This window comes from Seohaeicola saemankumensis (assembly GCF_021021435.1).
In the GTDB taxonomy this organism is placed as follows: domain Bacteria; phylum Pseudomonadota; class Alphaproteobacteria; order Rhodobacterales; family Rhodobacteraceae; genus Seohaeicola.
In genome coordinates, this window is sequence record NZ_JAINWI010000009.1 from 226,839 (window position 1) to 309,951 (window position 83,113).

At 61.1% G+C, this 83,113-nt stretch carries 74 protein-coding genes and 2 pseudogenes (1 of these 76 running past the window's edge); 41 read left to right on the forward strand and 35 right to left on the reverse strand.

The window, feature by feature from the left end:
• Both K7H22_RS06375 and K7H22_RS06380 read left to right on the forward strand, forming a co-directional pair.
• Window positions 1-692 carry the 3' portion of an IclR family transcriptional regulator gene (locus K7H22_RS06375; RefSeq protein WP_230799894.1) on the forward strand. It extends 118 nt beyond the left edge of the window, so the window shows 692 of its 810 coding nt (coding positions 119-810); the start codon falls outside the window, past its left edge; the stop codon is at window positions 690-692.
• Window positions 693-709: 17 nt separating this feature from the next.
• Window positions 710-3,007 (forward strand): penicillin acylase family protein, encoded by a 2,298-nt coding sequence (locus K7H22_RS06380; RefSeq protein ID WP_230799895.1) that lies wholly within the window; start codon window positions 710-712, stop codon window positions 3,005-3,007.
• A 7-nt stretch (window positions 3,008-3,014) separates the two neighbouring features.
• Here K7H22_RS06380 and K7H22_RS06385 read toward each other — a convergent pair whose 3' ends face one another.
• From K7H22_RS06385 to K7H22_RS06400, 4 genes are read right to left on the reverse strand one after another with little or no spacing between them, the layout of a single operon-like run.
• Window positions 3,015-3,590: a PqiC family protein gene (locus tag K7H22_RS06385; protein ID WP_230799896.1), complete on the reverse strand. Its 576-nt coding sequence runs from the start codon at window positions 3,588-3,590 to the stop codon at window positions 3,015-3,017.
• Window positions 3,591-3,592: 2 nt separating this feature from the next.
• Window positions 3,593-5,683, reverse strand: a complete 2,091-nt coding sequence (locus K7H22_RS06390; protein WP_230799897.1) for an intermembrane transport protein PqiB — start codon at window positions 5,681-5,683, stop codon at window positions 3,593-3,595.
• On the reverse strand, window positions 5,680-6,324 hold the full coding sequence (locus K7H22_RS06395; protein ID WP_230799898.1) for a paraquat-inducible protein A: 645 nt from the start codon (window positions 6,322-6,324) through the stop codon (window positions 5,680-5,682). Before K7H22_RS06395 ends, K7H22_RS06390 begins: the two co-directional genes overlap by 4 nt.
• Window positions 6,321-6,992: a paraquat-inducible protein A gene (locus K7H22_RS06400; RefSeq protein WP_230799899.1), complete on the reverse strand. Its 672-nt coding sequence runs from the start codon at window positions 6,990-6,992 to the stop codon at window positions 6,321-6,323. The genes K7H22_RS06395 and K7H22_RS06400 overlap by 4 nt, the downstream gene beginning before the upstream one ends.
• Window positions 6,993-7,158: 166 nt before the next feature.
• Between K7H22_RS06400 and K7H22_RS06405 the strand changes: the two genes are divergently transcribed.
• Both K7H22_RS06405 and K7H22_RS06410 read left to right on the forward strand, forming a co-directional pair.
• Complete coding sequence (locus K7H22_RS06405) at window positions 7,159-7,692, forward strand: isochorismatase family protein (protein ID WP_230799900.1); 534 nt, start codon at window positions 7,159-7,161, stop codon at window positions 7,690-7,692.
• A 176-nt stretch (window positions 7,693-7,868) separates the two neighbouring features.
• Window positions 7,869-9,851, forward strand: a complete 1,983-nt coding sequence (locus tag K7H22_RS06410; protein WP_230799901.1) for an OmpA family protein — start codon at window positions 7,869-7,871, stop codon at window positions 9,849-9,851.
• A 41-nt stretch (window positions 9,852-9,892) separates the two neighbouring features.
• On the opposite strand, the gene K7H22_RS06415 is transcribed toward K7H22_RS06410, so the two are convergent.
• On the reverse strand, window positions 9,893-10,525 hold the full coding sequence (locus K7H22_RS06415; protein WP_230799902.1) for a TetR/AcrR family transcriptional regulator: 633 nt from the start codon (window positions 10,523-10,525) through the stop codon (window positions 9,893-9,895).
• 133 nt (window positions 10,526-10,658) lie between these two features.
• Here K7H22_RS06415 and K7H22_RS06420 point away from each other — a divergent pair, with 133 nt between their 5' ends.
• The 11 genes from K7H22_RS06420 (at window position 10,659) to K7H22_RS06470 (ending at window position 23,223) form a co-directional block, all read left to right on the forward strand.
• Window positions 10,659-11,492 (forward strand): FAD binding domain-containing protein, encoded by an 834-nt coding sequence (locus tag K7H22_RS06420; RefSeq protein ID WP_230799903.1) that lies wholly within the window; start codon window positions 10,659-10,661, stop codon window positions 11,490-11,492.
• Window positions 11,489-11,989: a (2Fe-2S)-binding protein gene (locus K7H22_RS06425; protein ID WP_230799904.1), complete on the forward strand. Its 501-nt coding sequence runs from the start codon at window positions 11,489-11,491 to the stop codon at window positions 11,987-11,989. The genes K7H22_RS06420 and K7H22_RS06425 overlap by 4 nt, the downstream gene beginning before the upstream one ends.
• Window positions 11,986-14,367: a xanthine dehydrogenase family protein molybdopterin-binding subunit gene (locus K7H22_RS06430; RefSeq protein WP_230799905.1), complete on the forward strand. Its 2,382-nt coding sequence runs from the start codon at window positions 11,986-11,988 to the stop codon at window positions 14,365-14,367. Before K7H22_RS06425 ends, K7H22_RS06430 begins: the two co-directional genes overlap by 4 nt.
• Before the next feature lie 48 nt (window positions 14,368-14,415).
• Complete coding sequence (locus tag K7H22_RS06435; RefSeq protein WP_230799906.1) at window positions 14,416-15,471, forward strand: C4-dicarboxylate TRAP transporter substrate-binding protein; 1,056 nt, start codon at window positions 14,416-14,418, stop codon at window positions 15,469-15,471.
• A gap of 79 nt (window positions 15,472-15,550) precedes the next feature.
• Window positions 15,551-16,108: a TRAP transporter small permease subunit gene (locus K7H22_RS06440; RefSeq protein ID WP_230799978.1), complete on the forward strand. Its 558-nt coding sequence runs from the start codon at window positions 15,551-15,553 to the stop codon at window positions 16,106-16,108.
• Window positions 16,105-17,433 (forward strand): TRAP transporter large permease, encoded by a 1,329-nt coding sequence (locus K7H22_RS06445; protein ID WP_230799907.1) that lies wholly within the window; start codon window positions 16,105-16,107, stop codon window positions 17,431-17,433. Before K7H22_RS06440 ends, K7H22_RS06445 begins: the two co-directional genes overlap by 4 nt.
• A 183-nt stretch (window positions 17,434-17,616) precedes the next feature.
• On the forward strand, window positions 17,617-19,290 hold the full coding sequence (locus tag K7H22_RS06450) for an amidohydrolase (RefSeq protein ID WP_230799908.1): 1,674 nt from the start codon (window positions 17,617-17,619) through the stop codon (window positions 19,288-19,290).
• Between the two features lie 62 nt (window positions 19,291-19,352).
• Window positions 19,353-20,459, forward strand: coding sequence for an ABC transporter ATP-binding protein (locus K7H22_RS06455; RefSeq protein WP_230799909.1), 1,107 nt, complete (start codon window positions 19,353-19,355; stop codon window positions 20,457-20,459).
• Between the two features lie 3 nt (window positions 20,460-20,462).
• Entirely contained in the window at window positions 20,463-21,377 is a 915-nt protein-coding gene (locus K7H22_RS06460; RefSeq protein ID WP_230799910.1) for an ABC transporter permease, read from the forward strand.
• On the forward strand, window positions 21,370-22,170 hold the full coding sequence (locus K7H22_RS06465; RefSeq protein ID WP_230799911.1) for an ABC transporter permease: 801 nt from the start codon (window positions 21,370-21,372) through the stop codon (window positions 22,168-22,170). Before K7H22_RS06460 ends, K7H22_RS06465 begins: the two co-directional genes overlap by 8 nt.
• A 24-nt stretch (window positions 22,171-22,194) precedes the next feature.
• Window positions 22,195-23,223 (forward strand): extracellular solute-binding protein, encoded by a 1,029-nt coding sequence (locus K7H22_RS06470; RefSeq protein ID WP_230799912.1) that lies wholly within the window; start codon window positions 22,195-22,197, stop codon window positions 23,221-23,223.
• 74 nt (window positions 23,224-23,297) lie between these two features.
• On the opposite strand, the gene K7H22_RS06475 is transcribed toward K7H22_RS06470, so the two are convergent.
• Entirely contained in the window at window positions 23,298-23,783 is a 486-nt protein-coding gene (locus K7H22_RS06475) for a DUF2383 domain-containing protein (RefSeq protein WP_230799913.1), read from the reverse strand.
• Between the two features lie 375 nt (window positions 23,784-24,158).
• Between K7H22_RS06475 and K7H22_RS06480 the strand changes: the two genes are divergently transcribed.
• The 10 genes from K7H22_RS06480 to K7H22_RS06525 all read left to right on the forward strand — a co-directional run bounded on the left by K7H22_RS06480 (window position 24,159) and on the right by K7H22_RS06525 (window position 35,550).
• Window positions 24,159-24,935, forward strand: a complete 777-nt coding sequence (locus K7H22_RS06480) for a class II aldolase/adducin family protein (RefSeq protein WP_230799914.1) — start codon at window positions 24,159-24,161, stop codon at window positions 24,933-24,935.
• Window positions 24,936-24,997: 62 nt separating this feature from the next.
• A complete protein-coding gene (locus K7H22_RS06485) occupies window positions 24,998-26,554 on the forward strand; it encodes an ABC transporter substrate-binding protein (RefSeq protein ID WP_230799915.1) in 1,557 nt (518 codons plus the stop codon).
• Window positions 26,555-26,640: 86 nt separating this feature from the next.
• On the forward strand, window positions 26,641-27,609 hold the full coding sequence (locus tag K7H22_RS06490; protein WP_230799916.1) for an ABC transporter permease: 969 nt from the start codon (window positions 26,641-26,643) through the stop codon (window positions 27,607-27,609).
• Window positions 27,609-28,448, forward strand: coding sequence for an ABC transporter permease (locus K7H22_RS06495; RefSeq protein WP_230799917.1), 840 nt, complete (start codon window positions 27,609-27,611; stop codon window positions 28,446-28,448). Before K7H22_RS06490 ends, K7H22_RS06495 begins: the two co-directional genes overlap by 1 nt.
• On the forward strand, window positions 28,445-30,082 hold the full coding sequence (locus tag K7H22_RS06500; RefSeq protein ID WP_230799918.1) for an ABC transporter ATP-binding protein: 1,638 nt from the start codon (window positions 28,445-28,447) through the stop codon (window positions 30,080-30,082). The genes K7H22_RS06495 and K7H22_RS06500 overlap by 4 nt, the downstream gene beginning before the upstream one ends.
• 28 nt (window positions 30,083-30,110) lie before the next feature.
• The gene (locus tag K7H22_RS06505) at window positions 30,111-31,079 is read left to right on the forward strand and encodes an NAD(P)-dependent oxidoreductase (protein WP_230799919.1); all 969 of its coding nucleotides are present in this window, start codon (window positions 30,111-30,113) and stop codon (window positions 31,077-31,079) included.
• Between the two features lie 15 nt (window positions 31,080-31,094).
• On the forward strand, window positions 31,095-32,120 hold the full coding sequence (locus K7H22_RS06510; RefSeq protein WP_230799920.1) for a histone deacetylase family protein: 1,026 nt from the start codon (window positions 31,095-31,097) through the stop codon (window positions 32,118-32,120).
• 71 nt (window positions 32,121-32,191) lie between these two features.
• Window positions 32,192-33,175, forward strand: a complete 984-nt coding sequence (locus tag K7H22_RS06515) for a LysR family transcriptional regulator (RefSeq protein ID WP_230799921.1) — start codon at window positions 32,192-32,194, stop codon at window positions 33,173-33,175.
• A gap of 123 nt (window positions 33,176-33,298) precedes the next feature.
• Entirely contained in the window at window positions 33,299-34,579 is a 1,281-nt protein-coding gene (locus K7H22_RS06520; RefSeq protein ID WP_230799922.1) for an aspartate aminotransferase family protein, read from the forward strand.
• The gene (locus tag K7H22_RS06525) at window positions 34,576-35,550 is read left to right on the forward strand and encodes a phosphotransferase enzyme family protein (protein ID WP_230799923.1); all 975 of its coding nucleotides are present in this window, start codon (window positions 34,576-34,578) and stop codon (window positions 35,548-35,550) included. Before K7H22_RS06520 ends, K7H22_RS06525 begins: the two co-directional genes overlap by 4 nt.
• Window positions 35,551-35,562: 12 nt before the next feature.
• On the opposite strand, the gene K7H22_RS06530 is transcribed toward K7H22_RS06525, so the two are convergent.
• The 5 genes from K7H22_RS06530 to K7H22_RS06550 all read right to left on the reverse strand — a co-directional run bounded on the left by K7H22_RS06530 (window position 35,563) and on the right by K7H22_RS06550 (window position 39,535).
• Window positions 35,563-35,850, reverse strand: coding sequence for a cupin (locus K7H22_RS06530; RefSeq protein WP_230799924.1), 288 nt, complete (start codon window positions 35,848-35,850; stop codon window positions 35,563-35,565).
• 35 nt (window positions 35,851-35,885) lie between these two features.
• Window positions 35,886-37,178: an ArgE/DapE family deacylase gene (locus K7H22_RS06535; protein WP_230799925.1), complete on the reverse strand. Its 1,293-nt coding sequence runs from the start codon at window positions 37,176-37,178 to the stop codon at window positions 35,886-35,888.
• Between the two features lie 155 nt (window positions 37,179-37,333).
• The gene (locus tag K7H22_RS06540) at window positions 37,334-38,257 is read right to left on the reverse strand and encodes an acetamidase/formamidase family protein (protein WP_230799926.1); all 924 of its coding nucleotides are present in this window, start codon (window positions 38,255-38,257) and stop codon (window positions 37,334-37,336) included.
• A 63-nt stretch (window positions 38,258-38,320) separates the two neighbouring features.
• Window positions 38,321-39,118 carry an SDR family NAD(P)-dependent oxidoreductase gene (locus K7H22_RS06545; RefSeq protein WP_230799927.1) on the reverse strand — a complete coding sequence of 266 codons (798 nt, stop codon included), beginning with the start codon at window positions 39,116-39,118 and terminating at the stop codon, window positions 38,321-38,323.
• A 108-nt stretch (window positions 39,119-39,226) separates the two neighbouring features.
• On the reverse strand, window positions 39,227-39,535 hold the full coding sequence (locus tag K7H22_RS06550; protein WP_230799928.1) for a DUF4389 domain-containing protein: 309 nt from the start codon (window positions 39,533-39,535) through the stop codon (window positions 39,227-39,229).
• Window positions 39,536-39,720: 185 nt separating this feature from the next.
• Between K7H22_RS06550 and K7H22_RS06555 the strand changes: the two genes are divergently transcribed.
• The 3 genes from K7H22_RS06555 (at window position 39,721) to K7H22_RS06565 (ending at window position 42,878) form a co-directional block, all read left to right on the forward strand.
• Window positions 39,721-40,713: an aldo/keto reductase gene (locus tag K7H22_RS06555; protein ID WP_230799929.1), complete on the forward strand. Its 993-nt coding sequence runs from the start codon at window positions 39,721-39,723 to the stop codon at window positions 40,711-40,713.
• A gap of 124 nt (window positions 40,714-40,837) precedes the next feature.
• A complete protein-coding gene (locus K7H22_RS06560; RefSeq protein ID WP_230799930.1) occupies window positions 40,838-41,665 on the forward strand; it encodes an HAD-IIB family hydrolase in 828 nt (275 codons plus the stop codon).
• Complete coding sequence (locus K7H22_RS06565) at window positions 41,658-42,878, forward strand: glycosyl transferase (protein WP_230799931.1); 1,221 nt, start codon at window positions 41,658-41,660, stop codon at window positions 42,876-42,878. Before K7H22_RS06560 ends, K7H22_RS06565 begins: the two co-directional genes overlap by 8 nt.
• Here K7H22_RS06565 and K7H22_RS06570 read toward each other — a convergent pair.
• The 6 genes from K7H22_RS06570 to K7H22_RS06595 form a co-directional block, all read right to left on the reverse strand.
• Window positions 42,872-44,635 (reverse strand): sugar phosphorylase, encoded by a 1,764-nt coding sequence (locus K7H22_RS06570; protein ID WP_230799932.1) that lies wholly within the window; start codon window positions 44,633-44,635, stop codon window positions 42,872-42,874. The genes K7H22_RS06565 and K7H22_RS06570 overlap by 7 nt on opposite strands.
• A 151-nt stretch (window positions 44,636-44,786) precedes the next feature.
• Entirely contained in the window at window positions 44,787-45,857 is a 1,071-nt protein-coding gene (locus K7H22_RS06575; RefSeq protein WP_230799933.1) for a malate/lactate/ureidoglycolate dehydrogenase, read from the reverse strand.
• A 130-nt stretch (window positions 45,858-45,987) separates the two neighbouring features.
• Window positions 45,988-46,299: a hypothetical protein gene (locus K7H22_RS06580; RefSeq protein WP_230799934.1), complete on the reverse strand. Its 312-nt coding sequence runs from the start codon at window positions 46,297-46,299 to the stop codon at window positions 45,988-45,990.
• A gap of 125 nt (window positions 46,300-46,424) precedes the next feature.
• Entirely contained in the window at window positions 46,425-47,174 is a 750-nt protein-coding gene (locus K7H22_RS06585) for a formylglycine-generating enzyme family protein (RefSeq protein WP_230799935.1), read from the reverse strand.
• Window positions 47,175-47,204: 30 nt separating this feature from the next.
• Window positions 47,205-48,422 carry a copper-containing nitrite reductase gene (gene nirK / locus K7H22_RS06590; RefSeq protein WP_230799936.1) on the reverse strand — a complete coding sequence of 406 codons (1,218 nt, stop codon included), beginning with the start codon at window positions 48,420-48,422 and terminating at the stop codon, window positions 47,205-47,207.
• A gap of 58 nt (window positions 48,423-48,480) precedes the next feature.
• On the reverse strand, window positions 48,481-49,086 hold the full coding sequence (locus K7H22_RS06595; protein WP_330165838.1) for a pseudoazurin: 606 nt from the start codon (window positions 49,084-49,086) through the stop codon (window positions 48,481-48,483).
• On the opposite strand from K7H22_RS06595, the gene K7H22_RS06600 reads away from it, so the two are divergent.
• A complete protein-coding gene (locus K7H22_RS06600; protein ID WP_230799937.1) occupies window positions 49,078-49,800 on the forward strand; it encodes a Crp/Fnr family transcriptional regulator in 723 nt (240 codons plus the stop codon). The two genes, K7H22_RS06595 and K7H22_RS06600, sit on opposite strands and share 9 nt — an antisense overlap.
• On the opposite strand, the gene K7H22_RS06605 is transcribed toward K7H22_RS06600, so the two are convergent.
• A complete protein-coding gene (locus tag K7H22_RS06605; protein WP_230799938.1) occupies window positions 49,775-49,999 on the reverse strand; it encodes a DUF1858 domain-containing protein in 225 nt (74 codons plus the stop codon). The two genes, K7H22_RS06600 and K7H22_RS06605, sit on opposite strands and share 26 nt — an antisense overlap.
• A 124-nt stretch (window positions 50,000-50,123) precedes the next feature.
• Between K7H22_RS06605 and K7H22_RS06610 the strand changes: the two genes are divergently transcribed.
• The 8 genes from K7H22_RS06610 to K7H22_RS06645 are packed head-to-tail and all read left to right on the forward strand — an operon-like array spanning window position 50,124 to window position 56,917.
• Window positions 50,124-50,576: a c-type cytochrome gene (locus tag K7H22_RS06610; protein WP_230799939.1), complete on the forward strand. Its 453-nt coding sequence runs from the start codon at window positions 50,124-50,126 to the stop codon at window positions 50,574-50,576.
• A gap of 21 nt (window positions 50,577-50,597) precedes the next feature.
• Window positions 50,598-51,947: a cbb3-type cytochrome c oxidase subunit I gene (locus tag K7H22_RS06615; protein WP_230799940.1), complete on the forward strand. Its 1,350-nt coding sequence runs from the start codon at window positions 50,598-50,600 to the stop codon at window positions 51,945-51,947.
• 3 nt (window positions 51,948-51,950) lie between these two features.
• The gene (locus tag K7H22_RS06620) at window positions 51,951-52,745 is read left to right on the forward strand and encodes a CbbQ/NirQ/NorQ/GpvN family protein (RefSeq protein WP_230799941.1); all 795 of its coding nucleotides are present in this window, start codon (window positions 51,951-51,953) and stop codon (window positions 52,743-52,745) included.
• Window positions 52,746-52,750: 5 nt separating this feature from the next.
• Window positions 52,751-54,634 carry a nitric oxide reductase activation protein NorD gene (locus K7H22_RS06625; RefSeq protein ID WP_230799942.1) on the forward strand — a complete coding sequence of 628 codons (1,884 nt, stop codon included), beginning with the start codon at window positions 52,751-52,753 and terminating at the stop codon, window positions 54,632-54,634.
• Window position 54,635: 1 nt separating this feature from the next.
• Window positions 54,636-54,812, forward strand: coding sequence for a protein NnrT (locus tag K7H22_RS06630; protein ID WP_230799943.1), 177 nt, complete (start codon window positions 54,636-54,638; stop codon window positions 54,810-54,812).
• Window positions 54,809-55,057: an NnrT protein gene (locus K7H22_RS06635; protein WP_230799944.1), complete on the forward strand. Its 249-nt coding sequence runs from the start codon at window positions 54,809-54,811 to the stop codon at window positions 55,055-55,057. The genes K7H22_RS06630 and K7H22_RS06635 overlap by 4 nt, the downstream gene beginning before the upstream one ends.
• A 1-nt stretch (window position 55,058) precedes the next feature.
• A complete protein-coding gene (locus K7H22_RS06640) occupies window positions 55,059-56,252 on the forward strand; it encodes an NnrS family protein (RefSeq protein ID WP_230799945.1) in 1,194 nt (397 codons plus the stop codon).
• Window positions 56,249-56,917, forward strand: a complete 669-nt coding sequence (locus K7H22_RS06645) for an NnrU family protein (protein ID WP_230799946.1) — start codon at window positions 56,249-56,251, stop codon at window positions 56,915-56,917. The genes K7H22_RS06640 and K7H22_RS06645 overlap by 4 nt, the downstream gene beginning before the upstream one ends.
• 52 nt (window positions 56,918-56,969) lie before the next feature.
• Here K7H22_RS06645 and hemN read toward each other — a convergent pair whose 3' ends face one another.
• The 8 genes from hemN to K7H22_RS06685 form a co-directional block, all read right to left on the reverse strand.
• Window positions 56,970-58,325 (reverse strand): oxygen-independent coproporphyrinogen III oxidase, encoded by a 1,356-nt coding sequence (gene hemN, locus K7H22_RS06650; protein WP_230799947.1) that lies wholly within the window; start codon window positions 58,323-58,325, stop codon window positions 56,970-56,972.
• A 115-nt stretch (window positions 58,326-58,440) separates the two neighbouring features.
• Entirely contained in the window at window positions 58,441-59,325 is an 885-nt protein-coding gene (locus tag K7H22_RS06655; protein WP_230799948.1) for a polysaccharide deacetylase family protein, read from the reverse strand.
• Window positions 59,326-59,328: 3 nt separating this feature from the next.
• Window positions 59,329-59,754: a nuclear transport factor 2 family protein gene (locus tag K7H22_RS06660; RefSeq protein ID WP_230799949.1), complete on the reverse strand. Its 426-nt coding sequence runs from the start codon at window positions 59,752-59,754 to the stop codon at window positions 59,329-59,331.
• An 11-nt stretch (window positions 59,755-59,765) separates the two neighbouring features.
• Window positions 59,766-61,259: an amidohydrolase family protein gene (locus K7H22_RS06665; RefSeq protein ID WP_230799950.1), complete on the reverse strand. Its 1,494-nt coding sequence runs from the start codon at window positions 61,257-61,259 to the stop codon at window positions 59,766-59,768.
• Window positions 61,260-61,348: 89 nt separating this feature from the next.
• Window positions 61,349-62,374, reverse strand: coding sequence for an ABC transporter substrate-binding protein (locus K7H22_RS06670; RefSeq protein ID WP_230799951.1), 1,026 nt, complete (start codon window positions 62,372-62,374; stop codon window positions 61,349-61,351).
• A gap of 43 nt (window positions 62,375-62,417) precedes the next feature.
• A complete protein-coding gene (locus K7H22_RS06675; RefSeq protein ID WP_230799952.1) occupies window positions 62,418-63,191 on the reverse strand; it encodes an ABC transporter permease in 774 nt (257 codons plus the stop codon).
• Between the two features lie 39 nt (window positions 63,192-63,230).
• Entirely contained in the window at window positions 63,231-64,097 is an 867-nt protein-coding gene (locus K7H22_RS06680) for an ABC transporter ATP-binding protein (protein WP_230799953.1), read from the reverse strand.
• A gap of 151 nt (window positions 64,098-64,248) precedes the next feature.
• Entirely contained in the window at window positions 64,249-64,938 is a 690-nt protein-coding gene (locus tag K7H22_RS06685) for a TetR/AcrR family transcriptional regulator (protein ID WP_230799954.1), read from the reverse strand.
• A 245-nt stretch (window positions 64,939-65,183) separates the two neighbouring features.
• Here K7H22_RS06685 and K7H22_RS06690 point away from each other — a divergent pair, with 245 nt between their 5' ends.
• Window positions 65,184-66,710, forward strand: coding sequence for a gamma-glutamyltransferase family protein (locus tag K7H22_RS06690; RefSeq protein ID WP_230799955.1), 1,527 nt, complete (start codon window positions 65,184-65,186; stop codon window positions 66,708-66,710).
• 83 nt (window positions 66,711-66,793) lie between these two features.
• The gene (locus K7H22_RS06695; protein ID WP_230799956.1) at window positions 66,794-67,468 is read left to right on the forward strand and encodes a pentapeptide repeat-containing protein; all 675 of its coding nucleotides are present in this window, start codon (window positions 66,794-66,796) and stop codon (window positions 67,466-67,468) included.
• A gap of 33 nt (window positions 67,469-67,501) precedes the next feature.
• Here the strand turns inward: K7H22_RS06695 and K7H22_RS06700 are convergent, their stop codons facing one another.
• The 8 genes from K7H22_RS06700 to K7H22_RS06735 all read right to left on the reverse strand — a co-directional run bounded on the left by K7H22_RS06700 (window position 67,502) and on the right by K7H22_RS06735 (window position 80,654).
• Window positions 67,502-68,812, reverse strand: coding sequence for an HlyD family type I secretion periplasmic adaptor subunit (locus K7H22_RS06700; protein WP_230799957.1), 1,311 nt, complete (start codon window positions 68,810-68,812; stop codon window positions 67,502-67,504).
• Window positions 68,799-70,922: a type I secretion system permease/ATPase gene (locus K7H22_RS06705; protein WP_230799958.1), complete on the reverse strand. Its 2,124-nt coding sequence runs from the start codon at window positions 70,920-70,922 to the stop codon at window positions 68,799-68,801. Before K7H22_RS06705 ends, K7H22_RS06700 begins: the two co-directional genes overlap by 14 nt.
• The gene (locus K7H22_RS06710) at window positions 70,919-72,256 is read right to left on the reverse strand and encodes a TolC family protein (RefSeq protein ID WP_230799959.1); all 1,338 of its coding nucleotides are present in this window, start codon (window positions 72,254-72,256) and stop codon (window positions 70,919-70,921) included. Before K7H22_RS06710 ends, K7H22_RS06705 begins: the two co-directional genes overlap by 4 nt.
• Entirely contained in the window at window positions 72,253-73,104 is an 852-nt protein-coding gene (locus K7H22_RS06715) for a SapC family protein (protein ID WP_230799960.1), read from the reverse strand. Before K7H22_RS06715 ends, K7H22_RS06710 begins: the two co-directional genes overlap by 4 nt.
• The gene (locus K7H22_RS06720) at window positions 73,101-78,131 is read right to left on the reverse strand and encodes an Ig-like domain-containing protein (RefSeq protein WP_230799961.1); all 5,031 of its coding nucleotides are present in this window, start codon (window positions 78,129-78,131) and stop codon (window positions 73,101-73,103) included. Before K7H22_RS06720 ends, K7H22_RS06715 begins: the two co-directional genes overlap by 4 nt.
• 257 nt (window positions 78,132-78,388) lie before the next feature.
• On the reverse strand, window positions 78,389-79,687 hold the full coding sequence (locus K7H22_RS06725; RefSeq protein ID WP_230799962.1) for an ATP-binding protein: 1,299 nt from the start codon (window positions 79,685-79,687) through the stop codon (window positions 78,389-78,391).
• A complete protein-coding gene (locus K7H22_RS06730) occupies window positions 79,687-80,355 on the reverse strand; it encodes a response regulator transcription factor (RefSeq protein WP_230799963.1) in 669 nt (222 codons plus the stop codon). The genes K7H22_RS06725 and K7H22_RS06730 overlap by 1 nt, the downstream gene beginning before the upstream one ends.
• Entirely contained in the window at window positions 80,352-80,654 is a 303-nt protein-coding gene (locus K7H22_RS06735) for a Cys/Met metabolism pyridoxal-phosphate-dependent enzyme (protein ID WP_230799964.1), read from the reverse strand. Before K7H22_RS06735 ends, K7H22_RS06730 begins: the two co-directional genes overlap by 4 nt.
• 111 nt (window positions 80,655-80,765) lie before the next feature.
• Here K7H22_RS06735 and K7H22_RS06740 point away from each other — a divergent pair, with 111 nt between their 5' ends.
• Window positions 80,766-81,596: a prevent-host-death protein gene (locus tag K7H22_RS06740; protein ID WP_230799965.1), complete on the forward strand. Its 831-nt coding sequence runs from the start codon at window positions 80,766-80,768 to the stop codon at window positions 81,594-81,596.
• A 20-nt stretch (window positions 81,597-81,616) separates the two neighbouring features.
• Here K7H22_RS06740 and K7H22_RS06745 read toward each other — a convergent pair.
• A pseudogene (locus tag K7H22_RS06745) lies at window positions 81,617-82,385 on the reverse strand (IS5 family transposase).
• Window positions 82,386-82,509: 124 nt separating this feature from the next.
• Between K7H22_RS06745 and K7H22_RS06750 the strand changes: the two are divergent.
• A pseudogene (locus K7H22_RS06750) lies at window positions 82,510-83,007 on the forward strand (IS1595 family transposase); the annotation flags it as partial.
• Window positions 83,008-83,113 lie beyond the last annotated feature (106 nt).

The window sequence follows — 83,113 nt, forward strand, 5'->3', positions numbered from 1 at the left end:
ATGCCGACCGCCCTCTGTCACTGGCCGATATTGCACAGGGCGCGGGGATTGACCGAAGTGCGGCACAGCGAATCGTTCATACATTGCGCAGCCTTGGCTATATCCGTCGCGATGCCGAGGATCGCGGCTATTTGCCGGGTATCCGCATTCTGGATCACACGCTGGATTTTCTGCGGATGGATCCGTTGATCCAGCGGGCAACGCCGGTGATTCTGGAACTGCGCCGTAATGTGCGCGAACGGGTGGACCTGTCGCTTTTTGACGGTCAACGCGTGGTCTATGCCGCGCGAATGCAAAGCAAGCGCGAGACATTCTATGCCACGCTGGTGGGTCATAGCGTGCCGACATTTTGCTCCTCCGGTGGCTGGGCGATCATGGCGCGCCTGTCCGAGGAGGAGGCCAGTGCAATCGTTAAAGCCTCGGACAGGATGCCGTTCACGCCGCGCACCCTGACAGATCCCGACCATATCATGGAGGAGGTCGCAGCGACCCGCGCGCGCGGCTATAGTATCGCGGTCGAACAAATCCTGCTGGGCGAGGTGGCGATCGGCGTGGCCGTCACCGGCCCGCAAGGTCGCCCCGTCGCGGCGATCCATGTCGCTGGGTCATTGTCGGAATGGACAGCGCAGGATTTCAGCACCCGCGTCGCTCCTCTTGCACTGGAAGCGGCACGCGCCATCAGCCATATATGACCTGATCGGAGAGAGTTATGACCACCCACCGCCTGCATGGCCTCGCCGCCCCGGTCACGATCCGCCTGGACCGCTGGGGCCTGCCGCACATCAAGGCGCAAGGGCTGGAGGATCTGTTCTTTGCCCAAGGCTTCAACGCGGCGCGGGACCGGCTGTGGCAGATTGATCTGTGGCGCAAGCGTGGCCTGGGCCTGCTGGCCGCCGATTTCGGCCCGGGCTACCTGATGCAGGACCGCGCGGCGCGGCTGTTCCTGTACCGCGGCGATATGGCACCGGAATGGGCCGCTTACGGTGATGATGCGGAAGCGATCTGCACGGCCTTTGCGGCAGGGATCAATGCAGGCGTGGATCAGGTTCTGGCGGGCCAAATGCCCATGCCGCAGGAATTCGCCGTTCTGGGCACAAAGCCCGCGCATTGGCTGACCGAGGATGTGGTGCGTATCCGCACCCATTGCCTGACGCGCAATGCCGGATCGGAACTGGCTCGCGCGCAGGTGCTGGCGCTGGCCGATCCGGATGTTGATCTGCTGCGCGCACCACTCAACCCGCCTGTCGATGCAGGCGAATGGGCGGTGAATGCAGGCGCGGGCCTGCCCGCACATGCATTGGCGGTGTTCGAACTGGCTACCGCGCCGGTAACGTTTTCGGCCGACCGACTGGCCGCAGGGCTGGAGGAGGCCCCGCGCTGGTCGCGCGTCGATCCGCGCAAGACTGTGGTGCAGGCGCCATCGGTCGAGGGGTCGAACAACTGGGTCGTCGCAGGCAGCCGCACCGCAACAGGCCGCGCCATCATGGCCAGCGACCCGCACCGCGCCCATGCGGCACCTTCCCTGCGCTATATGGTGCATCTGACCGCCCCCGGCATCGACCTGATCGGCGCGGGCGAGCCTTCATCCCCCGGCATCATGGCGGGGCATAACGGCCATGCAGCCTTCAGCCTGACCATCTTTTGCGCCGATCAGGAAGACGTAATGGTCTACGAGACCGACGCAGACCGCTACCGCTATGGCGCGGGATGGGAAGATATGCAGGTGATCAAAGAGGTCTTTGCCGTCAAAGGCCATCCCGACCAGCGGTTCGACCTGCATTTCACCCGTCACGGACCTGTCGTCTGGCAAGAGGAAGGTCGCGCACTGGCCCTGCAGACGGTCTTCACGCAGGCGGGCACCGCGCCCTATATGGCCAGCCTGAAATCCATGCGCGCCACAAGCTGGGACGGGTTCAAGGCCGCCGTTGAAAGCTGGGGCGCGCCTTCGGTCAATCTGGTCTATGCCGATACGGATGGCGGCGTTGGTTGGCAGGCTGCGGGCTATGTGCCACGCCGCACCGGCTGGCGCGGACTGGTGCCGGTCGCCGGCGACGGGCGGTTCGAATGGGACGGGTTCATGGCCGCCAGTGCCCTGCCCCGCCTGGACAATCCCGCGCAAGGCTATGTCCATTCCGCCAACGAGATGAACCTGCCGCCGGAGGCGCAGCACGGCCCCGCCATCGGCCATGAATGGTTCGAGGACCTACGCGCCGCGCGGATCGCGGATACTTTGGCCGCGCGGGACGATCACGATCTGACATCCTCTACCGCGTTGCAAACCGACACAGGATCGCCCTTCGCCGCACGGTTGATCGCGATGATCCCGCAGGATGCGGCCGGGCGCGATCTGCTGGCCCTGTGGGACGGGCGGTCCGACGCGGCATCGGCTCCCGCCCTGCTTTACGAGGTCTGGCTGTCCTCGCATCTGCGCCCCGCATTGCTCGCGCTTGTAGCCCCCGATCAGGAGTTGCGGCGCTACCTCATGCCCGGAAACATCCCGGTCGTCACCGAACTGCTGGAAGGCCAACACCCCAAGCTCGCCACCCGTGCAGGACTGGACCGGCCTGCCATGCGCGACGCCTTGATGCGCGAGACTCTGGCGGCAGCTTTGGCGGATGTGACAGAGCGTCTTGGCAACGATCCGACAGCATGGCGCTGGGGTGATCTGCATCACGGCTGGTTTGACCATGCCCTGACGCCACTGGGCGAAAGTTTCGATCTTGGGCCTTGGCCCAAGGGTGGCGGCAATACCTCGATCATGCTGGCGCACCATGAGGCGTCGGACTACCGTGTCCGGATCGGGGCCAGCGTCCGGATGGTGATCGACGTAGGGGCTTGGGATAACAGCCTGTGGATCAACGCACCCGGCCAATCTGGGATGCACGACAGCCCGCATCTGGCCGATCTTGCGCCACTATGGGCCGCAGGAGACTATGTGCCGCTGGCCTATTCCGAGGCAGCAGTGGCGGAAGCAACAGTCCAGACAATCACGCTTCTGCCCGCCTGAACCGCGATCAACGCCGCAGGCGCTGCACGATCTGGCCTGCCAATTGGTCGATTGCCTGCCCCTGTGCCGCAGCAATCGCGGCGGGGCTGTCGCTGGCCATTGGCACGCGGATATCGAACCGCTCCAGCAACTCACGGATACGCCCATCCGGTGAGGCAACTGCGTATTGCCCTGACATCTGGAACGTCTGGTCTGCCCGCGCCACGATCCTGTCGATCCGCACATCCAGACGCCCGGCGGGGAAATCTGACAACGGCCAGGGTTCCGCAGCAACCGAAGCGGTGGATTGCAGATCAAGGCTGCGCGCCAGTGCCGCTGTCACAGCCCGCGCCGAACCATCCGCCCATTCCGACCCCGACACAGGGCGCAAGGCACCGCTGGCATCCTGTTGCAGGATCTGCGTGCCCTCGGCATAGGCCGGCAGAACGACATCGCGCACTTCAAGGCTGGGCAAGCGCAGTGGGACTGCCGTCGCCGTAGGTGCGGGTTCCACCAGATAGCGCGCAGCGTTGTCACCACAGGCCGCAAGGGCAAGGGTCATGGCAAGGGTGATCGTGGGGGTCAGGGCCAAGCGGTTTTTCATGGTTAACGTCCGATCAAAAGAGAATTGGGATTGCGTTCGATGGCGCGCGCCAATTGCGTGACCGCGCGGGCTGTATCGCGGAACTCGCGCATCACCTGCATCGCTTCCGTGTTGAAATCCGACCGCGCCCCGTAAGAGGCGATCAGCGCGTCAGCCTGTCCGACCAACCGGTCCAGCCTTTGCGACAGGGCAGGCAGGCTTTCCATCGCCTGCGCGACAGAATCCGCAGCCGAACGGGCGGACGCCAGTGTCCGGTTCACATTCTCGACCGCATCGCCTTCGCGCAGCGTGGCCAGAACCTGTTGTACCTCGGTCAGGGCGCTGCTCAGGGCGGGGGGGAGATCGCGCATGCCGTCGGACCCGATCAGGCTGTCCGCGCTGTTCAGGACGCGCGTTGCGGCAGCGGCAAGCTCCTCTACCTCGACACCGCTGGCCCGATCCACGAGGGCGCGCAGATCCTCGACCAGCGCCGGGAATTCTGCCGAGGCTGTCGCTGTATTCGCAGCAACAGTATCAACGCTTTCTACCACTTCCAGCAAACGATCCATCGCCTCGCGCAGACGCAATTCGGCGATGACACCGCGCAATTCTGCCAACCCGCTACGCAACTCTCCGGGCAGGGCCTGTGCATCCTCGCCCCCGACAAGGCCACGGATATCCTCGATCAGGGCCAGCGCCGCATCGGGGGCCGCGCGTGTACCTTCGGAAGACACCACCAACTCGATCGAGGCCATCACGCGAATGGCCTGGTTCATCAACTCCTCCACCGGCAGAGAATTGATCCGTTCCAGCACGCCTTCGGCTGTCGCGGTGAAATCCGGCAGGTCCGACGGGATCGAGGGCAGAATGGCCATGCCGTTCTCGCGCCGCGCGATTTCGGCAGGCGCCACCTCGTCAGCGGATAGTTCCGCCAGTTCGATCACCAGCGCCGCGCTGAACAGGCTTGACGTTGCAAGCCGCGCACGCAGGCCCTGTGCCACGGCATCTTCGAGAAATTCCAGCAACCGGTCTTCCCCCGCCTCGGCGGGCAAGCCGATTGCTTGCGGGTCCAGTGCAACGGTGGTCAGCAACCTGACTTGGGGGCTGTCCGCATCTTCGGCCAGAACCGCGCCGATGGCGCGCACCTCGCCTACGCGCAACCCGCGATACTGCACGGCAGCGCCGACTTCCAACCCGTTCACCGAACCGTCGAATTCGATACTCATCTCGACCGCATTGGCCCCCACGCTGCGGAACAGGCTTTGCCGCGCCGAGGCTTCATCCGGAAACAGGTCGAAGACATAGCCGGGGTTCAAAGGCTCGCCGCCCGAGAAGACCGTATCAAAGGCGATCCCGCCGGTCACAAGGGCCGCAAGGTTGCCCACATTCAGCGATAGCCCGCTGGCCCCGAACGACACCGAAAAACCGGACGTATCCCAGAATCGCGTTGCCGTGGTCAGGCGCCGGTCATGCGGCGCCTCGATGAAGGCGTCAAAGACAACACTCTCGCCCGACAGGATCAGGCGCGGCTCCTCGATATGGCCGACCTCGATCCCGCGAAACAGGATCGGCGCACCCTCCGACACACGATTGGCCTCACGCGTGCGCATGGTGATGCGGGTGCCCTGCTGCCCGTCACGCACAAGCGGTCCTGAAGTTGAGCCTGTGAAACTGCGCGCTCCGGCACCCGGTTCAGGCTTGAACGACGCCTCGATATAGACCCCAGACAGCACGGTGGACAGACCCGTGATACCACGGGCGCTGACCTCGGGCTGCACAACCCAGAAGCGCGCGTCCTCTGGCAAGGTATCCGCGACATCCCTGTCAATCGCGGCCGTCACGACAACCTCGGTCAGATCGGGGCTGAAACTGACATCCTCGACCGCGCCGATCACCACGTCCCGGAACCTGATGGAGGTCTCGCCGGGCGTTACGCCTGCGGCATTCTCGAAAGTGATCTGCACGATCACTCCACGCGCCGCAAAGCTTTGCCACGCGATCCCGAGCGAGACGACAATGGCCACAACCGGCACCAGCCAGATCACAGACAGATTGCGCCAGAAAGACCGCTTGGGCGCATCAATCTGCATTTCGGCTGGGGTCTGCGTGCTCATGCGGCCTGTGTCTCCTCTGCGTCCCAGATCAGACGGGGATCAAAACTTTGCGCTGCCAGCATGGTGAAGGCAACCGATAACGAAAAACTCACAGCAGCAATGCCTGGATTGATAGTTGCCGCAAAATCCAGTTGCACAAGTGCCGACAGGATAGCCACTACGAAAACGTCGATCATCGACCAACGGCCAATAAACTCGACCACTTCAAACAGGCGCTGGCGACCATGCAACCCGCTGCCCCGCGTCATCCGCGATCCCGGACGCACAACCAGAGCAAGATAGCCGATGGCGACGAATTTGCCCACGGGTATCAGAACACTGGCCACAAAGACAATCAGCGCAACCCCGATCGAGCCGTATTCGACCAGTTCGATCACGCCGCCGATGATCGTGCTTTCGCTGGTATGTCCCAGGCTGGTTGTCAGCAACATGGGATAGATATTCGCGGGGATATAGACAACCATACCTGCGAAAAGCCACGCCCAGACCTTTTGCAGACTGCCCGGCATGCGGCTGTGCAGCACCACGCCGCAACGGGTGCAATGGGTTGTGCCCATCTCGTGCACCCGCCCGCAACTATGACATCCGACCAGGCCCGCCTGTCGTGCTGTCAGCGCAGGTTGGCTGTGCGCCTCGCTCATTTGCGCCGCTCTTCCAGTGTTTTCCACACCGTCAGACGGCACATGTAATTGTCGCTCAGAACGGTCACCAGAACCAGAACGGCAAAGGTCCAGAAGGCCGGACCGAAGGACAGTTTCGCCAGACCCGCAACCTTGACCAGCGCGACCGAGACACCGACGATAAAGATCTCGGCCATCGCCCAAGGCCTGAGAGCCTGCGCCACGCGGAAGGCCGCAACAGCGTGTTTGGCAGGATGCCAGCCCAGCGCCATGGGAGCCAGCGCATAGACAATCGTGCTCAACCGGATCACCGGCAGAACGATGATCAGCGCGGCCACCGCAAAAGTCAGCGGCAACATCATGCCTGTCGAAAAGGCCAGCACCGCGTCCAACAAGGACGAGCGGCGCACCATGCCACCGGCGCTGATCTCCAGAAACGGAAAGAAAACGGCCGCCACCATCAGCACCAGCGCGGTCGCAGCCAGCATCACGATCCGCGTCATCGCCCCCTCGCGCGGGGCCATCAGGATCGTGCCGCACCGATGGCAACGCGCATTCGCCCCTGCTGGCACGGGCATATCCCGCTGCAGAGCATCGCATGTCGGACAAGCAATCAGCCGGTCCGGATCAAGTCCGTCCGTCGGGGCAGTCCGGCTCATTGCAACCGTGGGTTCAGACACATCAACCATTGTCGCATTTTCTATGTCGCGCGCGACATATGCAACCCGCCGCTGACAAAAACGTGAGAAGTACACGGCAGATCGGCGGGCGCTTGCCATTTGCCTGAAGATGATCAAGGCTTTGCGGACTTTCGGCGCAGGTCGGCGCGTGCCGTCTCAGATCACGGAATATACCATGCTGACAATCGATCCTGAACGCTCCGCCCTGCTGATGATCGACTTCCAGACGCGGTTGATGCCTGCCATTGAAGACGGCGATCTGCGGATTGCCAATGCTGCACGCCTGCTGCGCGCTGCCGAGGTGCTGGGTATTCCGCGCCATGTGACCGAGCAAAATCCGCAAGGTCTTGGCTGCACGGTTGACGCACTAAAGATCGACGCAGATGAGGCGATGACCAAGATGAGCTTTGACAGCCTGCGCGATCCTGCGATCTCGGCGGCGTTGGACGGGGACGCGGCGCTGGTTGTGTGCGGATGCGAAACGCATGTCTGTGTGCTGCAAACCGCTCTGGGTCTGTTAGCACGCGGGCGCGAGGTCTATGTGGTCGCCGATGCCACCGGATCGCGCAGCGCGCAAAACCGCATGGCTGGGCTGGAAAGAATGCAACGCCACGGGGCCGAGATCGTGACCACCGAAATGGTTCTGTTCGAATGGCTGGGCAGTGCCACCCATCCGGCTTTCAAAAGTTTGCTTCCACTGATCCGGTAGTCTTGGCAGGTTGGCTATTCGGTAGAGCAGCAGAAGCGGCAGGCCACCACTTTCTCGATACACGGCAATGTGACGGAACGGATTGTGCGTTTGCGGCGTTATGGTCGATAACACTATCCGCTCCGGTCGCGCCGCGACTACAGGGTATCCCGCAGCCAGACTGAAAAGGCCAAGACATGACACGCAGAACTCTCAGAGCCACAACCGCCAGTATTCTGGTGATTTCCTTGATCCAGCCTTTTCCCGCAATGTCGCAAGTTCGTGCGCTGAATGTTAGCTCATCACAACAATCCGGCGAAGTGAACGGCGTTGAGCGCCTGCTTCTTGCGCAATCCGAAGCGCCGACCTGCTTTACTGACGGGCAGGTCGACACAGGGCGTTGTGATGTGGAGATGATGCGGGCCGAACTGGAATCTCTTCTGGAATTCGGTCTTGCCGATGCAGAAGTCCGCCCGCCCGAAGATGAATTGACAGCCGCGCTGAGCGCTGAGGAACGGATCGGCCTGTTGACAGCAGCTATTGCAGAGGCGGAACTCGAGGCTGCTCTGCAGGCAAATGATGCGGCGCAGGCCGAGGCGGAAGCGGCGGCGCAGGCCGAAGCGGAAGCGGCGGCGCAGGCCGAAGCGGAAGCAGAAGCAGAAGCAGAAGCACAAGCAGAAGCACAAGCCGCAGAGGCCGCAGCCGAGGAAGCCGCGCAAGCGGAGGCTGACGAGGCCGCGCGGATTGCCGCTGAGGCAGAGGCCGCCGAAGCGGTTGAAGTTGAGGCCGAAGCTGAGACGACATCGCAAGCAGAGCCGGATGCGGCCGCACAAGCCGAGGAAACTGCCCGTATTGCCGCGCAGGAAATTGCTAAAGCAGAATCAGAGGCTGAGGCTGAGGCTGAAACTGAGCAGGCCGCGGAAGTGGAAGCACAAGCACAAGCGGAAGCGGAAGCGGAAGCACAAGCGGAAGCGGAAGCACAAGCGGAAGCGGAAGCGGAAGTAGAGGCCGACACCGCCCAAGGCGAGGATGCAGCCAACGCCGAGGCCCTTGCCGATGTGGACGAAGCCGCCGCGAACGAGGCCGAAGCCTCGGCCCAGAAGGACGCGGAAATCATCGCCGAGCAGGAAGAGGCGCAATCCCTTGCGGCGGTCACCGCACAATCTGAAGACGGAAACGCCGAAGGCACAGCCGAGGCCGAAGCTGAAACTACGACCGAAGTGATCACCACCGAAGACACCCGCAGCAGCGATCAGGAATTCGAAACACGTGCCGCCGAGGTAGAGCGCAACGATGATCGCGGCCTCTCGACACTGGAAAAAGGCGGACTGCTGGCGCTTGGTGCGCTTGCGGTCGGGGCGCTGATCCAGAACAATCAACGGGTCGCCGCAACATCCGGTGACCGTGTGATTGTCGAGGACAATTCTGGCCGGTTTCAGGTTCTCAAGGATGACGACGCCTTGATCCGCCAGCCCGGATCGACCGTCGAGACGCGCCGGTTTGATGATGGCTCAACCACCAGCACGGTCACGCGCGACAATGGCACCCGCATTGTGACGATCCGCGATTCCTATGGCCGCGTTCTGCGCCGGTCGCTTTTCGATCAGGATGGCCGCGAGACTCTGTTGATCGACGACACAACAACGGTCGAGCCGGTCAACGTCACGACCCTGCCTCCGGCCACGCGGATGAATTTCCAAGGGACCGACCGCGATGCCCTGCGCGCCGCCCTGCGCGACCTTGAAGAGCGCGATCTGGGCCGGACATTCAGCTTGCGTCAGGTACGCGAGATCGTCGAGGTGCGGGAACTGGCCCCTCAGATCAGCATTGACGATGTCACCTTCCGTACCGGATCTGCGGCTATCGACCCCTCCGAGGCCGAGGGCCTGCGCGAGATCGGGCTGCTGATGCGCCAGATGATCCGCGACGATCCGCGCGAGGTGTTCCTTGTCGAAGGCTATACAGACGCGGTCGGCAGCGCCTCCTCGAACCTGCTGCTGTCCGACCGTCGGGCCGAAAGCGTGGCGCTCGCACTGACCGAGTATTTCGACGTGCCGCCGGAAAACATGGTGGTACAGGGCTTCGGGGAACGCTTCCTCAAGATCCGCACCTTGGACTCCGAGCGTCAGAACCGCCGGGTCGGTGTGCGCCGGATCACAACCCTGATCGCCCAGCGCTAATCAGCAATTGAACATCCCTGCCCATCGCAAAGGCGGGCCGGTCAGACCAGTCCGAAGGATTGCAGAAAACGGTCCACCGCGCGTTCAATCGCGCGGCTCGGATCTTCGGGCGTCGGCACCTGATAGATATGGCGGCGGATGCCGATATAGACGATCCCGCCATGAAGGTTCCAGATATCCTCCATCTCGGGCGACACCTCCTGTGGGGCCTCGGCGCGGATCTCTTCCAGAAGCGGCAGCAGAATCACCGTCCCCATATGTTTCAGGTAACGGCGGTTCAGTTCCGCCCCAGCCAAACCGGAGAACATGAAAATCCGCATCCATTCATACTCAAAGATCAGCTCGCTATACTCGCTGTAAAAGGTCAGCAAACGTTCGCGCAGCGGAACGCTGCGATCCGTCAGGCGGCGCGGCCAGTCCTCGGACAGACGGTCCAGATAGACATGGGCATAGACCGCCTCGATGATCTCGGCCTTGTTGGCGAAATAGTTGAACAGCAGCGATTGCGTGATCCCCAGGCGCTTGGCCAGATCACGCGTTTTACCATCCAGACCGACATCGGCAAAGAATGTGACCGCGCCCTCGACAATCTGACGGCGGCGTTCTTCGGGCGGCAGGCGCCTGCGTTCAACAGGTTCCGTGGCGACGGCAAGTGTAGGCGTTATCTGATCCATGCATCTTCCTTAATGCCAGAAGCCCAAAAAATACCACTTGCAAAATAATGCAATTAATAGATCATCCGATCAATAGGGTTGATCAAACGATCAACAAGCCTGGGGGAGCGGGCACCTGAAGGGAGGGTTTCGGATGAAGGCGATGGCGGGCGGCTATGCTCGGGCAACGGACGTGCAGCATGCATTGGATCTGCTGGCTGGCGCTGACGGGATGGGACGCGTTCTGGCTGGTGGACAAAGCCTGATTGCCGCCATGAACATGCGCCTGAGCACGGGTGACATGCTGGTCGATATCTCGCGAATCGCCGATTTGCGCGGTGTGACCGTGGAAGAAAACCGCTTGCGGATCGGCGCACTGACCCGCCATGCCGAAATCGAGACCGACCCGCTGATTGCTGAACACGCCCCCCTGCTGACGCAAGCAGCAGGGCATATTGCCCATGCCGCGATTCGCAATCGTGGCACCATCGGCGGTGCGCTGGCCCATGCCGATCCCGCAGCCGAGTTTCCCGCCTGCGTACTGGCATTGGGCGGCATGATCCATGTGCAAGGGCCGGATGGCACACGCGACATTCCAGCCGAAGATTTCTTCGTCGATGTCTTCGAGACCGCCCTTGAAGATGGCGTGATCCTGACCGCGATCACTCTGCCCTTGGCAGAGGCAAGTGAAAAACATCTTCTGCGCGAGACCGCACGGCGTTCCGGTGATTACGCGCTGGCGGGGTTGTGTCTGGTCAAACGCGCCGCCGGGCACCGCCTGTCCGCCTTCAGCGTCGGCCCCCGCCCCCTGCTGGCCTTAGCGGCAATGGAACGTCTGGATGCAGGCGATATCGTGGGGGCCGTCAGCGCCCTGCGCGCCGAGATTGACCCGACAGGCGATACACAAGCAAGCGCCGCCTATCGCCGGCACCTGGCCGGTGTGCTGCTGACCCGCGCCATGGCGGAAATAACAGGAGAACCCGCATGACCGAGGCATTTCGCGACCGGATCGACATTGCTCTGACCGTCAACGGAGAAGCAGTCGAGGCCCGTGTGCCTGCAAGCCGCCACATGATTGACTTTCTACGCCTTGATCTGGGGCTGACCGGCGCCCATTCCGGATGCGAACACGGCGTTTGCGGCGCATGCACAATCCATGTCGATGGCCAAGCCGTGCGCGGCTGTCTGATGCTTGCGGCACAGGCTGACGGGGCCGAGGTCTGGACGCTGGAAGGGCTGACCGAGTCCGGTGTGATCCGCGATCTGCAGGATGCCTTCGTGGCCCGCAATGCCCTGCAATGCGGCTATTGCACCCCCGGGATGCTGGCATCGGCCATGGACCTGCTGGAGCAGGGCGGCATCCCCGACCGCGCCACGATCCGCGAGCATCTGTCGGGCAACTACTGCCGCTGTACTGGCTACGAGGCGATCATTGACGCGGTGGAAGGCGTCGCAAAGGCCCGCGCGGGAAAGGAAACGGCATGACCATTTCTTTCGGCAATCCCGACCGCCCCAACAGCTATATCGGCAAGACCGTCCCGCGCCCGAACGCGCCACGTCTGGTGCAGGGGCGCGGCAAATACGTGGACGATATCGTGCTGCCGCGCATGGCGCATGTGGTCTTTGTCCGTAGCCCCTATGCCCATGCCGGTATCGGCTCCATCAATACGGTCGAGGCAATGGCAGTCAAAGGCGTGCTGCGTGTCTTTACCGGCGCTGATTTGGCCAAGGTCTGCACGCCTTGGGTCGCGGTTCTGGCGCATCTCAAAGGTCTGAAATCCCCGCCGCAACACGCGCTTGCCGTGGACCGCGCCTGCTGGGTCGGTGATCCTGTAGTCGCCGTGGTCGCCAACACCCGCGCCGCCGCCGAGGAAGCCGCAGCGCTGGTCGAGGTGGATTATACCCCCCTGCCCGCTGTCACGGATATGATGAGCGCGCTGGACACGGATACCCCTGTGCTGCATCCCGATATGGGTGACAATCTTGCCTTCCGTCGCCTGCACGAGGAAGGCGATGTCGACGCCGCATTCGCCAAAGCCCACAAGGTTGTCGAGGCGCGTTTCAAGACAGCGCGCCATACCGGTGTGACGCTGGAGCCGCGTTCGATCCTTGTTGACTGGAACCCCGCCGAGGCACAGATGACCGCGTGGCATGCGACCCAAGCCCCCCATATGATGCAGACGGTCCTTGCCAAACATCTGGACCTGCCCGAAGGCCGTGTGCGCGTGATCTGTGACGATGTGGGCGGGTCCTACGGGATCAAGGTGCATGTCTATCCGGACGAGGTCGCAACAGCGGCGATTGCCAAAATCATGGCGCGGCCCATCAAATTCGTGGCAGACCGTCTGGAAAGCTTCACGACCGATATCCATGCCCGCGACCACGAGATCGGTGGCAGGATTGCTGTCGACAAGGATGGCAAGATCCTCGCCATGGATATCGACGACTGGACCGCCATCGGTGCCTATTCCGTCTATCCCCGCACCTCGGCGATCGAGGGCAATCAGGTCGTGAACCTCTGCGGCGGACCCTATGATTTCGCGCATTACCGCGCGCAGACATCCGTGGTGTTCCAGAACAAGACGCCGACCTGCCAGTACCGCGCCGTGGGTCATCCCATCGCTGTAGCCGTGACCGAAGGTCTGGTCGATATGGCGGCAGCCGCGCTGGACATGGACCCTGTCGAGATCCGGCGGCGCAACATGTATGCCGATGACGCCTATCCCGTCACATCCCCCGCCAAGATGCGGTTCGAGGGGCTGTCGCATCACGCCAGCATGACCAAACTGCTGGAACTGATGGATTATGACGGGTTGCGCGCAGAACAGGCGGAACTCCGAAAGAAAGGCATCCATCGCGGCATCGGGATTGCCAGCTTCATCGAACTGACGAACCCTTCGCCCTTCATGTACGGCATCGGCGGCGCGCGGATCTCGGCGCAGGATGGTTGCACCGTACGGATGGACCCTGACGGCTCGATCGTGGCGCTGTCGGGTGTCACCGAACAGGGTCAGGGGACCGAGGCAATGCTGTCGCAGATCGTGGCAGAAGGTGTTGGCGTTTCGCCCGCGAAGGTCCGCGTGATCACGGGCGATACGCAGGTCACACCCTATGGCGGAGGCACATGGGCGTCGCGTGGCGCTGGCATCGGCGGCGAGGCGGCGTTGCAGTCGGCCATGGCGCTGAAAGCGTCGATCCTCGAAGTGGCAGGCTCCATGCTGCAAAGCCCTGTCGAGGCGCTGGATATCCGTGACGGACAGGTCGTGGACAGTGCAACTGGCGAGGCGCGTATGCCGCTCGAAGAACTGGGCCGCATCGTCTATTTCAGGGGCGACACCCTGCCCAAGGGCCTGCCACGCGAACTGGTGCAGACCCGGCATTTCATCACCTCGGATTACCCTTTTGCGTTCACCAACGGGGTGCAGGCCAGCTATCTTGAGGTGGATATCGGCACCGGCGAGGTCAAGCTGCTGAAACACTGGTGCGTCGAGGATTGCGGGCGCATCATCAACCCGCAGTTGGTGGATGAGCAGATCAGGGGCGGCATCGTGCAGGGTTTGGGCGGCGCGCTTTTCGAGGAAATCCACTATGACGAGGACGGCCAGTTGCTGAATGGCTCGATGGCAGACTACCTGGTGCCAATGGCCGCCGAAATGCCGGATATGGTCGTGGGCCATGTCGAAACCCCGACGATGGAAAGCGCGCTGGGTGCCAAGGGCGCGGGCGAGGCGGGCACCGCCGGTGCCCCCGCCGCCGTTATGAACGCGATCAACGATGCGCTGCGCCCGATAGGGGCGCAGGTCACTGCCATGCCCTTCACGCCGGAACGCATCCTGCGCGCGATGGGACAGATCGAAGACTGACGAAACCGCAACGCGCAGGGAGGCGCGTTGCAAAAGGGAGGAAGCAATATGAAATTCCAGACACTCACAACAGCCACCGCTCTGGCGGTTTTTGCCGGCGGTTGGGCCTCGGCCCAGCAATCGGTCACCGTGAATATCGGCTCGAGCCATCCAGAGGCGAATATCTGGGTCTATGCGATGAAAAACACCTTCCAGCCCGAGGTGGACCGTATCCTTGCAGAGGGCGGCGAATATCAGGTCAACTGGAACGAAGCCTATGGAGGCACGCTTTACAAGTTCACCGATACCCGCGAGGCGGTGATGGACGGAATCGTGGATGTCGGCATGGTAGGCACGGTCTGGGAAGGCTCGGATATGCCTTTGCAAAACGTGACCTATTTCACGCCCTTCGCCACACCCGACCACAAGATGATCATCGAGATTTTCGACGATCTCAGCGAAAGCCTGCCCGAATTGCGCGACAGTTGGTCGGAAAACAACATGGTGCACCTGTCCTCGCTGATCACCGACAGCTATGACATCTATGCCAACTTTCCGGTCAACAGCATGGCCGACCTGCAAAACCGCAAGCTGAACGCGCCGGGCACCTCGGCCAACTGGCTGCAGGGCACGGGAGCCACGCCTGTGGACGGTGCCCTGACCACCTATTACACCAATATCCAAACCGGCGTGACCGAGGGTGCGTTGTCTTTTGCATCGGGCATCCTGCCCACACGGGTTTACGAGGTTGCCCCGGAACTGACCCGCGTGGGTATCGGGTCGATGTATTTCGGCGGGATCGCGGCCAACCAGGACTTCTTTGATAGTCTGCCCGAACCGGTGCAGGCAGCCTTCCGCGAGGCAGCCAAAGCCACTTCGGTCGCCCACGGCGATTATGTGCAGCAACTTGCCGATCGCGCCATGGACGAGATGCAGGCCGCAGGGCTGAAGATCACCGAACTGCCTGCGGATCAGAAGGCGGCATGGGTTGAAAACCTGCCCAATATCGTCGAGCCTTGGCTGAACCAGACCGGCGAGGCGGGCAAGACCGTGCTCAAGGCCTATTTCGCGGCCCTGCGCGAGCGCGGTGCAGAACCGTTGCGCGCTTGGGACGAAGGTCTCTGATCCGTCAGTGACAGGATAACCCGCACCCGTCCGGAGCAGTCCGGGCGGGTGTTGCAGACAAAGGGGCACGTTGGCAGTTATGGCAGGGCAGGATCACAACGCGGCGGCTGCGGACAGTTTCGCCCCTGGCCCTGTGGGAACCGTATTATCCTTATCGGCCGCAGTCCTGTCGGGCATCGGCACTATCTGGATCGCGGCGCTGATGCTGTTGGTCGTGGCCGATGTGATCGGGCGCAATTTCCTGAACGCGCCCATCACCGGCGTGGCCGAGATCGCAGGCCGTTCAGTCGTGGCGATTGTCTTTCTGCAAGCCGCCCATGCGATCCTGCAAGGCCGGCTGACGCGCGCGGATTTCCTGATCCGCCGTATCCAGGGTAGGCTTCCGCTGGCCCGTGACGCGCTGGAGCTTTTCTTTGCCCTGACCGGCACGGTGGTCTTTGCCCTGATCGTCTGGGCCTCTTGGGGCAAGACGATGGGCAGTTGGACGTCGGGCGAATATTTCGGCGTGCAAGGCGTCTTCACCATCCCCACATTCCCCTTCCGCGCCATCACGATCATTGGCGCCACGCTGGCAAGCCTTGCTTGTCTCTACCGCGCGGCCCATATCCGCAACAGCCCCGAAAGCCCTGACGCATGACAACGCTTGCCATCGGATTCGCGCTGATCGTATTGTTGGTCGCGCTGGTGCTGCTGGGCATGCAGATCGCTTATGCCCTGTTCGGCGTGGCCTTCATCGGTATCTGGATCATCCGCGACAATATCGACCTTGGCTTCCGGATGCTGGAACTGACGGTCTATAGCGGCATTGCCGACTATCTGTTCGCCACGATCCCGCTTTTCGTATTGATGGGCCTGCTGGTCAGTGTCTCGAATGTGGGGCGCGATACATTCGAGGTGGCCGAGGAATTGCTGCGCCGGATGCTCTGTGGCCTGGGTGTCGCGACAGTGGCCGCCAACACGGTTTTCGCCGCGGTAACAGGGGTTTCCATCGCCTCGGCAGCTGTGTTCACTCAAGTTGCCGTGCCGGAGATGACGCGGCACGGCTATCGGCCCGCCTTTGCGGCGGGGACCGTTGCGGGCAGTTCGGTTCTGGGCATGATGATTCCGCCAAGCCTGCTACTGATCATCTATGGCGTGCTGGCTGAGGTATCCATCGGCGGCATGTTCATCGCAGGTATCGTGCCGGGGCTTCTGATGGCCTTGGGCTTTGTCGCCATGCTGATGTTAATGGCGCTATTCGTTCCGAAATTCGTCTTTGTCGATGTGACCGCCGCCCGCGCCAAGCGACTGGACAAGAACGGCCCCAAAATGCTGCCTGGCGTGATGCTGTCGAAACTTCTGCCCATTCTGGCGCTGGTTCTGCTGGTTCTTGGCGGGCTTTACAGCGGCTATTTCACCCCGACCGAGGCAGGCGGCGTTGGCGCTTTCGGCGCGCTGCTGATCGCGCTGGCGCGGCGCAGCCTGAACCGTCAGAAGATGTGGGAAGTGCTTAAACAGACGGGCACGATCTCGGTCTCGATCCTGCTGTTGCTGATCGCGGCCAGCTTCTATTCGCGGATGCTGTCCATCGCGGGCCTGCCCAGCGCCATTGCCGATCTGGTGCAGGCCGGCGGGTTCAGCCCGCTGGGCTTCCTGTTTCTTTATGCCGTGATCATCCTGCTGATGGGCATGATCCTTGACAGCACCTCGATCCTTTTGATCATGGTTCCGATTGCAGCACCCATCGCGCAAAGCCTTGGTATCGACCTGATGCAATTCGGGATCGTCACCGTCATCGCGGTCGAGATCGGATTGCTGACGCCGCCCTTCGGGATATCTGTTTTCACCGTGCACAACACGCTGAACCGCACCGATGTGCGGGTGGAACAGATCTTTGCGGCCACCCTGCCCTTCATCCTTGTGATGCTGGCAGTCCTTTTGCTGGTGGCCCTTGTGCCCACCACAGTGACCTTGTTTTTATAGGCGCAGCGCGCGCCGATTGCTTCTGTATTCCACCGCAAGACAACTATGCAGGCATGGCCGGATTACGTGCCTTGCCGCGATTGGGGAATTTGCAACTAGACCCGCGCGGACCTGCTCCTTACCATTTGATCAAAATACGAGCGACTTTGATTCGCCGGATCAGAAGGGACGCAGGGGGTTCGCATGACAATCCAAGCTGATTTGATCATAACCAATGGCCGCGTTCTGACGATGGATCGCAATAATCCCAGGGCCGAAGCCGTCGCGCTGGCCGGGGATCGCATTCTGGCCGTTGGCACTGTGGACCAGATCGCCGCCCTAGCCGGAGCGGACTGCCGGATCATCGACGCTAAAGGCGCCACCGTGCTGCCCGGCCTGATCGAAAGCCATCTGCATCTGTTCATGGGCGGCGCGGAACTGGCGCATCTGCAATTGCTGGGCGTGCGCGGGCCCGAGGCTTTGGGCCGCGCGATCCGCGACTACGCTGCGACCAATCCCGACTGTCCTGTGGTCATGGGGCAGGGTTGCGACTACGATATCTACGGCCGCGCGCTGACACGGCACGATCTGGATGCAATCCTGCCCGACCGTCCGGTTCTGCTACTGGCCGCAGACCATCACACCGGATGGGCCAATACAGCGGCGCTTGAGGCCGCAGGCATTTTGCAAGGTCGCACCCTGACACCCGGCAACGAGATTGTCATGGGCGATGACGGTCTGGCCACCGGCGAGTTGCGCGAGTTCGAGGCCAAAGCCCCTGTCATGCGCCTGTCGGGTGAGCACCGGATCACGGCGGGTATCGCCACGGGAGCCGAACCTGAACCTGCGCCTACGGCGGATGATCTGGCATCCGACTGCATCCCCATGGCGCGCGGGCTGGCACATTGCGCGCGGCACGGTCTGACCTCGCTGGTGAATATGGACGGCAATATCTATACATTGCGCGTTCTGGCGGCGCTGCGTGATCAGGGCAAACTGACGGCGCGCGTGCGTATTCCCTTCCACTACCGCAACCACCGCACCCCCGCCGATCTGGAGATTGCCAGCCGGATGAGCGCGGAATTCAACGATGACTGGTTAAGTTCGGGTTTCGTGAAATTCTTTATGGACGGTGTCGTGGATAGCGGCACCGCCGTAATGATCAACGACTACCCCGATACACCCGGCTGGCGCGGTGATCCCTTGCACAGCCCCGAAAGTTTCGCCGCCGCCGCGACCGAGGCAGACAGGCGCGGGTTGCAGATTGCTGTGCATGCCATCGGCGACGGGGCCGTCCGCCGCGTGATCGACGGCTATGCCGCCGCCCGCGCGGTCAATGGCCCGCGCGATGCGCGCCACCGGATCGAACATATCGAACTCATCGACCGCAGCGATATTCCCCGCATGGCCGATCTCGGCATCATCGCCTCGATCCAACCCTGCCATGTGCCGGGCGCGCTGGATTTCCCCATGCAGCCCACGCTGGACAAGATCGGCAAGGCGCGCTGGGATGACGCCTATCTGTGCCGCTCGTTGCACGAGGCGGGTGTGCCGCTGGTGTTTGCCTCGGACTGGCCTGTCGCGGATGCCAGCCCCTTGCGTGGCATTCAGGCCGCCTTGGACCGTCCCGTTTTCGACGGCGCCCGCGATGAACGCATTGATCTGCATGACATTCTGGCGGCCTATACAATCGGCGGGGCTTATGCCGAACATACCGAGGACCGCAAAGGCATGCTGCGTCAGGGCTATCTGGCGGATGTCGTGATCCTTGACGCCGATATCGAGACGACTCCCAAAGACCGGATCGGCAGCATGCGAGTCCAGAAAACGATCTGCGGCGGACAGATCGTCTGGGATGCGGAGGCCGAGGCCGCTTAAAGCTTGCTCATCACCCGTCCAGGGTGCCACGATACATCAACCAGACAGGCGGAGGCATCACAGTGTCAGAACCACAGCCGACACCGCAGCCCGAAATCGAGATCACCGGTCTGAGCAAGGTCTTCGGTCAGGGCTCTGCCGCATTCAAGGCGCTGACCGATATCGAGTTGAACATTCGCACGGCAGAGTTCTTCACACTGCTTGGTCCATCGGGTTGCGGCAAGACAACGTTGTTGCGAGTCATAGCAGGGTTCGAGCAGCCCAGCCAAGGCTCGGTCCGGATCAACGGTCAGGAAGTCGCGGGACTTGGCCCCAATGCGCGCCCGGTCAACACGGTTTTTCAAAGCTATGCGCTGTTTCCCCATATGACCGTCGCGCAGAATATCGGCTTTGGCCTCAAGATGCTGGGTCGTCCGGCGGATGAGGTCGCGGCCACCACGGCGGATATGCTGAAACTGGTGCAGATGGAAGCGATGGCAGATCGCAAACCATCGGAAATCTCGGGCGGACAGCAACAGCGCGTGGCCCTGGCCCGCGCTTTGGCCCCGCAACCGCGCGTTCTGCTGCTCGACGAGCCGTTATCGGCGCTGGACCTGAAATTGCGCAAGGAAATGCAGACAGAGTTGAAGCGCCTGCAAACCGAGACAGGCATCACCTTTGTCTTTGTGACCCATGATCAGGAAGAAGCGCTGACCATGTCGGACCGCATCGCGGTAATGTCGGGCGGTCGTATCCTGCAACTCGGCTCGCCCTCCGAGATCTACAACAGCCCTTCGGAACGCTTCGTGGCCGATTTCATCGGGGATACCAACTTCCTCAAGGTCAAGGTAGTGGAGGCTCTGACCGAAACGGTCAATGTCCGCCTTCCGGGGGGCGCGCTTCATTCCGCCCGCCTGCCTGACGGGTTGCGCCCAGCTGCGGGCGACGATGTGTCGGTCGTAGTCAGACCAGAACAGGCGACGCTAGGCGACGGGGCCAAGGCACATCTGACAGGCACAGTTACCAACAGCGTGTTTTTCGGCACGGATACCCACATACATGTAAATCTGGAGGATGGCACCCCCTTTACCCTGCGCCGCCAGAACGCGGGCAATACCGCACCGCCTGCCCCCGGCACAATGGTCGGACTGACCCTTGCCGATGGCGCGCTTCAGGTCATTCGGGAGTAGGCGATGGCAAGCGATCCGAACCAGACAGAAGAACGGCATGGCTGGAAATGGCTTCTTGCGACACCTGCCCTGATCGTTCTGGTCCTTGCGGCGTCCGGCCCGCTGATGATCGTGGTGCTTTATTCCTTCCTCAGCCCCGGCAATATGGGTGGCGTGGCTTGGGAGTTTTCCACCGATGCGTGGTTCCGCGTCTTCATGCGCCGCGATATTTTCGACCCAGAGAATGTGACCGTCAATCAAGCACATCTGGCGGTCTTGTGGCGCTCGGTATGGCTGTCGGCGCAAACCACCGTGATCTGCGCTGTGCTTGGCTTTCCCACGGCATGGTTCATTGCAACGCGCCCGCCTGGCCAGCGCACGGTCTGGCTGTTTCTGATCACCATTCCCTTCTGGACAAACCTGCTGATCCGCACATTCGCCATTCAGGAGATGCTGCGCAACAATGGCACGATCAACACCGCCCTGATGTGGATGGGCGTGATCAACGAGCCGATCCCGATGATGTTCACCGACTTCGCGGTGCTGTTAGGGATGGCCTATGTGTTCATGCCGTTGATGGTGCTGCCGCTCTATGCCGCGATGGACAAGATGGATTTCCGTCTGGTCGAGGCTGGATATGACCTCTATGCCAGCCGCATTGCTGTGCTGCGCCACGTGATCCTGCCGCTAGTCAAGCCGGGCTTTATCGCAGGCTCTATCCTTGTCTTCATCCCTTCCATCGGTGCCTATGTCACGCCGCGCGTGCTGGGGGGCGGGCAGAAGATGATGCTGGGCAACCTGATCGCGCTGCAATTCGGACAGGGCCGCAACTGGCCCCTTGGTGCGGCGCTGGCGATGGTGCTGCTGATCATCACTGTCACGGCGCTTGTTCTCTATCTGCGCGCGGTCAACCGTCAGGAGGACAAGCGCGATGGCTAGGCAATTCTCGATCTCGCGCCTGCCGGGCTTTGGTGCGATTGCGCTGCTGACTTTTGTGCTGCTCTATCTGCCGATCATCATTCTGGTGGTCTTCTCTTTCAACGAGAACCAGAGCCAGTCGATCTGGGGTGGCTTCTCGCTGCGCTGGTACGAGGCCGCGTTCGACAATCAGCAGGTCCGCGACGTGTCGATCCGGTCGCTCTGGTTGGCGCTTGTCGCCTCCAGCCTTGCCACGATTCTGGCGACTCTGGCCGCGCTGGCGACAACGCGGGTGTCGCGGTTCAAGGGGCAGACCATCATCTATGCACTGATCAACCAGCCGCTGATGGTGCCCGAAGTCGTCACCGGTATCGCGCTGTTGATCGTGGTCGCCTTTATCAAGGTGCAAACAGGCTATACCGGCATGGGCTATCTGGTGCTGGCGCATACCGCCTTCTGCATTCCCTTTGCCTATCTACCGATCCGCGCACGGCTTGAAACGATGGACCGCACGCTGGAACAGGCGGCGGCCGACCTCTATGCCAGCCACGTTCAGGCGTTCCGCTACATCACCCTGCCCCTTCTTGTGCCCGGCATCGTGGCGGGTTTCATGCTGGGTTTCGTGGTGTCGCTGGATACGGTCGTTATAACCGAGTTTGTGAAATCGGCAGGGCAGGATACACTGCCAACCTATATGCTGGGGCAGTTGCGCCGCGCCGTAACCCCCGAGATGAACGCCATCGCCACTTTGTTTCTGGCGCTGTCGCTATGCATTGTGACCTTGTTTTTCCTTGTCACAAGCAAACGCGGGTAACCGCACAACACGGGAGAATATTACATGAAAAGAACAATCGCACTGGGGACCGCCGCGCTGCTGGCGTCAACCTCTTTGGCAAGCGCCGAAGGCGTGGTGAACCTTTACAACTGGGGCAACTATACCAGCCCCGAAATGCTAGAGAAATTTACAGCAGAAACCGGTATCACTGTGAATGTAACCGATTTCGACAGCAATGATACGGCCTTGGCCCGTGTCCGTCAGGGCGGCCACGGCTTTGACATCGTGGTGCCGACCCATTCCTATCTGGAGACATGGATCAACGAGGGACTGTTGATGCCGCTCGACAAATCCATCGTTGTCAACCACGGCAATATCGCACCGGAATGGACCGATGTGCCTTTCGATCCGGGTCGCGAATATTCGGTTCCGTGGCAGTGGGGGACCACGGGTATCACCGTCGATACGGCAGTCTATGACGGCAACATCAACACCGCCGATATCGTCTTTAACCCGCCGGAAGAGTTGAAAGGCAAGATCAACGTCGTGCCTGAAATGTCCGATGTGATGGCCATCGCGATTTACCATGCGGGGGGCGAGTCCTGCACCGAGGACATGGAGGTGATGCGGAAAGTCCGTGACACGCTGGTCGCGGCCAAGCCGCATTGGAAGGCGATGGATTACAGCACCGTCGAAAACTTCGCGTCGGGTGACTTTTCCGCAGGGATCGGCTGGAACGGCGCCACCATGCGCGCAAGGTTCCAGCGCGACACGGTTGCCTATGGCTATCCCGAAACCGGATTTCCGGTCTGGATGGACAATGCGGCTGTTCTTGCCGATGCACAGAACCCCGAGAATGCGATGAAATTCATCAATTTCATTCTTGAACCGGAAAACGCGGCCATGCTGTCGAACTTCGCACGCTATGCAAACGGCGTGGCGGAATCGGATGAATTCCTGTCCGAGGACATGCAAGGCGCGCCTGAACTGACCATCCCCGAAGACCTGGTCTCGGCGGGCAAATTCAGTGAAGCTTGCCCGCAAGCCGTGAACGATTTGCAGTCGCAGATCTGGACCGAACTGTTGCAGTAAATCCTGCCAGATCGTGAATACCATGAAGCGGCGCAGTCAGACTGAGCCGCTTTTTTCATGCCGCATGGGTGGCATCAGTCAAGGTGGCGGGTCGCAGCCAGAAGGGCCAGCAGTTCTTCTCGCATCGCAAGCAAGCTGGTCTCATGATCTTGCGGCATCGCACCGCTGGCCAATGCCCCGTCAAACGCCTTGAGGACATGATCCTCGCCACTGCGGATATTGTCCATAACATCCTCGTCGATCTCGTCGAAGAAGGCACGCAGGCTGACGACGGCCTGGTTCACCGTCCCCATGAACGAACCGTCCGCATCGACCTGTGCACCCATAGCGATCAGGATACGGGACAGTGCGGATGCATGGCTGTCATGCAGGTCACGGAACTTCTGCGCTATCGCACGAAACTCGGGCTCGGCCTTCTCGACCATCTTTTCATAGCCGCGCAAGGCATCGACGGTTCTTGTGTGCAATTCGGTGATAGCGTCGGCAATATGGGGCGACTTGCCTTCCGGCTCGCCTGTTGCGCTGTCCAGTATCATGCGTCCTGTTTCGGGCGGCAGCATAGCGGTTTCCTTTCAAGTGGGTGGATGTCTCAGTCATCAGAACAACCCCCTGAGCGGCCAATCGGTTCCCCTCTGCGCCCTTGTGAGGCAGGTTTGCACCCAGCCCGGCCCATAGCCGCAACGCCCCTTCTTTGGTGATTTTCCATGCATTTCCCGCGCATCCATAGCCTCAGACTAAGTGAGAGACAAAGTATGGCGCTTTGCCATAAATTTGCGTGCCTCCTAGACTTCGTGTACCCTGACCGCTGATGCTGGTTCCGCATGGCGCGCGGCCCAGACAGCGCAGGACCGAAAAACGGACGATGACGCGGCAGGGCTTCCGGTAACATCCGGCAGCGGGGTTTGCGATCTTTGTCCAAGGAAAGAGGTTCCGACTTGCAACATTCCTCCCCTTATCTCGCCACGGCTGGGCTTGCACGCGAACGACGCGATCTGGCCGTTGCCTACCGTCTGATCGCGCATTTCCAACTGGATGACAGCATTTTCACGCATATCTCGTCGCGCGCACCGCAAGACGAAGGCGAGCATGCGTTTCTGATCAACCCGTTCGGTCTGCGCTTTGACGAGGTGACAGCCTCGAACCTTGTGACAGTCGATCTGGATGGCAACATCCTGCAAGACAGCTTTGGCGCGGGGATCAACGACGCAGGCTTCACCATCCACAGTGCAGTCCATGCCGCGCGCCCCGAAGTGGGCTGCGTGATCCATACCCATACCGTGGCAGGGGTGGCGATCTCGTCGATGAAGGAAGGTATCCTGCCGCTGAACCAATGGGCCTTGCAGTTCCACAACCGCGTGGCGTTCCATGATTACGAAGGCATTGCACTTGATCTGGCCGAGCGGGAACGGCTGGTGGCCGATCTGGGCGATGCCAAGGTCATGATCCTGCGCAACCACGGCCTGCTGGTCTGTGGCGGCACCGTCGGCGAGGCTTTTGCCCTGATGTATAACCTCGAGCGGACATGCCGCGCCCAACTGGCGATCATGTCCAGCGGCGGCACCCCCAACACGGTATCGGCGGAACTGGCTGAACACACTGCCGCGCAATACGAGATGCTGACCCGCAATCGCGGCAATCCCGAATTTCACGACCCCGAGTGGGAGGCCTATGTCCGTCTCGCGCTCAAGATCTATCCGGATCTGGCAGCATAAGCCCGACCGGATGCCGGCGCCTTTCGGCGCCCCCTCCATCAACCAACACGGGAGTTTTCCGAATGAGAAGAACCTTGACCTTCACCACTGCGACAGCCATCGCGCTGGCCCTGAGCCTGCCGGCCTTTGCCGAGCCGCAAGCAGGCGGGCGACTGAACCTGATCATCCAGCCCGAACCGCCCAGCCTGATGATGGGTCTGGTGCAGAACGGACCAACCCAGATGGTGGCTGGAGATATCTACGAAAGCCTGCTGCGCTATGACGAGAACCTTGAGCCGCAGCCGTCACTGGCGAAATCGTGGGAAGTGTCTGAAGATGGTCTGACCTATACCTTCACCTTGCAGGACAATGTGAAATGGCACGATGGCGAAGATTTTGATTCCTCCGACGTCGTGTTCTCGGTCGATGTGTTCCTGCGCGAAACCCATCCGCGCCTGCGCGCCTCGCTGGTGCATGTAGAGAAGATCGAAGCGCCCGATCCCAGCACCGTAGTCTTCACTCTGAAGCAGCCCTTCGGTCCGTTCCTCGGGATTTTCGAGGCGGGCACGATGCCGATGATCCCGCAGCATATCTATGAAGGCACCGATTTCGCCAACAACCCGATGAACAACACCCCTATCGGGACCGGCCCCTTCAAATTCGAGGAATGGGAACGGGGCAGCTATATCCACCTGGTCAAGAACGAAGACTACTACATGGAAGGCAAGCCATATCTGGACGAGGTATATTATCAGGTCGTGCCGGATGGTGCCTCGCGTGCGGTAGCTTATGAAACCGGCCAAGTCGATGTTCTGCCTGGCGGTTCGGTCGAGAATTTCGACGTCCCACGCATCACCGCGATGGACAACACCTGTGTCACCGACAAGGGCTGGGAATTCTTCGGTCCGCATAGCTGGATGTGGATGAACAACCATGAAGGCCCGATGGCCGACAAGAACACCCGCAAGGCCGTGATGCATTCGCTGGATCGCCAGTTCGCGCTGGACGCGCTTTGGAACGGTCTGGGCAAACTGGCGACAGGGCCTGTGTCATCCTCGACCCGTTTCCACGATAGTGACACACCCTCGATCGACTATGACCCGGAACTAGCCAAGCAGTATCTGGCAGATTCCAGCTATGACGGCGAAACGATCCGCCTGCTCCCCCTGCCCTACGGCGAGACATGGCAGCGCTGGGCCGAGGCCACCCGTCAGAACCTGATCGAGACCGGTTTTGACGTTGAACTGGTTGCCACTGATGTGGCGGGCTGGAACCAGCGGGTGGGCGAATGGGATTTCGATCTCGCCTTCACATATCTCTACCAGTATGGCGATCCGGCGCTTGGCGTATCGCGGACCTATGTGGAGAGCAACATCGCCAAAGGCTCGCCCTGGAACAATGTCGCGGGCTATGTGAACCCCGAGGTTGACGCGCTGTGGCAACAGGCTGCGGTCAGTGCCAGCGCGGAAGAGCGTCAGGAACTGTATTCGCAGATCCAGGACACCATCGTCGATGATGTGCCCGTTGCGTGGTTGCTGGAGCTTGGTTTTCCCACCATCTACCGCTGCAATGTCAAGGATCTGGTGACGACCGGTATCGGCATCAATGACGGTCTGCGCGACGCCTGGATCGAGCGCTGATCCATCAAAAGGGCGCGGCCATACCGCCGCGCCCTGACCTTTTTGCGCACCACATCCCTGCACGCTGATATCTGGAGACCCGACACTTGATCCGTTTCATTCTGGCACGGTTGGTCAAGGCAGTAGTCATTCTACTGGCCATCCTGATCTTCAACTTCCTGCTGATCCACGCCGCCCCCGGTGATCCTGCCGCCGTCATGGCGGGCGAGGCCGGTGCGACCGATGAGAAATTCATCGCGGATCTCAGGGCCCGTTTCGGGTTGGACCAGCCCTTTGGCGTGCAGCTTTGGCTTTATGTCAAGTCGACCGTGCAACTGGACCTCGGGTTCTCCTATCGCCAGAACATGCCGGTGATCGACCTGATCTGGGATCGTCTGCCCGCAACCTTGCTGCTGACGCTGACCGCTTTTGTGATCGCTCTGGTGCTGGGCGTGACCGCCGGTGTTTTGGCAGCCTCCAAGCAGGGGACATGGTGGGACAGCATTATTTCGTCGATGGCGCTGCTGTTTTACGCGACACCGCTGTTCTGGGTGGCGCTGATGGCGTCGCTCTTGTTCTCGGTCGTGCTGGGCTGGTTGCCCGGCTATGGATACGAGACCATCGGCGCGAATTACACCGGCTTTGAACGGGCGCTGGATATCGGCAAGCACCTGATCCTGCCTGCCACGACGCTGGGGCTGTTCTTCATGGCGGTCTACATGCGGATGACACGCGCCTCGATGCTGGAAATGTCGCGTCTGGATTTCGTCAAGACTGCGCGGGCCAAGGGCCTGAAAAACCGCGTGATCCAGCGCCGCCATGTGCTGCGCAATGCTTTGCTGCCGGTGATCACGTTGGCCGGCCTTCAGGCGGGCCAGATCGTCGGCGGGGCGGTCCTGACCGAGACTGTCTTTGCATGGCCCGGCATTGGTCGCCTGCTGTTCGAGGCGATCAGCCAGCGCGATTATAGCGTGATGCTGGGAGTCTTCTTTGTCTCGGCGGCGATGGTGCTGTTGTTCAACCTGATCACCGACGTTCTTTATGTTCTGGTCGATCCCCGCATAAGGCTGACATGATGCTGGATGGTTTCAAACGTTTTGCACGCAACCGCGGCGCGGCGATCGGGCTTGTGATCCTGCTCTTCGTCATTCTGACCGCGATTTTAGGTCCACTGCTTTATCCGGACAGCCCTTGGAAAATGGTGCAGCGGCCCTTCTTGCCACCTTTCACAATGGACGGGTTGCCGCTGGGCACCGATGCCTTGGGGCGCGATGTGATGGCGGGGCTGGTGCATGGCGCGCGGATTTCGCTGCTGGTGGGTCTAGTCTCAACCGTTGTGGCCCTGCTGATCGGCGTGCCGATCGGGGCGCTGGCGGGCTATTTCGGCGGTTTTATAGATGACGCGCTGATGCGCTTTACCGAGTTTTTCCAGACGATCCCAAGCTTTGCGCTGGCGATCGTTCTTCTGGCGATCTTCCAGCCCAGCCTGTTCTACGTGATCCTTGCCATTGCCATCGTCAGTTGGCCCCCCGTCGCGCGTCTGGTGCGCGGAGAGGTTCTGAGCCTGCGGTCACGCGAATATGTCGAAGCGGCGATGCTGTCGGGACAAGGCACCTTGCAGATCATCACCCGCCAGATTCTGCCCAACGCCCTGCCCCCGATCATCGTGCTGGCATCCTTGATGGTGGCCACCGCGATCCTGCTGGAAAGCAGCCTGTCCTTTCTGGGACTGGGTGATCCCAATGTGATGTCATGGGGTTATATGATTGGCACTGCCCGCACGGTGATGCGGACAGCATGGTGGCTGTCCTTCATTCCGGGTGTCGCGATCCTGCTGACGGTGTTGGCGATGAACCTGATCGGGGAAGGTCTGAATGACGCGCTGAATCCGCGCCTGTCGAGGAAAAGCAGATGAGCCTTCTGGAAATCGAAAATCTGGCGATTGCCCTGCCCGCTGGTGCGGACCGTCAGCTTGCGGTCGAGAATATCAGCTTTGGCCTGAGCAAGGGTGAAATCCTGTGCATCGTCGGCGAAAGCGGATCGGGCAAGTCAATGTCGGCCAATGCCGTGATGGGGTTGCTGCCCGAAGGCGTGGAACCCGCGGGCGGGCATATCCGCTTTCACGGTCGCGAGATCCTGCATCTGACCGAGGACGAGCGGATAGATATTCGCGGCAAATCCATCAGCATGATCTTTCAGGAACCTCTCAGCGCGCTGAACCCCCTGATGCGTGTCGGCGCGCAAATCTGCGAGGTGTTCGAGGCGCATGGCCTGCTGACCCCTGCCGAGCGCATGGCGCGGGCCGTAGAACTGCTGGAGGAGGTCGGCCTGCCCGATCCGGACAAAACGATCCGCGCCTATCCGTTCCAGTTGTCAGGCGGGCAACGCCAACGCGTGATGATCGCGATGGCACTGGCGCTGGAACCGGAAATCCTGATCGCGGACGAGCCGACAACGGCACTGGATGTGACGACACAGGCGCAAATTCTTGCCCTGATCGAGGAATTGCGCCGCAAGCACGAGATGGCTGTGATCTTCATCACCCACGATTTCGGCGTGGTCGCCGATATCGCGGACCGCGTGATCGTCATGCAGACCGGACAGATCGTGGAACAGGGCAGCGCCGAGGATGTGCTGTTGCGCCCCTCGCATCCTTACACAAAATCCCTGATCGCCGCGATTCCGGGGATGAAGGACAAGCCGGATACAGGTCAGACGCACAGCCAGCAAAGCCCCGTGATCCTGTCGGTCAAGAACCTGAACAAGACGTTCAGCACCGGCGGCGGCTTGTTCAAACCCGCCCGCGTTGTGCATGCCGTCAACGACATGACCTTTGATCTGCATCTGGGCGAGACCATTGGCATCGTGGGTGAAAGCGGTTCGGGCAAATCAACCGCAGGGCGCTGCATCATCCGACTGATCGACCCCGACAGTGGCACCGTGCGCTTGTCCGATGTCGATCTGACAGCACTCAACGGTCATGCCCTGCGGATGGCGCGCAGCAAGGCGCAGATGATCTTTCAGGACCCCTATTCCTCTCTCAACCCGCGCGCACGGATCGGGCGTATCCTGACAGAAGGCCCCATCGCGCATGGCGTGCCGCGCGCGCAGGCCTTGGACCGTGCCCGCGAATTGCTGTCGCTTGTCGGGCTGGACCCTTCCGCCGTCGACCGCTTCCCGCACGAGTTTTCGGGCGGGCAGCGGCAAAGGATCGGGATCGCCCGCGCGCTGGCGCTGGACCCCGATGTGATCATCGCGGACGAGGCGGTGTCGGCGCTCGATGTCTCCATTCAGGCCCAGGTTCTGGACCTGCTGGCCGACCTGAAGGCGCGGCTGAACCTGTCGATGCTGTTCGTGACGCATGACCTGCGGGTTGCCGCGCAGATTTGCGACCGGATCATGGTGATGCGACGCGGTCAGGTGGTGGAAATGGGACCAAGCGCCCAGGTGCTGGGTCAGCCCGCGCATGACTATACCCGCAGCCTGCTGGATGCGATTCCCGGACGGCACCACGAAGCGGCGATGCGGCAGTCCGTTGCCTCCTACTGAACACCCGAACCCAGAAAGGCACCCGATCATGCCATCCCGTTCCCCTTCCGATGTGATCGAGGGCGTCTATCTCTGTGACCATCTAGACCTGCCGCGCCTTTTCGCGCCGACGCTTGACGCGCTGCCCGGCCTGCAAATCTATGCCCCTGATCAGGTGCCCGACCCCGCACGCATCCGCTTTGCGGTGGCATGGCGTCCCGGCCCGCAAGCGTTCACACCCTATAGCGACCTGTCGTTGGTGCAGTCGATCGCTTCGGGCGTTGACGGCATCCTTGCCAGCCACAGTCTGCCTCGGCAGGTGCAGGTGGCGCGCGTGCGCGATCCCGGACAGGCGCATGTGATGGCCGGCTTTGCGGTGTGGCACCTGATCTGGCATCACCGCAAGATGGGCAACTATGTCCGCAACGCGGCCAATGGCCTGTGGAAGCGCACCAGCTTTGGCGCATTGATTGCACCATCAGATCTGACGGTAGGCGTCCTCGGCTTTGGCCTGATGGGGCGCACCATTGCAGAGGCTGTTGAAAAACTTGGCTTCAACGTGGTGGCGGCCAGCAATACCCCGCGCAGCGGCACCGGCGAGATCAAGGTCGTATCGGGGCCGGACGCCTGCCAGACCGTGGGCCAGCAGGCCGATTTCCTAATTAATGTCCTGCCCCTGACAGGCGCCACCCAAAGCCTGATCAACGCAGATTTTCTAGCGTCCATGAAGCAGAGCGCGGTGCTGATCCACTTGGGACGGGGCGAGCATGTGATCGAAGCCGATCTGCTGGACTCCTTGGAAAAAGGGCATCTGGGCGGGGCCTCGCTGGATGTGTTTGCCACCGAGCCATTGGCACCAGATCACCCGTTCTGGACCCATCCCAAGGTTCTGGTCACCCCGCACGAGGCCAGCGTTCTGCCGGCCGCCGCGGTTGCCACATCGCTCAGCCGTTCACTGCATGAGGTGGTTGAAGGGCTTCCCCTGACCACAGGCGTTGATCGCAACAAAGGCTATTGAGGAAAGAAAACAGCAATGGACACGATATTCGACAAACGCCAACTTGGTCACGCGCCCGAGATCTATTTCCGCCGTGGCAAGGCGATGCCACATCAGGAACAACCGCTGCGCGCCATCCTGATCCGAGACATGCTTCTGGAAAACGGATTCAGGGTCGATGCCCCCCGCGATTTCGGGCTGGACCCGATCACTGCCGTGCACGATCCTGACTACGTCACCTTCTTCCGTGACGCCTATGACCGTTTTCGCGCCAATGCCGATGCCGATGCGCTGGCGATCCCGACAATGCATCCCGGTGTGCGACGCGGCAAATGCCCGACCGATATCCACGGCGCGATGGGCTGGTGGATGACCGACACCTCGACCCCGCTGACCCCGCAGACATGGGAGGCGATCTATTGGTCCGCCCAGACCGCGATCGAAGCGGCCGAGCGCGTGATCGAAGGCCAGCGCATGGTGTATGCCCTGTCCCGCCCGCCGGGCCATCATGCGATGCAGGCCGCATCCAACGGTTTTTGCTTCTTCAACAATGCCTGCGTGGCAGCCCACCACCTGACCCGCCGCTGGAAACGCGTGGCGCTGCTGGATATCGACGTGCATACCGGCAATGGCAGTCTGGATATCCTCTATGAACGGGGCGACATCTTTTTCTGTTCGATCCACCCCGATCCGGCCACCTATCCGACCTTCTTTCTGGGCCATGCCGACGAAACCGGCGCAGGCGACGGCGAGGGCACCTGCCTCAACCTGCTGCTGGAACAGGGCGATGGCGAGGACAAGGTCATGGCCCGTCTGGAACAGGCCATCAGCGCAATCAAGACCTTCGGGGCCGAAGCCCTTGTCGTGTCGCTGGGCTTTGACATGGCCGCCGATGATCCGCTGGCCGCGGTCAAAGTCTATCCTGAAGGTTTTGCGGAAATGGCCCGCCGGATCACGGCGTTGGGTCTGCCCACCGTGTTGGTGCAGGAAGGCGGCTATCTGGGGCCATCGCTGGCGCTGAATGCCCGATCCTTCCTCACCACCTGCCGCGGGATGCTGTGACAAAGCCACCCGCGCGCGAAAGTTCCGGTTTCAGGCTTGACCATCCCCGCCGAACAGCGGGAGTATACGGCATGGCCTCAGAAATTGATCTGCACCGCTTCCTGACCGAACCTGCTTCGCAATCCAGAAGCAAGCTGTCCAACTGGGGCATGCTGCGGACATTCCACCACATCGCGGATCAGGGCAGCCTAACAGGGGCTGCGCGGGCGCTGGCGATCAGCCAGCCCTCGGTCAGCGCCGCCCTGCAACGGCTGGAAGATGTGCTGGGGCATCAGTTGATCGAACGCGGCAAACGCCGCTTCGCTCTGACGACGCATGGCCAGATCCTGTTCACCGAAACCCAGCGCATGTTCCGGGCGGTGCAACGCGCCGAGGAACGGTTGCGCGTCGAAGGCAGCAGCCTGACGGGGCAGCTCAGGTTGCAGACCGTGACCGGCAATGGCAGCGATCTGTTCGACGAGGCGCTGCGCCTGATGCACCAGCGCCACCCTGCCATCGGTTTTGATATAGACGTCGCGTCGTCCCACCGGATCGTGCGCAATGTCGCGGACCAGATCGTGCCCTTCGGGGCCTGCCTGATGGTGCGGCCCGCACCTGGCCTGACCTGCAAGCTGATCCTGCGCTCGGAATACGGGATCTATTGCGGGCAGGAACATCCGCTTTACGGGCGCGAGGATATCACCCTGTCCGACTTGCGCGACGAGGGCTATATCGGCTTTGCCTGCAGCGCGGAAGGTGACGCGCCCGAACCGCTGGTGGCGCTGCGCAACACCTACGGTCTAGGTCACAACCTGCGCGGCACAAGCCCGAACTTCGCCGAAGTCGTGCGGATGCTGGTGGCAGGTTTGGGGATCAGCATCCTTCCGGTTATGACCGTCCAGACCCGTATCAGGGATGAACAACTATGGCGTTTCCCGCTGGACGAGGTCAAGCTGAGCGCGGATCTCTACTTTGTCAGCAATCCCAAGGCCGGCCATTCCCCTGTCGAGACCGCTTTTCTGGGAATCATGGACGAGGTGCTGGCTGCCGCACAGGATGCGATCATCGCGGTCTGATCTTGCGACAACTTGCGCCGCGCCTGCCTATGCCAGACATAGGAAAGACGGGCTTTTGGTCGCGCAGCCTTCCGGCCTATCCTGCGGCCAGACCGATCTCCGTTTGACTCCTGAAGGTGAATGATGAGCGACGACATGCTGGCCCGACGCGTCCGGTTGATGGGGCCGAATGTGCCTACCTTCTATGACACCCCACTGCATCTGGTGCGCGGCCAAGGCGTCTGGGTCTGGGACAGTCAGGGCAACCGTTATCTGGATTGCTACAACAACGTGCCCCATGTCGGCCATTGCCACCCCCGCGTGGTCGAAGCCATCACCGCACAAGCGGCCATGTTGAACACGCATACACGCTACCTGCATGACGGGGTGCTGGATTACATCGAACGATTGACCGCCAAGCTGGACCACGGCATCGCACAGGCGATCATGGTCTGCACTGGCTCCGAGGCCAATGATATCGCGTTGCGGATGGCGCAGGCAATGACGGGCAAGACCGGCATCATCGCGACAGACAACACGTATCACGGCAACACCTCTGCCGTCAGTGTGCTGTCCACCCGCCGCCCGCCGATTGGCGGCTATCCCGACCATGTCAGGCTGGTCCCCGCCCCTGACACGTTGCGTCCTGTCGGGGGTAGCCTTGACGGACAGGCGCAGGCCTTTGCCGATCATATCGCCCGCGCGATCCTTGAACTGGAACAGGCAGGTCATGGTTTTGCTGGCATGATGCTTTGCCCTGTCTTCGCCAATGAAGGCCTGCCAGCCGTGCAACCGGGGTTTCTGGACCCGACCGTCGCGGTCGTCAAAGCCGCAGGTGGCCTGCTGATCGCGGACGAGGTGCAGCCCGGTTTCGGCAGGGTCGGCTCGGATTTCTGGGGCCATGACTGGCTGCGATTTGCACCCGATATTGTCACGGTCGGCAAGCCGATGGCCAATGGTCATCCGGTCGCTGCCGTGCTGACGCGCCCCGATATCATGGCCGCCTTCCGCGAGGCCTTCGGCTATTTCAACACCTTTGGCGGCAATCCCGTGTCCGCCGCCGCCTGTCTGGTAACTCTTGATGTGATCGAGGACGAGGACCTGCAAGCCAATGCAGCCCGCGTCAGTGACCATCTGCAAGACCGCATGCGCGCCCTGCGCCATCCGCTGCTAGCCGAGACCCGTAACGCAGGCCTGTTCTTTGCCGCCGAATTCGTGACCGACGATGCCATGACCCCCGCCAGTGCCTTTACCGCCGCACTGGTCGAGGCGATGTTGCAGCGCGGTATCCTGCTTAACCGTGGGGGGCGCGCCGCCAATGCACTGAAGATACGCCCGCCGATGCCATTCTCTGTCGAGGATGCCGATCTGCTGATGGACAAACTTGAGGCTGCGTTGACCCAAACGCCGGTGCCCCGGGCATGAGCCTGACCGATAGCGAGGCGCAGGCGCTTGCCGTTCAAGCCGGCGCGCAATGGGGCGCGGGAACCGCATCTAGGCTGATCAAGAACCGCGAGAATGCGGTGTTCGAGATCACCCTGCCCCAAACCCGCGCCGCCCTGCGCCTGCACCGGCACGGCTATCAGACCGCCGCCGCGATCCGGTCGGAGCTTTGGTGGTGCGAGGCGCTGGCCAAGGCGGGCTTGCCCGTTCCGATCGCGATCCGCGCGCGCAATGGTGATCTGTTGGCGGATCTGGGCGCGGGACAACTGGCCTCGGTGATCGCCTGGGTTGAAGGCACCATCCTTGGTCAGGCGGACATCCCATTGGCCGGAACGCCAGAGCAGCAATGCGCCCGCTATGCTGCCCTTGGCACGCTGATCGCCCGTATCCATACCGCAACCGACGCGCTGGACCTGCCGCAAGACTTTGACCGCCCGTACTGGGATATTGACGGACTGGTCGGTCCCAATCCGCTTTGGGGGCGTTTCTGGGAGCATCCGGTGCTGTCAGAGCTCGAAGCCGCGACGCTTCGACAAGTGGCGCAGCACTGCTACGCTCAGTTGACGGAATACGCGGCAGGGGGCGTGGACGTTGGCCTGATCCATGCAGACCTGCTGCGCGAGAATGTCATTCTGCATCCTGACAGCAACACCATGACACTGATTGATTTCGACGACAGCGGGTTCGGCTTCCGGCTGTTCGATCTGGGAACGGCCCTGTCGCAGAACCTGTATGAGCCGTCACGCGACGCATTGGCCGGGGCGCTGATCCAAGGCTATGGCGCGCATCGACCGCTACCTGCACGCGATGTCGCCATGGTGCCGGTCTTTACCCTGCTGCGCTGTCTGGCCTCGTTGGGCTGGACGATGGGACGCCTGCCCGCAGACCACCCGCGCGCAAGGCATTATGCCGAGCGCGCAATCATCGCCGCAGGGTTGGCGCGTCTGACCTGATCCTTTCCGGTATCAGACAGGTTTGACCTCGATCTCCAGAAACTCGACCACGCTGCCCGTGCGGTTCTGCACATCATGCTCGACCCCGATCTGGCGGGCGTAGGGGATGCCGACACTGATCTGGTTGGCAGTGGTGCTACCATCGGGATGCAACAGCGTCAGTTCCCCCGCGATGGTTGGCACCACGACGTAATCCTTTTCATGCCTATGCCAGCCGGTCGCGCTATTCGGCGGGAAGGTCCAGCGCGTCACGATGCAAAACGCGTTGTCGATCTCAACTTTCGATGTTGCTGCATCCATGTTGCAAGCCTCCATAAGGTTTTCTGACGATCCGGTTAACCTCTGGCCACAGGCTCGGTCCCGCACCAATCGGCGATGAAAAGCGCCATCGCCTTGGTGATCTTCCGGAGCGAGGACAGGCTGACGCATTCGTCAAAACCGTGGATATTGCGCGCGACAGGGCCATAGCAGAGCGTCGGAATACGATTATAAAGCGCATAGACCCGGGCATCCAGATAGCCCGCAGTCATCATGGTCTCCAACGGCGCGCCGAATGCGACCTCATGCGCCGCGCCCAATACCTTTTCCGCCTCCGATCCGCGCTCCAGCACATAGCCTTCGGCGAAAAACCCGTTGGGGGTCAGTTGCGGGGGGTTCTGCGACAGGTAGCGGTCAGCGCGTGCAAAGCTGCGGATGTGATCTTCGATCTCGGCGAATTTCTGTTGCGCATTCTGCCCCGCATAGATCGAGACACGCACCTGAAAGCGGCACCATGCGGGCACTGACGATCCCCAGTCACCGCCTTCGATCTTGCCGATATTGAGGTTGATGGGATGCGCATCGCTCAGGAATTCGGGATGCCGGTCCTTTTCGCCGTTCCACTTTTCCTCAATCTCGCGCAGGGCACCGATCACGCGGTAGGCGGCGTCGATTGCGTTGGCCCCCTCGCCCATCTCACGCACATGCACGGGCGTGCCACGCACCTCGACCGAGAACCACAAGACGCCGACGCAGGCGCGCACCAGCTTGTTCTCCTCCGGTTCGGGGATCAGGGCAGCATCGGCGGTATAGCCGCGCAGAAATGTCTGCAACGCGCCGTTGCCGGTAGATTCCTCCTCGACCACCGATTGCAGATAGACGGTAGCTGCCGGTTGCAGCCCGATGCTTTTGAGCGCCTCAAGCGCAAAGACATTGGCCGCAGCCCCCGCTTTCATATCGCCGCTGCCGCGCCCATACATCCAGTCGCCAACAATATCACCGCCGTAAGGGGCTTTTTCCCACATATCCGCAGGCCCGACCGGCACAACATCGACATGGTGTTGCAGGATCAGCGAGCGCCCTGTTTCCCTGTGCGGATGATGGATACCCACGACAATCGGCGCCTCTGAATGCTCGGGCGAGAAGGCACCGGCCCCTTCATGCGCCATGATATCCGCAGGGCTCATCTCGAAGCGGTCCATCTTGTAGCCGCGCGCTGCCCAGTCCCGGAACAGAAAATCCTGAATCGCGAATTCTTCGCCCCGCTGGGACGGGTAAGACACCAGTTTGCGGGTATAGTCGAGCTGCGCCTCGAACCCCGCATCTACTGCCGCCTCGATCGCGGCGCGCATGTCGGCGCTGTCAGCCATCACGTTCTCCTGTTCCCGTTTACCCCACTGTGAAGGCTGGCAAAACGACAGTCAAACCGGTTCAGGTGATTCACGGCCCTGCAACGGAAAACCGGCAAAGTTCTTCCTTCGGCTACCCCGCAGCCGCTGTCCCGCTGACCGGCCGGTCGGCCCTGTCAAAGCAGCGACTTGCCTATCATCATGTGCACGCCCTTCTCGAGGTTCACGGTCTGGGTGATCCGAAGATCCGCCGCCAGCGAGCACAGCATGTAAGCCTCGGCGCGCGAGATGCCTGTGCGCTGCGAGACCAGAGTGATCATCCGGCGCAGGGCCATCTCGACACACACATCCAGATCGGGATGCATCCCCATCGTGATCAGATGCGTCTGGGTCTCGGTCTCGGGATAGGTCACATCCAGATCACGCCGGATTGTCAGGCGGAACCGGCCCTGCAATGCGGTCTCGATCGCTGTTACGCAAACCTCGCCATCGCCCTGTGCGCCATGCCCGTCGCCGCAGGAAAACAGCGCGCCCTCGACCAAAACCGGCAGATAGAGCGTGGTGCCGGCCACCAGTTCCTTGTTGTCCAGATTACCGCCATGCGTTCGCGGCTCGATGGTCGGGATACGTCCCCATGATGCGGGTGGCGCGACCGCCATGACACCGAAGAAAGGCGCAAGCGGCAGCTTCAACCCCCAAGGCAATGTCGCCTCGTTCCGCGCGTTGTCCAGCGCGATAGTCATTTGCTGCATCTGCGGAAAATCCAGCGGCAAAGTGCCCGACAGCGGCCTGATGAACGTATAGCCCCAATCCTGCCGCAAGCGGACATCCAGAATGTCGATCTGCAACACATCGCCGGGCATCGCGCCCGCAACGGCAACAGGCCCTGTCAGGATATGGCCCGGAGTGGCGGGGATACCTCCCGCGTGGATCTCCAGCAGTTCGGGCGGGATATGATAGCCCTTAAACGGTAGGACATTTGGCCCGCCCGAGACCGTGTTGATCGTGACCTCGTCACCGCTTGCTATCGTGGCCACGGGGGGCAGGTCCGCATCGAAAAAGCCCCAATGGCAGGTCTTTGGTCCGGCATCCACAATCATGCGTATATCCCTTCATGTTCTACAGAGGCGGCGAAAAGTGGCGACGCTATCGCGCCAGCATCATCACGCCCTGCTTTTGCCAAGGTGCATACCCGCATCCACCAGCAACATCTCGCCCGTCACATGCCGCGACGCATCGCTTAGAAAGAACAGCGCCGCATCAGCGATATCATCAGGACCGGAAGCCTGCGCCAGCGGCGTCAGGGTCTCGATCTGGCGGAGAGTTGTGTCAAAGGCGGCCTCATCCATCGTGTCCTTGAACCAGCGCGTGCCAATAAAGCCGGGGCAGATCGCGTTGACGCGGATGGCTGGCCCCAAAGCGCGCGCCAGCGACAGGGTCATGGTGTTCAGCGCCCCCTTTGACGCGGCATAAGCCACGGACGATCCCACGCCCTTGACGCCCGCAATGGATGACGTGTTCAGCACCGTGCTGGCCCGTCCGGTATTTTGGTAAGCCGCCACAAGCAGCGGCTTCAACGCCTGCAAAACCAGATAGGAACCGACTACATTGACCTCGTAGATCGCCATGAAGTCGTCCTTGGACAGCGCGTCCAGATCGGAATGGTCGCGCGCATGGCGGGTGATACCGGCGTTGTTCACAAGGATATCAAGCTGGCCCCAGCTTTGCGCCGCCTCGGCCAGTGCCTTGCAATCCGTAGGATCGGCGACATTGGCCTTGACCACTTGCACCTGTGCGCCCGCAGCACGACACAGATCGGCCGCCGCCTCTGCCTCACCGCTGGATCTGGTGTAGTTGATGATCACATCCGCGCCGCGCGCGGCCAGCTTCACGGCAATCGACCGTCCCAGCCCCGTCGCCGATCCGGTCACCAGCGCCTTGCGCCCCTCAAGATCCCTCATCCGTCACACCTTCCCTTTCCAATGGTCTTCCGGTTGGAAGACTAGCGACAGGGGCTGACAGGCGGCAAGGCGGATCGCCACCCACAGGCATCGGCGTTGCCGGTAAATCTAGTCCAACTCGGTCCAGGGCCAGGGTTTGACATTACTGGCCGCTGTCTGGAACCGCGCGGCCTTGGCAATCCAGATGCCCAGATCTGTGCCGAAATCGGCCAGACGCGCGTTCGGCTCGTTGTTATTCACCAGCATCACGATGAACTGGACAATCGTTGCCACACCCAGCACCGTCTGCGCGACCGAGATCATGAACGCGATCAGCAGCATGTAAAGCAGCCGCAACAACATGTTATCGGGCTTTTCAGGCTCGATCTGCTCACCGTTCAGTCGGCCTGCAACCTTGACTTCGTCTTCCCCCGTCATCGATTCTCTCCTCAATCCTGAAACACCGGACAGCACCGGACCCATCGGACAACAAGCTGTCACAGCCGGAAAATTTCTGCGCATCCACCACAGCGCAAGGCGATTTTAACATCTGTAACCTGCCTTGTGTTGATTGTTAGAGTACCCGCAGTCACAAACGGTTTGCACAGGAAAAGGGGGGTGGCGTGAAAGCAAGACGCATACTGGAAAGCGGCAGGACAGTTTCCGAAGTCGGATTGGGCTGCTGGAGCTTTGGCGGCGCCTATGGTCCAACGACCGAGTCCGAGGCCCATGACACCCTTGCCGCCGCGCGCGATCTTGGTGTGAATTTTCTGGATACGGCCAATGTCTATGGCATGGGCCAGTCCGAAAAGATCATCGGCAGCTACCTGAAGGGTCGCACCGACCTGTTCACCATCGCGACCAAGGGCGGCATCTGCCGCGATCCCGACACCGGCCAGCGCAGCTTCAACAACAGTGCCACCCATCTACGGGCCGAGTTGGAGGCGTCGCTGACGCGTCTGGGGATCGAGCACGTCGATCTTTACTACATCCACCGCCGCGACCAGAGCATTCCGGTCGAAGATGTGATGGGCACGCTTCTGGACCTCAAGGCCGAGGGCAAGATCGGGGGGATCGGCTTTTCCGAGATCGCGCCAGCCACCCTCAGACGCGCGGTATCCGTGGGTCCGGTCGATGCGGTGCAAAGCGAATATTCCTTGTGGACACGCCAGCCCGAACTGGGCCTGATCCAGACCTGCGCGGAACTGGGCGTCGCCTTTGTGCCGTTTTCCCCTGTCGGGCGCGGCATGTTCACGCGCACCGCACCGGACCCCGCGCAATTCGCCAAGGGCGATTTCAGAATTCCCAATCCGCGATTTCACGAACCGCATTTCAGCCATAACCTCACCAGCATCGCGGTCTTTCGGCAGTTGGCGCAGGACCTGTCCTGCACACCTGCAGCGCTGGCGATTGCATGGTGTCTTGCCAAAGGGCCGCATCTGATCCCGATTCCGGGAACGCGCAAGGCCAGCCATCTGGCTGATTGCGCAGCAGGCAGCAATTTTGCCATGACGAACGAAATCATGCAGGCGATCGAACAGGTGCTTCCTATCGGCTGGGCCCATGGTGACAGATATTCGACCGAGCAGCGGATCGGTGTTGAAGGCTATTGCTGAGCGGTCATTGAACGGCGCCGCAAGTGTTTGAAAAAGCGACGCGCCGGAAGGCGTATCGTCAAAAACCGCGCATCAGGTCACTTCTTCCTTGCGGCTTGGGGTCTGTGCCCTGACAATCGCAGGCATGACGCCATCAACACCGCTTGTTGTCTTCACCGATCTTGACGGAACCTTGCTGGATCACGCCACCTACGGGTGGAATGCGGCGCAGCCCGCGCTTGACCGTCTCGCCCGGCTTGGCGCGCCTGTCATTCTGGCCAGCAGCAAGACAGCGGCCGAGATCATCCCCATCCAGCATATGATGGGGCTGACAGGTTTGCCCGCCATCGTGGAAAACGGTGCCGGACTGGTCGGGCTTGGGGCTGGCCTGTTCGGAAACGACGACTACACCAACCTGCGCCGCCAGCTGGATGATCTGCCCGCCGATCTGCGCGCAGGCTTTCGCGGCTTTGCCGATATGGACCTGCCGGAGGTGGTCGCACTGACCGGTCTTGACATGCAAGCAGCGGCACGTGCGCGGACAAGGGCCTATTCGGAACCCGGTCTCTGGCAGGGCGACGCAGATAGCCGCGCTGCTTTTCTGTCGGCGCTCAAGGCGAAGGGCGTGACCGCACGCCAAGGCGGGCGGTTTCTGACACTGTCCTTCGGCAAGACCAAAGCCGACCGTATGGACGAGGTGATTGCACGCTACCGCCCCACCCGAACGCTCGCCCTGGGCGATGCGCCAAACGATATCGAAATGCTGGAACACGCCGATATCGGCGTAGTCGTCGCCAACCCGCACCATCCGCCGCTACCCGCCCTTGAAGGCGACGACAAAGGCCGCATCATCCGCACCGACAAGCCCGGACCGGAAGGCTGGAACCTTGCTGTTCTGGCCCTGCTGAACCGGTTTCATCCAGACACCCGCCCTGCCCCAAGCCAAGACAAAGGACCACGCCAACATGGTTGATTTTCATCAAAACGGTCACATCGCCACGCTGCACAACCTGCGGACCCGCCAGCTTGACGACATGACCTACGAGTTGGAAACCTTCGGCCAGACCCGCAAGATGTCGCTGATCCTACCCTGCCTCTATTCAGAGCTGGAAACCGAGGCGATGCCGCAGATACTGGCCGAACTGTCCCGCGTCACCTATCTGCACCGTATCATCATCGGACTGGATCAGGCGGATGAGGCGCAGTTTCGCCATGCGCGCACCTTTTTTGAAGGGCTTGGACAGAGCCATGTGGTGATCTGGAATGACAGCCCCCGCATGCACCAGATGGAAGCACGGCTGGACGCGATGGGCCTTGGACCGGCAGAGGCGGGCAAGGGCAAGAATGTCTGGACCGCGATGGGCTATCTGATCAGCTGTCAGGACAGCGCCGTCATGGCGATCCATGATTGCGATATCCTGACCTATACCAACGAAATGCTGGCGCGGCTGATCTATCCTGTCGCCAATCCGACCTTCCCCTTCCAACTGGCCAAGGGCTATTACGCGCGCATCGGTCAGGACAAGCTAAACGGGCGGGTGACGCGGCTTCTGGTCAGCCCCTTGCTGATCGCGCTGAAACGGGTGGTGGGGGATCGCGACTACCTCGACTATCTGCGTGCCTTCCGCTACCCGCTGTCAGGAGAATTCGCGATGCGAACCAACATCCTGCCCGATCTGCGTATTCCGTCCGACTGGGGGCTGGAAATCGGCGTGCTGTCCGAGGCATGGCGCAATCTGGCACCGTCCGCCGTGTGTCAGGTGGAAATCGCCGATGCCTATGACCACAAACACCAGACGCTGAGCGCCGAGGATGCGACAACCGGACTGAACCGCATGTCCACCGATATCTGTAAGGCGATCTTCCGAAAGCTGGCAGCGGATGGCACGGTCTTTACGACCAATGTGTTCCGCACCCTGAAAGCCACTTACTACCGCAGCGCGCTGGATCTGTTGGAGGCCTATCACTCGGATGCGCGAATGAACGGGCTGACGCTCGACCGCCATGCCGAGGAAGCCTCGATCGAGATGTTTGCCGAAAACATCATGCGCGCGGGGCAGACCTTTCTGGACAACCCGCACGAGACCCCGTTCATCCCGACATGGAACAGGGTCCATGCGGCAGACCCAGATTTCCTGCGCGATCTGCAGGCCGTTGTCGCAAGCGATGCGGCAGAGTTTCAGTAGACGGCGTTGCTGATCCAACGGCACTGATAGGGCGCAAGGGTGATGTCATCATCCGTGATCCCGTCGCCCGATAGAATATCCCGCCAGTCCTCGTCGTCGATCAGGTTCAGGCAGGTGGAGGGCAGGATCACAGGCGCGGCGCTGACATTGTGCAGCGCAAAGATGGATTGCTTGCGATCAAGGCTTTGCCGCCACAGGCCGAACACCCGGTCATCAGCGGTATGGATCGTGAACTGGGTGGCATTGGGATGAAAGGCAGGCTGGCGCCGCCGCAGTCGCAGGCGTGCGCGCAATCCCGCCATGACCTGTGTCTGATCGGTATCAGGCTGCGCCAACCGCTCGCGCAAGGCGGGATAATCCCAGCGATGCCTGTTGATCGCGCGGTTCATGCCGCGCTTTTCGACGCTGTCATGGTCATTGGGCGTGGCCAGCAGCGAATGGATATAAAAGGCCGGAATGCCCTCAAGCGACATGACGATGGTCTGCGAACACAGGAACCTTTCCAGATGATGTGCGTCAGGTCCGGCAAATGTCTGGCGCATCGCGTCGAAAAAAGTGGTGTTCAACTCGTAGGGTGCCTCGCCCCCGCCGGGCAGGCCACGCATCGACACCAGCCCGCCATTCTTCTTGACCGTCGCGATCACCGCCGCCTGATCCTCAGGCGACAGGACACCCTCGGCGGGGCGCATTCCGATCCCGTCATGGCTGGCGGTGAAATTCAGATAGGCACAGCCCAGCGGCGCGGGCGGCATCCGGCGCTGCCAGTCCACCAGATGGCGGGCCGAGCCCGACAGCATCGCATGGAGGATCAATGGCGGCAGCGGGAAATTGTAGATTACGTGCGCCTCGTCCCCGCGCCCGAAATAGCTTAGGTTTTCGGCCTTGGGCACATTGGTTTCAGTCACCAGAATGACAGGCTCGACCGCATAGTCGCACAGTAGCCGGATCAGTTTGACGATGGCATGGGTCTGCGGCAGATGGATCGAGGGCGAGCCCGCCTCTTTCCACAAGAAGGCCACTGCATCCAGCCGGATGATCCGCACACCGTTGTCCAGATGCAGACGGATAATCCGCAAGAACTCCAGCAGCACCTCGGGATTGCGGAAATCCAGATCAATCTGGTCATGGCTGAACGTACACCAGACATGGCGCGGCCCCGCAGTTGTTTCGACCTCGCGCAGCAGCGGGGTTGTGCGGGGGCGCACCACCATCGACAGATCATCGTCGGGCGAGGCTTCGAAAAAGAAACGGTCATAAGGCGACTGGCCCTGCCTGTAGGCGTTGAACCACGCGCCCTGACTGGAGACATGGTTCAGCACCAGATCGGACATCAGTTTGAAATCCGAGGCGATGCGGTTGATATCGGGCCAGTCGCCAAGTTGCGTGTTCACAGCGCGAAAGTCGGTCACCGCAAATCCGTCATCCGAGGTATAGGGAAAGAACGGCAGCACATGCACGCCGTTGACCATGTCGCGCAGATAGCGGTGGAGAAAATCGTTCAGCAGATCCAGCGGCTTGTGCGTCCCGTCCAACAGCGAATTGCCATAAGTAATCAGCAGGATATCCGCCTGCGACCACAACCTGTTATCGCGCGCCCTTGCCCGCTGGCGGCGATGCTGACCATCCGGCCAGAAGGCCTGCAGGCATTGCAGCGCCAGCACATGAGAATCCGCAGCCGGATAGATGCGCGCGATCAACGCGGCCAAGGCGCGATCGAATGAAACTTTCTCGGGTTTTCGGGGGCTTGTTGCGTTCATTGCTTCATTCAAGCAGAACGCGGTCCTTCTGACAAACCATGCCGCTCCGATTTCACGCTTGCGGCCTCCAGCCCGTCACATTTCAGGCCGCGCCCTGCCCGTTTGCTGCAAAAATGCGCGGGCATGTTTCGGGGACGATGACCCTGTGAGGTCAGCCAGCCGCGAAGACGTCCAGCCTGTCCTGCGGCACACCGACCGCTTTGGCCACGTCGAGCAACTGTGCCCATGTGCCCTGATCCACCGGAATGCCGTCGCGTTGCCTTTCCTGCGCGCAACGCCGCTCGGGATCGCCGGGGAACTGCACGGCCTCGACACCGGGGGCGGGCGGCGAGGCTTTGACCCAGGCAGTATATCTGTCCATATCGGCAGCGAAATCATCCGCCATCCCGAATGCGTCAGGGTCGATCAGGATCGCCATCATATTGTTGATGATCCGCGACGGCACCTGCCGTTCAGGCAGATAGGCCCCGCCGCCGCTGAACGATCCACCCAGAATGTCGCCCAGCAAGGCTAGCCCGAACCCCTTGTGCATTCCAAGCGTCGTCAGCGCACCCAGCGGGTCTTCGAACATCACCGCCGGATCGGTTGTCGGATTGCCCTGCGCGTCGATCAGCGCACCCTCGGGCGCCGGTTTCCCGCCAAGATAGGCCAGCCGCACCTTGCCCTTGGCGATCGTGCTGGTTGCCATATCCAGCAGGAACATCGGGTTTTTCGATGTGGCCGGAATGGCAGTGCAATAGGGGTTGGTCACGAACCGCCCGTCGCTGCCGCCAAAGGGGGCAACCAGAGGTTTCGGTGTTTGCACATTGGCATAGATGATACAGATAAAACCGGCCTCGGCTGCCATCTCGCCCCAGTCACCCAGACGCCCCAGATGGAAACTGTTGCGTAAGGACAGGACGGCAAACTTGCTTGCGCGCGCACGTGTGATCGCCATGTCCATCGCTTGTTCGGCAATGACATGACCAAACCCCTGACCACCATCCACCAGAAGGAACGGCCCGTTATCGCGCACGATCTCGGCCACCGCAGCGGGACGCAACTCACCGGCCAAGATGCCCTCGACATAGGCGGGGATCATCCCCACGCCGTGGCTGTCATGGCCTGTCAGGTTGGCCCTGACCAGACGCGCGGCCACCCTTCCCGCCGCATCGGGATTACCGCCTGCATGATCCAGAATAGCTGTGGCAAAGGCGGTAAGGTCAGTCGCTGAGATGATCATGGGACGGCGTCTTTCCTGAATTGTGTCCGCCTGATCGTGCCCGCTTGGCAGGCAGCTTTCTACCACAAAATGATCTGCCGTCAGGGTATCGTTTCGAACTTTGTCCGCAGGGGCAAGCCGCGTGGCGCGCCTACCGGCAACCACCCACCTTCAGGCGCATGTTGTCACCCGCAGGTTCGGCTTCGCCTTCATCCATCAGATAGTTGACGATCACGGACCCCTGATCCTGCGTAAGTCCCGATTGGGTAAGGATCTGGGCCTGATTGCTTTCATTGACAACGCATCCAGCGGATTCAATTGCAACGATCAGCCGTTTCTTCTGCTCTTCAAAATCGTCCTGAGCATGTGCAACGCTGGCCACCAACAGACCCGCCGCACATAGCAAACCGGACAAACCGGACCGAACCACGCCAGCGTTGAGGCCAAAATAGGATTGTGACATGACAGGTTGCTCCTGAGAAACGGTTTCGGGACAGGACAAGACAAAGCCATGATACTCCACATGGCGCGATTGTCATGCCGTTTTCGCGCAATTGCAACTTGCGGGTCGATCGGGACGCACGGCCCTCAGGTCGCGGCGTCAGAAACAAGCCGCATCCCCAGATGGGCAGGTGGCACACCGACAGCGCAGCCGCCATTGGCGGGATCGCGCGTCAGGAAGGGCATCACCGCAACATGTTCACCGCCAAGGACAAATGCGGCGCAGCGCGCCGGATCGGGGTCTTCGGCAGTACCGGCATAGCAATCCTGCGTCCATTCCCAGACGCTACCGTCAAGGTCGGCCACACCTTCAGGCGAGGTCGAGAAACTGCCCTGCGGTTTCAACGCGCGGGGCGCGCGACCTGCGGTCAGGTAGCCGGAAGCCCATGCCAAGGCCGGGTCGGTAAAGATAGGTGCGGGTTTTTCAGGCAGAACCGCAGCCGCCATCGTGTCCCACTCGGCTGCGGTGGGCAGGCGGAAATCATGGCCGGTTTTCCGGTTGATCCACGCGACATATTCCTGCACGTCGACATAGCTGAGACCCGTTGCCGGTGTCGTGACAGGATCCTGATTATGGCGCGTGCGTAATTCCAGCGTGCAAGCCCGCGCTGCGGCGCAGATGTTCCACTCGGCGATTGTCACCTCGTGGCGCTGGACATAAAGAACGCGCCCGTCCTTCAGCGCGACAGGCCGCTCGGCCATAACCGGAAGCAAGGTGTGATCAGGAGCGCGCAGAGCAATCGCGCCCAAAGCAATGACCGCCGCTATCGTGCCCACGGCCAGAACCCCAAGAGTAGTTCGGTACAAGCCGGTCGGGTAGGCAATAGCGGCGATCATAATTTTATCCTTCCGGATCAGATGGTTGCGTCAGGTCGTGAAAGGTCGCGGTGCGACAACCTGCTCCATTAGGTCATTGTCCCAATCGCCTTCGACGATGAAATGCGCGGTGGCCCCCAGCAGGGCTGCCTCGATCAGGTTGTGGTTCACATAGGCATAAACGCCCGGTTGCTCGAAAGTATACATCGCGGCCATTGCGGTGCCACCCCGCACGAACCATGTTTCGAGACCGGTCAGCGGTGCCTCGCTGAAGGATGTTTCCCAGACATAGTTGCCATGCCCGCCGATCAAGTGGGGTCGCGAGTCGCGGTTGGCCTGATTGTGGATCATCAGCACGGTCTCGCCGACTTTGAACGTCATGGCGTTTTCGCCTGTGACGGCCCCGACTGCACCATTGAAGACGCAATGTGTCGGTGTCAGGGTCCGCATCGCATCAAGGCTGTCTGCGTAGTCGTCGCCTGCCGCTTCATAGGTTCTGTATTCGCCGTTCTCGTCTTTCGGCAGATAGTAGTCCTGCTCGCCAATATAAGCGATCTTGTCATAGGTCAGCGCGTTGCCATCGCGATCCTTCAGCCCGTCGCGCGGCAGCACCATGACCGCGCCGTTCATCCCGTGGGTGACGTGGTAGGGGATCATCGCCCCGCCTGGTGCGCAGTGATAGGTAAAGCAGCCCGGCTTGGTGGCCTTCCAGCGCAACACGCATTCCTCGCCCGGATAGACATGGGTCAGACCACCGCCGCCCAAAGCGCCTGTTGCGGCGTGAAAGTCGATATTGTGCTCCATCATGCTGTCGGCGGGGTTGCGCAGGGTCAGTTCGACCATGTCACCCTCGTGGCAGATAATCAGCGGGCCGGGAACCGAGCCATTATAAGTCAGCGCCCAGACGCTTGCGCCGGTATCCTCGTCCACCACCATCAGACGTTCGGTTGTCTCCAGAACGACCTCGATGATTTTGGGGCCACCTGTGGCGACCTGCTCGTGGACCGGCGCATAGGGCGGGGCCACCATATCCTGTTTCACGCGGGTATAGGCTGACAGATCAGCCGCTTTCGCAGTGGTTTCAGCGGCTTTTTCTGCCGAAGCCTGATAGAGCCGTGCCGATGTCCGGTTGGCGATGTCGATTTTCGGGGCGCGGGGCGTGGCCAGTGCGCTTGCACCTGTCATTGCGGCCGCACCGGCCAGCACCGAGCCGCGCAGCACATTACGACGGCTTGTTTTCATAAGGCCGGGATTGATGAATGAAGTCATGGTTTCCTCCATGGGGTTGAATAGGGTGGCGGGCGCCATGCCCGCGCACCGGAATGGGTCAGAGGTTGGACAACTGGGCGTCAAAGCGCTCTTTGGCTTTCTTGGGCACACGACCCTCGAAGAAAGTGGAAGGTACGGCATCGACCTCGCCAACTTCGATGGTCATAACCATGCCCATTGCGTAGTGCGGCTTGCAAATGACGCCATAAAGTCCCGCGGTATCGAAGGTGAACGCGACTTCCTGACTGATCTTGCCAACGAAGCCTTCCACGCCACCGGGCATCATGCCGTCTACCGTTTCCGCGTTGTGGCTCTTGTCTGTCGGCACAAAAACCACCGTGTCGCCGGGTGCCACCTGCAGAAATGCAGGCTCGAACACCATGCGTTCACCGTCAGTACCCTTGTTGAGCATTTTGACCTCATGGGTTTCCGCAAAAGCCGCGCCAGCCAGCGCGATACCAAGTGCGAGAGTGGAAGCGAATGTTCTGAACATCATCTTATCCTTTCGTGTTCTGCTGAGATCAGTGATAGAAGTTTCCAGCGCCCGAACGTTGTCGGGGCACAACAAAAATCGCCTGTTTTTCTTGATCTGGATCAAAACCGGCGGGCAGGATGGCGCGAGAGGTCGGCGCGACAGGACAAGGAGGCCGCCGCGATGAAACATGCCAGACGATCCAAGCCGCAGGTCCGGTTGGACGAAAGTTTGCTGACGCATCTGCCGCCCTTTTCCAAGCTCGACACCCGCCAGATCCGCGAGATTCTGGACCAGGCCAGTTCGCGCCGCTATGACATCGGCTCCGCGATCTTCGAGGAAGGTCACGAGGCCGAGCGGTTTTTCATGCTATTGGATGGTTATATCCGTGTCGTGCGGATCACGCCTCAAGGTGAGCAGGTGATCGCGCTACACATTCCCAGTGGCCAATTGTTCGGCATCGCCAAGGCGCTGGGGCGCGAAACCTATCCGGCTACTGCGATCACGGCAGCAGAATCGCTGGCCCTGTCATGGCCGACGCGGTTGTGGGACCAGTTCGTAGCCGATTACGAGGGCTTTGCCACCGAGACCTATAAAACCGTCGGCAACCGTATTGGCGAAATGAACACCCGCATCGTCGAGATGGCGACATTGCAAGTCGAACAGCGGGTGGCGAATGCCCTCTTGCGCCTGATCAACCAGACAGGTCGCAAGGTGCCAAACGGGATCGAGATCAATTTCCCGATCACGCGTCAGGATCTGTCGGAATTGACCGGCACGACGCTGCACACGGTCAGTCGCATGCTGAGCGCGTGGGAGAAACAGGGCTTGGTCGAAAGCCAACGCAAGCGGATCACGGTCTGCGATCCGCACCAGCTTGTCATTCTGGCAGCGGCAAAGGCGTGACCGCGCGGACAAGCTCGCTGTAGAACGCATCCAGATCCAGACCGTATTCGGCACAGGCATCCGTAACCGTGTGAAACGGGCTGACCAGACATCCGACGCACAGCATCTTGTGGCGGATAAAAACGGTGATCGTTTCGGGCCATGCCGCCATCAGATCGGCAAGCGACAGATCGGGATTCGTGACGCGTTCAGCTTCCATGCTGTCCTCGCTTTCTGAAAGCATCCTGACCGGAACAACCGCCTCAAACGTTGTTCTGGCGCAAACTGCGATCTGATCGGCCCGTTAGAACCTGTGGCATCCACTTACAAACGGGAGCCAGCAGATGGCTGAATTCTTAACAAAATCGCGGGCGCGCAACATCTTCTACGGAGGTTCGATCTTTTTCGTCGTGATCTTCGTGGGCATGACCGTCCATTCCCACAAATACGTGGTCGATGTCTCGACCGCAGGCATGCCGCTTACCGAGTCTGTCATCACCGGCAAACATGTGTGGGAAAGAAATTCCTGCATCAACTGCCACAGCCTGCACGGTGAAGGCGCCTATTTCGCGCCCGAACTTGGCAATGTGATGACCCGATGGGGCGTGCAGGACTATCCCGAGGATGCATTCGCCACCCTCAAGGCATGGATGGAAGGCCAGCCCAGCGGGGTCGAGGGCCGCCGCCAGATGCCACGCTACGAACTGACCGACGAAGAGATTCGCGGCCTCGCGGATTTCCTGCGCTGGGCTGACCAGACAGACACGCAGGGCTGGCCGCCCAATGATGCCGGCTGAGCGGCGCAAGGAGATAAGCAAATGAAATATCAATCACAAAGAGTGGCGTACTGGTACTTTCTGGCTGCCATGGCGCTGTTCGGCATTCAGGTGCTGGGCGGCTTGCTGGCGGGCTGGGTCTATGTCTCGCCCAACTTCCTGGCGGAAATCCTGCCGTTCAACATCATCCGCATGATCCATACCAATGCCCTGATCGTCTGGCTGCTTCTGGGCTTTTTCGGGGCCGCCTACTTCCTGATCCCCGAGGAATCCGAGCGCGAGATCTGGTCGCCCAAACTGGCCTATCTGCAGTTGATCATCCTTGTTGTCGGCACGCTGGGGGCCGTGGGTTCCTACCTTGTCGGCATCCATGGCGGACGCGAATTTCTGGAGCAACCGCTTTGGGTCAAGTTCGGCATTCTGGTCGCGGCGCTGATCTTTCTGCTCAACATCTCGATGACCGTGCTGGCGGGCAAGAAAACCGCGATCACCAACGTCCTTCTGATGGGCATGTGGCTGCTGTCGCTGCTGTGGATTTTTGCCTTCATCAACCCCGACAACTTGAGCCTTGATAAAATGTACTGGTGGTTCGTGGTGCACCTCTGGGTCGAGGCGACATGGGAGCTGGTGATGGCCGCGATCCTTGCCTTCCTGCTGCTCAAGCTGACGGGCGTAGACCGCGAGGTCGTGGAAAAATGGCTCTATGTCATCGTCGCCACAGCGCTTTTCTCGGGCATTCTTGGCACGGGGCACCATTTTTACTGGATCGGCCTACCGGGATACTGGCAGTGGATCGGTTCGATCTTTTCCACCTTCGAGGTGATCCCCTTCTTCCTGATGATGTCCTTTGCCTTCGTAATGGTCTGGAAGGGTCGCAAGAACCACCCCAACAAGGCCGCCCTTCTGTGGTCGCTGGGGTCCAGCACAGTGGCCTTCTTCGGCGCAGGGGTCTGGGGCTTTCTACACACGCTGCACGGGGTGAACTTCTACAGCCACGGCACGCAGATCACCGCAGCACACGGGCACCTTGCTTTCTACGGGGCCTATGTCGCGCTGAACCTTGCGATCTTTAGCTATGCGATGCCGATGCTGCGCGGCCGCGCGCCCTACAATCAGGTGCTGAACATGGCGTCGTTCTGGCTGATGACCGGCGGCATGGCCTTCATGACCTTCGTGCTGACTTTCGCGGGCACCATCCAGACGCATATGCAGCGTGTCGTGGGTGATTACTACATGCAGGTGCAGGACAGCCTGTCGATCTTCTACTTGATGCGCTTTGGCGCGGGCGCTGCGGTCGTGATCGGTGCCTTGCTGTTCATCTATTCCATGCTGGTTGTCCGCAAGACCGAGGTGATCGCCCCCGGCCCTGCCAACCCTGTTCCCGGAGAATGACAAATGAACATCGCACTCACACCCGCCCTGCCCTTCTATCAGGCTACAGGTCACGAATGCGCGCTATTCCAGACAGCCTATGACAACGGTTTGCCCCTTCTTCTGAAGGGGCCGACCGGCTGCGGCAAAACCCGCTTTGTCGAGCATATGGCCGCCCGTCTGGGAAAGCCTCTTTACACCGTCGCCTGCCATGACGACCTGTCCGCCGCCGACCTGATCGGGCGCTACTTGCTGAAAGGCGGCGAGACTGTCTGGGTCGATGGTCCCCTGACCCGCGCCGTGCGCGAAGGCGGGATCTGCTATCTCGACGAGGTTGTGGAAGCACGCAAGGATGTGACCGTGGTGCTGCATCCGCTGACCGACACGCGCCGCACCCTGATGATCGACCGCACGGGGGAAGAGTTACTCGCCCCCAAGGGCTTCATGCTGGTCGCCAGCTACAACCCAGGCTACCAGAATGTGCTCAAGCGACTCAAACCCTCGACAAGGCAGCGCTTTCTGTCGATCTCTTTCGACTTTCCCGACGCCCAGACCGAGATCGCGGTCGTCGCCCGCGAAAGCGGGCTGGAGGTTGGTCGCGTCACGCCACTGGTGCGCTTGGCGGGCCATATCCGGCGGCTGTCGGGCATGGATCTGGAAGAGGGCGTATCAACACGCCTTCTGATCTATGCGGCCACGTTGATGGCCAGCGGCATGGGGGTCGATCAGGCGCTGGAGGCCGCCGTGATCGAGCCCCTGACCGACGAACCGGATGTGCAGCAGGCGCTGCGCGATCTGACCGCGACAATCTACGGATAACCGCCATGCACCTTCTCGATCTGATGGAACCCGAGGAAACGGTCGGCAATCTCTGGCACGATATGGCCAGCCGGATCGGGGCAGAGGTCACCTATCCCGACGCGGCGGTTTCCCTTGCCTCGGTCCGTCCCAGCCTTGCGATACTGTTCCGCGCGCTTGGCGGGGCGGCAGGTGTCGAACTGGGCGAGGCGGCACCGACATTGGCCCGCCACCGCCGCCCCCTGCGCCGTAAACTCGGAGCTGAGCGGGACCGCGAATGGATCGCCAGCTTTGACGGAGAGCGGCTTGCCCTGCCGCCCTTCATCGCTGCCTTTCCCAATGCCGCCCTGAACCGGTCAGCCTATTTCTGGCTGACGGCAATGGCCGCCAAAAGCGCGCCCGATTTTGACCGCCTCGCCGGTATAGGCCCTGCCGCTGACGGCGCCCTGATCCGTGCGAATGCCGCGGCATCGGATGCGGTCTATATCGTCTGTCCCGGTCTGCGCACAGCCTATGCGTCAATGGCGCGGCACTGTCTGGCGGCACGGCCCGACGTGATCCGCCCACCGCAGGAAGCCGTCTTCGAGCGCGCCATTCGTGACCAGTTGGGCGGCAACAGCCCCGAACTGACTGTTGATCCGGCAGCAAGAACCTACATGACCTTCGCCCCCGTACCGATTTGGCTGCGATTTGCGCCCCCTGCCAGCGGCATTGCAGCCGGTGACGAACAGGCCGATCCCGCCACACCGCCACCCCATACCGCGCAGACCAACCGCAAGCTTGGGCTGCGCAAGGATCAGGACCAGCAGAACCGCAAGGACAATTTCATCATACACCGCTTTGAAGCGATCCTGTCATGGGTCGAATCGATGAACATCAACCGCAGCGTCGATGATGACGACGCGGAAAATGCCCAGAAAGCTGCCGACGATCAGGATGAGATCGTCTTGTCAAAACAGGACCGCAAGACCGCGACACGGCTGCGCCTGCATCTGGACCTGTCACCCGCCGATGCCGATCATGAGGCGCTGGCGGGTGTGCATACCTATCCCGAATGGAACCACCGCGCGCGCAGCTACATGCCGGATCATTGCCGCGTGCTGGACGCGCCGGCCTTTGCCGATGGCACAGTTTTCACGCCCGACGAGCGCCGCATCCGCGAGGTGCGCCGCCAGTTCGAGGCACTGCGCCCCCGCCGCACCCTGCAACCGCGTCAGGTCGACGGTTCCGAGTTGGATCTTGACGCCGTCCTGACAACCCGCGCCGATCTGGTCGCGACAGGGCGCGGCTCTGACCGGATCTGGCAATCCGCCCGCCAGACCGAGCGCGATCTGTCCGTGGCCTTTCTGATCGACACGTCACGGTCCACAGAAGCAGCCATCGGCGACACATCGGTGATTGCGGTGGCGCGCGAGGCGATGGCCGCCTTGGCCGGTGGCATCGACGCGGCAGGCGACCGTCTGGCGATCTGGGGCTTTTCCTCGCTGCGCCGCGACCGCGTGTTCCTGACCCGCTGCAAGGATTTCAAGGACAGGATGTCGCCCGACATCATCGCCAATATCGGCGGCTTGAAGCCCGGCCACTACACCCGCCTTGGTGCCGCGATCCGACATACCAGCGCGCAATTGGCGCAAGAGCCCAGCGCGCGGAAACTGCTGGTCGTACTGACCGATGGCAAACCCAACGATCTGGACCATTACGAGGGCCAGCACGGGATTGAGGACAGCCATAAAGCTGTGAAAGAGGCGCGCATGGCCGGACAAAGCCTGCACGGTATCATCATCGACGAAGATGGGCAGGACTGGTTCGCGCGCATTTTCGGGCGCGGCGGTTTCACCCTTCTGCCCGATCCCGCGCGCCTGATACGCGCCCTTCCAGACATCTACCGCTCACTTGTACAGGAGACCTGACATGCGACTTTTGACAACTTTTTTTAGCATCATTCTGACAACCCCCGCTTTTGCAGAAGCTTTCAACCGCCCCATTCCGCAGGCCCAATCGGCTACGGCTGAATTCTGGTTCGCATTGGGCAGTATCGCGCTGATAGCGGCGCTGGTTCTGGTGCAACGTCTGGTCGCGCGCAAATGACTTGTCAGGGATGGTCCGCCGCACGGATCGCGCTCGCGCTCTATCCGTTCGGGGCCGGCGCAGCGGCGGTCAATGTGTTCTTCGCCTCGCTGATCTTCAGCTGGGTCGGCGGCCCGGTGGCCTCGGCCGGCTGGTCTCTCGGTCTGGGATGCCTGATCGGTGTCCCTGCCACATGGTATTTCGCACGCCACATCCGGCTTCTGATGGATATTGCGGATGCGGGCGCAGAACAGACAGGAGCCTGACATGGCACAGACATCGGCAGAACAGATGCGCGCCTGGACAGGGCCTGCACTATTCAGTTTCGGTTTCCGGCCCTTTTTTCTGTTCGGCGCGGTCTGGGTTGTTGTGGCCATGCTTTTATGGCTGCCCGCGCTGACAGGTGCCATTGCGCTGCCGACACAGTTCGACCCTGTATCGTGGCACGCGCATGAATTCTTGTTCGGCTATCTGGGTGCTGTTCTGGCAGGTTTCCTGCTGACCGCCGTGCCCAACTGGACCGGGCGTTTGCCGATGGTCGGCTGGACGCTTGCGGCCCTGTTCGGGCTGTGGGTCGCGGGGCGGGTGGCTATCCTGATCTCGGCCATCTTGCCGGCAAGCGTGGCACCCGCCGTCGATCTTGCTTTTCCTCTGGTGCTGGGTGCGATGATCCTGCGCGAGATTGTGGCCGGAAAGAACTGGAAGAACCTCATCGTACTGGCGCTGCTGGCGGTGTTCACGCTGGCCAATGCGCTGTTCCATGTCGAAGCCCTGCAAGGCGGTTTTGCCGCACGGGGCCAAGGGCTGCGGCTGGGTGTCGCCACCGCTGTGATGATGATCGCGGTTATCGGTGGCCGCATTATCCCGTCCTTCACCCGTAACTGGCTGGCGCGCGGCCAGACCCCCGCGCGGCCCGCACCACCCATGCAACGCTTTGACAAACTGGTGCTGATGGCGAGTGTGCCCGCCCTGCTTTTCTGGGTCGTCCGGCCATTCGACGCCTTCACAGGGGTTCTGTTGGTCGGTCTCGGTGTGCTGCATGTTGTCCGGCTGATCCGCTGGCAATGGCAACACACCCTTCGCGAGCCTTTGGTCTGGGTGCTGCATCTGTCTTATGCCTTCATCCCCTTGGGGGCGTTGCTTGTGGGGACGGAACTGCTGCTGGGCAGTACGGCAACCGCGGCAGCACAGCATCTATGGATGACAGGTGCCATCGGTGGCATGACGCTGGCGGTGATGACCCGCGCCACGCTGGGCCATACCGGACGCGCGCTGACCGCGAACAGGGCCACCGTGGTGATCTACCTTTGTCTTTTCGCAGCTGTCGCCGCGCGCTTAGCCACACCCGCCCTGCCCGTTCTGGGCTACGTTTCGGGCATCCTGTGGCTGGCGGCTTTCGGCGGTTTCACCTATGCCTACGGTCCGATGCTGATGCGCCGCAAACCGGAGACACGGAAATGAGCTGGACCGGATTCGCAGCGGTTTTTGCCGCGTTTTTCCTGACCCATTCACTGCCGCTGCGCCCCCTGGTCAAGGCGCGCCTGACTGGAATGTTCGGGGCACGCGGATTCGGGTTTGGGTATTCGGCTTTGTCCTTGGCAATGCTGGCCCTGCTGATCTGGTCCGCTGGACAGGCGCCTGTTGTGCAACTCTGGCCGCAAGCGTTGTGGCATCGCCATATTGTCCAAGGCGGTATGCTGCTGGTCTGCCTGATCCTTGCCCTTGCGATTGCGCGACCCAATCCGTTCTCGTTCGGGGGGGCCGGACACGACCGGTTTGATCCAGCGCATCCGGGGCTGATCCGCTGGACGCGCCATCCGGTCCTTTTGGCGCTGGCCCTTTGGGCAGGGCTGCACCTGCTGCCGAACGGCGATCTAGCGCATGTCATCCTGTTCACCGTTCTGGGTGGGTTTGCCGTCATCGGCCGCAAACTGGTCGACAGGCGCAAGCGGCGCGACTTGGGGGAAGCCCGCTGGCACAACCTTTATGCGGCAACGACGGGCGCGCCATTGATCGGGCGTCCCGACTCGTGGGGCGGGGTCGCGACACGGCTGGGTCTTGGACTGCTTGGCTTTATCGCCTTGCTCTGGGCGCATCCTTTTGTCATCGGCGTCTCCGCCCTCTGACAATGCAAAAAGCCGCCTTCACCAAGGCGGCTTCACGTAATCTCGAAGCAGCTCAGGATGCGCGGGAATAGGTCAAGCGGTCCGGCACGTGCTGGTCGAAGGCCGCAGCGATCATCCGCGTCAGCGACCGGCCTTGCGGCAGGATTTCCAACTGCCGGTTGCCACTAGTCACAAGCGCGCCGAACCGGTTCGCAATGCCTTCCAGCACTGGCGTGAGGCTTGCCGCAACGGGGCCGAACTCGGCCTGTAAATCGGCAAGGTCCAGCCGGAAATTGCACATCAGCAATTCGATAGCGCGAGCACGCAACTTGTCTTCGTCCGAAAGGGTGTAGCCGCGCGATCCCGCAAATTCACCCGCACCGATGCGCTGGATATAGGCCGCCGTTGCGGGCGCGTTCTGCACATAGCCCGCCGGAAACCGCGAGATCGAGGATGCGCCAAGCCCGATCAAAGTCTGGCATGTATCGGCGGTATAGCCTTGGAAATTGCGCCGTAAATATCCGTGATGCAGGGCGGTATCCAACGCGTCACCGGGCCGAGCAAAGTGGTCGATCCCGATCTGCGTCAAACCTGCCCCGACAAACCGCTCTGCTGCCATCGTGGCCAGATTGTAGCGCGCCATGTCATCCGGCAGGGCGCTTTCGTCGATCAGCTTTTGCCGTTTCGATACCCAAGGCACATGGGCATAGCCGAACAGCGCCACGCGATCCGGTGAAAAGCTGAGCACCTTGGAAATCGTATCGTCGATCCGGTCAAGCGTCTGGTGCGGCAACCCGTAGACCAGATCGGTATTGAGCGAGGTGATCCCCGCTGCCCGCAAATCGGCAACACAGGCTTGCGTTACCTCGAAAGGCTGGTCCCGCCCGATCGCTGCCTGCACCAGCGGGTCAAAGTCCTGAATTCCGATCGAGGCCCGCGTCATCCCCTCGGCTGCCAGCGCGTCGATCTTGGCGCGGTTCACCATCGTGGGATCAATCTCGACCGAGAATTCAAAATCCGCATGTGGCGGGAACACGTCGCGGATCGCCTTGGCCAGACGATGGATCAGATGCGGTGGCAGGATGGTCGGCGTCCCGCCCCCCCAATGCAGCCGACCCATCCGCACACCTGCCGGCAGCGTCGCGCGCATCAGGGCAAGCTCGGCCTCCAGCGTTTCGATATAGCTCTCGACAGGGCTAAGGGTCCGCGTCCCTTGCGTGTGGCAGGCGCAGAACCAGCACAGGCGTTCACAAAAAGGGATATGCACATAGACCGATACCGGTGCATCCGGATCAAGCGATCCAATTGCCTGTCGCTGGAAGCTGCTACCCGTCTGCGGCGTGAAAACAGCCGCGGTCGGATAGGAGGTGTAGCGCGGGACACGCGCCTCGAAAAGGCCAAGCGCCTTAAGCTGATCTATGTGTTCCATGAACCGCAATCTGCGGCAAAGCGCAGGCGGTGACTTTGCTCTAGGTCAAGTCCGTGGCGGATCATGCCGGAAAAATCCGATCCGGTCCTGACCGGCCGTGAAAGCCATCGGCGGCCTATGGAACCAGATCGGGGATGTCGTCGCGGCAATATCTGTGGATGTCGCCCGCACGGGTCAGCCAGATGCGGTCACGATGGGCGGCGATATGCGACAGGGCACGGCGCAGGTGGCGCAGGCGGTAGGGCTGGCCCACCAGGTAGGGATGCAGCGCGATCCCCATGACCAGCGGCTGCCCTGCGGATTGATCCAGCATCTCGTCGAAATTGTCGATGACCATATCGGCGAATTGCGCGGCCCCGTCCTTGCGCGCCGCGATGGACGGGATGTCGTTGACCTCCTGCGGGTAGGGGATCGCCAAAAGCCGCCCCGCGCGTGTCCGCATCCAGACGGGTTGATCATCCATACACCAGTTGAGTGTATAGCCATATCCCGCCTCGACCAGCAGATCGGGCGTTGCGCGGCTTTCCGCGATCCACGGGGACAGCCAGCCTTCGGGCGCGACGCCCTCGGCTGCGGTGAGGATATCCGTGGCCTCTGCGATCAGGTGCGCCTCTTCTGCCTCGGCCAGAATGCTTTGACGCTCGGCATTGGTGCGGCCATGCCCGACAACCTCATCCCCGCGAGCGCGGAAGGCGGCCATCAGATCGGGCGCATAGTCATACATTGCGGAATTGGCCAGAATGCTGGCAGGCATTTCAAGCTGGTCCAGCATGTCACGCATCCGCCATGCGCCGACACGGTTGCCATAGTCGCGCCATGCGTAGTTCAGCACATCGGGCTGCGGTCCGCCGGGGGCAAGCTCGGCACCCAACCCCTCGCCAAAGGCGAAATGCTCAAGGTTCAGCCCGATATAAACCGCCAGTCGCGCGCCGTTCGGCCATACATAATCGGTACGCCCTGTGATCGGGACATAGTCGTAGCGATCGTGACGGGGCAGCATGGCCTAAAGCTCCGCCTCGGCCAGACCTGCCTTGTACAACAGGATCTCGGCGCTGTCGTTCCAGACATCAGTGCGGATCAATTTGCCGTCACGCACAATGAACTTGTCCATATAGCGGTTGGTCTCGAATGTGGTGCCGTCATGCCATTCACCATAGAGATATCCGGTATTGTAGACATGCACATCGCCGGTTTCAGCATCCAGTGCCGCGTCGGTGCGCAAAAAGCGCTTCTTAACCCAAGCATAGCGTTTGGCGTTGAAAGCGGCACTCTCGGAGGGGCCCGCGAATTTGCGACCGCCGGTAAAGACAAGGTCGAAACCGGAGGCCAGATAGGCCGAAGCGCCTTCGGGATCGGGCACCATCGAGCGTTCGAGATAGGCCTCGACAATGGCTTTGGCAGAAATCAGCGGGTCGGTATGTTGGTCCATGGCGAGCCTCTTCAGTTAAGGGAAAGGGTGGTGCACGCAGCCTGACAGAAGCTGCGGATCACAGTGGCTGCGGCCTCGCTTGTCAGGCGGGCATCGGCGTTGCCGGCATCAAGGCGGGCCGCTGCCGCGCGGGCCTGTCGCGCAAGGGCTGCTTCATCCAGCGTCAGAATGCGGCTGTCGCGCAAAACGAATTGCCCGTCGATCATCACCTCGCGCAGGGCAGAGCCGTTTTCGGCCAGCACGATCTGGGACAGGACATCACGCAGCGGAATGTAGTGGCAATAGTCGCGGTCCAGAAACAGCAGGTCGGCGGACCACCCCGTGGCGATGCGGCCCACATTCTCCAACCCCATGATGCGCGCGCTGCCAGTCGTCGCCATATGGAACGCCTCGGGCACGGTAATCCATTGCGCGGCATCGCTGGTGCCTGCGCGCGATAGGGTGGCGGCAAGGCGCGTCGCCTCGAACATGTTCTGCCCGTCGGATGTGTTGGACGCATCCGTGCCCACGCCCAGCGGTACACCGGCATCGGCAAGCAGACGCAAAGGGGCGGTGCCGGAGCCAAGCCGCAGATTGCTCATCGGGTTATGCACGATTCCGGCCCCTTGCGCGGCCAGTCTGTACGCCTCGTCCTGTGACAGCCAGACCCCGTGCGCGCCGCTGAAACGCGGCGATAGCAGGCCAAGGCTGTCAAGATGAACGGTCAGGCTTGTGCCGTATCGCGCCTGTGCCGCCACTTGCTGCATACGGGTTTCAGCCAGATGTGTTTGCAGGCGCAGATCAAGTTCGTCCGCCAAAGCGGCACAGGAAATCAGAAAGTCGTCGGCGCAATGCAAGGGTATGGCAGGACCGATCCCCGGGCGCACGCGGGTCAGGGGAACCGGCCAGCGGGTGATCGCGTCGCGCACCGTGGCCAGCGTTTGCTGCCAAGGCGGCAAGGTAATCGCCGCCAACCGCGCGCGCATTGGTTCGGGGAAGGCCTCCAGAAGGCCAGGAAGCGCCTGATAGATCGTCCGGTCCGAGATCATCGGCGCAACGACAGCGCGCATCCCCGCGTCGTGATAAGCCTCGGCCACAGCGTGGATACCAGCCACGGTAGGGCCGGGCAATTCGCCGCTCAGATCGAAGCAGGCGGTGCAGCCCTTGCGGATCATCTCGGCGGCGGAAAGCTGCGCGGACAGGCGCAGATCGTCGCTGTGGCGCTGTCCGTTTAGTGCCGTGGCACCGGCCAAAAAAGTTTCCAGTGTGGCATCCGCCGTAACACCGCCACGGCCCAAGGCACCATGCGAATGCGTATGACCATTGACCAGACCGGGGATGACAATGCGGTTTGTGGCGTCGATGACGGTCACACCGTCGGGCTGTCCATCGGGAAAGAGATCCGGGCCGGATTCATCGAAGATGGCGGCAACCAGACCGTCCTGCACCAGCAAGGACACTGGCGCGAACCGCGCGTTGTCGACCAGCACAAGGCCGCCACGGATCAGGGTCTGGGAGGCGGGCATGGGACAATCCGGCTAGAGGAAGTTCATAGGAAAGCGTAGCAAAAAAAGCGCGCCGGAGCGGGATCACCCGTCCGGCGCGAGGGGAAGGATCAGTTCATGATCTCGACAGCAAAGGCGCGTTCCTCGACCGGCGGCAGGAAGCTGCGGTCGAAAATCTCGGACGCTTCGGGCAGACGCTCCAGACCATAGCCCTGTGCAACGATACCGATCGAGCGGGTCAGGCGTTCATCCACCAGATCGCCCATGCCAATTGTCTCGACCTCGGGCGCGTTCATCAGGTTGGTCAGGGCAAAGTTCAAACGCGCACGCTCGTTATCCTTGTCCACAAGGTTGTCAAAGGCCATCACAGCCTCCATCGCGGTATCCTGATCCTTGGCGATTTCCAGCGTGGCGCGGTTCACGGCCCGCACCAATCCCGCGACAGCGTCGGGGTTGTCCGCCAGCATCGCGCGCGACACCATCAGACCGTTGGAATAAAGGTCCATGCCGTAGTCCTCGAACTGGAACCAGTTATAGTCATTCGCGGGGTCTTGCCGGTTGGCGATCAGGTTGAACCAGCTTGTGATGGTAAACACGAAAGCACCGTCGATATCACCACGGATCAGCATCGGCTCTTGCAGGTTGGGGGCCATATTTTCCTGCGCGACCTTGTCCATGTCGATTCCGTTCAACTCGGCAAAGACGGGAAACAGGCGCGTGGTCGGTGTGCCCTGTGCGCCGCCCAGCGTGCGACCCTCAAAATCGGCAGGCTTTTCGATACCCGAGGATTTGGGCGTCACAATCGCGAAGGGCGGGCGGTTCCACAACTGGTAGACCATCACGGGCGCTTCACCGGGACGCTGCGCCGCGTTCTGGATGATCGCGTTGATATCGCCAAAACCGGCGTCATAGGCTCCGCCCATGATCCGCGTGACCGTCGCCGCAGATCCTTCGCCCTGGTCGATGGTGACATTCAGGCCTTCTTCGGCAAAATAGCCTTTGCTCAAGGCCAGCAGGAAAGGCGCGTCAGAGCCTTGGGTTTTCCAGCCCAGCGTGAAACGGACATCGGTCTGTGCCCAAGCGGGTGTAAGGCCGGCGACCAAGGCCATCACGGCCCCGAATACAGCAGTTTTCATAGTGGTGTTCCTTCTTTGGCAGTTGGCAGGAGAGGGGAAACGATCAGGAAACAGCGATGTCATTGCCGCGCGTGGCCCAACCGGTCACACGGGATTCAAGGAAAGAGAAAAACGCGTAGAGGGCGACACCCATCAGGGCCAGAACGATCAGCCCCGCAAAGACCAGCGAGACTTGAAAATTGGACGAGGCCGTCATCATCACATTGCCGATACCACGGTTTGATGCCACGGTTTCTGACAATACGGCACCCACGAAAGACAGGGTGATCGCTACCTTCAGTGAAGCGAAGAAATAGGGCATCGTGCGCGGCAGGCCGACATTCCAAAGGATTTCACGCTTTGACGCGCCCAGCGTTTTCAGCACGTCCTCAAGATCGGGTTCAGTTGTCGCCAGCCCGGTCGAGATGTTCACAACGATCGGGAAGAGGCAGATCACCATTGCGGTCAGGATCGCCGGCGTCGTGCCGGAGCCGAACCAGAGCACGAAAATCGGCACAACGGCGACCTTGGGGATCGACGAGAAACCGACCAGCAGCGGATAGGCGACCCCGTATGCCACCCGCGAGGTGCCGATCAGCACACCCAGAGCAACGCCGATACCTACTCCCAGCACAAAACCTGTCAGCGTGGAATAGAGCGTCTGCAGGATATGCGGCCAAAGCACCGGAAAGCGTGTCCAGAGCGTGACGATGATCTCAGAGGGACGCGGCAGGATCAGGTCCGACACGTTCAGTATGATGCACAGCACTTCCCACATCAGGAAGAAGCCGACGATCAGACTGAAAGACATGAAGCGTATTTTGCTCGATTCAGTCATTGTGATGCCTTTCTCCGGCAAGGGTGTAATTTGCGGGGATCATTTGCGGATTTGGGCGATCAACTCGCGCAGCCCTTGGGTCATTTCCACGAAATCGGGGCTGTAGATCACGCTGATGTCACGCGGTTGTGGCATCGTCACAGCCTTGTCCGAAATCACGCGACCAGGCCGTGCGCTCATCACGCAGATACGGCGGGCCAGAAATCCAGCCTCGCGCAGGTCATGCGTCACCAGCAAGACGGTCGGCTTGCGGTCAAGGTAAAGATCCTGAAGGATCTGCCACAACTCTTCGCGGGTGAACTGGTCCAACGCACCGAAAGGTTCATCAAGCAACAACAGGTCGGGATCATGGATCAAGGCGCGGCACAGGTTGGCGCGTTGCAACATGCCGCCGGACAATTGCCACGGGAAATGACCGGCGAAATCCTTGAGGCCTACCTGCTCCAGAAGCGCATGCACGCGGTCGCGGTAGGCACCTTTCCGATCCTGCTGGAAGGTCCGCTTGAACGGTTCGACAATCTTGAGCGGCAGCATCACGTTCTTCTCGATCGTGAGCCAGGGCAACATCGTCGGGTTCTGGAAGGCCATGCCGATCCGCAATTCCTTGGCCGATGCCTCGCGCCCGCCCAGAAGAACATTGCCCGACGAAGGCTGAATCAGGTTGCTGGCCAGACGCAGGATCGTGGATTTGCCGCAACCCGAAGGGCCGACAAGGGCAAGGAAATCGCCCCTCTCCATGCGCAGGGTGGTTGGCGACAGCGCGGTGACGGCTTGATCACCGCTGCCAAAAACGACCGACGCCTCGTCCAACTCGATTGCGGGGCGCGCATGCACGGGATTTGTACGCGACGCTTTCATCGGTGCTGCGGGAATCGCTGGGGCGGATATGTCTGATGTCATGTTCATGCCGACACCAGACATGCAGCCGCCGCGGCTGAGAAGGGGTGGAGCGGTTTGCTAAGTAAGTATTTTATGAATTAATGTCGTGGCGCCCAAAATTTCAGCACCCAAGCAGGCACAAGCAGCCAAAAATAGCGCATTTCGGATAGATCAATGCCTAGACAGGGTCAGATTTGCTGCTGGTCAGCGCATTCAGCACCAACTCGATACTATGGGCGCGCCGCTCCTGCCGCCATTCGGGACTCAGCAAATCGACACCGAAAATCGCGGTCAGCGTATGACCATTATTAAGGTGATGCGCGCTAAGCGCGACGATGGTGATATAAATTTGCAATGCATCATATTCGTGGCGGAACACACCCTCGGCGCGGCCACGCGCGATAATACCGCTGATCGCGTCGATCAGCGGTTGAGATGAGGTGCGGACAGCCTGGGTCTGGACGATGAATTTACCCTCAAGCAGATTCTCGTTGCGGGTCATCTTCACGAAAAGCGGGTTGCCGTCGAAGAAATCATAGGTGAATTCGACAAGGCGGCGCATCGCGGACAAGGGATCAAGCCGTGCCAGTTGCAAATCCCGCTCCTGCGCGCGGATATCCGCAAAGATATGCTCAATCACCGAAACATAGAGTTTTTCCTTGCTGCCGAAGTAATGGTACAGCAGGCGCGGATTGCAGCCCACGGCACGTGTGATCCGGTCCACGCGGGCTCCATGAAACCCGTGATCGGCAAATTCGCGCAGGGCGGATTCGGTCAGTTGCGCCTTTGTCCGTTCCGGATCGCGGCTTCGAGGCTGTTTTTTGGGCGCGGTATGCGGCATGCGGGATTCTTCAACAGGTACAGACATTCAAGGTTGGTCATTGTCCTTAGCCGACCGTGACACGTATCGCCAGCCTGCAGCGCCGGACGGGTTTGCACAAATTTCCGTCTTGGGCGGGCTTTGGAACAAAACCCTTCCACCACTATGTAAGCAAACGTTTACTTAAGCTACCCGTATCGCTAAGCCGCTTGCACCGCCAACCCAGTGACAGGACGGATCATGCCGCGCAGCACCACCCCACCCGCAGACCGGACCACAGAGATGGAGGGCGCATGAAAGGCGCTGTCACTACGCCGCATCCGCTGGCGACTGCGGCAGGAATGGCCGTGCTGGACCAAGGCGGCACAGCTTCCGAGGCGATGATTGCGGCAGGGGCTGTTCTGACGGTTGTGATGCCGCATTTTTGCGGGCTGGGCGGTGATGCGGTCTGGCTGGTCGTTGACCGGCAAGGGGTGCAGACCTGCTTTCTGGCAATCGGGCAGGGTATCGACCGGCCTATACCCGCAGAGCCTTTCCCGACGCGCGGCGTGGGCGCTATCCTGACAACGGCGGCGGTTGTCAGCGGATGGGAGCATGCCTTGAAACATGCGCGTGTCACGATGGGCGGGCGGGCACATTGGGCCGATCTACTGTCTCCTGCCCTTCAACTGGCCGAAAACGGATTTCCCGTTACACAATCGCAAGCCTTCTGGGGCGATTTCCGTGCTTCGGAAAGTGGCGACTGGCCGGGTTTCGGTGCGATCTTCCGCCACGGCAATGGCCCCTTGCCTGTGGGGAATGTCCTGCGCCAACCCGATCTTGCCCGCAGCCTGAGGGCCATTGCCGCAGACGGGGCGCAGGCCTTTTACAAAGGCGAGCTGGCGCGTCGCATCATCGACGGTCTGCGCGCCGCTGGCGCTGTGATTGCCCCTGCCGATCTGGCCCTGACCAGCACCAAACAGGTGCGCCCGCTTGCCCTGCCCTATCGGGACATGACCCTGCTGGCGCCGCCACCACCGACCCAAGGGATCACCACGCTCGAGATCATGGGCATCCTGTCGCGTTTCGATCTGTCAGGCGTGAAAGCAGGCAGCGCGGATCATCTGCATTTATGCGTCGAGGCCGTGAAACGTGCCTTTCTGGATCGCGGACGCATCGCCGATCCGGCCTTTTCAGCGCAGGACAACATGGCGCTGGTCGCCCAACGGCTGGACCGCAGCGCGCAGGATATCGACAACGCGCTTGCGATGCCCTGGCCCCACCCCTGGCAACATGGCGACACCGTGTTTCTGGGGGCCATCGACGCGCAGGGCAATGCGGCCAGCGTTCTGCAAAGCACATATTTCGACTGGGGCAGCGGTGTCGTCGCAGGTGACACGGGAATCATCTGGCAAAACCGTGGTGCCGCTTTCAGCAACGATCAGGCCCACCCGAACGCTTTTGCGCCCGGCAAACTGCCGTTCTACACGCTTAATCCCGGTATCGCGCTCAAGGACGGGCGCCCGCATTTTGTCTATGGCACCCAAGGGGCCGACGGGCAGCCGCAAACCCTGTCGATGCTTCTGACACGGCTGATCGACTTTGGCCAATCGCCCCCCGATGCCCTGTCAGCGCCGCGCTTCCTGCTGGGCCGCACCTTCTCGGACAGCCGCGACAGCCTCAAGCTCGAGGCGGATATCAGCCCCGAAACACTGGCCGATCTATCCGCGCGCGGCCACAGCATCAGCCTGATCCCCGCACATAGCCCAATCGCCGGTCAGGCAGGTATCGCGCAGGCAGGCCCGACAGGTTCCATGGCGTGGCACGATCCGCGCCAGTAATATCGAGTTGAAGTACGGAACTTTGCGCGTAGCCTCAACGCTGCGGCAGGTCTATGATTGCCCCAGCCCGACAGGAGGAGATCATGTCGCACATTGCCCCAACGCTTCTATCCTTGGCCCGCAAGCTGACCATAACCGCCGCCCTGATCCTGCCCACGGGTGTATTGGCATCTGACGAGTCCGATCTGGCGCAACTTCAAGCCACAAAAGCCTGCGAAAACTGTGATCTGTCGGAGAGCGATCTCAGGCGAGCAGGGCTTGCTGCGGCCTCTTTGGCAGGGGCGGACCTGTCGGGGGCAAGACTATGGGCTACAGATCTTGCCAGCGCCGATCTGTCCGGCGCGAACTTGAGCGGTGCCAATCTTGCTGCCGCCAGCCTGAGCGGGGCCAGCCTGCAAAACGCCAACCTGTCAGGGGCCTATCTGACAAACGCAAATCTTCACGGAGCCAATCTATCAGGGGCTGACTTGACGGGGGCCGTGCTGACGCAAGCAAGCCTGCAAGGGGCCGATCTGTCAGGGGCGACATTGACAGGGGCCTATATGGAACTGGCCAACCTTTCGGGGGCTACATTGTCAAAGGCCAATCTAACAGAGGTCAACCTTCTTTCGGCCAACCTGACCGACGCCGCACTGTCCGGCGCACGCCTATCAGGGTCGGTCCTTCTTGGGACAAAGCTGGAGGGGGTTAATCTGCAAGGCGCGATCCTGTGCAACACCGTGATGCCCGACGGTGCAACAGAGTCACGCGATTGCTAGGCGGCGCACAGGACCGGACAAGGCCCTGATAGTTCAGTCCCGCAAGGCGCGTTCCTTGACGCGCACAACAGGGCGCAGGATGTAATCCAGAACGGTTTTCCGCCCCGCCAGAATATCAACCTCGGTCACCATGCCGGGCACGATTTCGACTGCGGCACCCTCAGCATCAAGTAGATTACTGAACGTACGTATCTGCACCACAAAGGCCTGTTCATCCCGATCCGGTCGCGTTACGGCAGTCGCACCGATCCGCAAAATCTCACCGTCCAGACTACCATAGCGCGACGCGTCATAGGCGGTGATCCGCACTTTCACCGGCTGGCCCGGATAGAGAAACGCGATATCCGACGGGCGCAGATAGGCCTCGACCAGCGGCACATCATCCATCGGCACAATCTCGATCAGCGTATCGCCGGCCTGCGCCACGCCACCCAGCGTGGTCAGCATGATCCGGTTGACGATCCCGCGCACCGGCGCGCGCAACTCGGCCCTTGTTACCCGTTGTTCAAGGGCTGGCAGGCGCGTTTGCAACTCGGCCAGCTCCCCCGTCGCAAGGGCAAGCTCGGCCCGTGCCTCGGCCCGTAGCCTTGCGCGCAAAGCGGCAATTCGGTCGTCTATCTCGTCCAGCGCGGACTTCAGCCGAACCAGTGCGGCATCGCTGCGAACCTTGCGGCCCTGCCACTCGGCATGACTGCGTCGCAGGGTCAGCAATGTGGTTTCCGGTTCAAGCTGGCGCGACACCAGTGGGCCAATCAGATCCATTTCCTGCGCGACCAGCAGCAGCGTTTCCTCTGCAATCGTCTGATCCACCAGTCCTTCCTCGTAATCCTGTTGCCGCTGTACCCGCTGGCGCTCCAGAACCTCGCGCTCGGCATCGAACTCGTCACGCCGCGCCGCGAACAGGGCCACCTCGCTGGCCGCCACGGACGGGCTGGCGCGAACCAGATCATCCGGCATGACCAAGGTGTCCGCCTCGGCCAGTTCCGCATCAAGTCGCGCGATCCGCGCCATCAGGGCGACAGCGCGCTGCCGCTCCTGATCCAGTTGCGAGGACATCAGGGTGCGGTCAAGTTCCATCAACAGATCATACGGCGCGACGATATCCCCTTCGGCCACATGGAGAGCCTCAAGCACGCCCGCCTCGGTCGCCTGCACGAACTGGATATTCTGCGACGGCACGATCCGGCCATCGCCACGGGTCACATCGTCGATCTCGGTGACGGCTGCCCAGAAAAGCGCAATCACGATGAACGCCAGAATGGTCAGCAACAACAGCGAAGACCGCCACGATGACCGCCCGCGCAATTCCCGCGCCAACATGTGCAGGTCGCTATTCCCCTGCATGACGCACCGCTTCCACTGCAACCGGTTGCCGCAACAGCGCCTTCGGCCCGTCCAGCACCACCGCCCCCTGCTCGATCACGATGACCCTGTCCACCAGTTCCAAAAGGCTTGGACGATGCGTGATCAAAACCAGCGTGCTGCCCCCAAGCGCCGCCTTCAGCCGCGCCACCACATCGGTTTCCGTCTGAACATCCATGGCCGATGTCGGCTCGTCCAGCAGCAGGATAGGCGGGTTGTCGATCACTGCGCGAGCCAGCGCGATGGACTGCCGCTGCCCGCCCGACAACCCCTCGCCGCGTTCGGCAAGCATCAAGTCATAGCCCTGCGGATGACGCGCGACAAAGCTGTCCACACCTGCAACCTGCGCGGCCGCCAGCACAGCGGCATCCGTTGGATAAGCCGATCCGATGGCGATATTGTCACGCAATGACCCCGAGAAAAGCCAGACATCCTGCAACATCGCCCCGATATTGCGGCGCAGATCGCTGGGGTCGATCTGCCTGATATCAGCACCATCCATCAGAACCGCCCCGCCATCGGGCTGGTAAAGCCCTGTCATCAGCCTTGCCACGGTACTTTTGCCCGAACCGATACGGCCAAGGATCGCAACACGTTCGCCGGGCTGGATGGTGAAGCTGACCGATTTCAGCGTCGCAACCGCCGCATCAGGATAGCTGAACTGCACATTGTCAAAGCCGATCTGCCCGCGCAGCTTGGGCCGCGACAGCCAGTTGCGCCCCTTCGGTCTTTCACTTTCGGCACGCATTAGCGCATCCAGCGCGCGATAGGACATCCGCGCGCCATTGATCCGCGTCAAGGTTTGGGCCAACTGCGCCAGAGGGGCCAAGGCGCGCCCTGTCAGGATCACCGAAGCGATCATCGCCCCCATGCTGATCGTGCCCGACAGGATCAGGAACACCCCGTAAAACACGATGGCAACCTGCGCAGTTTGCTGGGTAAATGCGGTGGCATTCAGGGCAAACTGGCTGATCGCGCGGGATCTGACACCGTGTTCGCCTTGCGTGGTCACCGCATCCTGCCAGCGCGCCCGCATCTGGCGGGCGGCACCGACGACCTTGATGGTCTCAAGCCCCGAGATTGTCTCGACCAGAACAGCCTGTTTGGTCTGCCCGTCCTCGAAACTGCGCGCCGCCAGTCGCGCCAGAAAAGGTTGAACGGCCAGCCCGACCAGCAGAACGACAGGAACAGCCACGGCAGGTACCAACGCCAGCGGGCCACCGATGATCCAGATGACACCTACGAAAAGCAGAATGAACGGCAGATCGACCACCGCAACAAGCGTGGCCGAGGTGAAGAACTCGCGCAATGTCTCGAACTCGCGCAGCGTGTTCGACAGCGCCCCCGTCGATCCGCTGCGCGCCTTCATCTGCAAATCCAGCAACCTATCAAAGATACGCCGCGCGATGATCCCGTCGGCCTTTTGCCCCGCGCGGTCCACGAAACCGGCGCGCAGGCTGCGGATGATAAAATCGAACACCAGCGCAATACCGACACCCAATGTCAGCGCGAACAGGGACTCAACCGCCTCGTTCGGCAAAACACGGTCATAAACAACCATGATGAAAATCGACGTGGCCAGCCCCAGAAAGTTGGCCAGCATCGCGGCAAGGATCACTTGCGAATAGCTCCAGCGATTGGCCAGAAGGGCTGACCAGAACCAATGCCCTTGCAGATCATCATTCGCCGTTTCGGAACCACCCCGATAAGCGGCACGCAGGACCAAGGCGTGACCCGAATACTGCGCGTCAAGCTGCGCCTTGTCCCACAGACCCAGCCCCCCTCCCAGACGGGGATCATGCACGAGGAACTTGCCAGCGCTGTCACGCCCCTCCAGCACAACCGCGCGGCCTTCCGCCAAAAACAGGATCGCAGGCAGCAAGGTCACATCAAGATCATCAATCGCACGCGCGCCAAAAGCCGCTTGCATGCCCGAACGGGCAGCAAGATCAAGCGCCTCGCGCGGGCCGAAAACTCCTGCCAGCCCCAGCCGCGCGGCCTCGATCGCAGCAGGTGTGACAGGGCGGTCCAGAACGGTGCCGACATGGATCAGGCAGGCCTCGAGATCCGGCTGATTATGAGGGCCGCTCATGTCCGGTCCTCCACAAGACCCGCACGCTGTGGCAGCAAGACGCCCAAAGCATCCAGAATATCGCCTGTCAGCGCCAATGCAGCATAGCCGGACAAGGCCAGATCACGCTCGGCAAGGGCCAGCGCCTCGCTTGCCAGAAACAGATCGCGCCGCGCATCCAGCAACTGTGTCAAGGTACGCCGCCCGATCGTGAATTGCTGTTCGGACGCCTCAACCGCGATCCGGTTCGCCTCGACCGCCACGCGCGCTGCATCGACCCTTGCCTGACCGCTGCGCTGGTCGGATTGCAGGAAGGCAAGACTGCGCAGGATCTGGCGTTCTACCGCGATCCGCTCGGCTTCCAGTTCTGTCACACGCGCTGCTGCGCGGTTGATCGCGGCGGCACGTTCACTGCCCGGCCCGATCTCGACCCGCGGGTTGAGGCCAGCCACCGCATTTGTCCTGTCCTCGCGCGGATCATAGGTTGCATCCAGACGCAGACCGACGGCCGGAAACCGCGCGGCGCGCACCGCCTCGGCCGAGGCACGGGCGGCGGCGATTTCCGCATCAAGGCTGCGGATACGCGGGCTGGCGGCCACAAAATCTGCCGCAGAACCAAGCGGAAGCCTTGGCGCGCGTGGCAGGACCGACAGCCGTCCCGGTGCTGCCCCGAATCCTTCGACAAAGCGCGCTTCGGCGCGTTCAAGCTGCCCGCGTGTCGTGATCTCGCGCATTGCGGCATCCGCCGCGCGACTGCGTGCCGTCAGTACATCCGCCTCGGTGCCCGCTCCCGAGGCAAGCCGTGTCTCGATCTGTTCCAGATAGTCGCGGTGGACGGCGTGGTTTTCCACGGCAGAGGCCAGCAATAACCGCTGGAACTGTACTTCGCCCCAGTTTTCGGCAAGGGTCAGACCCAATGCCGCAGCCGCATTCTCGCGCTCGATCGTTTCGCGGATCGCGCCTGCCTCGGCCGCGCGGATACGGTTGCGAGTAGCACCTGCATCAAACAACAGTTGCGAGACCTGCAACACCAGAAAGCCCGGTGCGACGGCACTTCCATCCAGCAGATTGGCCCCCACATCCGCCCCCAGCGACAAGCGTGGCAAATTGGCGGCACGTGCGGCTGTGACCCCTGCCATCGCAGCATCTATCCGCGCCGATCCCGCCATCAGGGATGGATGCGTCAACAAGGCGCGGCGCGCGGTCCGGCCGAAATCCGTATCCGCCAGAACGGGCCTCATTCTGGAAATCGAGTCCCGCAACGGGACGGGCAAAGGCGCCGGTTCGGGCGCCGAGCATCCGGTCAGGGCCACAGCCAGAACACAGGCTTTGGTGAAACCATGCAGATATGTCATGGACCGGTAGCCCCGAACGGCAGAACATACCCGTCATCGGCCTGTGCACGACCGAAGGCCTGCAGAAATTCCTGCCCGGCCCTGTCGACGGGCACCGGGCGGGATTGGCCCGCATGTAGCCTTGGCCAATGTGCTGCGCCTGTGATCAACGCATGCGCCAAAGCCAGCGCGCCGCTATCATGCATCGCGGCAACCCTGTCTGATGGCAAAGCCGCCAGCAAAGAAGGATCAACCGTCTGCCAGCCCTCGGCCAGCCCGCGCGCGGGGGCAAGAACGCCGGCCTGCTCCAAAACTTGCGCCGCTGCCAGCGCCGCATCGCGGCCCGCCTGCCATTCTGCCAAGCCCTGAACGCGCTTTGCGGTCTCTGTGGCCAGTTGCCCCGCCGCATCGAAGACCGGCAACCATCCGGCCCCTGCCCGCCCTTGTAGCAAATGCCCGCCGCCCGTATCGCCCGCGACCACAAGCGAGGGCTCTTGCAGATCGCGCAGCGGCAGGAAGGGATAGAACCGCAGAACCATCGGCATATACCGCCCCGACAGACGGCCATCGACCACCAGCGGCGAGGCGGTATCCGGCCCCGCAGCCAGCAGGATCATTGGGCGCGGCACCTTGCCGGTCGTCAGGGCCAAGGGCAAGAACGCCGCCGCATGCAGAGCCTCGGACAGGGCCAAAGGAACTGCCGACAGGCCCGCTGCAAAACCGAGGTGTTCCGGTATGCGCCAGACATGCCCGCCATGCAGCGTTGCTTTCAATGAAACCGCCCCTGACCACAGGGGCGGCTCTGCATATCTGATCCGCAACGGCGCTTTGGTCGCGCCGCTTTGGACCAGCCGTTTCCGGCGGATCATGTCGGCAGGGTTTCCAGCAGCATGTCAGGGTTGAAGACGGTGACGATTTCCGACGCCAGCGCCGTATTCGACACTCCTTGGAACTGTGCAACAGCACCGCCTTCGCTGCCGTTCGTCGCAAAGAGAGTGCTTTGCAATCCGCTTTCCAAGCCAACGGCGAACAGATTCAACTGACCTTCCGTGATCATTTCATTTGGAATGGTAAAATTATCCATATCCTCGACCGTGACGGACTGCACGTTAAACTCAGCGCCAACCGTGAGGAATGGGTCGAGAAAGGCGATCTCGTCTTCCAAAGGGTTGAAACCTTCGACTGCAAGTTTCGACCCTGCTTCGACATCGGAAAGCCTGATCACGATGGTTTCCGCACCGGAAGCAAGACCGGTCGGCAACAGGACAACATCCAGTTGCAATTCGCCAGCAGAAGCGCCCAGCGGAATGATCAAATCATTGCTGCCAAAGCCGACCAGATCGTCATCCCCCGATGTTCCGGTCGTCTGCACCGCTGTGAAGTCTTCCGCAACGATATCATACACAAACACGGTGTCTTGCGTAGTCGGCCCTGCCCCCGCTGGCTCAAGGTCCAGTGTCATAGCGATTCTGACACCGGAAAGTTCATCGCCATTCATCACGGGTGTTATGTCCGTTATTGCACCCGGCAATTCTGTCGTCTCTCCGGTCTGGTTGTAGAACACCGTCCTATTTGCCACGAAGGCGTTATCGGGAAGTCCGAAATCCAAAGTGCCGACGCTGACAAAAACATAGACTTCGGGATTTCCAAAAGGGTCTACCTCAATACCAACGGCAGTCGGCAAGACAAACTCGTTCTCTTCGCGGAAGGGTATAGTTTGGCTGTTCACCATCAACAAAGTCTCGGAATTGTCGATCAGATCATACAACTCAAAACGCCCACCAGTCAGGCCCTCTGTATCTGCAAGGCTTTGCAGATCACCCAAAGACAAGCGGTAGGTTGTGAAATATGGCTCGCTTTGCTGCACCAAACCTTCGCGCGTCGATGATGCATTGATTACAGAGAAAACAATCCCCTGTGCGTCGCCATATACATCATCGAAGGACAGCAGACCTGTTTCACCCTCGTTGAAGCCTCCGCGATAATAGGAGTCAACGGTGCCTTCCGGCGTCAGGATCAGCAGCCAGTCTTCGCCAGTTTGTGAATCAGCTACATCTACGAACAGCTTGATCACCACACGGCCATCGTCCAGCACGATTCCGGGCCGGTCATCGACACCGAGGATTTCGATGGTGGCCTGAACTGGCGCAGCGAGGGCGGTTTCGACAATCGCCAGCAGATCGACCGTTGCTCCGTTGATCAAGATCTCGGATGAATCCGACCCGTCTTCACCTTGTATGAACTCGACAATGGTCGGTGTGTCCGTCTCACCGCCTGAATCCCCGCCGCCTGTGTCATCGCCATTACTGACCAAAAGCTCGGTCAGGTTGGCAAAACCATCTTCCGCCGCGTTTGCCTCGGCCAGAACCACTGCCTGATCCTCTGGTGAAGCCGCCAGAAACTCAACCAAGCGATTGACAGCAGCCTGACTCAACGCCTCGCCAGCAAGGAAAGGCGGCGCGAAGGGGATGGCATCGGTGTCCAACGCATCGGCAATCGCTTGGAGATCGGCGACCTCCAACCTACCCGCGTTGACCTCCTCCAGCGCCGTTTCAATTGCCGTCCGCAAGTCGATCAGCGCATTGATGCCTGCGACCAGTTCGGTTGGGACATATCCGTCACCGGGCGTGAACGAGACATCAAGCGTGTCGACCTTGGCCGAAGCAAATCCGACTTCTTGACCGTTCTGATATGACTCGATGGAAATCTCCCGCAGGATATTGCCTTCGGGATCATCAAAGAAGGATTCCAGACCCACTTCACCGATCCGCAGGAAATTGATTGAAATCTCGGACCCGGTCAAACCTCCGAATTCACCTGTCAATGGATCTTGCGTGCCTGTTGTTACACCGGACAACCAGATTTGCAGGTTTGTTACCGTCGTCCCGACCTGCAAAAGCGCGCTCGCTTCCGGGCCAACTAGGGCATTCAGAATCTCTACCGAAGGCAGGTCGTCCAGCGTCTCGACTTCCATGCGCAAACTGGGTGAGTCAAACCGTAGATTGGCAAGCGTGACCTCGTTAAGCGTATTTCCGGTGATCCCGGCTTGCTGGAACTGGAACACGGCCACAGGGTCAGTGGCACCAGCCAACTGATCGACAGAATCACCCAAGGGCAGTTGGAAATTGATGCTACCCCCTAACGTACTGTTCAGCGCCACGCCTTCGGGGTTGCCCTCAACCTCCAGAACCGTCCCGCTGAAGTCGAAGCTGTACTGCCCGCTCCGGTAGATCAGCGCGTCACCCGCCAAGGCACGCAGCATGCCTTCGGGAATGGTCAGCCCTTCTTGTTCAGCGGCAAAAGCAGTCAGGGCGGATTCCATTTCGGCCAGTGTCATCGCCGATCCGATCAGAGCAATTGCCTCGGAAGGCTCCTCTGGTGGTGTCAGATCGACAGTCACGACGCGCGATCCCTGAGGGCCCGGATTGCCCGCCGCATCGGTCGCTGTGGCGGTGATCGTGTAGGAGCCATCCTCATCCGGTGCAGCAAAGTCGACCGAGAACACGCCATCGGTTGCTGTTACGTCCTGCACAAAGCCGTTGAAGGTTACGCGGACGGTTGCCAGATCCTCGGCCGTGCCGGTGATAGTGACTGTTTCTTCATTAAGGCCGATGACATCATCCACAGACACAGCCGCAATCACGGGTGCTTGCGGGGCGGTTGTGTCGATGGTGATACCCGCGACAGTGACCGCCTCACTGGTATTGCCAGCGCCGTCTGTGGCGGTGGCCGAAATGGAATAAGTCCCATCTTCCGGCAGTTGATCGGCGGAAAGGGTGAAGGAATACGACCCGTCAGCGTCATCATCGGTTACAGTGAATGACGCATTTCCGCTGCTCAAGGTGACAGTTGCGCCCGGCTCGACAGTTCCCGTGACAGTCGCACCCGCTGCGGCGGCGACAGCGTTGATAATGTCGCCCGATTCATAGCCTTCAAGCGTCGGCGCGTCTGGCGCGGTTGTATCCAGCTTGAACTCCAGAGGTGCAGACTCTGCCGAATTTTCCAAGGCATCAATCTGACGAACAATAACGGAATAATCCGCCTCTTCCGTCAGTGTGAAACTGTCGCCTGTAAATCCGGTCCACGTATCGCCGCCGTCCAGCGAGTATTCGCGGGTAGAACCATCCTCCAGCCCGCTGACTGTGACCTCGCCGTTGCTTGTCTCGCCCGCAACGGTTCCTGTGTCTTCGGCCAGTGCCACTGTCGGGACGGCTGGCGCGACTGTATCAATCGTGAAGGTTTGCCCGACCACCGGCAAGGATGTGACGCTGGTTTCGCCTGTCGTTTCCGTGGCCGTGACCGTCAATGCGGCCTGTCCGTCGCTTGGCAATTGCGTCAGTGTGTAGGACCACGTTCCGTTTTCAACTGTAGCGGCATCCGTGATAGTCACATCACCGAACTGGATATTGATGCTGGTCCCATCGCGGCCTGTTCCGGTCAGTTCCAACAAGAACCCTTCTGCGGCCTCGGCGTTGATCTCTGTCCCCTTAACCAAACGGATTGTCGGGCGCAGTGGCACGGCAGCGGAAATGAGAGCTCCGATTTCCTCAGCATCAGGAATGGCTCCTTCACCCGTGATGGCCTTCACCAGATCCCCTTGCACCACAGTCTGGATCTGTTCAACTTCGGCAACTTCGTCAGTCTCTGCAATGGCGTCAACAGCAGCCTGAAGCGCGGCAGCCTCAGCCCCAACATCCGCGCCCTCACCCGCTGCGCTTTGCAAGGCGGCTGTGACTGTTGCCGTGTCGAGCGACACGGCCCCGCCCTCGGCATCCGCAATCGCGGTCGCCAATGACGCCGCTACCGCCTGCGACGCGGCAGCCTCTCCACCCTCGCCAGCGCCAGCCGCAGCAACCGAGATAATCGCCGCAACCTGTGCACCAGCCTTCAACGCCTCAAGGTTGCTAGTGCCGACAGGATCGACATTGTTGATATCGAAATCACCGAGACCAAAGGCGTCCGCTACCTGCTGTGCGGCCTGCGCGGATGTCACACCGCCCTGTTGCACCAAAGCCTGCACCAATGTCGTGAGCGGGGTCACTACAGTGGCGTCACCGGGGGCGGTCAACTGCCCTGTAAAGGCTTTGCCGGTCGAAATATCGGTGCCGCCAAAAGCGATAATGACACCGCCAGAGCCACCCAAACCACTGAAATTCCCCAAGGCATCGGTGACAACGCTTGGCTCACCTTCATCCAGAACGCCATTCGCAATCAGATCGCGAAAGACCGTAGCCCCCGCGATATAGCCGTCGATCACACGTCCGCCGGATGACGCGACCGGCGTGGTTCCACCATCCCCACCACCGCTTGCGCTGTCGCTCCCACCACCGGAGCCACCGCCCGCAGCAAGCCCAAGCCCTGCCAGAGCGAACGAGCCGCCCAATGTGGCAACGCCCGCGCCTGCGCCTGCACTTGCGGTGATCGAGGTCAGGCTGTCCATCGCCGAGGCGGACACCATAATCGAACCATCGGCCCCGATCGTCACGCTTTCCTGCGGTATAACGACGGTCGATCCGTTATCGAGGGTTACCCTGACAGAACCGTCGGCGCGCAATTCGACATCTGCGATGCCCTCAACCGCCGCCAGATCGGTCATACCGTCCTGCGCGGCGGCAGCATTGCCCAACGCCAGCACCAGAATGCTTGCGGGCAGACCCAGTGTCAGGCGACGCTGATGGCGTTGCACCCATTTGGCGATAAAGGCCGTGCGTTCTGCGGCATCCTGCGGCACCGCAACCCGCCGCAAACCCTTGGCCAGTTTGGTGCGCAAAGTAGGGGTTTCTGCGGCTTCGACGGTACGTACACCTGACAGGATGTGACCTGCAAATGTGGCAGCCATCAATCGCGGCGCGTTTTCAATCGGTTGATTATCGGATGAAAGCAGAAAATGGCGCATAGCGACCCCTTACACATTAACTCGTTCAAAACAGCACCGCCAGCAGCACACCCTGACGTCGCAAAACCATGGCCGACCACTTTTTGTTGTGGGCCGACGCTGTAATTATCGAAAGATATCATCGGGTGACATGACGTAAAGACAAAAATGACGCGATTCCGCAATCAGTGGCGGGTGGCCCGGGCCAGCATCAACGACAACACGCTCAGCCCCTCGCCGGCCTGCGCACAGTCGCGCCCTATCATCCCTGAACGGGCTCATGTCTGAATCGGCAATGTAACTTCCACGAGGAGTCCGCCGGTTTCACTGGAGCCAAGCACGATATCCCCGCCACAGGCTTGTGCACGATCCGCAGCGATGGCCAGCCCCAGACCATAGCCATGCGTGGTTTCATCAAGGCGCACACCACGACCCAGCAGGCGGTCGCGGTCCGCTGGCGGAATACCCGGCCCGTCATCGGCGATGCGGATTACAAGAGCATTATCCTGAACCGACGCCGACAGGGATACCTTGCTTGTCGCCCACTGGACAGCATTCTCGGCCAAGGTGCCGACAATCTCGGTCAGGTCCTCGGCGTCACCACGGAAATCAGGCAGGTTATCAGTTTCAACACTGAGCGCGACACCGCGCCGCCGCGCCTCGGGGGTCAGGACCATCACCACATCATCCAGCACGGGCGCCACAGCACAGGCGGGAATAGGATCAATCCCCTTTGCCCCGGCGCGCGCGCGTTTAAGGTGCCACCTGATTGTGCGGTCCATTCTGTCGATTAAGGCCGCATCGGCAGGTCCGGCACGATTGCCCAGAACTGCCAGCGGGGTCTTGAGGGCATGGGCAAGATCCCCCGCATGGGCGCGGGCGCGGGCGATCTGTGCGGCATTCGCGGCGATCAACCGGTCAAGCTCTTGCGCCAGAGGTCGCAGTTCGGCCACGTCGGAATGCAGCACTTTTCTGGCCGTGCCATCGCGCACCGATGCGACAGAACGGGCGAAACGGTCCAGATCGGCAAGTCCTGCACGCACCGCCACGATCTGCGCCCCAAGAAGCGACGCCCCCAGCACAGCCAGAGCCAGCAGAAGCGGTTGCGTGATCGCCGCCAGTTCCGCAGCAGCCTCGGCCGCAGGAAGGCTGACGGTCACGGTCAGGGCCCGACCATCGCCAGGGGCGGTGAACGCTTTGACATGCGTAGTCAACGGCGCGCCATCCGGCCCTGTGACACCACGTCCCGACAGCCCCAGATCGCCCGTGACCAGCGCGGGCGCGCGCGCCAGCACCTGTGCGCCGTCGGCAACCTGCCAGTACCATCCTGAAAGGGGCTGTTCAAACCGTGGGTCCGCCGGTGTGGGGCTGACTGCAAAAGCGCCAAGGGCATTCCAGTCGGACGCCGCCATGACGGCACGGGCCGTGGCACCAAGTTCTGCCGCTAACCGCCGCTCGACAAAATCCGACAGCAGGGAAGACAGGACAAGCCATGCCACCAGCAAGGCCCCAGCCGTCAACGCCACGGCCCAGAGCAGCAACCGCCCGCGGATCGAGTTTACCCCCGACAGACTCATCAATCCGGGTCACCCGTCAACAGGCGATACCCCTCGCCACGACGCGTTTCGATACGGCTTTCGCCGATTTTTTTCCGCAAACGCCCGATCACCACTTCCATCGAGCGGAAATCACGGTCGGAATCGCGGTCATACATATGTTCCGACAACTCGGTCCGGCTGACCACGCGCCCCATATGCAGCATCAGGTAGCGCAAAAGCTTACCCTCGAATGCCGTCAGCTTGAGGGGCATCCCGTCCAGCGTGACCAGACCTGTCGTCATATCCAGCATAAGTCCACCAGCCGCCAGTTCAGGCGAGGCATGCCCCGCCGCACGCCGGACCAAGGTGGACAATCGCAGCACCACTTCTTCCATACGAAACGGCTTGAGCACATAATCATCAGCGCCCGCGCGAAATCCCGCCACCTTGTCGACCCATGCATCCCGCGCGGTCAGTATCAGCACCGGAAAGGCCACGTCCGCCGCGCGCCAGCGTCTCAGCACCGCGATCCCGTCCATCCCTGGCAAACCCAGATCAAGCACCGCCGCATCTACCGTTTCGGTTGCACCCAGAAATTCGCCTGTTTCGCCGTCGTAGGCAGTTTCAACCGTGAAACCGGCCTCGGCCAGCGCTGCGCCGATCTGCAGGGCAAGATCGCGGTCATCCTCGACAACAAGCACTTTCATCGCGTCTGCCCTGGCAGGATACGTGCCTCGGACTGGCCCACGCCCTCAACCTCCAGAAAGCGGCAGCCGGGACCTGTCATCTCGATCTGAAGGACATTGCCCGCAGGCGTCAGCCACCGGACCTCCTGCACCAGACCGTCATCGTCATCGCGGATACGCAACGCCTCCCCCCTGTAGCGCGCCGCGACACATTCAAGCGCGGCGGCAGGACCAAGGGGCATGGCGTTATCCGGCGGATCTGCAAGGGCCGCCCCGACAGCAAGACAAAGCGTAAACGCGGAGGCAAAGGGATGTCTCATATCGACCAGTCTATGGCACGGAACCTCAATGAAAGCCAAACAGCACCGTTGCGGCACGGTTGGGGACGAATCGCCTAAGCCTCTGTCATCCTGAAACCAAAGGAGACATCCATGAAACGGATTCTGACGACAACAGCGGTCACGGCGGCACTTGCCCTGTCCACGGCCATGCCCCTGACGGCACAGGACGCGCAACTGTCCGGCACCGTGACCGAAATCTTCGGCAACCAGATGATTGTCGATACAGCGGAAGGGCGCATCCTTGTCACGCCGCCGGAGCATGCTGACATCCCGGCCGCAGGCACGCGCATTGATATCAGCGGCACGCGCGACGGATCGACGCTTGCCGCCACAGCACTGACAATCGCGGCAGCCTCCGCGCCTGCGGACACATCTCTGCCGGCAGCGCTGCGTGGGCTTGGCCTGACGGATATCCGCAACCGCTCGGACGATGAGGATATCTATTACTTCGCGCGCATGCCCGATGGTGGATGGCTGCGCGCCGAGACCGAGCGCGGCCGTTTGAAAGAGGTGCAGACTGACGGCGCGAACCTGCCTGAGAGCGTTGTGATGGCGCTTCTGCCCCAAATGGTACGGGACGCGCCCCGACTGGTCGAGATTGCGCGGATGACCGAAATCGACATCGACGACGACGGCGAGATCTCGGTCGCGGGTTTCGCGCAGGACGGCATGCGCATCGAGATGGAATTTGACCAGACCGGCGCTCTGCGCGACGTCGAACGCGAACGCGACGACCGCCGTTCCCTGTCTGTCGAGGATGCCCGCGCAAAGCTTGAGGCGCTTGGCTACACGCAGATCGGCTTTATGGATCGCGGCGGCCGCCATATCAAGGCGGTCGCAGTGAACCCCTATGGCGATCAGGTCGAAGTACGCCTTGACGACACAGGTCGCGTCGACCGCGAACGCATGTGGATGCGCTAGGGTCAGGACTCGTTCTCTTTTCATAGCCAGAAGATGACGGTTGCGGCGAGGGCGATGGCTGAGAGGAAGACCTTGGGGCATCGGTCGTAGCGGGTGGCAACCCTGCGCCAGTCCTTAAGGCGTCCGAACATGATCTCGATCCTGTTGCGGCGTTTGTATCTGCGCTTGTCGTGCTTGATGGGCGTTGCGCGCGACTTCCGGCCCGGGATGCAGGGCTTTATCCCTTTGTCTTTCAACGCATCTCTGAACCAGTCGGCATCGTATCCGCGGTCAGCCAGAAGCCACTGCGCCTTTGGGAGGCTGCCCAGCAGGGCCGCGGCGCCCGTGTAGTCGCTGACCTGGCCCGCAGTCATGAAGAACCGGATCGGGCGGCCCTCGGCATCGGCGACGGCATGAAGTTTGGTGTTCATGCCGCCCTTGGTTCGGCCGATCAGACGGCCTCGCTAGTCATCGCCCCCCCTTTTTCGTACGCAGGCTCGTCGCCGTGCGGTGCGCCTTCAAATAGGTCGCATCAATCATCACCGTCTTCGGAACAGCGGCTTCGGAGGCCAGACCTTCCATCATTCGGGCGAAGATGCCCTTGTCGCCCCATCGCTTCCAACGGTTGTAGAGCGTCTTTGGCGGGCCATATTCCCGGGGCGCATCGCACCACCGCAAGCCATTGCGATTGATGAAGATAATACCGCTCAGGACACGCCGGTCATCGACCCGTGGCACACCATGGCTCTTCGGAAAAAACGGCCGAAGCCGGGCCATCTGTGCGTCCGTCAGCCAGAAAAGATTGCTCATCGTCACCCCCGTCAGTTCGGGAGCTTGAATCGCGCAGCTGAGGCGACCTCAAGCAGATCAATAGGTCCTGACCCTAGAAGGCGTCCGCACCAAGGCCAGCAAGAAGAACCCCGAAGGCATCGAGCGTCACGGCCTTTGGAAGTGCCGCGAGTGCCGCAAGCAGTTCACGGTTCGCAAAGGCACGATCTTTGAAGAAGGCCACCTGCCCATGCACCTGTGGCTGCAAGCCATTCACCTGCTGGTATCCAGCAAGAAGGGCATCAGCAGCCACCAGCTTCACCGCGTTCTGGGCATCACCTATAAGTCTGCATGGTTCCTGACCCACCGCATCCGCGAGTGCATGCGCGATGGCGCGCTTGCTGGCTTTGGCGGTAACGGTGGTATCGTAGAGGTTGACGAGACTTTCATCGACAAAGAACCCGGCGTGAAGAAATCCAAGAACGCGCGTGGCGGCTCTCACAAGATGAAGATGCTCACGCTGTTGGACCGCGACAGCAAGCGCGCCAAGTCCATCGTCGTTGATGATCTGACCAAGGCAACGCTGATCCCGATCCTGCAAGAGAATATCGCGGGTGAGGCGTATGTCATGACCGACGAAGCCCGCCAGTATCAGAACATCGGCGCTAGCAATGTTTGTGGCAACACGCGAAGCGATTGAAACACCAGACGGCGACCTGGATTATCCAACATCCCACGATGCGATCAGCGAATGTGTCGATGACGAAGGC

Bases quoted from the DNA above. Each gene is read 5' to 3' on its own strand.
- K7H22_RS06380 (WP_230799895.1), top strand. From the start codon at position 710: ATGACCACCCACCGCCTGCATGGCCTCGCCGCCCCGGTCACGATCCGC.
- K7H22_RS06385 (WP_230799896.1), bottom strand. From the start codon at position 3,590: ATGAAAAACCGCTTGGCCCTGACCCCCACGATCACCCTTGCCATGACC.
- K7H22_RS06390 (WP_230799897.1), bottom strand. From the start codon at position 5,683: ATGAGCACGCAGACCCCAGCCGAAATGCAGATTGATGCGCCCAAGCGG.
- K7H22_RS06395 (WP_230799898.1), bottom strand. From the start codon at position 6,324: ATGAGCGAGGCGCACAGCCAACCTGCGCTGACAGCACGACAGGCGGGC.
- K7H22_RS06400 (WP_230799899.1), bottom strand. From the start codon at position 6,992: ATGGTTGATGTGTCTGAACCCACGGTTGCAATGAGCCGGACTGCCCCG.
- K7H22_RS06405 (WP_230799900.1), top strand. From the start codon at position 7,159: ATGCTGACAATCGATCCTGAACGCTCCGCCCTGCTGATGATCGACTTC.
- K7H22_RS06410 (WP_230799901.1), top strand. From the start codon at position 7,869: ATGACACGCAGAACTCTCAGAGCCACAACCGCCAGTATTCTGGTGATT.
- K7H22_RS06415 (WP_230799902.1), bottom strand. From the start codon at position 10,525: ATGGATCAGATAACGCCTACACTTGCCGTCGCCACGGAACCTGTTGAA.
- K7H22_RS06420 (WP_230799903.1), top strand. From the start codon at position 10,659: ATGAAGGCGATGGCGGGCGGCTATGCTCGGGCAACGGACGTGCAGCAT.
- K7H22_RS06425 (WP_230799904.1), top strand. From the start codon at position 11,489: ATGACCGAGGCATTTCGCGACCGGATCGACATTGCTCTGACCGTCAAC.
- K7H22_RS06430 (WP_230799905.1), top strand. From the start codon at position 11,986: ATGACCATTTCTTTCGGCAATCCCGACCGCCCCAACAGCTATATCGGC.
- K7H22_RS06435 (WP_230799906.1), top strand. From the start codon at position 14,416: ATGAAATTCCAGACACTCACAACAGCCACCGCTCTGGCGGTTTTTGCC.
- K7H22_RS06440 (WP_230799978.1), top strand. From the start codon at position 15,551: ATGGCAGGGCAGGATCACAACGCGGCGGCTGCGGACAGTTTCGCCCCT.
- K7H22_RS06445 (WP_230799907.1), top strand. From the start codon at position 16,105: ATGACAACGCTTGCCATCGGATTCGCGCTGATCGTATTGTTGGTCGCG.
- K7H22_RS06450 (WP_230799908.1), top strand. From the start codon at position 17,617: ATGACAATCCAAGCTGATTTGATCATAACCAATGGCCGCGTTCTGACG.
- K7H22_RS06460 (WP_230799910.1), top strand. From the start codon at position 20,463: ATGGCAAGCGATCCGAACCAGACAGAAGAACGGCATGGCTGGAAATGG.
- K7H22_RS06465 (WP_230799911.1), top strand. From the start codon at position 21,370: ATGGCTAGGCAATTCTCGATCTCGCGCCTGCCGGGCTTTGGTGCGATT.
- K7H22_RS06470 (WP_230799912.1), top strand. From the start codon at position 22,195: ATGAAAAGAACAATCGCACTGGGGACCGCCGCGCTGCTGGCGTCAACC.
- K7H22_RS06475 (WP_230799913.1), bottom strand. From the start codon at position 23,783: ATGCTGCCGCCCGAAACAGGACGCATGATACTGGACAGCGCAACAGGC.
- K7H22_RS06485 (WP_230799915.1), top strand. From the start codon at position 24,998: ATGAGAAGAACCTTGACCTTCACCACTGCGACAGCCATCGCGCTGGCC.
- K7H22_RS06495 (WP_230799917.1), top strand. From the start codon at position 27,609: ATGCTGGATGGTTTCAAACGTTTTGCACGCAACCGCGGCGCGGCGATC.
- K7H22_RS06500 (WP_230799918.1), top strand. From the start codon at position 28,445: ATGAGCCTTCTGGAAATCGAAAATCTGGCGATTGCCCTGCCCGCTGGT.
- K7H22_RS06505 (WP_230799919.1), top strand. From the start codon at position 30,111: ATGCCATCCCGTTCCCCTTCCGATGTGATCGAGGGCGTCTATCTCTGT.
- K7H22_RS06510 (WP_230799920.1), top strand. From the start codon at position 31,095: ATGGACACGATATTCGACAAACGCCAACTTGGTCACGCGCCCGAGATC.
- K7H22_RS06515 (WP_230799921.1), top strand. From the start codon at position 32,192: ATGGCCTCAGAAATTGATCTGCACCGCTTCCTGACCGAACCTGCTTCG.
- K7H22_RS06520 (WP_230799922.1), top strand. From the start codon at position 33,299: ATGAGCGACGACATGCTGGCCCGACGCGTCCGGTTGATGGGGCCGAAT.
- K7H22_RS06525 (WP_230799923.1), top strand. From the start codon at position 34,576: ATGAGCCTGACCGATAGCGAGGCGCAGGCGCTTGCCGTTCAAGCCGGC.
- K7H22_RS06530 (WP_230799924.1), bottom strand. From the start codon at position 35,850: ATGGATGCAGCAACATCGAAAGTTGAGATCGACAACGCGTTTTGCATC.
- K7H22_RS06535 (WP_230799925.1), bottom strand. From the start codon at position 37,178: ATGGCTGACAGCGCCGACATGCGCGCCGCGATCGAGGCGGCAGTAGAT.
- K7H22_RS06540 (WP_230799926.1), bottom strand. From the start codon at position 38,257: ATGATTGTGGATGCCGGACCAAAGACCTGCCATTGGGGCTTTTTCGAT.
- K7H22_RS06545 (WP_230799927.1), bottom strand. From the start codon at position 39,118: ATGAGGGATCTTGAGGGGCGCAAGGCGCTGGTGACCGGATCGGCGACG.
- K7H22_RS06550 (WP_230799928.1), bottom strand. From the start codon at position 39,535: ATGACGGGGGAAGACGAAGTCAAGGTTGCAGGCCGACTGAACGGTGAG.
- K7H22_RS06560 (WP_230799930.1), top strand. From the start codon at position 40,838: ATGACGCCATCAACACCGCTTGTTGTCTTCACCGATCTTGACGGAACC.
- K7H22_RS06565 (WP_230799931.1), top strand. From the start codon at position 41,658: ATGGTTGATTTTCATCAAAACGGTCACATCGCCACGCTGCACAACCTG.
- K7H22_RS06570 (WP_230799932.1), bottom strand. From the start codon at position 44,635: ATGAACGCAACAAGCCCCCGAAAACCCGAGAAAGTTTCATTCGATCGC.
- K7H22_RS06575 (WP_230799933.1), bottom strand. From the start codon at position 45,857: ATGATCATCTCAGCGACTGACCTTACCGCCTTTGCCACAGCTATTCTG.
- K7H22_RS06580 (WP_230799934.1), bottom strand. From the start codon at position 46,299: ATGTCACAATCCTATTTTGGCCTCAACGCTGGCGTGGTTCGGTCCGGT.
- K7H22_RS06585 (WP_230799935.1), bottom strand. From the start codon at position 47,174: ATGATCGCCGCTATTGCCTACCCGACCGGCTTGTACCGAACTACTCTT.
- nirK (WP_230799936.1), bottom strand. From the start codon at position 48,422: ATGACTTCATTCATCAATCCCGGCCTTATGAAAACAAGCCGTCGTAAT.
- K7H22_RS06600 (WP_230799937.1), top strand. From the start codon at position 49,078: ATGAAACATGCCAGACGATCCAAGCCGCAGGTCCGGTTGGACGAAAGT.
- K7H22_RS06595 (WP_330165838.1), bottom strand. From the start codon at position 49,086: ATGTTTCATCGCGGCGGCCTCCTTGTCCTGTCGCGCCGACCTCTCGCG.
- K7H22_RS06605 (WP_230799938.1), bottom strand. From the start codon at position 49,999: ATGGAAGCTGAACGCGTCACGAATCCCGATCTGTCGCTTGCCGATCTG.
- K7H22_RS06610 (WP_230799939.1), top strand. From the start codon at position 50,124: ATGGCTGAATTCTTAACAAAATCGCGGGCGCGCAACATCTTCTACGGA.
- K7H22_RS06615 (WP_230799940.1), top strand. From the start codon at position 50,598: ATGAAATATCAATCACAAAGAGTGGCGTACTGGTACTTTCTGGCTGCC.
- K7H22_RS06620 (WP_230799941.1), top strand. From the start codon at position 51,951: ATGAACATCGCACTCACACCCGCCCTGCCCTTCTATCAGGCTACAGGT.
- K7H22_RS06625 (WP_230799942.1), top strand. From the start codon at position 52,751: ATGCACCTTCTCGATCTGATGGAACCCGAGGAAACGGTCGGCAATCTC.
- K7H22_RS06630 (WP_230799943.1), top strand. From the start codon at position 54,636: ATGCGACTTTTGACAACTTTTTTTAGCATCATTCTGACAACCCCCGCT.
- K7H22_RS06635 (WP_230799944.1), top strand. From the start codon at position 54,809: ATGACTTGTCAGGGATGGTCCGCCGCACGGATCGCGCTCGCGCTCTAT.
- K7H22_RS06640 (WP_230799945.1), top strand. From the start codon at position 55,059: ATGGCACAGACATCGGCAGAACAGATGCGCGCCTGGACAGGGCCTGCA.
- K7H22_RS06645 (WP_230799946.1), top strand. From the start codon at position 56,249: ATGAGCTGGACCGGATTCGCAGCGGTTTTTGCCGCGTTTTTCCTGACC.
- hemN (WP_230799947.1), bottom strand. From the start codon at position 58,325: ATGGAACACATAGATCAGCTTAAGGCGCTTGGCCTTTTCGAGGCGCGT.
- K7H22_RS06655 (WP_230799948.1), bottom strand. From the start codon at position 59,325: ATGCTGCCCCGTCACGATCGCTACGACTATGTCCCGATCACAGGGCGT.
- K7H22_RS06660 (WP_230799949.1), bottom strand. From the start codon at position 59,754: ATGGACCAACATACCGACCCGCTGATTTCTGCCAAAGCCATTGTCGAG.
- K7H22_RS06665 (WP_230799950.1), bottom strand. From the start codon at position 61,259: ATGCCCGCCTCCCAGACCCTGATCCGTGGCGGCCTTGTGCTGGTCGAC.
- K7H22_RS06670 (WP_230799951.1), bottom strand. From the start codon at position 62,374: ATGAAAACTGCTGTATTCGGGGCCGTGATGGCCTTGGTCGCCGGCCTT.
- K7H22_RS06675 (WP_230799952.1), bottom strand. From the start codon at position 63,191: ATGACTGAATCGAGCAAAATACGCTTCATGTCTTTCAGTCTGATCGTC.
- K7H22_RS06680 (WP_230799953.1), bottom strand. From the start codon at position 64,097: ATGAACATGACATCAGACATATCCGCCCCAGCGATTCCCGCAGCACCG.
- K7H22_RS06685 (WP_230799954.1), bottom strand. From the start codon at position 64,938: ATGTCTGTACCTGTTGAAGAATCCCGCATGCCGCATACCGCGCCCAAA.
- K7H22_RS06690 (WP_230799955.1), top strand. From the start codon at position 65,184: ATGAAAGGCGCTGTCACTACGCCGCATCCGCTGGCGACTGCGGCAGGA.
- K7H22_RS06695 (WP_230799956.1), top strand. From the start codon at position 66,794: ATGTCGCACATTGCCCCAACGCTTCTATCCTTGGCCCGCAAGCTGACC.
- K7H22_RS06700 (WP_230799957.1), bottom strand. From the start codon at position 68,812: ATGCAGGGGAATAGCGACCTGCACATGTTGGCGCGGGAATTGCGCGGG.
- K7H22_RS06705 (WP_230799958.1), bottom strand. From the start codon at position 70,922: ATGAGCGGCCCTCATAATCAGCCGGATCTCGAGGCCTGCCTGATCCAT.
- K7H22_RS06710 (WP_230799959.1), bottom strand. From the start codon at position 72,256: ATGACATATCTGCATGGTTTCACCAAAGCCTGTGTTCTGGCTGTGGCC.
- K7H22_RS06715 (WP_230799960.1), bottom strand. From the start codon at position 73,104: ATGATCCGCCGGAAACGGCTGGTCCAAAGCGGCGCGACCAAAGCGCCG.
- K7H22_RS06720 (WP_230799961.1), bottom strand. From the start codon at position 78,131: ATGCGCCATTTTCTGCTTTCATCCGATAATCAACCGATTGAAAACGCG.
- K7H22_RS06725 (WP_230799962.1), bottom strand. From the start codon at position 79,687: ATGAGTCTGTCGGGGGTAAACTCGATCCGCGGGCGGTTGCTGCTCTGG.
- K7H22_RS06730 (WP_230799963.1), bottom strand. From the start codon at position 80,355: ATGAAAGTGCTTGTTGTCGAGGATGACCGCGATCTTGCCCTGCAGATC.
- K7H22_RS06735 (WP_230799964.1), bottom strand. From the start codon at position 80,654: ATGAGACATCCCTTTGCCTCCGCGTTTACGCTTTGTCTTGCTGTCGGG.
- K7H22_RS06740 (WP_230799965.1), top strand. From the start codon at position 80,766: ATGAAACGGATTCTGACGACAACAGCGGTCACGGCGGCACTTGCCCTG.